Genomic DNA, 115,343 nt, shown 5'->3' with positions numbered 1-115,343 from the left:
GGAGATCGGCGGCATCTGCTACCCGGCGGCCCCGTTCAACGGCTGGTACATGGGCACGGAGATCGGCGCCCGCAACCTCGCCGACACCGATCGCTACGACCTCCTGCAGTACATCGCCGAACGCCTCGGCCTCGACACCCGCACCGACCGCTCCCTGTGGAAGGACCGCGCGCTCGTCGAACTCAACCGCTCCGTCCTGCACTCCTTCGACCGCGACGGCGTCACGGTCACCGACCACCACACCGAGTCCCGGCGCTTCCTCGCCCACCTCGGCCGCGAGGAGCGCAAGGGCCGCAGGGTCGGCGCGGACTGGTCGTGGATCGTGCCGCCCATCTCCGGCAGCGCCACGCCCGTCTTCCACCGCACGTACGAGGCCGTGGAGCGGCGCCCCGCGTACGTCCACCATCCGGAGGCACTCGAACGGGCGCGGGGCGCGGCCCTGTTCTAGAACCTGTCCGGCGGAGCGTGTCGGAGACGCGGGTCCCGGCACGCCCGTCTGCGGCGTTGTCGTCGCTTGCCGACTCCCCCAAGTTCTCGGCTTCGCTCGAACAGGGGGCCCCCATCGCGTCGTCGCCCTCCTCCGCCTTGCGGCTGGACGCACCAGGACCCGCTCACCTGCGCTTATGAGGCGCCGCAGCTCCCCTCCGACCTGATCCGCCGGACAGGCCCTGGTACGCCGCTCCAGGACGCCGTCCCCGGATCGCCGCCTTGGTCTAGACCGCCGATCTTCGACTGCTACCGTCGCCCCGAAGGGCGCGGGACCGAGAGGGGTCGGCAGTGGCAGACGGCGGCAGGCGGCAACAACGGGCGTTCATCGGATCGTTCACGGCGGCGGGAGGCCTCGGCGTGCTCACCGCGGCCGTGGACCCGGGCAGCGGCGCGCTGACCGTCCTGAGCACGGTGGACGGCGTTCCCGACCCCTCGTACCTCGCCCTGTCGCCCGCGCGGGACATGCTCTACGCGGTCAGCGAGACGGCCGACGGCGCGCTGGCGGCCTACCGTGTGCACGGCGACAAGCCGGAGCTGACCGGGCCGCCCGTGCCGGTCGGTGGCAGCGGTCCCACGCACCTCAGCGTCTTCGCCGGACACGTTCTGACCGCCAACTACGGCTCCGGCAGCGTCACCGCCGTGCCCGTCCGCCCCGGCGGCGGGCTCGCGGGCGCCGCTTCCAGCGTGCTCCAGCACAGCGGCTCGGGCCCGCACTCCCCGCGCCAGCAGGGGCCGCACGCCCATCAGGTGCAGCCCGACCCGAGCGGCCGCTGGGCGGTGAGCGTCGACCTCGGCACGGACTCCGTACGCGTCTGCGCGCTGGACGGCGGAACGCTCACGCTGCACCGGGAAATCGCGCTGCGCCCCGGCTCCGGGCCCCGCCACCTCGCCTTCCACCCGCGCGGCGAACACGCGTACGTACTCAACGAACTCGCGCCCACCGTCACCGTCTGCCGCTGGGACGCCACCGAGGGCGGGCTGCGTCCGGTCGGCGAGACACCGGTGCTGTCGGGCGTCCCGAAGGGCGACGCGTACCCCTCGGGCATCGTCGTGTCGCCCGACGGCCGTTTCGTATGGACCGCCACACGGGGCCAGGACGTCGTCTCCGTGCTCACGCCCGACGCGGTCGGCGAGGGGCTGCGGCTGATCGCCACGGTGCCCTGCGGCGGCACCTGGCCGCGCGCGCTGGCCCTCGAGCCCTCGGGCCGCTACCTGTACGCCGCGAACGAGCGCTCCGGCGACGTGACCTGGTTCGTGGTCGACCCGGACACGGGCATGCCGCGACGGGGCGGCTCGGTAGAGGCTCCCGCCGCCTCCTGCGTGGTCTTCGGCTGACCTGGGCCCGCGTCGTACGCCGCCGGGGCCCGCTCCTCTCGTAGGAGCGGGCCCCGGCGGCGTACTGGTACCGATGTGCCGGACGGCTAGCGGACCGGCGTGCTCTGCGACTGCTGCGGGGCGATGCCCAGCGCCGTCGTGTACTTGGCCAGCGCGAGCTTGCCGATCGCCGGGTAGGGGCCGAGCGCCTCGGCGGCGGAGCAGCCCGCCTCCTTGGCGGCCGCGTCGAGCAGGCCCGCGTCGAGCTCCGGACCGATCAGGTACGGCGCGAGCGCGAGCTGCTGGGAGCCCGAGCCGCGCAGCTGCTCGGCGGTGGCCGCGATCGCGCCCTCCTCGTCGAGCGCCGCCGCCATCACCGGCACGGCGAGCCGCGCGGCGAGCAGCATGCCGGTGATCCCGGCCGCCTGCACGGCCTCCTCGCCGCCCACGGAGGCGAGGATGATGCCGTCCGCGGCGGTCGCCACGGTGAACAGCCGGGCGCGGTCGGCGCGGGCCAGACCCGCCTCGGACAGGCGCACGTGCAGTGCCTCGGCGAGCAGCGGGTGCGGGCCGAGCACATCGGTCAGATCGGCCGCGACACGGCTGTCCATGACGGCCTGGCGGACCCGGCGCAGCAGCGCGTTGTCCGGGCCGGCGAGCAGCGGCACCACGATGGCGACGGGGCCGTCGGGCTCGGTCACGTCAGCGCCGGCGGCGCGGGCCTGTTCGAAGCGCGCGACCCGCTCCTCGGCGGCGTGCGTCAGCACGGACTGCAGCGTGGGGAACTCGGCGTCGTCCCCGTCGAGGTACCCGATCCGGGCGTCGAGGCCGGGCAGCTCGGAGCGCGCGATGCTCACGACCTCCTCGGCGAGGCTGCGCGTGGCCGCGCTGGGGGTGCCCGGCACCGCGAGGACGAGCGCGGGCGCGCCCTCGGGAGCCGCCAGGGGTTCCGGGCGGCGGTGCCGCCCGGGCTGGCGGGGTCGCGGCATTCGTACTGGCAGGCCGGACGCGGGCCCAGTGGGGGAGCTCATGGCGCCGCATGTTACTGGCTTCTTGGGCTCCCCTGTTCGGGGAGGGTGCAGGTGAGCGGTATCCGTCCGCTTTTGTCTGATGAGTTACGTAAGGATCAGAAGTGATCAGTATGGACGGACCATCCGTCTGCGAGGTGCGCCAACTGCACTTGTGCGACAGGGCGGATCAATCCGTCTTTTCGGTCACTACGCACAACATCCGCTGGTCACGGGGGAGTACGAGCTCGCCGTTGGCGAGGTCGACGGCGATCCGCAGGGCGCCGTCCACCGGATCACCGGCGGCCGGCACCTGCCGGGCGTGCGGCAGTCGCTCCGCCAGCTCCTCACCCAGGGGTACGAGCAGAGCGTCGCCCATCTTGAACAGACCCCCGGTGAAGGCGACTTGGGCCTGGCCACCGGCCGGGCAGACCGCGGCCGCCGACTCGGCCATGTGCCGGGCGGCCGCGCGCAGGACGTCCGCCGCCACCGGGTCGCTCCCGGCGCAGGCGGCCACCTCGGGGGCGAAGGAGGCGAGAACGGCGGGCCGGTCGGTGCGCGGGTACAGCTTGCCCGGCAGGTCCGACACCGGGCCGAACATCTCCTCCGCGCGCTCCAGCAGCGCCGCCGAACCACCCCGGCGCCCGTCGAAGGCTCGCAGTGCCGCCTCCAGGCCCGCGCGGCCGATCCACGCCCCGCCGCCGCAGTCGCCGAGCAGATGGCCCCATCCGTCGGCCCTGCGCCAGCTCGTCAGATCGGTTCCGATGGCGATCATGCCGGTGCCCGCGGCGATCACCGCGCCCGGCCGGTGGCCGAGCGCACCCGCGTACGCGGTCACCGCGTCGGCGGCCAACGCGAGGCGACGCACGCCGAGTTCACGCTCCAGTGCCGACGGCAGCTCGGCGCGCAGCTCGTCGCCGAGCGTGGCCAGTCCCGCCGCGCCGACGGCGACGGCCCCGAGCCCGTCGATCCCCGCCTCCGCCATCAACTGCCGTGCCATCGGCAGCAGTTGCGCCAGCAGATGTTCGGCGTCGATGCCGCGCGGGCCCGTACGGACCGGTTCCTTCGAGGCCAGGGGAGCACCGAAGGGCTCCCCCCGCACGGCGAGCACCGCGCGCAGCCCCGACCCTCCCGAGTCCACGGCCAGCACACCTGGCAGCACGCCGCCGGAGGTCACGGCAGGCGCCAGTCCACCGGCTCCGCTCCCTGCCTGGCGAGCAGGTCGTTGGCGCGGCTGAAGGGGCGGGAACCGAAGAATCCGCGGTCCGCCGACATGGGCGAGGGGTGCGCGGACTCCACCGAGGGCAGGTCGCCGAGAAGGGGGCGCAGATTGCGGGCGTCGCGGCCCCACAGGACCGACACCAGCGGACGGCCTCGCGCGGCCAGCGCCCGGATCGCCTGCTCGGTGACCTCCTCCCAGCCCTTGCCGCGATGCGCGGCCGGGCTGCGCGGAGCGGTGGTGAGCGCTCTGTTGAGCAGCAGCACGCCCTGCTCGGTCCACGGGGTGAGATCGCCGTTGGACGGCTGGGACAGCCCCAGGTCGGCGCTGAGCTCGCGGAAGATGTTGATCAGGCTGCCGGGCAGCGGACGGACATCCGGCGCGACCGAGAACGACAGGCCCACCGCGTGCCCCGGTGTCGGATACGGATCCTGCCCGACGATGAGGACGCGTACCTCGTCGAAGGGCTGCTGGAAGGCCCGCAGGACATTCGCCCCCGCCGGGAGGTAGGTGCGTCCCGCGGCGATCTCCGCGCGCAGGAAGTCGCCCATCTCGGCGATCCGTCCGGCGACGGGTTCCAGGGCTTTCGCCCAGCCCGGTTCGACGATTTCATGCAACGGTCGTGGTGCCACGGGCGTCACCCTACTGCCGTACATGCGGCGGAGATCAACCCGGTGGCCGTCCGGCGACCGAGGATGACCGATCCCTTGCCGAACCGGGTGCCCCCGGGACAAGGTGCGCTGCTTCATGCTCCGTTGGAGCCTCCCGAAGGGTTCGGTGGGGCCGGCATGGTCCGGTCGCGTCTTGCGGACCTCAGGCCATGACCGCGGCGCGTACGCACAGCACGTCCGGCAGGTGCGAGGCCAGCTGCCGCCAGCTGTCGCCGTCGTCGGACGACGCGTACACCTCGCCGTTGCGGTTGCCGAAGTACACGCCCGCCGGGTCCGCGCCGTCCGTGCACAGCGCGTCGCGCAGCACGGTGCCGTAGTGGTCCTCGGCGGGCAGCCCCGCCGTCAGCGGCTCCCAGCTCTTGCCGGCGTCCGCCGTGCGGTAGACACGACATCGTCGGCCTGCCGGGACACGGTCCGCGTCGGCGTTGATCGGGAAGACGTACGCCGTGTCGCCGCGATGCGGATGCGCCGCCGCCGCGAACCCGAACGTGGACGGCAGGCCGTCGCCGATGTCGGTCCACTGCCCGCCCGCGTCGTCGCTGCGGTACACCCCCCAGTGGTTCTGCAGATACAGCCTGTCCGGAGTCACCGGGTCCTGCGCGATCTTGTGCACGCACTGGCCGAACTCCGGGTTCGGATCCGGCAGGAACACCGCGGAGACACCAGAGTTGGAGGGAGCCCAGCTCGCGCCGCCGTCGTCGGTCCGGAACACCCCGGCCGTGGAGACGGCGACCGTCACGGCGCGCGGGTCGCGCGGGTCGGTAAGGATGGTGTGCAGCCCCTCTCCGCCGCCGCCCGGCACCCACTGCGAGCGGGTGGGGTGCTCCCACAGCGGACGGATCAGCTCGAAGGACTCGCCCCGGTCCTCCGAGCGGTACAGCGCGGCCGGCTCCGTGCCCGCGTACACCACGTCCGGTTCGGCGGCCGCCGGGTGCAACTGCCACACGCGCTCCAAAGAAGCGCCGGTGTCCTTGGGGAACTTGACGGCGGGCCGGGACGGTTCGGTCCACGTCCGGCCCAGGTCGTCGGAGTGGAAGACGGACGGGCCCCAGTGCGCGCTGTCCCCTCCGGCCAGCAGCCGCGGCCTCTCGCCCCGGGTGTCGATCGCGACCGAGTACACGGCCTGCGCGTTGAAGTACGGACTCTCGTCGAACTCCCAGGCGCCGCCGCGCCGTCGCCCGATGAAGAGGCCCTTGCGGGTGCCTACGGTGAGCAGTACGTCGGCCATGCCGACCACCTCCGCGACGTCGTTGTCTCAGACACGGGCCAGTCTGCACCCAGCCACTGACAGTCATCCCCGCTCGCGGCATTCTCACAGGTCAGGGCGGTGGTGTCGGACCCCGGTCGGGCTTCTCGCCCGTCGTCGCCGGGCTCGGCCGCGCGGCGCCGGGGCAGCTGGGGCGGAGGAGCCGCGGGTGCGGCGTGAGCATCGGGCGGCCCGAGCGCGTATGGGAGGGAGATGTGGCGTGTCGGCGCGGTTGTGAGGAGGATGCCATTGATGGCGGCATTCCGTGGTCCGAAGGTCTGGCTGTGGCGGTGGCGGCGCAACCCGCTGCGGCGACGCAGTGATGCCCTGGAGGCCTGGATCGTGCTCGTCGCCTGGGCGCTCACCCTGCTCGGCGGCCTGGTCGCGGGGCTCGCGGCCACGCAGACCGTGGAGCACGGTCTCGCCCAGCAGCGCGCCGAGTGGCGCTCCGTCCCGGCCCTGCTCACCGAGGACGCGCCCGATGCGAGCGCCACGGAGACCGGCGGCGACCTCGTCTGGGCGAAGGTGCGCTGGACCGCGGCGGACGGGTCGCCGCACGCGGGCCAGGCGAGGGTGTTCGCCGGTACCACCGCGGGGACCTCGGTCACCGTGTGGACCGACCCCCACGGCCGCCTCGTCACCAGGCCCGCCACCGCCTCTCAGGCCCAGCTGCGGGCCTCCCTGGTCGGCGTCCTGGTCGGCGTGAGCGCCGCGGGCGTGCCCTTCGTCGGTGGACGGCTCCTCCGTGGCCGGCTGGAACGGCGACGTATGGAGCGGTGGGACGAGGAGTGGGAGCGGGTCGGGCCCATGTGGGGACGAATGACTAGCTGAGGGGGTGTCCGTCACGCCCGTGCCGGTTCCTGTCGCGGGCCGACGGGCCCTCGGCAGGGCCGGTCGGCCCGTGCCCCCGCCCGGCCTCGCAGCGCGACGCTGTGGGGTGGACGACGGAGAGCACCGTCTGCGGCGCCTTCGCTCACTCCGGCCCGCCGGCCGCCGACCCGGCCTCCGGCCTCGGAGAACCGCCGCAGAGCGCAGGAGCCCGGGGCACCCGGGGAGCAGGGAGAAACCACCACCGCGGGACCGCTTGGGCACCGGGAGCGACCCCCGTCGCACGGGGAGAGTCAGGCCCTTCGATCGACCTCGTCGTACGGGGGAGAGTCAGGCCCTTCGATCGACCCCGTCGTACGAGGGAGACTCCGGCACCACGACGGACCCCCGTCGCACGCGGAAGACGTCGTCGAGGCGCAGGTACCCGACACGAAGGCGGGTACTCGGCCTCTTCCGTGCGGCGCATCTGAGCGCAGGCCCGCGCTGTGCCGCACCGCGTCTGCGCGTCCACGGCACCGGACGCGCAGGCGTGTCTGCGCCATACGCCCGCGGGGGCGGCTGTGCCGCATGTGCGAGTTCCGATCGTGATGTCACGGGAGCAGCGAGTGATGCCCGGTGTGCGGGCGCCCGCCCCGCGACGTCGCGATAAGCCGGTCGCAGTGGCCCCGAGCCGTGCCTACCGCATGGCATCCAGCGCCGCGCGGCAGGTGTGCAGGAGCGATTCGTCCTCAAGAATGTCGTGGCTGCCGTATACGCCGGAACGTGCCCGGTGCCGTCGTGGGGCGGTGAGTTCCGCCTGGGCCAGATCCCGGGCGGGGGCGGCCGCGCTGCCCATCCGGGCGAGGCACGTGGCGATGGTGCCGCGGGTGTACGCGTTCTGCCGCCAGGCGGAGCGGAGCACCGGGAGGACCGGCTCCGGATCCCGGGCGATGTCCCACAGCGCGCACGCGGCGGCTGTCCGCTCCCACACCTCGGTGGAGGCGGCCAAGCGGTGCAGTCCCGGGAGCGCGGGGGCGGCCAACGGCCCCAGGCGGCCGAGCGCTTCGGCGGCGGCCCGGGGGTGACCGGCCGGCGCCCGCTCCGCCGCCAACTCCCTCAACAGCACGGGAAGTACGGCGTCGGCATCCCCCGCCACCGACCAGAGCGCATCGGCCGCCGTGACGGCACAGTCGCTGTCCAGCAGCTCGCGCAGCGCCGGTACCGCCGGATGCCCGCCCGCCCCGAACGTCCCGAGCGTCCGGGCGAGCGCCTGTACGAGCCAGTCGCGGCGCCGCAGTTCGCGCGGCATGCCGTGCAGGAGTCGCAGCACCTCCGGTAGGGCGGCGTCGTACCGCAACCTGCCCAGCGCGACCAGCAGGGGCGCCGCCCGGTCATACGTCTCCGGGGAGTCGAGGGGGACGTCGCGGAGCCGCTCCCGCAGCAGCGGGGCCAGCTGTTCGCCCGCCGGGCCCAGGTACTCGATCGCGTAGCCGACGTCGTTCGGCACGACGGGCTCTGCCAGCACCTGGGCCAGCGCGGGTACCGCCCGGGGATCCCCCGCTCTGGCCAAGGCCTTCAGCGGGCGGCCCAGCGTCGGCGTCCCGCGCCCCCATGACTCCGGGGTCGCCTCCACGAGAGTGGCGAGGCGGTCGGCGGCCGGGGCCGCCAGAGTGAAGAGGGACTCCAGGACGGACACCGCGGCATCGCGCAACCGCTCCTCGTCCGAGGCGAGTTGCTCGCCGATGAGGGCGACCGGTTCCGCGTAGTCGGCGCGCCATTCGCGGAACAGCCCCGCGGACATCCAGACCGCATTGCGCCGGTCGGCCGGATCCCCGCTGGTCAACTGCCCCTTGAGCAGGACGATCCGGTCGGCGGTGCGGCCGCCGAGCCCCGAGTGGAGCGTCCGTAGCAGCTGGGAGCCCTCCTCGTCCTCGGGGCGAAGCCGCCGCAGATGGCCGATGAGCGTGTCGGTGTCGGGGCGTTCGGGCTGGTCCGGCACCCGGGGGCGCCGTGATCGGGCCCGCAGAAGGGCGATGACGGTCGGCACGAGGTCGGCCGGCAGGCGATCGGGTGCGCAGCCGGCGAGCTGGCCCAGCGCGGCCAGCCGCAGTCCCGGATCGTCCGGGGCGGCGCAGAGCGTCACCAGGCAGTCCACCGCCGGAGCGGCGGACTCGGTGTGCAGCCGCGCGAACAGGCCGAGGCCCTCGGCCAGCGCGAGCCGGACGCGGCCCTCCTGCTCGGCGTCGAGTCGCTCCCTCAACAGGCCGAGCACGCGTGCCGGTTCGTCCAGAAACCGTACGAGCGCGCTCGGCACCGCGCGGCGAACCTCCGGATCCTGGTCCGCGACCAGTTCGACGAAGGCGGTGGCGCCCGCCCGTATCGCGGTCCGTGCCATCGCGTAGTTGTCGTCGGCACCGTCCTCCGCGTCGGCGTCGATCACGACGTCGTCCTCGCCGTGGGGGAAGTTGCCCGCGGCGTCCCCTCCGCCGATGCTGACGAGCAGCTCCACGATGCCGCCCCGGTCGGGGAGTTCGGCGTGTGCGACGAGCGCGAACAGGAACGGGATGGACGCGAGCGTCGAGTCGTACACATCGCCCTGGTGGTGGACGGCCCCGTACATCCCGTCGAGGGCGGTCTCCCGCTCCTGCGGGCACGGCGAGGCCAGTCCCCGCAGCAACTCCGGCACGTCCTCCGCACTTCCGTAGGCATGCTGCATCGAGGCCCAGTCGACCTCGTCGATCCCCGTGAACACGGTGTCCTCCCCAGGCGTAAGGCAACTGATCGCGAGTGTGCACCACGGCACTGACAGTGACGCCCCGGACGCTGTCGGCGGCAACCTAGACTGGGGCGATTCAGCCGGGACGGTCGGTCGAAACGAGACGGTCGGTCGTACGAGACAGTCGGTCGTACGAGACGGTCGGGTCGTACGAGACAGTTGGGTCGGCCGGACGGCCGGGGCGGCGCGACGGGAGGACAGAGCGGTGGCGGCAGAGGTCGGCGGCTTCGAGGATCCGTCCGCCGAGGTGCTGGCGGAGGCGGCCGCGGCCTTCGGGCTGCTCGCGTCCTCGGCGCGGCTGCACATCGTCTGGGCGCTGGCGCAGGGCGAGAGCGATGTGACCGGGCTCGCGGAGCGGGTCGGCGGGGCGCTGCCCGCGGTGAGCCAGCATCTGACCAAGCTGAAACTGGCCGGTCTCGTACGGTCCAGGCGCGAGGGCCGACGGCAGGTCTACTTCGTCGACGACCCGGACGTGGTGACGGTCGTACGGCTCATGGTCGGCCAGTTGACGGACCGCGCGGACCGCGCCGATCCCACCGGCCGTGACGACCGCGCCGCGCAGGGGTCCGCGCGCCGCATCCGTGGCCTTGGCGTCTGAGACCGCCACGACGCCGATCGGGCAGCAGTACCCGCGGGGGAGCGCGTCGCCCGCCGAAGAGGCACATCGGGACCTCACCGCGCTGACCTCGCTTCAGGTGCTGCGGCACCTGGACACCGGTCCGCGCGGACTGACCGAGGCCGAGGCGGCCGAGCGGCTTGACCGCTTCGGCGCGAACACGGTTCCGGACCGGCGGAAGCAGTCGTGGCCGCGCCTGTTCGTCCATGGCCTGCGCGACCCCTTCACCGCGGTGCTGCTCTGCCTCGGGCTGGTGTCGACGGCCGTGACGGCCTGGGGGACGGCATGCGTCATCCTGTGTCTGGTCGTGGTCAGTTGCGCGCTGCGCGCGTCCGGCGAGCACCGGGCCGACCGGTCCATGGCAGGGCTGCGCGAGCTGGTCGCCGGCACCGCGACCGCGCTGCGGCGCCCCGACCCCGACGGGCTGCCGCGGGTTCGGGACGTCCCGGTCGGCGAGCTGGTGCCGGGCGATGTGATTCGGCTCGGCCCCGGGGATCTGGTCCCCGCCGACGTACGGCTGCTGCGCGCGAGCGGGCTGACCGTGCGGCAGGCCCCGCTGACGGGAGAGTCGACGGCGGCCGCCAAGGCAGCGGTCGACGACCCTGACCCGTGGAACCCGTCGGACCCTTCGCACGACGGGTTCTTCGCGCAGCGCCAGCTCTGCTTCCAGGGCAGCGGCGTGGCCACCGGCGGCGGAACGGCGGTCGTGCTCGCGACCGGGCCACGGACGAGACTCGCCTCGGCCTACGGCGGCCCGGCCACCAGCGGCTCGCCCGGGCATCGCGAGCCCAGCGCCAACGCCCGTGCCGGCGCGTTCGACCGTTCCGTGCACGGCATCTCCTGGGTGCTCATCCGGTTCATGCTGCTCACGCCGCCGTTGGTGCTGATGGCCAACGCGGCGCTGCGCGGGCGGGGCGTGGAGACCTTGCCGTTCGCCGTCGCGGTGGCGGTCGGACTGACGCCCGAGATGCTGCCGGTCATCGTCACCATGTGTCTGGCGCGCGGCGCCTCACGGCTGGCCCGTACGCACAAGGTGATCGTCAAAAGGCTGCCCGCGCTGCACGACCTCGGTGCGGTCGACGTGCTGTGCCTGGACAAGACCGGCACCCTCACCCAGGACCGGCCGGTCGTCCACCGGGCCCTGGACGGAGAGGGGCGGGACGACCCCGATGTGCTGCGTTGGGCCGCCGTCAATTCCTGGTGGACCCTCCAGCTGGCCGAACTGCCCGCGCCGGACGCCCTCGACGAGGCGATTCTGGACGCGACCGCCCCGGAGCACGAACCGGACGACGGGGTGGCGGCACTGCCCTTCGACCCGGTGCGCCGCCTCGCCACGTCCGTCGTGCGCCACCCGCGCAGGCCCGGCGTCCACACCCTCGTGGTCAAAGGCGCCGTCGAGGACGTACTGGAGAGGTGCGTACTGAAGGAGGCCGAACGGGAGCGCCTGCTCGGCCTCGCCGCACGCGAGGCCGACGACGGACTGAGGGTGCTCGCGGTCGCCACCGCCGAACGCCCGGCCCGTAGCCGCGACTACACACCCGCCGACGAACGCGGCCTGACCTTCCGCGGCTTCCTCACCTTCCGCGACGCGCTCACCCCGACCGCCGCCGACGCGCTGAAGGCCCTCGAGGAACGGGGCATCACCGTCAAGATTCTCACCGGCGACCACCCCGGCACGGCGGCCCGCGCCTGCCGCGACCTGCGACTCGACCCAGGTGAGCCGGTGTCGGCCGACCGCGTCGAGGCCCTCACCGACGCCGAACTGGCCGCAACCGTCCGCCGCAGGACCGTCTTCGCCCGCTGCACCCCGGAGCACAAGGCCCGGATCGCCGCCGTCCTGCGGGCCGACGGGCACACCGTGGGCTTCCTCGGCGACGGCGTCAACGACCTGCCCGCGCTGCGCGCCGCCGACGTCGGGATCGCTCCGCGCGATGCCGTGGACGTGGCCCGGGAGAGCGCCGACGTGGTCCTCGCCGAAAAGGACCTCACCGCGATCGAGCACGCGGTCATGGCCGGACGGCGCAGCAGCGTCACCATCGCCACGTATCTGCGCAGCACGCTCTCCTCCAACCTCGGCAATGTCATCGCGATGCTCGCCGCGGGCCTGCTGTTGCCCTTCCTGCCGATGCTTCCGGCGCAGGTCCTGGCGCAGAACCTGTGCTTCGACGCGGCACAGCTCGCCTTCGCGTACGACCGTCCGCACCCGGACGCGCTGCGCCGCCCCACCGTGCTGCGGCCACGCGCCTTCCTGCGCTTCATCACGGGCTTCGGCGCGCTCAACGTCGTCGCCGACTTGGCCACTTTCGGGATTCTCGCGCTCGCCCTGAACGGGCCGGACACCATGGACGACGCCACGGTGTTCCACTCCGGCTGGTTCACCGAGAACCTGATGACCCAGGCCCTGGTCATGCTGCTCCTGCGCATCGGCCGCGGTACGGCCCGGAACGGTCGGCTCCCGGGTCCGGTCGGCTGCGCCGCGGCCGCCCTGGCCACCGCCGGTCTGCTGCTGCCCCTCTCCCCAATCGGCCCCCTCCTCGGCATGACCGCCCTGCCGGTCCTCTACTACCTGCTCCTCGCCACGGTCCTCACCCTGTACGCCGCCGCGCTCACGGCCGCCCGGAAGGCGCCAGGGACGGGCGGGGGACCCAACTGATGGTTGTACAGTTGCGCAAAGCAGCAACCATCATGGGGTGACGGCCGACCGGGCGCGCCTCCGACCGATGCGAGGAAGGGTGGGGGCGCGATGCTCCGCAACGGACTGGAACCCTGGCACCTGCTGATCGTGGCGATCGTGCTCGTCGTGCTGTTCGGCTCGAAGAAGCTGCCGGACACCGCCCGCGCGCTCGGCAAGTCGATGCGGATCCTCAAGAGCGAGGCGAAGGCGATGAAGGACGAGAACGCCGAGCCGGAGGCACCGCGGGTGACACCGCCGGTTGCCCGGACGGCTTCCGAGCCGGCCGCGCCGCACCCGACGACACAGGCCCCGGGCGCCGCACACTGAACCTGGCACGCGGCAGGGCGGGCGGGGCGAGGAAGCCCTCCGCGCGGGCTGCCGTGATGCCGATGCGGGGGAGGTCGCTGCTCTTCTCGAAGAGGATGTAGCGCGGTTCCCAGACGGGCCGGTATTTGGCGTTGGCCCGGTAGAGGGACTCGAGCTGCCACCAGCGCGAGAGGAATGTCAGCACCGAGCACCACAGGCGCAGTACGGGTCCCGCGCCCAGCCGGGTGCCGCGTTCGAAGACGGACCGGAACATGGCGAAGTTCAGGGACACGCGCTCGACGCCGATCTCCTGGGCGCGCAGCAGCAGTTCGATGACCATGAACTCCATGAGGCCGTTCTCGGAGTCGCGGTCGCGGCGCATCAGGTCCAGAGACAGCCCCCGCTCGCCCCACGGCACGAAGCTCAGCACGGCCCGTGGCTCGCCTTCGCCGTCGTGGCACTCCAGCATGACGCAGCGGCCGTCGGCCGGGTCGCCGAGCCGTCCGAGCGCCATGGAGAAGCCGCGCTCGGTCTCGCCGTCGCGCCAGTGGTCCGCCTTGTCGGTCAACGTGGCCGTCTCCGCCTCGGTGAGATCCGCGTGCCGCCGGATGCGCACGGTGTAGCCGGCCCGGCGTACCCGGTTGTGCGCCTGCCGCACGCCCCGCATCGCGCGCCCCTCCAGGGTGAAGTCGGCCCGGTCCACGATGGCTTCGTCACCGAGTTCCAGGGCGTCCAGGCCGTGCCGGGCGTAGATGGTGCCGGCCTCCTCGCTCGCGCCCATCACCGCGGGCGTCCAGGCATGCCGGCGCGCCTCCTTGAGCCATTCCTCGATCGCGCCGGGCCAGGCCTCGGGGTCGCCGATCGGGTCGCCGGAGGCCAGGGTCACGCCGCCGACGACCCGGTAGGCGATGGCCGCCTTGCCGCTCGGGGACCACATGACCGCCTTGTCCCGGCGCAGCGCGAAGTACCCGAGTGAGTCCCGTTCGCCGTGCCGGGCGAGCAGTTCCCGCAGGCGCGACTCGTCCTCCTCGCCCAGGAGTTCGCGGCCACGCGGCGCGCGGAAGCACGCGTACAGCACCAGGAGGAAGGTCGCGGCCATCAGAACGTTGATCAGGACGTCCACCCAGCGGGGCGCGACCACGCTGTCGAAGCGGTCGGCGAGCGGGCCGACGCTGACCCCACGCAACAGCGTGTACGCGATCCGGTCGCTCAGCGGTGTCCCGGTCACGTGATTGGTGGCGCTCACGAGCAGGGTGCCGAGGGTGGCGCTGACCAGCAGCCCGCCGGCCCCGACGGCCAGGGCCAGTCGAGGGTTGGAGCGGTCCCCGACGGCGTGGAACTCCTTGCGCCCGAGCAGGAGGGCGGCGACGAAGAGGCCGGTGAGCAGGGCCGAGATCCAGTTGAAGCCGTGCCGCTGATACCGCTCCTGGGTCAGTGCCGCGGCGTACAGCGCGAAGAGGGGTCCGGCCATCAGCAGGTTGAAGATCCACGCCGCCCGTTTGCGGCGCCGCATCACCACGGCGAGGAACAGGGCCAGCGCCGCCGAGATCAACCCGGCGGTGGCCAGATACGGGGTGAAGAACCCACCTCCGTTGTGCTTGTTCACCTCTTGGCGGAACGGCAGCGAGACCACCGCGACGATGTTGAGCAGCGCGAGCAGCCGCAGATACCAGACGGTGAACGCGGCCGCCCGCAAGCGCGTGCCGACGGCCGGTCGTCCGGCCGGGTCGGCCCGGCGCGACTTCGGGTTCCGCTGTTCCGGGAGGAGCGCTGACTGTTGTACGGGCACCGTGGAGCATCACCTTGGGGAGAGGCCGGGCGAACCGGTGGGGGACAGAGGCGGGAACCCTACATGTTGTAGGGAAGAGGAGGGTTATCGCGAGGTCAGGGGGTAAGGGGGCGGTAAGAATTGCCGCGCCGGTGGGTTGACCGAAGGGCCAGGTCAATTGCGCCGCCGTGCGGCGAAGTCGCGCCCGATGTCGACTTCCGTGCCCGCCGCGTCGCTGCTTCAGGGCGATATTTCCGCAGGTCGGAGCCGCTTGGGTGGGGTCTGTCGGCTTGCCCTGCCGTGCGGCCGAGTCGAGTGCTCGCGGTGCGCGGTGGCCGCTACCACGGATCACCCGTCCGGTGTAGGGGCATTTGTCCGCCGCGTTGACGGCTACTTAGGCATGCCTACACTAAGCGGCGTTTGTGGCCGCCCGGCCGCGAACGCGCTGCTTCGGAGAGGCCTGTGGTGTGGGACGACGCGTTTCCCAGCTTTCTGATCGGTCTTCGTGAGGGACTGGAAGCGGGGCTGATCGTCTCGGTGCTGGTCGCCACGCTCGTCCGGTCGGACCGGCGCTCCCGACTGCCGCACGTGTGGACGGGAGTTGCCGCAGCCGTCGGGCTGTCCATGAGCTTCGGCGCGATCCTGACCTTCACCTCGGCGAACCTGTCCGGGAAGGCCCAGGAGGCGTTCGGGGGCACGCTCAGCCTGATCGCGGTCGTGTTCGTCACCGCCATGGTGTTCTGGATGCGCCGCTCGGCCCGGACCTTCTCCGGAGAGATCAAGGAGAGGGTCACCGCCGCACTCGGCATGGGCGCGGGGGTGCTGGTCGTCACCTCGTTCCTCGCCGTGGGGCGCGAGGGGCTGGAGACCGCGCTCTTCCTGTGGACCACCGCGCAGGCCGCGGGCGGTTCGTCGGGTCCACTGGCCGGTGCGGCGGCCGGTCTGCTGATCGCCGCGGCGCTGTGCTGGGGCCTGTACCGGCGCGTGCTGCACATCAACCTCACGAAATTCTTCACGATCACCGGTGTCGTGCTGATCGTCATCGCCGCGGGCGTCCTCGGGTACGGGATGCGCGACCTGCAGGAGTCAACCCTGCTGCCGGGCGGGACGGCGTACGCCTTCGACCTGACGGCGCACCTCGACCCCAGTTCCTGGTACGTGACGGTCGTTCAGGGGACGCTCAACCTCACCCCGCAGATGACCTGGCTCCAGATCTCCGTCTACGCCGCCTATCTGGCGGTCGTGATGACGCTCTTCGTACGCGGCGTACGGGCCACGGCTCCGGCCCCCGCGAAGCCGGCCGCCGAGGTGAAGCCCGCACCCACGACGGCGCAGCCCGAGCCCAGGGCCCCCCGCCGCATCCCGCGCTGGACCATCCCCGTCGCCCTCCTCTGCGTCCCGGCCCTGATCGCAGGCGTGGCCATCGCGGTGAGCGGCGGCAAGCCAGCCTCGGGCACGCCGGTCATCGAGGTCGCGGCGGCCGACTGCGGCAAGGGGTTCACCGCGCCGAAGCCCGGCCGTCAGACGTTCCAGGTGCGCAACAGCGGCAGCCGTACCTCCGAGATCTACCTGATCGACCCGGTCAGCAACGCCGTCTATGGCGAGGTCGAGGGCATCGCCCCCGGCACCACTCGCGCGCTGATCGCCACCGTCGGCACCGGCTCGTACGCCTGGCGCTGCGTCCCCAACGGCGGGAGGGCGGTCACCTCGGCCGCCGTCCGGGTCGCATCAGGCGGCACCATGCAGGCCGTACTGCCGGTCTCGGAGAAGGACCTCGCGGCGCCGCTGGCCGCCTACCGGAAGTACGTCGACCAGGGACTGGCCGACCTGCTGACCAAGACGCGCGCCCTGCAGAGCGACATCGACGCCAGGAAGCTCGACAAGGCCCGCGAGGACTGGCTGCCCGCGCACCAGCGGTACGCCTCGCTCGGCGCCGCCTACGGCACGTTCGCCGACTTCGACGCGAGGATCAACGGCCGGACGGCCGGACTCGCCGGAGGCGTCACGGACCCGGCCTTCACCGGCTTCCACCGCATCGAATACGGCCTGTGGCACGGCGAATCCGCCACCGCCCTCGCGCCGTACGCCAAGCGGCTCACCTTCGATGTCGCCGCGCTGCGCGAGGACTTCCCGAAGCAGGACTTCGACCCCGGCGACCTGCCGCTGCGCACCCACGAGATCCTCGAGAACACCCTGCACCGCGAACTGAGCGGCAACGCCGACTACGGCAGCGGCACCGAGCTCGCCACCACCGAGGCCAACCTCAACGGCACCCGCGAACTGCTCGACCTGCTCCGCCCGTTGATCGACAAGCGCAACGCCAAGGTCACCCCGGCCGTGGACACCTGGATGAAGCGCACTGAGCAGCTGGTGCTCGCTCAGCGGGCCAAGGAAGGCACCTGGACGCCGCTGGACAAGCTGTCCGTGACCGACCGGCAGCGCCTCGACGGCTCACTCGGCCGGCTGCTGGAGGAACTCGCCCCGATCCCGGACCTCCTGGAGATCCGCAAGGCCGCGTGAGCAGCCCGTCAGCGCCGACCATCACCCCACCGCAGCACCGGGACCATGCGCCCCGCAGGAGAGGACCCGCCCGATGACCACCCCGAGCCAGGACCGAGCCCCGCAGGGCGGCTGCCCCTTCGGCCGTCGTACGTTCGCCAAGACCGCGCTCGGCGTGGGCGCGGCGGGCGCCGCGCTCGCGGGCGCCGGACTCGCCGGGGCCGGCATCGCGGGCGGCGCCACCCCGGCGGCGGCCGCGACCGGCAGTGGCAGGGTGGGCTTCCACGGCGCCCACCAGGCCGGCATCACCACACCCGCGCCCAAGGCGGCCGCCTTCGTCTCCCTCGACGTCATCGCCGACAACCGGGCCGAACTCGCCGACCTGCTGCGCACGATCACCGAACGGGCCCGCTTCCTCACCGCCGGCGGCACCCCCGCCGACCTCGGCGTCGGCGCCCCGCCCTCCGACAGCGGACTTCTCGGCCCCGAACTGCCCGCCGACGACCTCACCGTCACCGTGGGCGTCGGCGCCTCGCTCTTTGACGACCGCTACGGGCTCGCCGACCGCAAGCCGCGCCACCTCAAGCCGATGCGCACCTTCCCCAACGACAACCTCGACGCCGCCGAATGCCACGGCGACCTGTCGCTGCAACTGTGCGCCGCGAACTCCGACACCGTGCTGCACGCCCTGCGCGACATCGCCCGCCACACGCGCGGCGGGATGCAGATCAAGTGGCGTGTCGACGGCTTCCAGAACCCGTCCCGGCCGACCGGCGCGCAGCGCAACTTCCTCGGCTTCAAGGACGGCATCGCCAACCCCGACACGGCCTCCGCCCGCGAGATGGACAAGCTGGTCTGGGTCACCGACACCGCGGGCGAACCGGACTGGGCCGTCGGCGGCAGTTACCAGGTCGTGCGGATCATCCGCATGCTGGTGGAGTTCTGGGACCGGGTCTCGCTCACCGAGCAGGAGAAGATGATCGGCCGCCGCCGCGACACCGGAGCGCCGCTCGACGGCGCGCGCGAGACGGACATCCCGCGCTACACCAAGGACCCCCAGGGCCAGGCGATCCCGCTCGACGCCCACATCCGGCTCGCCAACCCCCGTACGGCGAAGACCGACACGACCCGGATCCTGCGCCGCGGCTACAACTACGACCGGGGGATCGACAAGGCGGGCAACCTCGACATGGGACTGCTCTTCTGCTGCTACCAGCAGGACGTGGTCCGCCAATTCGAGGCGACCCAGGAGCGGTTGATCGACGAGCCGCTCGTCGATTACATCACCCCCACCGGTGGCGGCTACTTCTTCGCCCTGCCGGGTGTGCGCGACCACTCCGACTGGCTGGGCCGCGAACTCCTCAAGGCGTGAGGTGGGCAGGTCTCCCCGTCCTCCGAGACCGGGCGGTCGCGCTTGGCCGCCCACCAGACGAGGTCGCCCAAGGCCGCGCCGGCCATCACCACGGCCATGATCACGCCCGCCATGGCCAGTCCGTCGTCCAGGTGCGGACGCCCGTGCACGGCGTGCAGATCGAAGCCGCACAGGTGGTACACGCCCACCGCGGCGATCCCGAGGCTCGGCACGAGCAGTGCCAGCACGGACAGCGGTCCGCGTCCCGTGCGTCCGGCGTCACGTTCCTCCATGGGGTCCCCCGATCCGTAAGAGGCTGTTGGTGGAACCCTACGATATGTAGGGTCGCCCGGGCGGCCTCGGGTGAAGCTCGCCATACAACGTCCTCGGAACTACCTCCCCAACCGGCCCGACTCCTGGGGTGTGGCGACTCGGAAGCCCGGCCCACCGCCCGCCCTCTGCGGCTTTCTCCTCCTGCTCGCCCTGATCTTCACGGCGTCGTACGCCGCCGGGCCGGTGGCGCCCGGCATCCACGGCCCCGGCGCCCGCAACGGTGGACGCGCCGGCGGAGGAGGCACGGACGACATGCACGGGGGCGACCGATGACCACGGAACCGGCCACCGATCGCCGGGTGACCAGCGTTCCTTCCGTACGGCGACACCCGGGCCGCCGCGTTCTTCCGGATCTCCAACTCCGCAGGTGCGGAGGACCGGTTGGTCGACATCACCTCGTCCGCGCTGGACGGCGACATCACGCTCTCGCGTCACCGCACCACGGGCGGCGGGATGGCGTACCGGGACCCGGTGGACTCGGTCGTCGTGTCGGCCCGTGGATCAGGATCGTGGCCGTCGTGGTCCGTCCGGTCGAGGGCGCGCCGTGACCGTACGACCGAGCCTTTTACCGTACGGCGGCCGCTATGACCGTACGACCGATGGCATGCCCCGGCAGGAGGCGCTGACCAGGGCGACCGTGGCCTTGTACCGCGTTTCGTCCAGGATGCTGTGCGGTCGATGGGCGACTAGCATCTATTGGTAAGAGCCGCAACGCGGGGTACGCCCACCGTTGGCGCAACCCCTGATCGCCAGGGAACGACAGCCCCGCTTCTTGTACTGGGCGGCAATACTTACGACCGCGCCGGGGGTTTTGCCCTGCGGCTGCGGCCATCGGTCTCGTGCTTCGAAAACGCACGTGGGGGTGGAAGGAAGGTAAGCCCATGAATGCACAACGCGCGAGGCGTCTCGTCGCGGTGTCCGCCGTCGGCGTTCTGATGGCCGGCGGTACCGCGATCGGCGCGGCGGGTACGGCCTCGGCAGCCGTCCCGACCCAGGTTTCCACCCAGGTTTCCTACGATTCCCACCGTGGCTGTGGGTACGGTTACGGCGGTTGGTGGAACAACTGCTACAGCGGCTACGGCTATGGCAATGGCTACGGTTATGGCAATGGCTACGGCTACGGCTACGGCTATGGCAATGGCTACGGCAATGGCTACGGCTACAACAACGGTTCCTTCATAGTGATCTTCCTGGGCTGAAGGGGATACGACGGAGCACGCTGAGGGCCGCCACCGGCACGTGTTCAGATGGCGGCCCCTACCGTCGGACCCAACGGGAGCATTTCAGTGCACTCCCGTTCCTCAAGTCGGTCGCGCAACGCTCCTCGAGCCGGCCTCTTGCCTCATGACCCACTGCTGGGACCGGCGCGGAATCGACGTCGATATTCCGTCGGCGTCGTGTTGAGTTTCCGGCGGAACGCGCGGACGAGGGTGTCGGTCGTGCCGAACCCGCTGGTGGACGCGATGCGTTCCAGGGTGGCTTCAGTGGATTCGAGTTGGTTGCGCGCCGCTTCGACGCGGGCTGATTCGATGTAGGCACTCGGAGTCGTGCCGAGTTCGGTCTTGAAGATTCGGGTGAGTTGCCGCTCGCTGACGTGAGCGTGGCCGGCGAGGTCCGCGACGCTGAGCTTTTCGCCGATGTTCCGCATGACGTAGTGGCGGAGATCTTCGACGCGCCGTGTCGTGGAGACGGGTTCGAGGGGAACGCTGAACTGACTCTGCCCACTCGGCCGTTTCAGGTACATCACCAGTTGTCGGGCGACGCGCAGCGCCATGGCCTCGCCGAAGTCGTCGGCAACGAGGGCGAGTGACAGGTCGAGGCAGGCGCTGATTCCCGCACCGGTCCACACGTCGCCCTCGCGAATGAAGATCGGTTCGGCGTCGACCTCGATCAGTGGGTGCTCGGCGGCCAGCTGTTGCGCGGTCGACCAGTGGGTGGTGGCGCGCTTGCCGTCGAGTAGTCCTGCGGCGGCGAGGATGTGGGCTCCGACGCAGACGGATGTGACCCTTCGTGTCCTGCCGGCAAGTGTCTTCACCCAACTGACCACTGCGGGGTCGGTGAGGGCGTGTACACGGCGTCGGCTGTCGACTTCGACCGAGCCGGGCACCAGCAGGGTGTCGATGCTTCTCGTGCACACCTCGTGGAAGGTGATGTCGGGGAGGACGCGTACGCCCGCGGAGGTGGTGACGGGGTCGAGGGTCTCGGCGGCGAGGAGGACGTGGTAGCCCGTCGCGTCATCCGTCTCTCGCTGCACGAGGGAGAAAACTTCCGGTGGTCCGGTGACGTCGAGCAGGTCGACGCCCTCGAAGAGGACGATGACGATGAGTCGTTCGACGGCGCTCATGGGGTCTCCGTCCGGTCGGCAACGGCGATGTCCGGATCTGCATGTTAGATGACATTGCCGACACTCTCTGACGGCCCGTAGCTTTCTAGGCGCAGCTCACCGCGCGGGTGGGCCACGAAACCCGGCACGAACCTGAGGCGGCACTTCCATGCGTACGACGACTCTGCGCGAACTCAACGGCTTCGATGAGACGCCTGCGTCGCTTGCCGATTCGACCCTGATCCTGGTCGACTACCAGAACACCTACGTTGGTGGCGTGATGGAGCTGGAGGGCTGGCAAGCCGCGCTCGACTCCGCTGCCGTGCTGCTGGGAAGGGCGCGGGCGGCGGGCGCGAAGGTCATCCACGTCATCAACGACGGTGGCGAAGGCACCCCGTTCGACATTCGAGCGGAGATCGGGCAGATCCACCCGAGCGTGGGGCCGATCGAGGGGGAGCCCGTCGTCGTCAAGAAGGTCCCGAACGCATTCGTCGACACCGACCTGGGCCGGCACGTCGATGCCGCCGGCAACAAGAACGTCATTGTCGCGGGGTTCATGACGCACATGTGCGTGACGTTCACGGTGGAGGGCGCGTTCCTGCGTGGAAACCGGCCCACGGTGGTCGCCGACGCTTGCGCGACGCGGCCTCTGCGGTCGGCGGGCACCGACCTGGCCGCCGACCAGATCCATCACAGTGCGCTCGCGACGATCGGCGACCTTTATGGAGTGGTCGTTGCGTCGGAGAAGTCTCTGGCCTGAGCACCGGGGGCCGAGTGAGTTGACTGCGGACACGTCAGCGACGGTCAACCGGGCCCATTCTGCACATGCAGCGTGAGTGGTTCGTCTGGCCGCGTAGAGGAGTCGGCCCGCAACCGCGGTCAGTTCCAGCCCTGTTCAGTGATGTGGATCACGGGTTGGCGCTCGACGGGACGCCCGGCAGTTTTCCGTACCCAATCATGGCGACCGAACCTCGGATGCAAGGATGAGGGCCGTCATGACTGCTGGGTGGTGTTCTCGCACGGTACGGGCCGCGATGTTCGCGGCCGTCTGTGTGCTGCTCGCCGCTCTGGGGCACGTGATGATGTCCGGCTCCTCCGTGGCCTGGTGGGCGATGGCCGGCGGAGCCCTGGCCGCCTGCGGCGTGGGCTGGTGCCTGGCCGGCCGGGAGCGCGGGCTTCCGCTGATCGTGTCCGTGGTGGTGGCCGCCCAGGGGGCGCTCCACTCGGCGTTCTCGCTGGCGCAGTCGGCGAGTTCGGGCTCCGGCTCGATAGGCATGGGTGGCCTGTCGATGGGCTCCATGAGACACGACATGTGCGCCATATCCATGGGCTCCATGGATATGGACTCCATGGATATGGCGCACATGGGCCGCATGGGCTCCGGCGACATGGCTCACCTGGGCTCCGATGCGAGCGGCATGTCCTCGTTCGGCATGCTCGCCGCCCACCTGCTGGCCGCGCTGCTGTGCGGCCTCTGGCTCGCGTACGGCGAGCGCGCCGCGTTCCGCATTCTGCGGGCCGTGGCCGGTCGGCTCGCCGCGCCACTGCGGCTGCTGCTCGCGCTGCCCACGCCACCGCACCGTCCGCGTGTCCGCGGGCACCGCGGCTCGTCGGACCGCGCACCGCGGCTCCTTCTCCTCGTTCACGCGATCACTTCTCGGGGTCCGCCCGTGGGGACCGCTGTCGCCTGAGACAGCCGGTTCCCCGAAGCGCCTGTGCGCGCTTCGGGCATCGGCCGTACCTCCCCGTACGGCCGTACCTCACACCGGACCGCCGCGCTCTCGCGCCGGTCCGGATCGCGGATGACCCGAGAAGGACACCTGGTGATCACTTCTGCCCTGCCCGTTTCGCGCGCCACAAGCGACAAGAGCGAGCACACCGCATCGATCGACGAGTCGGCAACCGCCTGGGCGCTGGCCGCCCGTGGCGGCGACCCGGATGCCGTCGAACGCTTCGTGCGCGCCCTGCACCGCGACGTCGTGCGCTACGTCGCCCATCTGTCCGCGGATCCTCAGGCCGCCGACGACCTGGCCCAGGACACGTTCCTGCGAGCGCTCGGCAGCCTGCACCGGTTCGAGGGGCGTTCCTCGGCCCGTGCGTGGCTGTTGTCCATCGCACGCCGTGCGGTGACCGACAGCTTCCGGCACGCGGCCGCCCGACCGCGGCTGAGCGACACCCGCGACTGGCAGGTGGCCGTGGAGCTCGCCCAGCCGTGCGGCCTGCCCGGCTTCGACGACGGCATCGCGCTCCTCGACCTGCTGGCCGCCCTGCCCGACGACCGTCGCGAGGCGTTCGTCCTCACCCAGTTGATGGGGCTGCCCTACGCGGAGGCTGCCGAGGTCAGTGGCTGTCCCATTGGAACCGTCCGCTCCCGCGTGGCGCGCGCCCGGGCGACCCTGGTCGCCCTGCTCGCCGAGGCCGAGGCGCCGACCGCGCTGGCCGCCTGACAGGGATCCCTGACAGGAAGGGTGCCGGTGTTCGCCGTACATGCGGAACACCGGCACCCTTTCGTCGGTACCCGCTCAGCGTCCAACTCCCGGGAATACAGCCGTAGTTGGCGCCGACTACTGGCACGGGTGGCAGAGTCGGGCGCGCGTCTGGTCGCCGCCGAGGGCGAGATCACCGGACTGATCGGACCGACCGGCAGCGGCAAGTCCACACTGCTGCGCACGGTGTACCGGCATCTGTGGCCCACCGTGGGACGGGTGCTGCTGTCCGGTACCGACCGCCGGGACCTCACCCCCGTCCGGACGCCCGGCATGCGGCCGCCTTGCCCCAAGAGCGAGGCGGCGACTTCGAGTTGACCGTGCGCGAGGTCGTCGCGATGCGGCGCACCCCCTACAAGCGGGCGTTCGCCGGGGAGGACGCCACCGACCGGGACATCGTCGTGCGCGCCCTGGCCGACGTGGGCATGGACGGCCGCCCCGGGTGAAGATCCCCTACACGGACCGGTGGTACTGGTCCGGCACGTGCACGTCTCCTCCGAGCTCACGGGCCGCGAGCCGCGCGAAGGACGGATTGCGGAGCAGCTCGCGGCCCAGCAGTACCGCGTCGGCCTCCCCGTTGGCGATGATCTTCTCGGCCTGCTCGGCGTCGGTGATGAGGCCGACGGCGGCGACGGGCAGCGAGGTCTCGTTCTTCACGCGGGCGGCGAAGGGGACTTGGTAGCCGGGACCGACGGGGATGCGTACGCCGGAGGCGTTGCCGCCGGTGGAGACGTCGAGCAGGTCGACACCGTGCTCGTGCAGTTCGCCGGCGAAACGGACGGTGTCGTCGGCGGTCCAGCCGTCTGCCTCCAGCCAGTCGGTGGCGGAGACGCGGAAGAAGAGCGGCTTGTCGTCGGGCCAGATCTCCCGAACGGCGTCGACGACCTCGAGGGCGAAGCGGGTGCGGTTCTCGTAGGAGCCGCCGTAGGCGTCGGTGCGGTGGTTGGAGTGCGGGGAGAGGAACTCGTTGATCAGGTAGCCGTGGGCGCCGTGGATCTCGACGATCTCGAAGCCCGCGGCGAGCGCGCGGCGGGCCGCCTCCGCGAACTGCCCGACGATCTCGCGGATTTCGGCGACGGTCAGCTCGGTGGGAACGGGGTGCCGGTCGTCGAAGGGCAGTGCGCTCGGGGCCAGTGACTGCCAGCCGTACGCGTCCGGGCCGACCGGTGCGCCACCCCTCCAGGGGCGATCCGTCGAGGCCTTGCGGCCGGCGTGCGCGAGCTGGATCGCCGGCACCGTGCCCTGCGCCGTCAGGAAGCGGGTGATACGGCGGAACGCCTCGACCTGAGTGTCGTTCCAGATGCCGAGGTCGTACGGGGAGATCCGGGCCTCGGAGGAGACGGCGGTGGCCTCGACGATGATCAGGCCGGTTCCGCCGGTCGCGCGGGCCGCGTAGTGGGCGAAGTGCCAGTCGTGCGGGGCGCCCACCGACGGCCCCTCGGGGGCGGCCGAGTACTGGCACATCGGGGGCATCCACACCCGGTTCGGGATCGTGACATCACGCAGGGCGTAGGGCTCGAAGAGCGCGCTCACAGCGGACTCCATTCGTCGCGGGGCCGGTGTACGCCTCGTACGATAGGCATCGTAGTACGGCGAATGTCAAACTACGAGGACTCTCGTACAATGAAGCTCCCGGACGAAGTGGAGCCACCGTGACGATCGCCGCCCCTGCCGCCAGTGGCCGAGATCTGCCGCACCCCGCGCGTGCGGAGATCCGGCTGGAATCGGTGCTGCACGCGCTCTCCGACCCCATGCGCCTCCAGGTCGTGCGAGAGCTTGCCGCCGACGGCGACGAGCTCTCCTGTTCGCATTTCGACCTGCCGGTCACCAAGTCCACGACCACGCACCACTTCCGGGTGCTGCGCGAGAGTGGCGTGATCCGGCAGATCTACCGGGGCACGGCCAAGATGAACGCCCTGCGCTCGGACGACCTGGACGACCTCTTCCCCGGCCTTCTCGACAGCGTCCTTGGCGCCGCGGCCCGCCAAGCCGCCCGTCTGGGCTCAAGCTGACGTCGCACTGGCCTTCGGTTCGGCGGCGACCTCGGCCGAACTCGCCTTCCCCGGCAGGTGGTTGAAGAGCAGGTTCAGGACGATCGCGGTCAGGCAGCCCGCGCTGATCCCGCTGTTCATCACCGTCTGGAACCAGTCGGGGAACTTCGCGTAGACCGTCGGCACGCCCACCGGCAGCATGCCCACCGCGAGCGAAACGGCCACCACCGTCAGGTTGTTGTTGCCCTTGAAGTCCACCTCGGAAAGGGTGCGCAGACCGCTCGCGGCGACCGTTCCGAACATCACCAGACCCGCGCCGCCAAGGACCGGCGCCGGAATGGCCGCCACAACCGCGCCCAGCTTGGGCAGCAGGCCGAGCAGCACGAGGATGCCGCCCGCCGCGGCGACCACCCAGCGGCTGCGCACCCGGGTCATGCCCACGAGGCCCACGTTCTGTGCGAACGCCGTGTACGGGAAGGTGTTGAACACGCCGCCGAGGACCGTCGAGAGGCCGTCGGCGCGCAGACCGTCCGCGAGCGTACGCGGCTGGATCGGCCGGTCGGTCATCTGACCCACCGCGATGAAGTCACCGGTGGTCTCGGTCATCGTCACCAGCGCCACGACCAGCATCGAGATGATCGCGGAGGCGTGGAACGACGGCGCCCCGAAGTGGAACGGCGTGCTGATCCCGACCCAGTCGGCCTCCCCGACCCCGTCGAAGTCCGTGAACCCGAAGGGGACGGCGACCGCGAGGCCCACGGCGATGCCGATCAGTACCGCGATCCGGCTCAGGAAGGCCGGCGCGAACCGCTGTACACCCAGCACGACGGCCAGTACGAAGGCCGCGAGCGCCAGGTTCTTCGGCTCGCCGAAGTCCTTAGCGCCCACGCCGCCGGCGGCCCAGTTGCCCGCCACCGGCAGCAGTGAGACACCGATGATCAGAATGACCGTGCCGGTGACGAGCGGCGGGAAGAAGCGGAGCAGCTTCCCGAAAACCGGGGCCAGCAGGACGATCGCGAGGCCCGCCACGATCACCGACCCGTAGATCGCGGGCAGTCCGCCTCCCGTCGTCCCGATGAGCACCATCGGCGACACGGCCGCGAAGGTGCAGCCCTGCATGATCGGAAGCCGCACTCCGAACCGCCAGAAACCCACGCACTGGATCAGCGTCGCGATCCCGCACACCAGCAGGTCCGCGGTGATCAGATACGCCAGATCGGCGGGCGACAGCTTCATCGCACCGCCCACGATCAGCGGAACGGCCACCGCGCCCGCGTACATCGCGAGTACGTGCTGCAGCCCGAAGGCGGCCAGTTGGCGTACGGGTGGGACCTCGTCGACGGGATGCACGGATGCTGCGGTCGCCATGGGCACTCCTGGAGCGGCGGGCGGGGACGGACGGTTCAACAGCACGAGACCGTAAGGGTCTTGAACAGTTTGTTGATTTCCGGTGTGTTGCCGTCAGGTGTCATGCCCACAGGGAGCCGCGCGACTCTGCTACGAAGCCGCCGTCCGCGCCGCCGCCAGCAGCGACTGCCAGTCCGGAAGCTTGACCACACCACGGCCGAACGAGGCCCCGAGCTCCGCCTCGGCCCGCTCGATCGCCTGCCATCCGGCCCACTCGACCGGTTGGGCCCCCTCCGCCCGCAGCGCCGCGAGCGGATCCTCGGGCACGTCCCGCCGTACGAGGCTGGGGGCGTCCTCGAGCAGTGAGGTCACCGTCTCCTTCGCGCACGGCCGGTTGGTGCCGATGACACCCGTCGGGCCGCGCTTGATCCAACCCGCCACATACTCGCCCGGGGAGATCGCGCCGTCGCGCAGGATCCGCCCCGCGAGATTCGGTACGGTGCCGCGGTCGGCATCGAAGGGCAGCCCTTCCAGTGGCACCCCGCGATAGCCGACCGAGCGCAGCACCAACTGCGCCTCGATGTCCTCGTACCGCCCCGTGCCCGTCACCCCGCCCTGCCCGTCCGGCACCGTCCGCTCGAAGCGGACCGCACCCACACGGCCTTCCCCGAGTTCTCGGCCCTGTTCGACCGGGGAGATACCCGCATCGGGGAGCAGTGCGACGGGACGCAGGAAGAAACGCAGCCGGATCCGACGCGGAGCGCCCTGCGGCGGCGCGGTGGCCCATCCCCGCAGCACCTCCACATTGCGGCGCTGGACGGCGGGCAGGCCCGACGGGTCCAGATAGGCCGGATCGAGGGCCAACTCCTCGGCGTCGACGACGACGTCGGTGTCCGGCAGCGCGCCCAGTTCGCGCAGTTCCTTGGTGGTGAATCGGGCCTGCGAGGGGCCGCGTCGCCCGACCATGCTGATCTCCGTCACCTTGCTCGAGGCCAGCGCGGTGAGCGCCGCCTGCGGCATGTCGGTGGGGCTCAGCTCCGGCGCGCCGCGGGCCAGCATCCGGGTCACGTCGACGGCCACGTTCCCGACGCCGATGACCACCGCCGACCGCGCGCCGAGGATGAATCCGTCGTCCACGGAGTCGGGGTGCGCGCTGTACCAGGACACGAACTCGGTCGCCGACCAGCTGCCGGCCAGCTCCTCGCCGGGCACCGAGAGATGGCGGTCGGTGGCGGCGCCCACGCAGTAGATCACCGCGTGGTACAGCTCGCGCAGCCGGGCCACCGGCACCCCGCCGCGGCCGACCTGGACACCACCCAGGAACCGCACCCGCTCGTCCTCGAGGACCGCCCGCAGATTGTTCTGCAGCGACTTGATCTTCTCGTGGTCGGGCGCGACTCCGTAACGCACCAGGCCGTACGGGCATGGCAGCCGGTCCAGGACATCCACCCGGACCCCGGGTGCCTGGCTCTGCTGGACGAGACTTTGTGCGCTGTAGACCCCGCTGGGCCCCGAGCCTACGACGGCGACATGCAGCACGGCCGAACTCCTTACCCGAGGGGACCACGGAGAACGCTGACAGGAGATCGCTGTTGATTCCAGCATCGCACCGCCGATGCTTCGCTGACAGGGTGCGGTGCGCGACGCGCGTGTGCGTGTCCGCTCTTGTGGAATGTGATCACTCGATTACGTTCCGTATGTACTAGAAGTATCCTTTCTTAATCTGTCCGACCGGTGCCGACCGGACGGTGCGGTGTCCGTGTGGCCCGCGGGGGAAGTGCGGGAGCACGAAAACGCCACGTCGTGGTACTACGCCCACCCGGCCTTCGAGGACGGCGCCCGGGCCGACATGCTCGCCGTGGTGGAGGAAGGGCCGGCGCGCCGTGCCCGGCCCCCGTGGCCGCGTGGTATCGAGGGGCGGTGGCTGGTCGCCCGAGGAGTACCGCGCGGCGCAGGAAGACGGCGTCGACCCGATGCTCGCGGTCATGTGCGCCGCCTGTCGCAGCCGGCGCAAGTCGCTCCGGCTGATCGCGGGGGCGCGCGGCGCAGAGTTTCTGACGCTGCGTCATGCCCGGTGGTCGACGGTGCTGAGTATGGTGGCTACGACATCTCGCGCATCCGCGTGATCTCACTCGTCTGCTGCGCGATCACGTCGTCGGCCATCTCCTCGATCTGGATGTTGTTGCCCTGTGCCTTCACATCCGTGGCCATGGTGATGGCTCCGTCGTGATGCGTGATCATCAGCCTCAGGAAGAGCTCGTCGAACGCCTTGCCCTTCGCCGCGCGCAACTTCCTGAGCTGGGCCTCCGTCGCCATGCCGGGCATCGTCCCGTGCTCGTGCCCCGTGCCGGCCTGCTCGCCGTCGTGTGCCTTCAGCCAGCTCTTCATGGTGGTGATCTCCGGGCCCTGCGCCGCCGCGATCCGTGCGGCAAGCCGCTTCACCTGCCCCGACTCGGCCTGTTTCGGGGCTAGTTCGGTCATGTCCAGGGCCTGTGAGTGGTGATCGATCATCATCCGCGCGTACGCGAAGTCCGCCGAGTTGGGGGAGTCGTCGTCGGCCCGCTGTTTCGCGGCGTCCTGCGCGGAGAGCGTCTCGGCCGCCTCGCCGGGTTTGCCGGGCGCGATCACCGAAGGCCCGCTCGACTTCCCGGACTTGGTCTCGGATCCGGAGTCGCAGCCCCCGAGCGCGAGCGCGGCGACCAACAGCGACACCGCGACCAAGGACGCACGGGGTGTACGGCGAACAAGCACAGCGACCTCCTGTGGCACACGAAGGGGCGGAAACCTCAAGGGTGTTGATGACCGTCCTAGCACGCTTCCGCACGTGACTGATCAAAAACGTTCATTACGAGTACGTTGCCATCTGTTGATCTCCCGATGGTGCGGACGATACTTCAGGGGTCCGTGAACCGTTCAACTGCGAACGGCTACAAGGGAGGAAACAGTGACCCTGTTAAACGACCCCCGAACGCGGCGCAGACGCCTGGGAGTTGCCGCGGCCGCGGCCGGACTCCTTGCCGCGCTGCTCACGGCCGGCCCGGCGGCCGCGACCCCCGACCCCGGGGACAGTCCCGCCGCGCAGGAGCAGGTCTCCAAGAGCGACGCCGCCGAGGCGAAGGCCGCGATCGCGAGCGGTGAGATACCCGGGAAGGACGAGATCGTCCACTCCGACAACGTCGAACACCTCTCCAATGTCCCCAAGGAGGCCTTCACCGGACTCAATTCGGACCTGGCCTTCCAGGGCAAGTACGCGTTCGCCGGCAACTACGACGGCTTCCGCATCTTCGACATCAGCAACCCGAAGGCGCCCAGGACGGTCGCGCAGGTGCTCTGCCCGGGCTCTCAGAACGACGTCTCCGTCTCCGGCAACCTGCTCTTCCTGTCCACCGACTCCTCGCGCAGCGACAACTCCTGCAACAGCACCTCGCAGCCCGCGACCGAGAAGTCGTCGTGGGAGGGCATGAAGATCTTCGACATCAGCGACAAGGCGAACCCGAAGTACGTCGCCGCCGTCGAGACCGCCTGCGGCTCGCACACCCACTCGCTGGTACCCGAGCGCAAGAACGTCTACATCTACGTCTCCTCGTACTCGCCGAGCGCCACCTTCCCCGACTGCCAGCCGCCGCACGACGGCATCTCCGTCATCAAGGTGCCGCGCAACGCCCCTGAAAGGGCGGCCGTCGTGAACTTCCCGGTGCTGTTCCCGGGCGAGGGACCGGATGGCGGCGGCAACCCGGGCGGGCCCACCAACCCGGGCGTCTCCAAGACCACCGGCTGCCACGACATCACGGTCCTGCCGTCCAAGGACCTGGCCGCGGGCGCCTGCATGGGCGACGGCATCCTGTTCTCCATCAAGGATCCCGAGCACCCGAAGGTCATCGACCAGGTCGAGGACAACGTGAACTTCGCGTTCTGGCACTCGGCGACCTTCAACCAGAAGGCCGACAAGGTCGTGTTCACCGATGAGCTGGGCGGCGGCGGCGCGGCCACCTGCAACGCGGCGATCGGCCCGAACCGCGGCGCCGACGGCATCTACGACATCGTTGGCAAGGGCGACAACCGCAAGCTCGTCTTCAGGAGCTACTACAAGATTCCCCGCCACCAGGCGGACACCGAGAACTGCGTCGCCCACAACGGCTCGTTGATCCCGGTCAAGGGCAAGGACCTCATGGTCCAGGCCTGGTACCAGGGTGGAGTCTCCGTCTGGGACTTCACCGACTCGGCCGACCCGAAGGAGATCGCCTACTTCGAGCGCGGCCCGCTGAGCACCGACACCCTCCAGATCGGCGGCTCATGGTCGGCGTACTACTACAACGGCTACATCTACTCGAACGACATCGCCAAGGGCTTCGACGTACTGAAGCTCAATGACCGGCGCACGGATCCGGCGAAGTGGGTCCATCTCCGTGAGCTCAACGTCCAGACGCAGCCGGACTACTTCGACTGACCCTCGGGCCGATCGGAGTGATCAATCGGGCCGATCGGACTGACCGTCGGACTGCTTGGGCAGACCGCTGGGCAGATCGGGCTGATCAGCCGCCCGGTCGGGCTGATCGTCGGCCGGGCGGCCGGTCGCGAAGAACCGTGACAGATCCGTCTCGCAGGTCCCGCCGGGCACTTCGGTGTCCGGCGGGACACCCATCTCCCAGTCGAGGCGGTAGCGCTTGAACAGCTCGGCCCGCAGCGTGGGGATCGGCATCGGCACCCCGGGCACCAGGGCCGCGTACACCGCGCCCATGAGCACCGCGCGCAGCATCGGGTAGTCGGTGGCGGCGTCCGGCGAGCCGTGCCCGGCGACGGTGTCCCGCAGCAGCTGTGCGAGCCGCTGCTGCTCCGGGCACTGCACGAATCCCTCGGCCTGCAGCAGCCCGGCCATGTGCTGGCGCATCAGCACGGGCTGGCTCCGGGCGAGTCCCAGGATCGCGTCGATGGCCCGCGCCATCCGCTCCCGGCCGTCCTCGGTACGCGGCTCGCGCTCCAGCGCCTCCTCCAGCGTCCGGTGCATCAGCCGGTGCACGGCGGATTGCAGGAGCTGGCGTTTGCCGGGGAAGTAGTACGACACCAGCCCACGCGCAGATCCCGCGCGATCCGCGATGTCACCGAGCGTCGTCGCCTCGTAGCCGCGCTCGCTCACCAGCTCCACCGCGGCCTGCAACAGCCGCTCCCGGGAACGCCGCCGCAACTCTTCATTGACCGAGGCGCTGCGCGGGGACATGCTGTAACTCCTGCGTTGACTGGCTGCCAGCCAACTATCCTCAACGCGTTCGGGCCGAGACCTTTCGAAGGTCGGCTTAGAGCTGCCGTCTGCCCTGGGCGACGCGGGGGATCGTCCAGGGTGGGCGCGCAAGGCCCCTGGTGGTGTGCTGAGGCTACTTTCGGCGGTCGATACGTCTCGCAGAGCCACCGCGTCCTCCTTACAGTGGGCTGGAGTCCCCGAGGAGGCGTACGGACATGGATCAAGAGCAGATCCTGGCCAGGATCACGGCGATGGTGGACGACGAGCGACGCCTGCGCGACGCCCTGGCGTCCGGGCAGATCGACAGCGAGACCGAACACGAACGGCTGGGAGAGCTGGAGCGCGAGCTCGACCAGTGCTGGGACCTGCTGCGCCAGCGACGCGCGAAGTCCGAGTTCGGTGAGAACCCGGACGAGGCGCGCGTCCGTCCGTCGTCGCAGGTCGAGGACTATCAGGGCTGAGGGCCCAGGGGGCGTCAGCCGATCAGGTCGAGGACCGGTCGCAGTCCGTCCGGGCGGTGCGTCACCGGCAGATGGTCCACGAAGTGCACCCCGCACCCCAGGGCCGCCGCACCGCCGTCCGCCCGGCGGTCGTCACCGACCATCAGCGTGTCCTCGGGGGCGAGCCCGAGCGCGTCGCAGGCGGCGCTGAACAGCCGAGGGTCCGGCTTCTGGATGCCGTGCTCGTACGACAGGACGTACGCGCCGACGTACGGGTCGAGGCCGTGCTCGCGGAAGACAGGCCGCAGGTCCCAGCCGATGTTGCTGACCACACCGACCGCGACCCCGCGCTCGCGCAGCGTGCCCAGCACTTCGGCCGCGTCGGGGTAAGGGCTCCAGGCGGCCGGTGCCATATGGCGGTCGTAGAGCGCGTCGTGGAGCCGGGGGTCGGGCAGCGGAACCTGGCGGGAGGCGCCGGTGTACGCGGCTCGGTGAAGCTCGGCGGACTGGTCGCGGACCTTCCAGATCTCGGCGAGGTCGTCCGGGAGCGGCTGTGACGGAAAAGCGCCGCCCGGCAGCGCGCCGGCGGCTTCCAGGGCATGCGCCGCCCGGGTCAACTCCGCCTCGGAAAGGGTGAGTTCGGCCTCGGCGAGCACCGCGCGCAGCCATGAATCGGTGGACTCGATACGGAAGAGGGTTCCGGAGAAGTCGAAGAGGACGCCTTTGATCGTCATGAGGGCGATCCTTCGCGGCAGGGCTCCCGCGGGTCAAGGCGGCCTGGGCCGGGCCATCGTTCGTACGAGGCCACCGCCAGCGCGACGATCAGCGCGCCGATGAGCCAGCCGCCCACGACGTCCGACGGCCAGTGCACGCCGAGCCAGACACGCGTCAGACCGACGCCCACGACGGAGACCACGGCCAGGGCGAGCCCCGTACGCCACAGGGCGGGTCCGGCGCCGTACAGGTGGAGCAGCCAGAGCAGCAGCCCGCACACCACTGTGGCCGTCAGGGCGTGGCCGGAGGGGAAGGCCGCGTAGTGGGCGGAGTCCACGGGGTCGGGCCAGACCGGGCGCTTGCGGCCGATCGCCGACTTCAGTCCCTGCTGCACTCCTGTGCCCAGCGCACATGTGGCCACCACCCATAGCGCCAGCCACCATGCCGAGTGGCGCCACACCAGCCAGATCACGGCGGCGGCGCACACCGCGCGCATCGTCCAGGGGTCCCACACCCAGTCGGTCAGGATCCGGAACGCACGGGTGACGCCGGGTTGGCCGACCGCCCAGGTGTGTGTGGTGCGGGCGATGTCTCCGTCGAGGGTGAGCAGCGGGTGCCAGGAGAACGCGACCAGCAGGAGGAGCAGTACGGAGGGCACGGCGAGAGCCGCCGCGACGAGCGCCGAGATGCGCGGACCCGGGGGGTAGGGCGGGGAGTGCATGGGGGTGATCCTCGCCGACTCGATGCACGGGAGGCCAACTTCGGGGCACCGAGCCCGGCGGCGCACGGGGTCGTGCCGCAAGCCTCACTCACCGGCAGGCGCGGACGCACGGACGGGTCCGTGCGGCAGGTCCCACGCACCCGCAGGCGCGGACGTACGGACGGGTCCGTGCGGGGCAGGTCCCACGCACCCGCAGGCGCCGATGCACGGACGGGTCCGTGCGGGGCAGGTCCCACGCACCCGCAGGCGCCGACGCACGGACGGGTCCGTGCCGCAGGCCCCACGCACCCGCAGCCGCGGACGCACGGACGGGTCCGTGCCGGTACATCGAATGCCCGTCGCTTACGTCCGGATCTGGAAACGGCTCCTGGTGTGCCAACGTCTGATCCACCGGCGACGGGCGGATGTACCGGTACGGCCCCGCCCCCCCCACCGACCCGCAGGCGGGCGGGGTGGAGCAGAGGCAGCTAGCCCAGCGCCCGCAACCCCGGCACGAACGCCACCAGCACCGGAATCACCGGTACCAGCGCGGCCGCCGCCGTCAGGCGCAGCCGCCGAGCCGCCGTGAGCCGGTCCGGGGGAGTGAGGAGTCGGTGGACGCGCTGCGGGACATGGGCGTCAGGGGCGGGACAGGGGCCGAACACGCCCCGGTCCTCGTTGAGTTCCACCAGCGCGAGGGCGATGGTGAGGCGCCCGAAGCGGCGCGACGCCATGTCGTCGGCGGCGAGTTCGACCAGGCGGTGCATCTCGCCGCGGAACGCGGCGAACACCGGCACCTGCGGAAAGCCGGTGGCCAGCGCGGCCGAACAGTGCAGCAGCCAGTCGTGCCGGGCCCGCGCGTGCCCCTGCTCATGGGCGAGTACGGCATCCAGCTGACGCCCCTTGAGACGGCGCAACGCGGCCGTGGTGATGACGAGTTGAGGTGCCGCACCCGGCAGCCACCAGGCATCGGGGCGCTCGCCCTCCAGGACCATCAGCCGGTCCGGTCCGGGCTCCTCGCCGGGCAACAGCGGGGCACGCACGAGGAGTTCGGCCCGCCGCTGCCGACGGCGCGCCCGGGCCCGTACGACCTCGCGGGCCAGCATCGCCGCGGTCCACGCGCCCCCGCACGCGAGTGCCACGGCGGTCGTCGCCGCCCAAGTGCCGCCCGTGCTGAGCGCGTAGGCGTCCACGACCGAGCGCGGTGCCGAGCCGAAGACATGGCCGCGCACCGCCACCCACGCGGCTGCCGCGCTCAGCGTCATCGACAGCACGCAGCACAGTAGAACGGCCGCCACCACGCACTGCCACACCCACAGAGCGACCACCGGTTCACGGTCCGGCCAGTCCGCCCGGGCGAGCAGCCGTGGAGCGACCACGGCGGCCAGGGCGCCGAGCAGCAACAGTGCCGCGGGGACCATCATGGGGTGAAGCCTATGAGCGGTGCGTCGCCGCTGGATACGGGCTGCGACGCCAAGTGACGTACGCCACGGTTTCGTACAGCGGCAGGGCTCGGATTCGTACAGCGGCAAGGCTCGAACCCGTACCGCCGCACGGCCCGAATCCCTGCGGCGCGGTCTCAGAGCGTGACCAGCATTGCCAGCATCGCTATGCCCATGGACAGGCGGCAGGCCTGGGAGAGTTCGGGGCGGTCGCCCCAGCCGAGGGCGCGGGGGGCTCCGGGTGTGGCGGTGGCCAGGGGGAGCAGGCGGACGCCGGAGCGGAGGACGTAGCCGGCGAAGTAGAGGAGGAGTGCGCCGGTCAGCAGCGGAACACCGGAGTCGCCGTGGTGGTGTCCCGGGGAGGCGGCCATCACGCCCGCCATGTAGACCATCGCGACGGCGCCCATCAGGTGATGCAGGTGGTGCGGGCTCTTGCCGGACGTCCACAGGGCGCGTACGGCGGTGGCACCGAAGACGGCGGCGTAGGCGAGCCAGGCCCAGCATGGCGGGGTAGCCACCGCCGCGGGTACGGCCATCGCCGCCATGCCGAAGCCCATGAGCGCCTCGCCGCCCGCGGTGCGGCGCTGTTCCTCCACGGTGCTGCGCATCCGCAGCAGGCAGTAGGCCCCCGTCGTCGCGCACAGCACGACGAGCAGCCAGCCGGGCGAAGCCGGTTCGTGCACCGCGTACCTCCCCGCTCGACGATGTCGCGCATCGCGCATCGCACATCGCGCATCGGACAGTCGGTCGACATTCGGTCAGGGCATGCCCGGTGCGGCCGGTGCGCAAGCGAGCGCAAGGGTGTACGCGGGGGAGCGTGCGGGGGTGCACCGCAGGCGGGGAATGTGATCCGCGAGATATTTTATGAGTAAAACACCTGCTAAGGTTATGGGCATGAGTAGTGCGACCAGTCCCGTGCCCCCACGTGTGCGGCGCCTCCCGCTGACCGGTGTACTGCGCCTCGGCCGGCCCTCGGACATCTGGTTCAAACCCGCGTTGAGCGTCGTCGTCGCGGTCGCTCCGCCGAATCTGACGCTCCTGGCGCTCGGCCGGCTGGACCTGGCGATGTACACGATGGCCGGTTCGCTCTGCGCGCTGTACGCCCACAACCGTCCCTACGCCGCCCGGGCCCGCGCCCTCGCCTGGGTGGTGCTCGGCATGCTCGGCGGTCTCGCGGTCGCCCTCGTCACGGCCTCGCTCACCACGGACGCCGTCGTACTGGTCACGGTCGGTGCGCTCCTGGCCGCCGTCCAGAAGGTGCTGTGCGACGCCACGCGCATCGGTCCGCCCGGCCATGTGGTCCTCGCCTTCATCTCCTCCGCGTCCCTGTTCGCGCCGCAGACCCTCGGCCAGGTGCCGGGCCATCTCGCGCTCGGCGCCGCGGCCGGAGCCTGGGCCTGGGTCGTCGGCATGGCCCCTGGGCTCGTCCGCCCGCACGGGCCGGAGCGGCGCGCCACCGCGCACGCCCTGAGCGCCGCGGCGGTGTACGTCGAGATGCCGGGGAACGCCCGTGCCCGCGCCGCAGCGGCCGCCGCCGTGCACGGTGCCTGGCAGTCGCTGCTGTCCACCGGCGCCCGCTCCGCGCCCCGGCGCGCCCTCGAACGGCTCGTCGTGCGGGCCGAGGTCGCGCTCGCCGCGCCCGCCGACACGGAGCCCGGGCGGCTGCGCGAATGGGCCCGCCGGCTGCGCGGCACCGGACCCGTGCTGCGCCCGGACGACCTCGCGGACACCGCCGACGAACTCCTGGGCGTGGAGGCCGCGCTCGCCTTCGGTGAACGGCCGCTGCCGCGCCGGCTCGGCGCCCTCGCGCCCATCGCCCTGCGCACCGCGCTCGGCTGCGCCCTCGCCGGATATGTCTCGCTCGCGCTGGGCGTCGGCCGCCCCTACTGGGCGCTGGTCACCGCCGCCTCGCTCTACCAGGCCAACGTCACCCTGACCTGGAGCCGTGGCGTGCAGCGCGTCGTCGGCAACCTCGTCGGCGTACTGGTCTTCGCGGCGGTCGCCCCGCTCGCCCACCTCAGTCAGACGGTCCTCGTGCTGTGCTGCCTCGCCTTCAACTTCGGTGCCGAGGCGCTGATCGGCCGCAACTACTGGCTCGGCAGCATCTGTGTGACCCCTATGGCCCTGCTGATCACCGAGTTCGCACGGGTCCAGCAGCCCGGCGAACTGATCACCGACCGCGTCGTGGACACCCTCGTGGGCGCGCTCGTCGGCTTCGTCGCCGCGATCGCCGTCACCAACCGGCGGGCCGGCGACCGCATCGAACACGCCCTCTCCGCGGTGGAGCGCGCCCGCGACCACGCCGACGCGACGCTGGCCGCAGAGCGTCCGGAGCCCGGGGCCCTGGAGTCCGCCCGACGCGGCCTCGCCGCCGCCGTCGTCGACCTGCGCGCCACGGCCGACGCCGCGGCCGGCGAATGGTGGCAGCGTGCCCTGCCGGAAGAGCGGGTCATGCGGGCGGAGCAGGCCGGACACCGTACGCTCGCGGCGACGGTACGACGGCAGGGACTGCACTCCGTGGAGGGCGCACAGGCATGACGACAGCGGATGGGCGGGCGGAGGCGGACGGCACCTCCGCCGGGCCGGGCGAGACGGAGGGTGCGCCTGCCGGGCGGGCGGAGACGGACGCCACCCCGCCCGGACGGGCCGCGGCGGAGAGCGCACCCGCCGGGCGGCCGGAAGCGGACGGCACCTCGGCCGGCCGGCCCGAGAACGGGAGCGCCCCCGCCGGACGGACCGTGCCCGGAGACACCTCGCCCGGAGACACCGTGGCCGCCGTCGTGCGGCAGTGGCAGACGGTGCGTCCCGACCTCGACACCGGGCCCATGGAGGTCATCGGCCGCGTCAACCGCTGCGCGGCGCTCCTGCAGCAGGCCGAGGACGCCCCGCTGCGCCGGGCCGGGCTCACCCGGCCCGAGTTCGACGTCCTCGGCACCCTGCGGCGCACCGGACACGAGCTGACGCCCAGTGAGATCGCCCGTGAGACCTTCTCCTCCGGTGCCGCCGTCACCAAGCGGCTCAAGCAGCTGACCGAGCGCGGCCTGGTCGAGCGGCGCGGTGACACCCGTGACCGCCGGGTCGCGCATGTCCGGCTCACCGACGAGGGGCGCGAACTCGTCGACGGCATCCTCCCCGAGCAACTCGCCTACGAGACTACGGTCCTGTCCGGGATCGACCGTGGCCGCCAACGTGAACTGGCCGAGCTGCTGGGTGAGTTGCTCGGTCAGCTGGAAGGCCGACTGGGACTGCCGCGGTGACGCACCGTTGACATGAGGTGAGCGACACTCCTACGGTCGGGCAGGCTGGTTCGGCACTCCGGCTGGCGTACGACATGTCGAACGTGTGGGGGTCTTAAGGGACATCGAGGCCTCGGGGAGGGAGACGGAGTGACGCTCACCATCGACCTGGGGACCGACACCGGACCCTTCCACGGCGGCGCGAGCGGCACTCTCTACGGCCTGTACGGCGACGGCGTACCCAGCCGCAATGTCGTCGAGGGCATGTACGTCCGCACGGTCTCCACCAAGGCCCAGGGCGGTATTCAGCACCCCGGCGCCGACGCGCTGGACATCCTGCCTCCCTTCGTCGACTCCGGCGGCCGGGACGTCTACGTCTACTTGGCCGACATCTACCGCGGCTTCCCCTACCAGTGGCCCGGTGCCACCGGCGAGGAGCGGCTCGCCGGCTTCATGGCGCTGATCGAGAAGCAGGTCCGCCAGGTGCCGGCGATGGGTACCTACAAGTCCCACATCGTGTATGTGCCGTTCAACGAGCCCGAAGGCAACATGTTCGGCACGGAGGAGTGGAGCTACAACCGGATCTCCTGGCGCACAGACCCGCGGTACTACTTCGCCGCCTGGAAGGACGCCTTCCGGCTCATCAGGCGCCTCGACCCGGACGCGCGCGTCGCGGGACCCAACACCAGCATGCTGTACGAAGAGGTCAAGGGCTTCCTGGAGTTCACCAAGGCCCACGACGTGCTCCCCGACGTGATCACCTGGCACGAGCTGTCCACCCCCGCCGCAATCCGCACCAACGTCGCCAAGTACCGGTGGATGGAGCGGGAGTTGGGGATCGGCCCGCTTCCCGTGAACATCAACGAGTACGCGCACAACTACCACTTGTCCGTGCCGGGCCAGATCATCCAGTGGATCTCCGCCATCGAGGAGTCGAAGATCGACGCCGACATGGCGTACTGGAACATCGACGGCAACCTCAACGACTCCGCGGTCGAGGCGAACAAGGGCAACGGTCAGTGGTGGCTGTTCAACGCCTACGGCCGGATGACCGGTCACACGGTCCGGGTGACCGCGCCCCGGCCCAACGTCCAGTACACCCTCCAGGGCGTCGCCACGCTCGACCGCGACAAGCGGCAGGCCCGGCTGCTGTTCGGCGGCGAGAGCGGCGCCGCGGACATCGTCTTCGCTCAGGTCCCCGCCGAGGTCTTCGGCGACGCGGTGCATGTGCGGCTCCACGAGATTCCCTGGACCGGACAAGTCGGCGCGTCCGCACAGCCGTTGCGGCTCCAGGACCGCGAACTTCCCGTGGTGGACGGGACGGCGATCCTGTCGCTGTCGGACCTCCATGAGATGTCCGCCTACGAGGTCATCCTCTCGCCCGGTGGCCAGGGGGCGGAGCTCGTACCGCCGTCAGTGGGCTGGCGGGCGACGTACGCGGCCGAGAACGCCACGTACACGGGCGGCGGTTATTCGAGGAACGGATCCGGGGGTTCGCCCTCGGACGTCGAGAAATTCGCCTCCTCCGGCACCTTCCACATCGGCGGTCTGCGCACCGGTTCGGACGGAGTCCTCGCCTTCGCCGTCGAGGTCCCCCAGGACGGGACGTACGACCTGAGCGTCTTCGCCAACTCTTACAACCTCGACGACCTGGTCGGCGAACAGGGCCCCACCAACGTCTTCCTGCGCGTCGACGGGGCGGACGCGCAGGAACTGCGGCTTCCGCTCGGCTACAAGCGGGCGGTGTGGGGTCACACCGACACCCAGGTGCGGCTGACCACGGGCAAACACACGATCACGCTTGCCGCGCGGGATCCCGACCTCGGTGTCACCAAGGGCGACGCGATCATCGACAGGCTCGACTTGGCACTGCGGGACGAGCGGGTGACGGCTCCCGCGCTGTACGAGGCCGAGTACGCGGTGCTCGGCGGCGGCGCGCACGTGAGCCATGCGCACCGCGGGGCCTCGGGGCCAGGCGCCGCCGTGCTGCCCCACGGAGGCACCGCCACGTTCTGGGTGCACGCGGCGACCGACGGCGAGGCGACCGTGACGGTGGAGCAACTGGGCGGTGGCGAGGGCATGTTGACCGTCAACGGGGAGAAGGCGGGGCGGCTGGGCCGGCTTCCGCTGTTCCTGGCCGGCGGCATCAACAAGCTGACGGTCACGGCCACTTCACGTCGGCTCGTCCTGGACCGACTGCTGGTGGCACCGGGAGAGGGGCGCCTGCAGACGATCGTGTACGCCGCCGAGGACGGCACCGTGACGGGGAAGGCGAAGGTGACCGGCGCCCACACGTTCGCCACCGGCGGGAAGGCGGTCGACGGCATCGGCGGGGGAGCGAGCAACGCACTCATCCTCACCGTCATGGCCGCGCACACCGGGCGGCACGCCCTCACCATCCGCTATTCCAACGGCGAGCAGGCCCCCGCGACCCACTACAACCCTGACCCGGTCTGCCGCCACGCGGACATCTCGGTCAACGGAGAGCCGGCGCGCCGCGTCCTCTTCCCCACCACCTTCCACTTCAACGACTTCCGCGACCTCGCTGTCCCGGTGACCCTGAAGCAGGGGGCCAACACCGTCACCTTCACGAACCGGAGCCAGAGTCCGGACCATCACCGGCAGAGCTCCGCACACGCCCCCGTCATCGACCGGGTGGCGGTGACACCACTGGCCCGAAACCCTTCCTGAGGCCCGGCTTCCGGGTCACGCCGACTTCGGCCACGGTCCCTCACAGCTGCCGGTGTGCGTGCCAAGTCCCGCGGCCCAGGCGTGATCCGAAAGGCAGGCCCTAGCCCTCCTCGCCCGCCACATGCACGCCGAAGGCCGCCCCCTGCGGGTCCCGCAGGACGGCGATGCGCGGGCCGTCCGGTACGGTCGTGGGCTCCATGAGCATGGTTCCGCCGGCCTGGACGGCGGCGTCCGCCGTGGCGTCCACGTCCTCGACGGCGAAATACGGCAGCCAGTGCGACGGCACCTCGTGCGGAAACTTGTCGTTCATGGTCACCATGCCGCCGAAGTCGGCACCGTCGATGCCCCACTGCGGGTAGTACTCCGAAGCGGTCACGGTCCAGCCGAACACCGTCGTGTAGAACTCCTTGACCCGGTCCGGGGCGCGGGTCATCAGCTCCACCCAGCCGAGCGCGCCGGGCGCGTTGAACAGACCCGCGCCGGGGAAGGCCCGCGCCTGCCACAACTGGAAGGCGGCGCCGCCCGGGTCGAAGGCCACCGCGAAGCGGCCCACGTCGAACACGTCCATCGGGCCGAGGACCACCGTGCCGCCCGCGGCGGTCACGGCTTCCGCGGCGGCGTCCGCGTCGGCCACGGCGAACGACACGTTCCAGGCGACCGGCTGTGAGTCCTGGTACAGCGGTGTGATCGCCGCGACCGCGGCGTCACCGAGGTGCGCGACCGTGTAGCCGCCCGCCTCCTGGCGCGGATCCGTCTCCGGGCGCCAGCCGAACAGGTGGGCGTAGAAGCGCTTGGCCGCCTCCAGATCGCTGGTCCCGAGCTCGGTCCAGCACGGTCCGCCGGTCACCGGCCTGTCGAGCTTCATGGCGTTCCTTCCGCAGCGAGCCCCCTCAGAACGCTAAGCCCAGGCCGCCGCACCGGCCATCCGGGCGCCGCCCCGGCATCGGCGCCCGCCCGCCGAAGGCCGTGCTGGACACCGTATAGGCCCCATATAGCGACCGAACCCACGCTCGACTCACTCGAACGAATGAGGGGGCTCGGACATGGGACGGGACGGCAGCGCGGCACGGGTGGCGGTGGTGACCGGTGGTTCGCGGGGGATCGGACGTTCCGTCGCCGCACGACTGGCGCAGGACGGTTTCGATGTCGCGATCTGCTACCGGTCGGACGAGGCGGCGGCGCAGCTCGTGCAGAAGGAGATCGAGGACGCGGGGCGCCGTGCGCTGGTCAGCCGCGTGGACGTCGCCGTCCGCGCAGAGGTGCAGGAGTTCGTCACCGCGGTGGAGGCGGAGCTCGGCACCCCTGACGCCGTGGTGACGTCCGCGGGCATCACCCGGGACCGGCCACTCGCCCTCATGGGGGACGAGGACTGGCACTCCGTCGTAGGGACCAACCTGAGCGGCACCTACCACCTGCTGCGCTCCGTCATCCGGCCGATGATCCGCGAGCGCGCGGGAGCCGTCGTCACCCTCTCGTCGGTCGCCGGGGTCGCGGGCAACGCGGGCCAGGCCAATTACGCGGCGTCCAAGGCGGGCATCATCGGCCTCACCCAGTCGCTGGCCAAGGAGGCCGGACGCTACGGGATACGGGCCAACGCCATCGCTCCCGGGTTCATCGAGACCGAGATGGTCGCGGGACTGCCCGAGGACGTCGTGAAGGGCGCGCTCACCCGTATTCCACTGGGGCGGTTCGGGCAGGCCGACGAGGTCGCCGCCCTCGTCTCGTTCCTGGTGTCCTCGCAGGCCGCGTACATCACCGGTCAGGTGCTGCGCGTCGACGGAGGCATGGCCCTGTGACCTCCGACGACCTGTGGTTCCGGCGCTATCCCGCGGCGCGGACCCCCCGGATGCGCCTGGTGTGCTTCCCGCACGCCGGCGGCAACGCCCAGCTCTTCCACGGCTGGTCGATCCGGCTGCCGGGCGATGTGGAACTGCTCGCCGTGCGCTACCCCGGACGCCAGGAGCGGATGGCCGAGCCGTGCGTCGAGTCCATGGACGAGCTCGCCGACGCGATCGCCCGAGCACTGGCCGGATACCGGGACGTTCCGCTCGCGCTGTTCGGGCACAGCATGGGCGCCGCCGTGGCCTACGAGGTCGCCGCCCGCCTCGACGAGACCGGCCCCGGGCCCGTGCACGCCTTCCTGTCCGCGCGCAACGCCCCGCACCGTGCGCCCCGCACCGCCCTGCACCGGGCCGCCGACGACGTCCTGCTCGCCTCGGTCCGACGGCTCGGCACCCTCGGCGGCGACCCCTACGGCGTACCCGAACTGCGCGAACTGCTGCTGCCCGTGCTGCGCAGCGACTACCGCCTCATCGAGACCTACGCCCCCGAGGACCCGCCACGGCTGCGGGCCCCGATCACCGCCTACGTCGGTGTCGCCGACCCCGGCTGCCACGTCGAACGCGTCACGGCCTGGGCCGAGTTGACCACCGGCGGCTTCGATCTGCGGTCGTTCCCCGGCGACCACTTCTACCTGGCCCCGCGGGAGGCCGAGCTGACCGCGGACATCGCCGCGCGGCTCGACCCGTCCCGTAGCGGGGCCGCCGCATTCGCCCACCCGACCGTCACGACCGCGAGGACAGCTTCATGACCAACACCGAGACCTGGGCGCCGCTGGAGATCGAGGCCGCGGACGGTGGCGGCGCCGACGAACTGCTCGCCCGGATCGACACCCTGGACCCCGGCCTGGACGACCTCCTCGTCCGCGAGAAGGGCGTGGTCTTCCGCGGGTTCGGCGTCACGCCCGAGACGCTCGACAAGGCGCTCGACCGGCTGCTGCCGCACCGACTGGCGTACGTCCACGGCAACTCGCCGCGCACCAAGGTCGGCGGCAACGTGTACACGTCGACGGAGTACCCGCAGGAGTACACCATCTCGATGCACAACGAGATGAGCTACGCGCACGCCTGGCCGACCCGGCTCGCCTTCTACTGCGAGGTGACGCCCGGCGGTGGCGGCGCGACACCGGTCACCGACGCCGCCCGCTGGCTGGCCGCGCTCGACGACGAGGTACGTGAGGCCTTCGCGGGCGGGGTGCGCTATGTGCAGAACCTGCACGACGGGTACGGCCTCGGCAAGAGCTGGCAGGACACCTTCGAGACCAAGGAACGCGCCGCCGTCGAGGAGTTCCTGACCGGCACCGGCGCCGAGTGGACCTGGCGCCGCGACGGCAGCCTGCGCGTCGAGTCGGTGCGCCCGTCCACCACCCGGCACCCGGTCGCCGGCGTCGAGGTCTGGTTCAACCAGGCCGACCAGTGGCACCCCGCCGGGCTCGGCGACGACACCGCCGCCGAACTCGCCGCGATCCTCCCCGAGGACGAGCTGCCGCAGATGGTGAAGTTCGCCGACGGAAGCCCCATCCCCGCCGAGTACGTCACCCAGATCCGGGACCGGGGCCTGGCCGTCGCCGTCGACGTCGACTGGCGCCGCGGCGATCTGCTGCTCATCGACAACGTGCTGCTGGCCCACGGGCGACGGCCGTTCACCGGTGACCGCAGGGTCCTCGTCGCGATGTCCGACTGAGCCGGGGGTTCCACGATGACGACCACAGAAGAAGAGATGCTGCCCGGCTGGGCAGGCACCGGCACCGCACCCGCGCTGCACCGCGCCGCCGCCCCGAGCGCGTCCGTCCTCGACGGCATCGCCGAACACCGGGACGCGCTGCGTCAGTTGCTCGTCCAGCGGGGCGCCGTCCTGCTGCGCGGCTACGCCATCGGCGGAGTCGACGGCTTCGACGCCGTCGTGCGCGCCTTCTCCGGCACACCGCCGCTGGCGTACGCGGAACGCTCCTCGCCCCGCAGCACCATCAAGGGGCAGGTCTACACCTCGACCGACTATCCGCAGGGCGAGGAGATCTTCCTGCACAACGAGAACTCCTACCAGGCCGTGTGGCCCGGCACCCTGTACTTCTACTGCGCGGAGCCGCCCACCACGCAGGGCGCCACCCCACTCGCCGACACGCGTCGCGTGCTGGCCGCCCTCGACCCGGACGTGCGTGAGGAGTTCGAGCGGCGCGGCTGGCAGGTCGTGCGCAACTTCCACACCGGGTTCGGCGTGCCCTGGCAGGAGGCGTTCAACACCACGGACCAGGACACCGTGATCGCGTACTGCAAGGAGCGGGACATCGTCGCCGAGTGGCGGCCCGACGGCGGACTTCGCACCACCGCGAAGCGCGCGGCCGTGCACCGCCACCCCGTGACCGGCGAGCGCGTCTGGTTCAACCACGCCACCTTCTTCCATGTCACCACCGTGGCCGAGGAGGTGGGTGCGGGACTGCGGGCGATCTTCCCCGACGAGGACCTGCCCACCAACACGTACTACGGCGACGGCGGAGCCGTCCCGGACGAGGTGACGGACCATCTGCGCGCCGTCTACCGGGCCAACTCCGTCCGCTTCGACTGGCAGCGCGACGACGTGCTGATCGTCGACAACATGCTCACCGCGCACGCGCGCGAGCCGTTCACCGGGCCGCGGCGGATCGCCGTGGCCATGGCCGAGCCGTCCGACGCCCCGTCGGACGGGGGGAGTTGAGGACGTCATGTCACAGCCCGAGGCTGAGAAGGCCCCGTTGGAGACCTATCTGACCCCGCCGACCCACGGGTCCCGCATCACCGGCATCGCCGCCTACCGGCCCACCCGGCTGCTGTCCAACGAGGAGTTGTCACCGCGCACGACGGTCTCCCCGGAGTGGATCGAGCAGCGGACCGGGATCAAGACCCGGCACCACGCGAGCGAGGCCGAGGACCTGGTCACCATGTCGGTCGCGGCGGGCGAGAAGGCCCTGGTGATGGCCGACATCGACCCCACGGAAGTCGACCTGACCATTGTCGCCACCGCCACCCGCAAGCGCCGTATGCCGGGCATCGCCCCGGAGGTGGCCAGCCGCATCGGACTTCCCAACTCGGGTGCGTACGACCTGAACGCCGTGTGCGCCGGCTTCACCTACTCGATGGCGATGGCGTCCAATGCCGTACGGCTCGGCGAGGCGCGCCACGTCCTCGTGGTCGGCGCGGAACGCACCAGTGACTGGATCGACCCCAACGACCCCGACACCTTCGTGATCTTCGGCGACGGGGCCGGCGCCGCCGTGGTCTCACGCTCCGAGCACACCGGCATCGGCCCCGCCGTATGGGGCAGCGACGGCGCTCGGCACAGCGTCCTCGGTCTGACCGAGCGGCCCGACGGGCGTGAGTACGTCGCCATGAACGGTCCGCTCGTCTACAAGTGGTCGACCGCGACCATGCCGGACGTCGCCCACCGCGCCTGCGCCGCCGCCGGGATCACCATGGCGGACATCGACTGGTTCGTGCCGCACCAGGCCAACAACCGCATCATCAAGACCCTCACCCGGGAGCTGGAGCTGCCGCCCGAGCGCGTCGTCAACGACGTCGTCGACACCGGCAACACCTCCGCCGCCTCCGTGCCGCTCGCGCTCAGCCGGCTCTACGACAGCGGCCGCTCCACCCCGGGCGACCACGTGCTGCTGCTCGGCTTCGGCGCCGGGCTCACCTACGCGGGCCAAGTCGTCCGCATGCCCTGACCGGGCCCGCCCCACTCCCATCCACACGCCCTTCACGCGAGAGACGGAACCTCACATGACCACGCACGAGTTGACCACCGACGCCCTGACCGCCGAGGTCATCGCACTCGTCCAGCGCACCGCCCCCGACCTGGAGGGCGACATCGACGCCGACTCCAGCTTCGAGGAGCTCGGCATGGACTCGCTCACGCGGGTCGACCTGCTGGCCGCCGTCGAGAAGACCTACAGCCTCTCGGTGCCCGACGAGACGGTCGCCGAGCTGCTGCGCGTGCGGGACGTCGTCGCCTTCCTCGCCACGGCGAAAGCAGAGGTCTGACGGTGGAGCTTCACCACGGGGGGCGGACGGCGGAAGCCGTCCTCGACACACCGCTCCCGCTGTCGGTGGGACAGGAAGGGCTGTGGCTGCTGCAGCGCCTGGCCCCCGACAGCGCGACATACAACCTCGCCGGCGGGGCCCGCATGACGCCCGCGCCGGACCCGGAGATCCTCGGCCGCGCCGTACGTGCCCTGACGGACCGTCACCCGATGCTCCGCTCCCGTTACACGGAGAACGACGGTCAGCCCTGCCGCATCGTCCAAGAAGTCGGCACACTTGGCGAGTTGACGGTCCGTGACGTACCGGACGCCACGGACGAGGAGCTCGACGAGCTCGTGAAGGCCGAGGTGCGGCGGCCCTTCCGGCTGGACACCGAGGGCCCCTTCCGGGCCGTACTGCTGCGCCGCCGCGACGACGCCGTGGCACTCGTCGTCACCCATCACATCGCCACCGACGCCTTCTCGCAGTGGCTGCTGTGGCGCGACCTGCTCCAGGCGTACGAAGCCTTCGCGACCGGCGAGGAGCAGCCCGGCTGGGAACCGCTCCCCGTCTCCTACGACGACTTCGTGGAGCGGGAGCAGGTGCTCCTCGACTCCTCGCGCGGCAAGCGGCAGGCGGAGTTCTGGCAGGAGGAGGCCGCCGGTTCGCAGGCCGCCGAACTGCCCACCGACCGGCCCCGCCCCGCCGTCTCCTCACAGGCCGGCGCGAGCCTGCTGCGGCGGCTGCCCGACCGGCTCTCCGACAAGGTGCTGCGCACCGCCGCACGGCGCGGAGTCTCCCCGTTCGCCCTCACACTCGGTGCTTTCCAGGCGCTGCTGCACCGCTGGGGCGGCCAGAGCGACTTCCTGCTCGCCTGCCCGGCGTCCACGCGCCGCTCGTCCGCCGCTGAGGTCGTGGGCTACTTCGTGAACCCGGTACTCATCCGCGGCCGGTTCGACCGGGAGACCACGCTCGCGGACGCGATGGACCGGGCGGCCGACCGGGTCCGGCAGGCGACCGCTCGCGTCTCCTACCCGTACCCGCTGGTCGCCCGCGACGCGGCCACGACGGGCCCGCTCTACCGGATCTCGGTGACGATGGTCGCCACCGACCGGTTCGGGCCCGGCATGGGCGGGGCCGCCTCGGGCGAGCCGATGATCGTGGCGGGCATCGAGACGACGTACCTGGAGATCCCCCACCTGGAAGGCCAGTGCGACCTCTCGCTGGAGATCACCCGTGACGTGTACGGACTGACGGTGGCCCTGCGCTACGACACGGACCTGTTCGAACGGGCCACCGCGGAGCGGCTGTTCGACCTCTTCGTTCGCTTCGTCGAGGCGGCCGCGGACGATCCCGACCAGCGCGTCTCCCGGATCCCGCTGACCGACGACGCGGAACGCCGAGCGCTCCTCGCCCTCGGCAGCGGCGGACCCGGCGGCACTCCGTGACCAACCACACAGGGCATCCCGTGACCGACCACGAACCCGGCAGGAGTCCGCGGCCATGACGCCACGACCGGTGCTCGACGGCATCCTCGACGCCATCGGCGACACACACCTGGTGGAGCTGGGCGGCCTGCTGCCACGCTTCCCCTCACGGGTCCTCGCCAAGCTCGAAGGGTTCAACCCGGGCGGCAGCGTCAAGGACCGGTCCGCGCTGTCCATGCTCCTGGGCCGGATCCGGGGCGGCGAGCTGATCCCCGGCCGGTCCACGGTCGTGGAGTCCAGCTCAGGCAACCTGGCCATCGGGATCGCGCAGATCTGCCGCTACTACGGGATCGACTTCATCTGCGTGGTCGATCCCAAGACCACCCGGCAGAACCTGGCGATCCTGCGGGCCTACGAGGTCACCGTCGACATGGTCACCGAACCCGACCCGGACACCGGCGCCTATCTGCCGGCCCGGCTCGCCCGGGTGCGGGAACTGGTGGCCGCCCTGCCCGGCGCGTACTGGCCCAACCAGTATGCGAATCCGCTCAATCCGCGGGCCCACACCCGGACCATGCGGGAGATCGCCGAGGCGCTGGACGACCGGGTGGACTACCTGTTCTGCGCCACCGGCACCGGCGGAACCATGACCGGCTGCGCCGAGTACATCCGCGAGCGCGGCCTGTCCACGACGCTGGTCGGCGTGGACGCGCTCGGCAGCGTGCTGTTCGGCGGTCCGCCGGGGCCGCGGCTGCTGCCCGGGCACGGCGCCGCCGTCCGCCCGGCACTCTTCGACCCCGCGCTCGCCGACGAGGTGGTGCTGGTCTCGGACCTCGACTGCGTGGTCGGCTGCCGGACCCTGACGCAGCGCGAGGCGATCCTCGCGGGCGGCTCGTCCGGCGCCGTCACCGCCGCGCTGCGCAAGTTCGCGGACCGCATTCCGGCGGGCAGCACCTGCGTGCTGATCTTCCCGGACCGCGGTGACCGCTATCTCGACACGATCTACGACGACGAATGGGTGCGCCGCCAGTTCGGCGAGGTGAGCCACCTGTGGAAGGAACCGGAGCACACCATGGCGGTGGGAACATGCTGATCATCGGCCACCAGACGGTCGCGGGGCTCCTCGAAGGGCGCGAGAAGGAGGTCGTCGACCTCGTCGCCGACGCCTACCGACGCCACGACGAGGGCCGCACCAGCCTGCCGCACTCCGTCTTCCTGCGCTTTCCCGACCGGCCCCGGGACCGCATCATCGGTCTGCCCGGATACCTCGGCGGCAGCGCGGAAGGCGGCGAGGACGACATCGCCGGGATGAAGTGGATCGCCTCCTTCCCCGGCAACATCGCCTCCGGAGTGCAGCGCGCCAGCGCCGCGATCCTCCTCAACAACCTGCGCAACGGGCAGCCCGAGGCGCTCATCGAGGGCTCGCTGATCTCCGCCCAGCGCACCGCCGCCTCGGCCGCTGTCGGCGCCCGCATGCTGCTCGGCGGCCGCAGGCCCTCCGGGGTCACGCTCATCGGCTGCGGTGTCATCAACCGCGAGGTGCTGCGCTTCCTGGCCGTCGAACACCCCGGCCTCGACCATCTCACCGTCTACGACACGGACCCCGAGCGCGCCAGGCGGTTCACCCAGGACAACGCGCGGCTGCTGCCGTCGGCCACCGTCCGCCACTGTGCCACGCTCGACGAGGCGCTGGCCGCCCACGACCTGGTGTCCATCGCCACCACAGCCGCGACCCCGCACACCACGCTCGACGCCTGCCCGCCGGGCACGGTCGTGCTGCACGTCTCGCTGCGCGACCTCACGGCCCGGGCCGTGCTCGGCGCCCACAACGTCGTCGACGACCCCGACCACGTGTGCCGTGAGAACACCTCGGTGCACCTCGCCGAACTCGCCACCGGTGGCCGGGAGTTCATCGACGCGAGCATCGGCGCGCTGCTGCGCGGCACCGCGAAGCTCGACCCGCACCCCGGCAAGCCGCGTGTGTACTCGCCCTTCGGTCTCGGCGTCCTCGACCTCGCGCTCGCCCGCTTCGTGCGGGACCGGGCCCGCGCCGGCGGCCTGGGCAGCGAGGTCGCGGACTTTCTGCCCGCGCCCGCCGCGTAGCAGCCCGCCGTCGCCGCGCACTCCTGCCCCTCGCCGCGCGGGGCCGCCGCACCGCCGTACGTGATGACCTTCCCTGGAGAAGAGATGACAGTCCCGCTGCACGAACTCATCGCCCACCAGGCCGTGTCGACTCCGCTCGCCGTCGCGGTCGACGGCGCCCAGGGGCCGCTGAGCCACGAAGCGCTCGACCGGCGCGCCAACCGGATCGCGCACCTCCTCGCGGCCCGCGGCGTCGGCGCGGAGGACCGGGTCGTCGTCTGCCTGCCGCGCGGTCACGACCTGGTAGCGGCGCTGCTCGGCGTCTGGAAGGCGGGCGCGGCCTATGTGCCGCTGGACGCCGGGCATCCGCAGGAGCGTACGGCCTGGGTGGTCGCCGACAGCGGCGCGGGGACGGTGGTGACGACCGCGGCCGACGCCGACGCGTTCGAGGAGCTGCTGCCCGGCGGCGTCGTGGCCCTCGACCAGGAGGCCGACACACTCGCCGGATTTCCGGACACGGCACCGCGGGTGGAGGTCTCCGCGGACCATGCCGCCTACCTCACCTACACCTCGGGTTCGACCGGGCGTCCCAAGGGCGTGCTCGTGCCGCACGGCGGCATCGCGGGCCGCGTCGCCTGGTCGCTCGGCAACCAGGGGCTGACGGCCGCCGACCGAGTGCTCCAGAAGACGGTGCTCACCTTCGACGCCGCCGCCTGGGAGTTGTTCACGCCGCTCGCCGCGGGCGCCACGGTCGTCATGGCACCGACGGGCGCCGAGGCCGACCCCGCCCTGCTGGTGGCCACGGTCGCCGACTCGGGCGTCACCGTCCTTCAGGGCGTGCCGTCCGTACTGCGCCTCCTGGTCGCCGAGCCGCGCTGGGCGGACTGCGCGGAGCTGCGTCTGGTGTGCTCGGCGGGCGAACCGCTGGACGCGGACCTGTGCCGCCGCCTCGCCGAACCGGGCGGCGCCCGGGTCTGGAACACCTACGGCCCCACCGAGTGCTCCATCGACGTCACCGCCCAGCTCTTCGACCCCGAGCGGCACACCGAGGTGGTCCCCATCGGACGGCCCATGGACCACATGCGCGTCTACGTCCTCGACGCCGAGTTCGACCCGGTGCCGATCGGCGTCGTGGGCGAGCTGTACGCGGCGGGCGCGGGCACGGCGCGCGGCTACGCGGGCCGTCCCGGACAGACCGCCGAGCGCTTTCTGCCCGACCCGCACGGTACCGCGGGCAGCCGTATGTACCGCACCGGCGACCTGGTGCGGTGGCGTTCCGACGGCTCTCTGGACTTCCTCGGCCGCGCCGACCACCAGGTCAAGGTGAACGGCGTCCGCATCGAACCGGCCGAGGTGGAGGCCGCGTTGAACGCCCACCCCGATGTCCGGGGCGCCGTCGTCGACGCCCGCGTCCTCGGCGACGGCAAGCGGCTCGTCGCCTATCTGACGACGGGCCGCCGCATCCCCCGGGACGAGCTGCGCACCTTCCTGCGCGGCCGGCTGCCCGAGCCGATGATCCCCTCAATCTTCGTGCCACTGGACGCCTTCCCGCTGACCAGCAGCGGCAAGGTGGACCGCGGAGCGCTGCCCGACCCGGTTCTCGAGCAGACACAGAGCGCCGAGTACATCGCACCGCGCACCCCCGCGGAACGGCTCGTCGCGCAGGTGTGGGAGCAGCTCCTGCAGGTCGAGCAGGTCGGCGCGCGCGACGACTTCTTCGCGCTCGGCGGCTCCTCGCTGGTCCTGACCCGGCTGGCCGACGCCCTGCGCAAGGCGTCGGGCGACGACATCCAACTGCGCGGCCTGTTCGGCGCGTTCACGGTCGAGGCACAGGCCAAGCTCCTGGAGGACGCACGTCCCGCCCTGCCCGGCGTGACGCCGATCGGCCGCGGGGAGCCGCTGCCGCTCTCCTTCGGCCAGCACCGGCTGTGGTTCCTGGACCGCATGCACCCGGGCAGCCCCGAGTGGGTAGCCCCGTTCTTCCTGCGGCTGCCCGCCGGTACCACCCGCGACGTCGTACAGTCCGCCCTCGACGCGCTGGAGGCCCGGCACGAGTCGCTGCGCACCCGGTACGTCGTCGAGGGCGAGGAACCCCGCCAGGTGGTCGTCGCGCCGGGCACCGTCGAACTCCGTGCCGAGGACGCCTCCGAGGCGCATCTGGAGCGGCTGTTCGGCGAGCAGTTCGCCCGGGGTTTCGACCTCACGGACGGCCCGCTGTGGCGGGCGATGCTGGTCCGCGTCCCGAAGGGCGGTCCTGTCCTGCTGGTGACGGCTCATCACATCGCCACCGACGGCTGGTCGACCGTGGTCCTCGACCGCGAGCTGCGCGAACTGTGCGCCGCGGCGACCCAGGGCCGGACCCCCGAACTCGACCAACTCCCGGTGCAGTACGCCGACTTCGCGGCCTGGCAGGCTGCCCACGCCGCCGACATCTCGTCGTCGCGCGAACTGGACCACTGGAAGCAGACCCTCTCGGGCCTGCCGGAACTCAGGCTCCCCACCGACCGCCCCCGCCCCGCGCAGCGCGACGCGCGCGGCTCCGGCGTCAGGTTCTCCGTGCCCGCCTCACTCGCCGACGCCCTCACCGGCATCGGACGCCGGCACGGCGCGACCCCGTACGTGACCCTGCTCGCGGCCTTCGGCGCGCTGCTCGGGCGCTACAGCGGCCAGGACGACTTCGGCATCGGCAGCCCGGTGACCGGCCGGACCCGCCCGGAGACCCAGAGCACCGTCGGGTTCTTCCTCAACTCCCTCGTCATGCGCTGCGATCTGAGCGGCGATCCCACCTTCGCCGAGCTGCTCCAGCGGGTACGGGCCACGGTCATGGCCGGCTTCGCCCACCAGGAACTGCCCTTCGAACGCCTGGTGGACGAGCTCCAGCCCACCCGTGACCTCTCGCGCACCCCGCTCTACCAGGTCGCCTTCGACCTCCAGGACGAGGGCGCGACCTCGGTGGCCGCCGACGACGTCCTCATGGACGCCTTCCAGGGCGCATGGCGCGTCGCCAAGACGGACCTCACCCTCTTCGTCTGGCGGCAGTCCGACGGATCCCTGATCGGCGCCTTCGAATACGCCACCTCCCTCTTCGACCACGACACCGTCGAACGCCTGGCCCACCACTTCGTCCAACTCCTCGAAGCGGTCGCCGCCGACGCGGACGCCTCCCTCTCCGCCGTCGACATCAGCTCCGTCAAGGAGCGTCGCCTTCTCAAGGCGTGGAACGACACGGCGACTTCGGTGCGTGAGGTGTCGGTGCCGGAGTTGATCGTGGAGCGGGCGGTGGAGTCGCCGGGTGCGGTGGCGGTGGAGGCGGGTGGTGTCCGGCTGACGTTCGGTGAGTTGGTGGCGCGTTCTGGTCGCCTTGCGGGGGTGTTGCGTTCGCGGGGTGTGGGTGCCGGGTCGTCGGTGGCGGTGTTGCTGGATCGTTCGGTGGATCTGGTGGTGGCGTTGTTGGCGGTGTGGCGGGCGGGTGCTGGGTTTGTGCCGTTGGATCCGGTGCTGCCGGTCGACCGAGTGGCCGGAATGCTGGCGGATGCCGGGGTGTCGGTGGCGGTGACATCGGAGGCGTATGCCGACCGGTTCGCGGTCGATGTCGTGCGGGTGGATGAGGATCATCCCGAGGCGGGGCCGCTGCCGTCGGTGGATCTGGATTCGCCGGCGTACACGATCTTCACGTCGGGGTCGACGGGTCGGCCGAAGGGCGTGCAGGTCACACACCGCAGTCTCGCCAACCATGTCGACTGGGCGGTGCGGGAGTTGGCTTCCTGTGGCTCGGGCGGTGCGCCGGTGTTCTCCTCGGTCGCCTTCGACCTGGTGGTGCCGAATGTGTGGGCGCCGCTCGTGGCCGGGCAGCGGGTGTGGTTGTTCGACGGTGAGCTGACCGAGCTGGGACAGGGGCTGGCGGAGGCCGGTCCGTTCTCCTTCCTGAAGCTGACGCCTGGTCACTTGGACGTGATCGGTAGCCAGTTGAGCGACGACCAGATCCGTGTGCTCACGACACGGATCGTGGTCGCGGGTGAGGCGCTGCCCGGTGCCCTCGTGGAGCGCTGGCGTCAACTCCTCGGCGACGGGCGGATATTCAACGAGTACGGCCCGACCGAGGCGACCGTCGGCACCTGTGTCTTCCCGATCGAGACGCCGTTCGACGGTGTGGTGCCGATCGGCCGCCCCCTGCCCAACGTCCACATGCGCGTCCTGGACGCCGAGCTGCGTCCGGTGCCGGTGGGTGTCGTGGGGGAGTTGTACGTCGGTGGCGTCGGCGTCGCGCGCGGTTATGTCGGTGATCCGGTGCGGACGGCGGAGCGGTTCCTGCCGGACCCGTACGGCGAGCCCGGCGCCCGGATCTATCGGACCGGTGACCTGGTGCGCTGGCGTGCCGACGGCGCCGTGGAGTTCCTGGGCCGTATCGACGACCAGGTGAAGGTGCGCGGATATCGCATCGAACTCGGCGAGATCCGGGCCGCGTTGATGGCCCGCCCGGAGGTCTCCGACGCGGCCGTGACCGTCACCGACGACCAGCGACTGATCGCCTACGTCGTCGGTGGCGTCGACGACCTCCGCGACGCCCTGGGGTCCGTGCTGCCCGAGTACATGATCCCGTCCACGTACATCGAGCTGGACAGGATCCCGCTGACCGCGAACGGCAAGCTGGACCCGCGCGCCCTGCCGGACCCGGAGGCCGGCGCTGCGGACACGTACACCGCGCCGCGCAGCGAGGTCGAGGAGAGCATCGCGGCCATCTGGGGTCAGGTCCTGGGCCTGGACAAGGTCGGCGTCGAGGACAACTTCTTCGACCTCGGCGGACACTCCATCCTCGCCGTACGGCTGATCTCGCGACTGCAGACCGAGTACGACCTCGACCTGCCGGTGCGGGTCGCCTTCGAGCGCCCCACGGTGGCGCAGCTCGCCGTGGAGATCGAGGACCGGGTGCGGGCCGAGATCGACGCGCTCCTCACCGACGCCCGCTGAACCTCGCCCCACCTCCCGTTCCCAGAGAGCCCCACCAGAAGGGACCCCCATCGCCATGGGATCCGCGCGACACCTCATCTCCATCACCGACCTGACCGACGACGAGCTGCGCGGCATTGTGGCGAGAGGCGTCGAATTCGCCTCGGGAGCGCGGGCGAAGACACTGGAGGGCGCCGTCGTCGGTGTCTACTTCCGGCGTACGTCGACCCGGACCCGTACCGCGTTCACGGCCGGCGCGCTGCGTCTGGGCGCGCAGACCGTGACGTTCGGGCCCGGTGATCTGCAGACCAACACCGGTGAGACCAGCGAGGACACCGGGCGGGTGCTCGCCGGGATGCTGGACCTGCTGGTGGCGCGGACCGCCGAAGCCACCGCCGAGCTACGGACCTGGGCGGCCGCCGGGGACATGTCGGTGGTCAACGCCATGAGCGCCGAGGAGCATCCGACCCAGGCGCTCACCGATCTGACCACGCTGCAACGGCACTTCGGGCGGGTGGACGGCCTGCGGCTGCTGTATGTCGGCGAGGGCAACAACAGCGCCGCCGCTCTCGCGCTGGCCCTCACCCGGTTCCCCGGCACCGAGCTGGAGCTGCGCACGCCGCCCGGCTACGGGGTCGCGCCCGAGGTGCTCGCTCAGGCGGCGGAGCAGGCGGTCCGCAGCGGCGCCAAGGTGATCGAGCGGCACGACATGAGCGTGCTGCCCGCCGACCTCGACGCCGTCTACACCACGCGCTGGCAGACCACCGGCACCAGCAAGCCGACCGAGGACTGGCGCGAGGTCTTCGCGCCGTTCCAGGTCACCCGGGCGCTGTGGGAATCCAGCCCGAAGGCCGCCTTCCTGCACGACCTGCCCGCCCACCGCGGCGAGGAGGTCACCGCCGAGGTCCTCGACGGGCCGGCGAGCATCGCCTTCACGCAGGCCACGCACAAGCTGCACAGCGCGATGGCGGTCCTGGAGTGGTGCTGGGCGGACGGACGATGACCAGTACGGAACTGGAGGCGCGGGACGGCGGCGAGGAGAAGCTGCCGCCGCTGCGCAGCAACGGGCGGTTCCGGCTGCTGTGGGGCGGTTCCGCGCTGTCGGTCATGGCGGAACGCTCCTCCACCATGGCCTTCACCCTGCTGGTGCTCTGGCACACCGGGTCGAAGAGCGCCGCGGGCCTGGTCGGCTTCAGCGCGCTGCTGCCGATGCTGGTCATGCAGTTGCCCGCCGGTGTGCTGGTGGACCGCTGGGACAGGCGGCGGGTGATGCTCGTGTGCGTGGCGGGCCGGGCACTGGCGATCGGGTCGGTCGCCCTCTCGCTCGCCGGGGACGAGGTACGCGTCTGGCACATCGCGATCGTCGCCTTCGTCCAGGGCAGCCTTACCGTTTTCTATCAGCTGTCCGAACGGGCCGCCGTGCGCGGGGTCGTACCGCCCCAGCAGGTGTCCACCGCGATGGCGCAGAACGAGGCGCGCTCGCGGGCCGTGAACTTCGTCGGGCACCCGGCGAGCGGTGTGCTGTTCGGTCTGTCAGCCTGGGTGCCGTTCCTGTCGAGCACCGGGCTGTACTTGATGTCCCTGCTGACACTCGCCCGGTTGCGGATCCCCCACAACAAGCGCTCCGGCAAGGCCAAGAGCGCCCGCGGAATGCGCGAGGAGATCTCCAGCGGACTGCGCTGGGTGTGGCAACGCGCCTACTTCCGCTCGGCGTTGCTCATCATCGCGGGCAGCAACCTCGTCTTCCAGGGGCTCATCCTCACCGTCGCCGTCATGGTCAGGGAGCAGGGCAGACCGGCGAGCACGGTCGGCCTGATCATGGCGGCCGGCAGTATCGGCGGACTTCTGGGAGCCTTCAGCGGCGGGTGGTTGAGCAGGCGGCTGCCGATGCGGCGCGTGATGATGTACGCGCATGTCGCCTGGGCCCTGATCATGCCCGGAACGGTGTTTCTCTTGCATCCTGTGACACTTGGGATTCTCTTCTTCATAACGTCGCATATAGGAGCCGCTGTTACGGTCTCCGGTATGTCCCATCAGGTGCGCATCACGCCGGACGCCATGCAGGGGAGGGTCGGCAGCGTCGTCATGCTCCTTGTCTCCGGGGCGAGTTCGCTCGGCGCGCTCGGCACTGGCTACCTCCTCGAAGGTGTCGGTACGCGCGGGACACTGGCCATCGCATCCGGAGTGATGGCCCTGCTCGCCGTGGTGGCGACCGTCGTGTTCACCCGCCCCGGGGCGGAGCGCGAAGACCGGAGCGCCCAGGACGAGGCGTCCGGACCTCAGCGGGAGCTGACGGCCGGTCCCCCCACCACCATGACGCTACGGAGAATCGATGGATGACGCAGTGCGGCTGGTGTCGCTCACCAAGACCTATGGCTCGGGCAGTGGCGCGGTCAGCGCGTTGCGCGAGGTCGACCTGTCCTTTCCGCGCGGCAGCTTCACGGCCGTGATGGGACCCTCGGGATCCGGCAAGTCCACGCTGCTGCAGTGTGCCGCCGGACTCGACCGGCCCACGTCCGGGCGGGTGTTCATCGACGGCACCGACATAGGCGGCCTGAACGAGACCCAACTGACCGAGTTTCGCAGGGAGTCCACCGGGTTCGTCTTCCAGGCGTTCAACCTGCTGCCCTCTCTGACCGCCGCACAGAACGTCGGGCTGCCGCTGCGGCTGGCCGGCCGCAAGCCCGGCCGGCAGACGGTGCTGCGGGCGCTCGCCCAGGTCGGCCTGGAGGATCAGGCCGGCAAGCGGCCCAGCCAGCTGTCCGGCGGTCAGCAGCAGCGGGTGGCGGTGGCCCGCGCGCTGGTCACGCGTCCCGCCGTGCTCTTCGCCGACGAGCCCACCGGCGCGCTCGACATCACTACCGGCCGCGAACTGCTCGAAGTGCTACGGAAGTTGGTGGGCAGCCCGGTTACGGGCGGCCAGGGCGCCGATGATCCCGAGCTCGACGAGCCCACCACCATCGTGATGGTCACGCACGACCCGAACGTCGCCTCGTACGCGGACCGTGTGGTGTTCCTCGCCGACGGCGCGCTGGTCGGCGAGCTGACCACGCCGACCCCCGAGGCCGTCGCCGCCCGCATGACCGATCTGGCGGTGTCGTAGTGCTCGGCATCGCCTTCCAGACCCTTCGGGCGCGCTGGGTGTCGTTCCTCGGCACGATCGTGGCGCTCGTGCTCGGCGTCGCGCAGGTAGCCGCCATGGGCGTCCTGCTGATGACGATGCTCGACCTGCCCGACCGCCCGGCCGAGCGCTTCGCCCAGGCCTCGGCCGTGGTGCTGCCCACCGACCCCGACTGGGACCCCGCCCACCACGACCTCGGCGTCCGCTCGCTGCCGGAGGCGGAGGGCGTCACGCAGGACCTGCTGAACCGGGTCTCGGCCACCGGGGAGACCGTCGTCGACCGGGCCTTCTACGCCCAGCTCCAGGACGGCCCGAAGAACCAGGTCGGCCACCCTTGGGCGGTCGCCCGCTTCGGCGGCTACAAGCTGACGAATGGTCAACAGCCCACCGGGGACCGGGAGATAGTCGTCCCCTCCGACCAGGCGCACACCGGCGAGAAGGTCACGGTGATGACCGCCGCCGGAGTCTCCACGTACACGGTGTCCGGCACGGTCGCCCCGGTCGACTGGGAGAACGCGGTGTTCTTCGGCGACGCCGAGGCCGCCCGTATCTCTCCGCGCATCCAGGCCCTGGTGGCGCTCGGCCCGATCGACCAGGTGCGCGGCGCCGTCGGCAAGGACGCCGCAGTCCTCACCGGCAAGGACCGGCACAAGGCCGACGCCAGCGAGGCCGAGGACCGGGAGACCCTCGACAACACCATCACCCTCGTCCCGGTGATGGCATCCGTCGCGGGCACCACCTCCGTCTTCGTCGTGGCCTCCACCTTCGCCTTCGCCGTCATCCAGCGGCGCCGCGAGGTCGCCCTGCTGCGCACCGTCGGCGCCACACCCAAGCAGGTCCGCCGCATGGTCCGCGGCGAGGCCCTGCTCGTGGGCACGCTGGCCTCCGCGCTCGGTACGGCCCTCGGGCTGTACGGGGCGCAACTGCTCACCGACATGCTCATCGACCTCGACATCTCACCGCCCTGGTTCCGGGTGCGGCCCTCGCTGCACTGGACGGTGACCGCCCCGCTGGCCGGCGCGTTCCTCGTCGGTGTGCTGGTGGCGCTGTGCGGAGCGGCCGCCGCCGCGCACCGCGCCGGACGGGTACGGCCCGTGGAGGCGCTGCGCGAGGCCGCGGTCGACGACTCCGGGATGACGCCGGGCCGACTGCTGATCGGCGCCCTCGGCATCGGCGGCGGCGTCGGCCTCGCCGCGTGGATCGCAGTGGGCAAACCGGCCACGATCCTCTCGCCCAACACCTATGTCACCGAACTGCTGGTCCCGGTGCTGGCCGCCGCCGTCATCGCACCCCTCGCCATCGGTCCGCTGGCCCGCCTGCTGATGTGGCCCTTCCGCAACTCCGCCGGGCCCACCGCGATGCTCGTCCGCGAGAGCGTGCTCACCTCACGTAGGCGTACCGCCGCCACCGCGGCACCCATCCTGCTGACCGTCGGCCTCGCCCTGTCGCTGCTCGCCGCCACCGACTCGCTCGGCGCGGCCCGCGACCACGGACTGCGCAACCAGGTCGCCTCCGAGTACGCCCTCGCCCCCGACGGCACCCCGGGCATCAGCCCCGAAGTCGTCGACCGGGTCAAGAAGATCGACGGCGTACAGATCGCGGCGCCCCTCCTCACCACCGTCTACACCCGCGACGAGGACCGCTACGACGAGAACGACGGCATGGTCGTGGACACCTCCGCCCTCAAGCGGACCATGGACCTCACCATCACCCAGGGCTCCCTGGACAAACTCGACGACAACAGCATCGCCGCCCCCGACCTGTGGGGCTGGGACGCCGGCACGTCGCAGAAGATCCTCCTCGGCGACGGCGAGGAGGCCACGCTGAAGGTCGCGGCGGTCTACAAGGCCATGCGCGGCGAGGACGTCGCGTACCTCCCGGAACGCTTCGCCCCGTCCGCCGCCTACGCCCGCGACGGCCTCGCCCGCCGCGCCTACATCACCCTCGATCCCGGTACGGACAAGGCAGCCGCCACCGCGGCCATCGCGAAGGCCGTCCAGGGCACGGGAGCGCGCTTCCTGACCCGCGACGAGCTGGTCGCCTCGGAGAGCGCGTACGCCCGCCACCTGATCGAGGTACGGCAGCGTTCGACAGCCGTGATCGTCGTACTGTTCTGCTTCATCGCGATCCTCAACACCTTGCTCATGGCGACCTCCGACCGGCGTCGCGACCTGGCGGTGCTCCGCCTGGCGGGGGCCACCCCCAAGCAGGTCGTACGGTTCTTCGTCGCCGAATCGCTGCTGGTGGCCGGTATCGGCATCGTCCTCGCGCTGCTCGCCTCCGCCGTCAACATCGCGGCCCTGTGGGCAGCACTGCTCCAACTCTTCGGGACGACACCGATCGTGGCGCCGTGGCTCGTGGTCGTCGGCATCGCCGCCGTCTCCACGGTGCTCGCCGTCATCGGCACGGTGCTGCCGGTCTCGGCGGCGCTGCGTTCCCGGATCGTCCAACTGGTCGGCGCCCGCGAATGACAGCGTCCAACTGGTCGGGCGCCCGCGCATAACGCGGACGCCCCGCCCGGAAGACCGCGCGCGGCCTGGTCCCTCCCCCCGTGGGGACCGGGTCGCGCGCTTTTCCATGCCCGCGGACCACCCCCGTGCGCGCGTGCATGCGTACGACAGTTCGCGTAGAGGCCCGGTATAGGCCCCCGCCGGAAGCTGACGGCGGATCCGGTTCGTATCCCGGTCCGCTGTCCGAACAGACCTCCGAGAGGGAGAGCCGACATGGCTGACGAGCAGACCGACGACCGCGTGTACCGGGTGGTGCTCAACGACGAGGAGCAGTACTCCCTCTGGGCCGCGGACCGGGACCTGCCCGCGGGCTGGCACGCGGAAGGCACCGAGGGGACCCGGCAGGAGTGCCTGGACCGCATCGAGGAGGTCTGGACGGACCTGCGCCCGGCGAGCCTGCGCCGCCGCATGGAGCAGGCCACCGCCTGAGAGGCGTCCGCCCGAGGCAGCCCCGAGAGACGTCTGCCCGAGGGGCCGGCGTCCGGGACACGACAGCCTCGAGGCGCAGGCACACGTACAGCACCACGGCCGAGAACCGAAAGAAGCACACGGTGGGGGAGGAGCGCTCAGCATGAGCACGGGCGGAGTTCGTACGGGCCAGGAAGCCGGGGACCAGCGCGAGGAACTGGTGCGCGCCCGGCTCGCCGGTGCCCGCCGGGGGCGGCGCGCCGCACTGCGGCGGGCGGACCGGGACGGCCCCCTGGCCCTCTCCCACGGCCAGCAGCAGATGTGGTTCCTCAGCCGCCTCGACCCGGACAGCTGGGAGTACAGCGTCCCGGTCGTCCTGCGGCTGCGGGGACCGCTCGACGCGGAGGTGCTGCGCCGCGGCTTCGAGGCGTTGCACTCCCGGCACGAGATCCTGCGCACCCGCTACCGTCTCGACGGCGCGGAACCGGTCCAGCTCATCGACCCGCCCGGCCCGTTCGACCTCCCGGTCGACGAACTGACGGGACTGGCCGACGCGGCGGAGCGGGAGCAGCAGGCGCTGAGTCTGGCCGAGGCCGAACCGGGCCGCCCCTTCGACCTGGAGCGGGGCCGGCCACTGCGCGCCCGGCTGATCCGCCTCGCGGACGACGACCACATCCTGGCCGTGGTACTGCACCACGTGGCCTGCGACGAATGGTCCGTCGGCCTGCTGCTCGGTGAACTCGCCGCCCTGTACGAGGAGTTCGCGGCAGGCAGGCCCGATCCGCTCCCTCCGATCGACTTCCAGTACGCGGACTACGCGGCCTGGCAGCGCTCCCGGCTCGCCGACGGCACCCTCGATCCCCATCTCGCCTACTGGCGCGAACAGTTGGAGGGCATCACCCCCCTGGAGGTGCCGACCGACCGGCCCCGCCCGGCCACCCGCAGCTGGGCGGGCGACGCGGTGCCCGTCACCCTCCCCGCCGAGCTCACCGAACGGCTGCGCGCCCTCGGCTCGGCGCACGGCGCCACCCTGTTCACGACCCTGCTCACCGGCTACCAGGCCCTGCTGGCCCGCTACACCGGCCGCACCGACATTCCCGTCGGCACCGTCGTGTCCGGGCGCGGCCGCCCCGAGCTGGAGCAGCTCGTGGGCTACGCCATCAACACCCTGGTGCTGCGCGGCCGCTGGCAGGACGACCCCTCGTTCCGCACCCTTCTCGACGGCGCCCGCGCCACGGTCCTGGACGCCTTCGACCACCAGGAGTACCCCTTCGCCCGGCTGGTCGACGAGCTCCAGCCCGAACGCGACATGTCACGCACCCCGCTGTGCCAGGTCGCCTTCACCCTGCACCAGGAGCGCACCGAGGCCTTCCGTCTCCCCGGAGTCTTCGCCGAACCGCTGCGCGCCACCTCCCGCGTCTCCCGCTTCGACCTCACCCTCCAGCTGGGCGAGCGGGCGGACGGCTCCGTGCACGGCACGCTGGAGTACAGCACCGCGCTCTACGACCGCGCCACGGCCGAGCGGCTCGCCCGCCACTACGTGCGCCTGCTGGAGTCCGCCGCCACCGACCCGGACCGCGCCCTGTCGCTGCTCGATCTGCTGGACGACACCGACCTGGCCGTCCTCGCGCCCGCGCCGCGCCTCTTCCCGGCGCCGGAGCGGTGCCTGCACGAGCTCTTCGAGGAGCGGGCCGCCGTCACTCCTGATGCCACGGCGGTCCTCTTCGGCGGACAGCGGCTGAGCTACTCCGAGCTCGACACCCGCGCCAACCGGCTCGCCCACCACCTGCGCGAACTCGGCGCAGGGCCAGGAGAGTTGGTCGCCGTCAGCCTGGACCGGGGCATCGACCTCGTCCCCACCCTGATCGGCGTCCTCAAGTCAGGCGCTGCCTACCTTCCGCTGGACCCCGAACACCCGGCGGAGCGCCTCGCCTACACCCTCAAGGACGCCGGCGCCCGGATCGTCGTCACCTCCGACGCCCACGCCGAGCACCTCGCCGCCGCCCACGACGGCCGCCTGGTGAACCTGGACGGGGAGCGCGACACCGCGGCCCTGGCCGCCGCGCCCACCACCGCCCCCGCCTCCGGCGTCCGCCCCGACGACCTGATCTACACCATCTACACCTCGGGCTCCACCGGCCGCCCCAAGGGTGTCGGACTCACCCACGCGAACGTACTGCGCCTGTTCACCGTCACCGAGGAGCACTACGGCTTCGACGAGCGCGACGTCTGGCCGCTCTTCCACTCGTACGCCTTCGACATGTCGGTCTGGGAGCTGTGGGGCGCCCTGCTGTACGGAGGCCGTCTGGTCGTCGTGCCACCGGACATCGCCCGCTCCCCGGAGGACTTCCTGCGCCTGCTCGCCGACGAGCGGGTGACCGTCCTCAACCAGACCCCGTCCGGCTTCCGCGGGCTGGTCGCCCTCGCCGCCGACGGTCACCCGCTGATCGACGAACTCGCTCTGCGTGTCGTCACGTTCGGCGGTGAACGCCTCGACATGCCGGCCCTGCGCCCGTGGGTCGCACGCCGTGGCCTCGACCGTACGGCGCTGGTCAACATGTACGGCATCACCGAGACCACCGTGCATACCACCTACCACCCGGTCACCGAGGCCGACCTCGCCGCCGACCACGGCAATGACGTCGGCGTTCCGCTGCACGACCTCCAGGTGCAACTGCTCGGCGCGTACGGCGAATTGGTGCCCATCGGCGTCCCCGGAGAGATCCATGTCGGCGGCCCCGGTGTGGCCCGCATGTACCTGGGCCGCCCACGGCTCACCGCCGAGCGGTTCATACCCGACCCGTACGGCCCGCCCGGCTCCCGTCTCTACCGAAGCGGCGACCTCGCGCGCCGCCGCCCCGACGGCGGTCTGGACTACCTCGGACGCATCGACCACCAGGTCAAGATCCGCGGACATCGCATCGAACTCGGAGAGATCAAGGCCGCGTTGACGGCCCACCGGCTGGTGCGTGACGCGGTCGTCGTCGCCCGCGAGGACACCCCCGGAGACAAGCGGCTCGTCGCCTACGTCGTACTCGCGGGCGAGGCCGTCGTGGCCCCCAGCGAACTGCGCGCCCTGCTGGGCCGCACGCTGCCCGCCTACATGATCCCCACCGCCTTCCTGGCCCTCGGCAGGATCCCGCTCACCGTCAACGGCAAGCTCGACCAGGCCGCCCTGCCCGCGCCCGACCGGGGCGCCCTCGCCGTCGGACGGGCCCATGTCGCCCCGCGCACCGCCGCCGAGGAGCGGATGACCGAGATCTGGCGCGAGGTCCTCGGCGTCGACCGGGTCGGCGTCACGGACAGCTTCTTCGACCTGGGCGGCGACTCGCTCCGCGCCGTCGCCCTGGCCGCCGCGCTGCGCGACGCCGAGTACGACGTGACCGTCCGCGACGTCTTCGCGCACCGCACACCCGCCGAGCTCGTCGAGTTCCTCACCGGACGCCCCGCGCCCGCCCGCCCGGAACCGGGCGTCGCCCCCTTCGCCCTCCTCGCCGACGAGGACCGCCCGCGCCTGCCGGAGGGTGTCGTCGACGCCTATCCGCTCGCCCAGGTGCAGCTCGGCATGGTCGTGGAGATGCTCGCCGACGACGGCCGCAACCACTACCACAACTCGACCTGCTTCCGGATCCTCGACGAGGACCCCTTCGTCGCCGAGGCGCTCCAGCAGGCCGTACAGGTCGTCATCGGCCGCCACGAGATCCTGCGCACCTCGTTCGCGCTGGACGGGTTCTCGGTGCCGCTGCAGTTGGTCCACGACCCATTGCGGGTCAACTCACCTGTTCGTACACGGGACCTGACCGCACTCGACGCCGGAGCGGCCGAGCAGTCCCTGCGCGCCTTCATGACCGAGGAGCGCGCCGAACTCTTCGACCTGACCCGGCCCCCGCTGATCCGCTTCACCGCGCACACCCGCGACGACGGCAGCTGGTGGCTCACCCTCACCGAGTGCCACGCAGTCCTGGAGGGCTGGAGCCATCACTCCCTCCTGATGGAACTCGTCACCACCTACCGGGCCTTGCGCGACGGGCAGCCACTCCAGGAGCCCGAGCCCGCCGCCGTGCGCTACGCGGACTTCGTGGCAGCCGAGCTGAACTCCCTCGACTCGGACGAGGACCGCGACTACTGGCGCGGCATCGTCGAGGACCACCCCAAGTTCGTACCGCCCGCCGGATGGGGCGACGACCCGCTCACCACGTCTCGTGGCCTGCACCGCGCCTGGGTCCCCTACCACGACCTCGAATCCGGGCTGCGCGCCCTGGCGAGCGAGGCCCAGGTCCCCATCAAGAGCGTGCTGCACGCCGCCCACCTGAAGGTGATGAGCCGCCTCACCCCCGAGGAGACGTTCCGCACCGGCCTGGTCACCAACGCCCGCCCGGAGGCCGTCGGCGCAGAACGCGTCCACGGCGTCTACCTCAACCCCCTGCCCTTCGCCTTCCGGCGCGGCGCCCGCACCTGGCGCGAACTCGTCCGCCAGGTCTTCGACCAGGAGATCGAGGTCTGGCCGCACCGCCGCTACCCGCTCGGCGCCATGCAACGCGAATTCGGCTCCGGCGAACGCCTCGTGGACGTCCGCTTCAGCTACCAGAACTTCCGCCAGGTCGACCAGGACCTCATCGACTACGCCGCGACCATCGACGACAGCCCCACCGAGTTCCCGCTCGGCGTCTCGACCCGCGCCGGCTTCATGGTGATCACCGCCAACCGGCACATCATCGGCCGCGCGGGCGTCGACCGGCTCGCCTCCATGTACCGCTCGGTCCTCGAATCCATGGCCGCGGGCGCGGAGGGCGACGCCGAGCAGGCCGTCCTGCCGGGCGGCGAACGGGAATTGGTCCTCTCCTCCTGGAACGACACGGCGACTTCGGTGCGTGAGGTGTCGGTGCCGGAGTTGATCGTGGAGCGGGCGGTGGAGTCGCCGGGTGCGGTGGCGGTGGAGGCGGGTGGTGTCCGGCTGACGTTCGGTGAGTTGGTGGCGCGTTCTGGTCGCCTTGCGGGGGTGTTGCGTTCGCGGGGTGTGGGTGCCGGGTCGTCGGTGGCGGTGTTGCTGGATCGTTCGGTGGATCTGGTGGTGGCGTTGTTGGCGGTGTGGCGGGCGGGTGCCGGCTATGTGCCGTTGGATCCGGTGCTGCCGGTCGACCGAGTGGCCGGAATGCTGGCGGATGCCGGGGTGTCGGTGGCGGTGACATCGGAGGCGTATGCCGACCGGTTCGCGGTCGATGTCGTACGAGCGGATGAGGAGCATCCGGAGGCGGCTTTGTCGCTGCCATCGGTGGACCTGGACGCGCTGGCGTACACGATCTTCACGTCGGGGTCGACGGGTCGGCCGAAGGGTGTGCAGGTCACACATCGTAGTCTCGCGAATCATGTGGACTGGGCGGTGCGGGAGTTGGCTTCCTGTGGGTCCGGTGGTGCGCCGGTGTTCTCTTCGGTCGCCTTTGACCTGGTGGTGCCGAATGTGTGGGCGCCGCTGGTGGCGGGGCAGCGGGTGTGGCTGTTCGACGGTGAGCTGACCGAGCTGGGACAGGGGCTGGCGGAGGCCGGTCCGTTCTCCTTCCTGAAGCTGACGCCTGGTCACTTGGACGTGATCGGTGGCCAGTTGAGCGACGACCAGATCCGTGTGCTCACGACACGGATCGTGGTCGCGGGTGAGGCGCTGCCCGGTGCCCTCGTGGAGCGCTGGCGTCAACTCGTCGGCGACGGGCGGATATTCAACGAGTACGGCCCGACCGAGGCGACGGTCGGCACCTGTGTCTTCCCGGTCCAGGAGGCCCACGAGGGTGTGGTGCCCATCGGGCGCCCGCTGCCGAACATGACCATGCGGGTGCTGGACGCGCGCCAACTGCCCCTGCCGGTCGGTGTCGTGGGGGAGTTGTACGTGGGAGGCGTCGGCGTCGCGCGCGGTTATGTCGGTGATCCGGTGCGGACCGCGGAGCGGTTCCTGCCGGACCCGTACGGTGAGCCGGGATCGCGGATGTATCGGACCGGTGATCTGGTGCGCTGGCGTGCCGACGGCGCCGTGGAGTTCCTGGGCCGTATCGACGATCAGGTGAAGGTGCGCGGATATCGCATCGAACTCGGCGAGGTCCGGGCCGCGTTGATCGCCCATCCGGAGGTCTCCGACGCGGCCGTGATCGTGACCAAGGACCAGCGACTGGTCGCCTACGTCGTCGGCGGCACCGAAGGCCTGCGAGAGGCACTGGCGTCGGTGCTGCCCGAGTACATGGTGCCGTCCCTCTTCATCGAGCTGGACAGGATCCCGCTGACGGCGAACGGCAAGCTGGACCGGCGGGCCCTGCCGGAGCCGGAAGCCACCACCGCGGACACGTACATCGCCCCCCGCACCGACACCGAGGAGAAGATCGCCGCGATCTGGGGCCAGGTGCTGGGTCTGGACAAGGTTGGCGTCGAGGACAACTTCTTCGATCTCGGCGGGCACTCCATCAAGGCGATCGCCCTGGTCGGTGCCCTGCGGGCCGAGGGCTTCGAGGCAGCCGTGGGCGATGTGTTCCGCCACCGGACCGTGGCAGGACTCGCGACAGCGCTGCGCGCGAGTGCCGGCACGCCGGAGGCGGATCCCGCTGTCGTGGCACCCTTCGCCCTGATCTCGAAGGAGGACAGGGCAAGGCTCCCGGAGGGACTGGCCGACGCCTTCCCGTTGGCCCAGGTGCAGCTCGGCATGCTGGTGGAGATGCTGGCCGACGACGGCCTGAACAAGTACCACAACACCACCACGTTCCGGATCAGGGACGGCCGGGTCTTCGACGCCGATGCGCTGGAGCAGGCGGCGCGGGCGCTGGTGCAGCGGCACGAGATGCTGCGGGCGTCGTTCGCGCTGGAGGGCTACTCCGTACCGCTGCAGCTCATCCACCCGAGCGCGGAGATTCCGGTCATCGTGCACGATCTGCGGGGGAAGGACGAGGAGAGCCAGGCGGCCGCTCGCCGCGAGCATGTCGTCGGGGAGCGTGCCGCCACCTTCGACCTGGAGCGCCCGCCCCTGTTGAGGATTTCGGCGCTCGTGGAGTCGGACGAGGCCTGGTGGCTGTCGGTCAGCGTCTGCCATCCCATCACCGAAGGGTGGAGCCACCGTTCGCTGCTCAGCGAGATCGTGGAGGGCTACCTGCGGGTGCGCGGCGGCGAGTCGCTGCCCGCGCCGGAGGCGCCCGCCGTGCGGTACGCGGACTTCGTGGCGGCCGAACGGGCCTCCCTGGAGTCGGCCGAGGACCGCGGCTACTGGCGTGGTGTCATCGAGGGCCACGCCAAGTTCGAACTGCCCTCGGGCTGGGGCGGTGACGAGACGCCCCGCCCGGCGCACACCGTCCGCGTTCCGCTCGCCGACCTCGCGCCGGCCTTGCGGGCGGCTGCGAGCGACACCGGCACCTCGCTGAAGGCCGTGCTGCACGCGGCCCACCTGAAGGTGATGAGCCTGCTCACCCCGGAGGAGGCCTTCCACACCGGCCTCGTCTGCAGCGGTCGCCCGGAAATCCTGGGCGCGGAGCGCGTGTACGGCATGTACCTCAACACCGTGCCGTTCGCCTTCCGGAGCGGCGCCCGCACCTGGCGCGAACTCGTCCGCCAGGTCTACGACCAGGAAGCGGTCCTCTGGCCCCACCGCCGCTTCCCGATGCCCGTGATGCAGCGTGAACTGGCCGACGGATCCCGTCTGTTGGACGTCCGCTTCAGCTATCTGGATCTCAAGGACGCCCAGGCCGAGTCCGACATCGTCGACGCGGACTCCGGAATGGGTGAGGGCGCGACAGAATTCGGCCTCGCCATAGCGGCCCGTGCGAGCGGTCTGCTCCTCACGGCCGATCCCCGCCGCCTCACCCCGGCCGCCGTCGACCGGCTGGCGTCGATGTACCGGGCCGTCCTGGAGGCCATGGCCCAGGACGTGGACGGGACCGCGGAGTCCACGTATCTGCCGAGTGGCGAACGGGAGTTGGTGCTCTCCTCCTGGAATGACACCGTGACACCGGTGCGTGAGGTCTCGGTCTCAGAGCTGATCGCGGAGCGGGCGGCCGAGTCGCCGGGTGCGGTGGCGGTGGAGGCGAAGGGGCTTTGCCTGACGTTCGCTGAGCTGGAGGACCAGGCAAATCGCCTGGCGCGGCGCTTGCGTGACGCGGGAGTGGGTCCGGAGTCCTCCGTCGCGGTGCTGCTGGATCGTTCGGTGGATCTGGTGGTGGCGTTGTTGGCGGTGTGGCGGGCGGGTGCCGGCTATGTGCCGTTGGATCCGGTGCTGCCGGTCGACCGAGTGGCCGGAATGCTGGCGGATGCCGGGGTGTCGGTGGCGGTGACGTCGGCGGAGTTCGTGGACCGGTTCGCGGTGGAGGTCGTGCGGGTGGATGAGGATCATCCCGAGGCGGGGCCGCTGCCGTCGGTGGATCTGGATTCGCCGGCGTACACGATCTTCACGTCGGGGTCGACGGGTCGGCCGAAGGGTGTGCAGGTCACGCACCGCAGTCTCGCCAACCATGTCGACTGGGCGGTGCGGGAGTTGGCTTCCTGTGGGTCCGGTGGTGCGCCGGTGTTCTCTTCGGTCGCCTTCGACTTGGTGGTGCCGAATGTGTGGGCGCCGCTGGTGGCCGGGCAGCGGGTGTGGTTGTTCGACGGTGAGCTGACCGAGCTGGGGCGGGCGCTGGCGGAGGCCGGTCCGTTCTCCTTCCTGAAGCTGACGCCTGGTCATCTCGAGGTGATCGGTGGTCAGTTGAGTGATGAGGAGATCTCTGCGCTCACCACGCGGATTGTGGTGGCGGGTGAGGCGCTGCCCGGTGCGCTCGTGGAGCGCTGGCGCCGACTGCTCGGCGACGGGCGGATATTCAACGAGTACGGGCCGACCGAGGCGACCGTCGGTACCTGTGTCTTCCCGGTCCAGGAGGCCCACGAGGGTGTGGTGCCCATCGGGCGCCCGCTGCCGAACATGACCATGCGGGTGCTGGACGCGCGCCAACTGCCCCTCCCGGTGGGTGTCGTGGGGGAGTTGTACGTCGGTGGAGTCGGCGTCGCGCGCGGTTATGTGGGTGATCCGGTGCGGACGGCGGAGCGGTTCCTGCCGGACCCGTACGGTGAGCCGGGATCGCGGATGTACCGCACCGGTGACCTGGTGCGCTGGCGCGCGGACGGCGCCGTGGAGTTCCTGGGCCGTATCGACGATCAGGTGAAGGTGCGCGGATATCGCATCGAACTCGGCGAGATCCGGGCCGCGTTGATCGCCCACCCGGAGGTCTCCGACGCGGCCGTGATCGTGACCGACGACCAGCGACTGATCGCCTACGTCGTCGGCGGGGACCCGGACGCCATGGGGGAGTGGCTGAACGGCACGCTTCCCGAGTACATGGTCCCCTCCGTGTTCGTCGCCCTGGACAGGATCCCGCTGACGGCGAACGGCAAGCTGGACCGGCGGGCCCTGCCGGACCCGGAAGCCACCACCGCGGACACGTACATCGCCCCCCGCTCGGAGACCGAGGAGAGCATCGCCGCGATCTGGGGCCAGGTGCTGGGTCTGGACAAGGTTGGCGTCGAGGACAACTTCTTCGATCTCGGCGGGCACTCCATCAAGGCGATCGCCCTGGTCGGTGCCCTGCGGGCCGAGGGCTTCGAGGCGGCGGTCAGTGATGTGTTCCGCCACCGGACCGTGGCAGGACTCGCGGCGGCGCTCGGCGCCGACGGCGGCACGGACGAGGTGGACCGGTCGGCACCCACGGCTGTGGCACCCTTCGCGCTGGTCTCGGCACACGTCCGCAACTCCCTGCCCGAGGACGTCATCGACGCGTACCCCCTCTCGCAGGTCCAGCTCGGCATGGTGCTCGAAATGCTGGCCGACGACGGCCTGAACAAGTACCACAACACGTCGACGTTTCGGATCAAGGACGGCCGGCCCTTCGACGAGGACGCGCTGGCCAGGGCCGCGCGCACGGTCGTGGAGCGGCACGAGATGCTGCGTACCTCCATCGAGCTGGAGGACTTCGAGGTGCCGTTGCAGCTCGTGCACGCGACGGCCGACGCCCCCGTTGTCGTACGGGATCTGCGGGGCAGCTCCGCCGAGGAGTTCGAGGAGGCGCGCCGGGCCCACATCGCACGCGAGCGCGGCGAGCTGTTCGATCTCAAGCGGGCGCCGCTGCTGCGGATCTCCGCGCTCGTCGAGTCGGACGAGGCCTGGCATCTCGGATTCACGCACTGCCACGCCATCACCGAGGGCTGGAGCCAGCAGTCCCTGCTGATGGAGGTGCTGGGGCTCTACCACGCCTGGGCGGCAGGGGAGGAGCCCGAGACCCCGGAGCCCGTGCCCGTGCGGTACGCGGACTTCATCGCGGCCGAACTCGCCTCGCTCGACTCCGAGAAGGACCGAACGTACTGGCGGCGGATCGTCGAACAACACGCCCCCTGGAGCCTGCCGTCGGACTGGGGCACCGGGCCGGGATCACCCCGTGAGGACTTCAAGCTGTCGGTGGAGTTCCGCGACATCGAACCCGCGCTACGGGCACTGGCCGCCGAGACGGGGACCTCCTTCAAGGCGGTGCTGCTGGCCGCGCATCTGAAGGTGCTGAGCACCCTCACACACGAAGAGGCCTTCCACACAGGCGTGTTGTACAGCGCACGGCCCGAAGTGCCGGGCGTCGAACGGGTGTACGGCATGTACCTCAACACGCTGCCGTTCGCCCATCGGCGGGGCGCCCGCACCTGGGGCGAACTCGTCCGGCAGGTCTTCGACCGCGAGGCAGAGGTGTACGGGCACCGGCGCCATCCGCTGCCCGCCGTGCAGCGGCTCGCGGGCGGCCGCCGGCTGTTCGACGTCATGTTCCGCTACCAGGACTTCCACCAGGTCGACACCGGCACGGTCGACGTACAGGCGGGGGCGGGCGACAGCTCGAACGAGTTCACGCTGTCCCTCGCCAATGTGCCGGGACGGCTCGTCCTGCGCGCGATCAGCACCGGACTGAGCCGGGCCAACGCCGAGCGGCTCGCCGGAATGTACCGGGCTGTGCTGGAAGCCATGGCCGCGGGTCCGGACGCCGACGCGCAGGCGACGGTCGTCCCGGAGGCGGAGCGCACGCAGATCCTCCAGGACTGGAACGACACCGAGGTGGAGTGGGAATGAGCAATCCCCGACCGGGAACGAGCCGAACCCGACAAGGACCGCGCCGCGTCCACGAAGTGTTCGCGGACACTGCCGCCGCCTGCCCGGACGCCGTGGCCGTCGAGGCGGCGGACGGGACACTGACGTACGGCGAACTCGACCGGCAGGCCAACCGCGTCGCGCACCGGCTGCGCGCCGCGGGCGTCGGACCCGAGTCGGTGGTCGGCGTGCTGCTGCGCCGCCACCGCGGCCTGCTGCCCGTGCTGCTCGGCATCTGGAAGGCCGGCGGCTCCCACCTTCCGCTGGACCCGGCGCTGCCGCGCGAGCGGCTCGGCTACATGCTGAGCGCCGCGGGCGCCCGGCTGGTGGTGACGGAGACGGGGCTGGCGGACCGGATCGTCGGCGACCCCGACGGCGTACCCCCGCGCGGAGCACGCCAGGACGACTACGACGGCGTACTCCTCGACGTGGAACGCGAGCGGGAGGCGATCGCGCGGCAGCCGGACTTCGTGCCGGACCTCGGTGCGCCGGACGGGCTGCAGCACAGTCTCGCGTACACCCTCTTCACCTCCGGCTCCACCGGCCGCCCCAAGGGTGTGCAGATCGCGCACCGCTCGCTGCTGAACCTGCTGTTCTCGATGCGGGAGCGGTTCGGGGCCGGGCCCGAACACATCTGGCTGGCGGCCACCTCGCTGTCGTTCGACATCTCCGCCGCGGAGCTGTACCTGCCGCTGGTCACCGGTGGCCGGGTCGTGCTCGCCGGGGACGAGGAAACAGGCGATTCCGGGGCCTTGCTGGGGCTGATCGACGGTCGTGGCGTCACCCATGTGCAGGCCACCCCGGCCGGGTGGAAGCTGCTGCGGGCGGCGGGGTTCGAGCACCGTCCGGTCACCGCGATCACGACCGGGGAGGCCTGTCCGCCACCTCTCGCCCGGGAGCTGCACGGACACGTGGACCGGCTCGTCGACCTGTACGGGCCGACCGAGACGACCATCTGGGCCACCGGCTGGGAGGTCGAGCCCGACGTGGACACCGTGCCGATCGGCCGGCCGATCCACAACATGCGGGCCTATGTGCTCGATCCGGCGCTGCAGCCCGTCCCCGTGGGGGTGGTGGGCGAACTGTATCTGGGCGGTGCCGGTGTGGCCCGCGGCTATGTGGGGCGCCCGGCGCTCACGGCGGACCGGTTCCTGCCCGAGCCGTTCGGCGGGGCGCCCGGCTCCCGCATGTACCGGACCGGCGACCTCGCGCGATACCGCGCGGACGGCGAACTGGAGTACCTGGGCCGCGAGGACCACCAGGTCAAGATCCGCGGCTATCGCATCGAACTCGGCGAGATCGAGGAGCGGTTGCTGAGCCAGGAGGGCGTGCGGGACGCCGTCGTCGTGGTCCTCGAGGACGCCGGCGGGGAGAAGTGGCTCGCCGCGTACGTCGCGGTGGACCGCACTTCGGGCCCGGACCAGGAGGCGTTGCGCGCCGGCCTTGCGGCGGAGCTGCCCGCGTACATGGTGCCCGCCGCCTTCGTCCTGCTCGACGAACTGCCGCTCAGCGCGGCCGGAAAGATCGACCGCAAGGCACTCCCCGCCCCCGGCCGGTCCGCGCTGATCGCCGACCGGGCCTATGTGGCGCCCCGCACACCGACCGAACAGCTCCTGGCGGACGTCTGTACCGAGGTGCTGGGCGTCCCGGACGTGGGCGTCCGGGACCGGCTGGCCGATCTCGGGGCCGACTCCATGCGGATCGTCCACGTCCTCGCGGCGGCCCGCCGCGCGGGCCTCGGCATCACCCTGCGCATGCTCCTGGACAACGGCACGATCGAGGACCTCGCGAGGGTCCTCGACGCAACGGGAACGACCACACCCACGGGAAAGACGACGACGATGACAACAGTCGCCACCGCCCCCCTCCCTCCGGCCGAAATCGAACGGGTCATGGCGGAGCACCGGATTCCGGGCGCCGCCATCGCCCTGCTGCGGGACGGCGAACCCGTCGGCGTCCACGCCCACGGCGTCCGCTCCGCCGAGACGGGCGCGCCGGTGACCCTGCGCACCCGGTTCCAGGCAGGCTCGATCAGCAAGCACCTCACGGCGTACGCCGCGCTGCGGCTCGTCGACCGCGGGGTCCTCGACCTCGACGCGGACCTGGACGGCCTCCTCATCGGCCGTACGCTGCCCAGAGCGGCCGGCGGGCGGCCCGTCACGCTGCGCCAGTGCCTGACCAACACCTCGGGTCTCGCGGGCACTCAGTCCACCTGGTGGCGTCCCGACGAGGCCATGCCGGACCTCTCCCGCATCCTGGACGAGATCCGGGCGGAGCATGAGCCGGGCTCCCTGTTCCGCAAGGACGGCGCCCAGTGGGCGGTCGTGGAACAGCTCCTGACCGACATCACGGGGCAGGACTTCGACAAGGCCGTCCAGGAGCTGGTGTTCGAGCCGCTGGGCATGCGGGACAGCGGCTTCGGGGCACCCGGCGCATCGGACGCCGCCGGACACGACCAGCACGGACGCCAACTGTCCGGCGGCCACCGGGTACGTCCGGTGCGGGCGGGCAGCGGTCTGTGGTCCACTCCCGCCGACCTGGCCGTCTTCGCCGGCGCGCTGCGCCGCGCCCACCAGGGCCTGTCCGAACTGTTGTCCGCGCGGCTCGCGGGCGTCATGCTCACGGAGGCGTTTCCCGGAAGTTTCTACGGTCTGGGCACGGTGGTCGACGGCACGCCGGGGGAGCCCGAGTTCGGCCACGGCGGACAGACCGCCGGCTTCCGCGCCCTCACTTCGGTGCGGCTGCGGTCGGGCACCGGTTGTGTGGTGATGACGAACTCGGACAACGGCAAGGAGGTCCACCGGGCCGTCGCTGCCGCACTCGGAAGGATCATCTCCGCCTAGCGCAAGGCACCGGTCGGCCAAAGAAGGCAACGGATAACGCAGGAATAACGGTCCTTCATAGTTTCTCCACCGAGCCAAGTTCCGCAGATGTCAGAACGGGGGGTGCCGAATGGACTTCCAAGTCCTCGGCCCGGTGGAAGCCCGCAAGGGTGGCGAAAGAATCGCACTGTCCGGATCCAAGGTGCACACGGTCCTCGCGAGCCTGCTGCTCGCCCGGGGGCGCGTCGTGTCCGACGAACGGTTGAGTTCCATGCTGTGGGGGTGGGAGCCGCCCGCCACGGCCGGAGCGCAGATCTACACCTACATGTCGCGCCTGCGCAAACTGCTGGGCGACGAAGTCGAGATCGACCGGCGCCCGCCGGGATACGTCCTGCGGGCGCCGCACAGCACGGTCGACCTCCTGGAGTTCGAGCAGCTGGACCGCGAGGGGCGCACGGCGCTGGGCCGGGGGCGCCATCTGGAGGCCAGCACCCTGCTGAGCCGGGCGCTCGGCCTGTGGCGGGGCGCCGCGCTCGGCAATGTGACGGAGTATCTGGCGGGAGCCGAGCTGGCCCGCCTCGAAGAGCTGCGGCTGCACGCCCTGGAAAGCCGCGTCGAGGCCGATCTGGAGCTCGGCCGGCATGAGCAGCTGACCGCCGAACTGACCGGCATGGTCGCCGAGTTCCCGCTGCGCGAGAAGCTGCGTGCCCAGCTCATGACGGCCTTCTACCGCTGCGGCCAGCAGGCCGACGCGCTGCACACGTATCACGAGGGCCGCAAAGTGCTCGACGAGCAGCTGGGCATCGAGCCCGGCGAAGCCCTCGGCGCCACCTACCAGGCCGTCCTTGTGGGCAGCCTCGGCGCCAAGAAGGGAGCCCCGGCCCGTACGGCCATCTCCGCGTCGTACGGCGACGGCGATCCGCGCGACATCTACGAGCCGCGTCCGGCGACGCTGCCTCCGGACATCGAGGACTTCATCGGGCGCGAAGAGGAACTGGCCGCACTGTGCGGGCAGTTGGCCGAATCGCGCAAGGGCGGCGGGCCTTGCGCCCTGCTGGTGACCGGTATGGCGGGGGTCGGCAAGACCGCCCTCGCGGTACGGGCCGCGCACCGCAGCGCCGCGCACTTCCCCGACGGCCAGCTCTTCGCCGAACTGGCCCACCCCGACGGCCGCCCCAAGAAGCTGGGCGAGGTCCTGACGGTACTGCTGCGCGCCCTGGGCGCACCGGTGGACGGCACGGGTCGCACCGCCGACCTCGACGAACTGATCCGCCGTTACCGCACCCGCACGGCGGGCAGGCGGCTGCTCGTGGTCCTCGACGGCGCCGTTGACAGCCGCGAGCTGGACCTGCTGCTGCCGGGATCCGCCGCGGCCGCCGTGCTCATCACCGGACGGGCCAGGCTGACCCGGGTGGCCCAGGCACGCACCACGGTCCTCACGCCCTTCGAGCGGGACACGTCGTACGAGTTGCTGGCGGCCGGAGTCGGGCGCAGGCGGCTGCTCGCCGAGCCCGACGCCACGAACGCGGTGCTCGCTTACTGCGGAGGGCTGCCGCTCGCGGTGCGCATCGCGGGCAGCCGACTGGCCGCGCGCTCGCACTGGCCGGTCTCCTGGCTGGCGTCCCGGCTCGCCGACCCCGAGCAGCGGTTGCGGGAACTCTCCTACGGAGGGCTGGAGTTGCGTCGCGCGCTGCTCCCGTCGCTGCGGCAGCTGCCCAGACAGGCCGGGCGTACGCTCGTCCGCCTGGCGGGGATCGGCACGGAGCCGTTCCCCGCCCAGCGGGCTGCCCGGCATCTCGCCGAACCCGAGTCCGCGGCGGAGGAGAGTCTGGAGCACCTCGTGGACGCGGCGCTGCTCGACATCTGCGGCGTCGACCGCCTCGGCCGTCCGCTGTACCGCTTCCACGAACTGGTGCTTCTCTTCGCCGAATCCCTCGCGAGTGCACATCGCGAACGCGAGCGGTCCACCGCTGCGCACTGATGACAGCGTTGCCAGAGGGTCCACATTCGGCCTGAATCGAGCCGACACAGGTCCGGCTCCGCAGCAGCGGAGCCGGACCGGTCAGTCGACGACGGGTACCTCAGTGCCAGTCCTCCTCGTCGGGGCTGACCACCGTCGTGCTGGCCGGGCCGGCGCCGGTGGCGGCGGCGGCCAGGGAACCTGCCGCGCCGAGCGCGCAGAGCGCGATGATCCAGACCATCACTATCTGCCTGGCCGTCGTGCTCCAGATGTTCTGCATTGCGACTCCCGAGTCTGATGCCGTAGCGGGTGCGGGTGAGGGGAAAGCGCCCGGCGCCGCCCCCTTCGTTCGCAATCGAAACTAGAGACATGCGGCTTCGGGCCACTATCGATCCGCCTTCGTCCCGCACTGGGCCGTCGGCCGGACCCACCGCCGCACGCCTCAGCGGCGTCGCCCCGACGTCGCGGCCGCCGCCCGCGCCGTGCTCGCACGATCCGGTGACCCGCCCGCGGTGGACGTCTGCGCCGCCGGAAGCGCCGGAGCCCTTTCGGAGCCCAGGGCTTCGAAGGCGCGGTCGACCCGCTCCAGCCAGGGCTTCACATCGATACGGGCGAAGCAGTCCCGGGCCTCCGTCAGATACCGCAGCGCGCGGGCACGGTGACCGCACTTCCCGCAGGCCTCGCCCAGCACCAGCTTGATCTTCCCCTCCACCAGCGGATTGCTGACCTGGTCCGCCGCGTCCAGGGCCTGCGTCAACGTCATCTGGGCCTGCTCCGGGCGGCCCGCCCCGAGCCGTACCTCCCCGAGCGCCAGCAGCCCGTGCGCGAGCCCCAGCGTGTCGGCGTTGTCCTGCACGATCCGCACCATGCGCAGCAGGGCTTCCTCGGCCCGCGCGAATCGGCCCTGGGCCAGCAGCACCCGGCCCAGCCGATGGGTTGCGAGGGCCACACTGCGCGAGCCGCCGTCACCGATGGCCTCGGCGACTCGGACGGACTCCCGGCCCAGCTCGGCCGCCCGGTCGACATGACCGCGGTCGAGCTCGATCTGCGCCATGTTGTTGAGCACATGGGCCTCCGAGGAGAGGTCACCCACCTCGCGGAAGACCTCGAGTGCCTCTGTGCTGCGGCTCATCGCTCTCGTCAGCTCGCCGCGCATCTCGTCGATCATCGCCATACTGCGCAGCACCAGGGCCCGCCCGTGCCGTTCCCCGGCCCGCGTGTGCAGCGCCAGGGCGGCGGCGAAGCACTCGTCGGCCTCCGGGAAGCGCCGCAGCCGCATCTCCAGGGCGCCCAGGATGTGCAGCATCGCGCCTTGCCCCCGCACGTTCTTGGCGGCTCGCGTCGCGGCGAGGGCGCGCTCCGCGCAGGCACGCCAGTCGTCAATGTGGTCACGGGTCTCGAAGAGCACCACTGTGGACATGGTGAGATCCCAGGCCAGTTCGTCCAGGCCGAGCTCCGCCGCCTGCTCCACCACCGCGGACAGGGTGAGCCGCTCCGCCTCCAGCCACCGCAGCGGCCGGGCCGCGAGATCGGCGGCCACGTCGTCGGGCAGCGGGCGACGGGGAGTCGTGCCGTGCAGGACGCTGAAGTCACCCCCGTAGAAGCGCCGGTGGGCCAGTTCCGCCAGGGACAGCGCGCTGCGGAAGACCCGCTCGCGGGCGGCCCGCCGCTCCTGTTCGGACTCCTCGTCGTGTGCGCGCTCGTGGGCGTACAGCCGCAGCAGGTTCTGGAAGCGGTAGCGCGGCCGGCCCATCGCGTCGGCGCCGGTCACGTCCAGGAACTGGGCGTCGACCAGCTGTTCCAGGAGCCGTTCCGCCGTCGCGGGATCGGCGTCGACGAGCGCGGCGCCCAGCCATGGCGCGAAGTCCGGTACCTCCAGGAGCCCGAGGAGCCGGTAGAGCCGAGCCGCTTCGTCGCTCAGGCACCGATAGCTCAGCGCGAAGCCCGCCCTGACCTGTGACTCGCCCTCGCTCAGCTCGTCCAGCCTGCGCCGCTCGTCGCTGAGCAGGGAGACGAGCCGCGCCACCGTCCAGTGGGGCTTGGCGGCGAGCCGCGCCCCGGCGATCCTGAGGGCCAGCGGCAGCCGGTCGCACAGCTCCGCGACCCGGGCGACGGACGCGGGATCGTCGGCGACGCGCTGCTCACCGACGATGCGGCCGAGCAGCTCCACCGCCTCGGGCCCGGTCAGCCGGCCCAACTGCACCCGGCACTGCGGCGGCCAGGCGACCAGCTCGGTGAGCTGCTCCCGGCTGGTGATCAGCACACCGCAGCCGGGGCTGCTCGGCAGCAGGGGCACGATGTGCGGGTACGAATGCACGTTGTCGAGCACCACGAGCACCCGCCGCTCGGCCAGGATGCTGCGATACAGCGAGGCCCGCTCGTCGAGACCGACCGGGATCCGGTCGCCCGGTACGCCCAGCGAGCGCAGGAACCGCCCGAGGACTTCGCCGACCGGGGCCGGTTCGTGATTCTCGTCGTAGCCGCGAAGGTCGGCGAAGAGGTGACCGCCGGGGAAGTGCTCGGAGACGCTGTGCGCCCAGTGCACGGCCAGGCAGGTCTTGCCGAGTCCGCCGACTCCGGTGATGAGCCCGGCCGTTGGCCCACGCACCTCGTCGGTGCGCTCCAACAGGGCGTCCAGCAGTGCCATTTCCCGTATGCGGCCGGTGAACCCCGGTACGTCCGGGGGAAGTTCGAACGGCTTGCCCACCAAGTCCCGCGATTGTTCGTGTTCCGCGGCGGACGGCCCCCGCTCGCCCGCAGCCAAAGACACGTCGTCGTGCAGGATCGCTTCGTGCAATGCGCGTAGAGCGGGGCCCGGTTCGAGGCCGAGCTCATTGATGAACAGACGGCGCCCGAGGCGGAACGTTTCCATGGCCTCGGCACGGCGGCCGGAACGGTACTGCGCGGTGATCAGATGGTGCCGGGTGCGCTCACGCATGGGGTGCGCGCGCACGGTGGCGTCGAGTTCCGGAATGATTCTCTGGTGATGGCCGAGTTCCAGCTCCACGGCGATCGCGTCGTCATACGTGTTGAGACGTAACTCCTCCAGACGCCGTGCCTCGTCCTCGACCGCCGCCCCGGTCACCCCCGCCAGCGCGGGACCGTGCCACAGCCGCAGCGCCTCGGAGTAGTGCCGGGCGGCATCGGACAGCCGCCTCTCCTGCACGGCGCGCTCGGCGCTGGAGACGAGCGCCGAGAATTCGAGGCTGTCCAGCAGATGCCCACTGGCGCGCAGCAGATATCCCGGATGGGCCGTGATGATGACTTCCTCGGTGATTCCAGCTTTCCTGAATGATTTGCGTAACGCGGCTATGCAAATCGATACCTGTGTACGTGCCGTGGCGGGCGGTTGGTCTCCCCAGACCGCGTCGACCAGCTTGTCGACCGATACGGTCCTCTCCGGATTCAGCAACAAGAGTGCCAGAATGGTCCGGTGACGTGGCCCGCCCACCTTCACCTGTCCGTCGTCCGCGAGCACGCTCAGCGGACCAAGAATCTTGAAGCGCAACGGCTTCTCCACTTGCCCTCCCCTGCTCCGAAGTCCCTGCCGGAGCTCGCGGGTGCCCCGTGACGGGCCATGGTTGATCCATTCTATGCACCACTGGATGTGGAATTGTTAATTCCAGCGGAAGGGCTGGATTTGGTTGTTTCTGAATACGCGTCAGTAAGGTTGATGTTGAGTTAAGGGCTTTGTTTGCGGAGCAATAATCCGGTGAATGTCGATTCCTGAACAAGGCTCAGCTTCTGCTGAACAGAGTTCAATACCTTTGGCGACACCCTCAGGGGCGGTAGCGCAGCGGGTGTTCCCGGGGGATCTCCACGATCACGATCTCGGTCCCGTCCGGGTCGGCGATCCACATCTCGATCAGTCCCCACGGCTCCTTCACCGGCGGCCGCAGCACCTCGACGCCGGAGGCCGTCAGCTCCTCGTGCGCCGCCGTCACGTCCGCGACCTGGAGCCACAGCTTGAGCGCGGGGGAGGGCGGTGTCTCGGAGCGGCCCGCGACCTCCAGGAAGCCGCCGCCGAGGAAGTAGACGGTCCCGCGCTCGGGGCCCGCGCCGAACTCGCGGTAGACGGCGAGGCCGAGCTGCTCGCCGTAGAAGGTCCGGGAGCGCTCCGGGTCGGTGGGGCGCAGGAGGGTCCGGCTGCTCAGTACATGCACCATGCAGCCGGAGCCTAGGGGAGGGTTACGCTCGTCGGTGCCCGAGCCGCGCCACCGAACGGAGAAACGCTCCATGGACACTGCCGCTTCCACCGGACTGACCTTCCGCGACGCCACCGACGCCGATGTGGACGCTGTGGTCGCGTTGATCGAGTCGGCGTACCGCGGAGACTCCAGCCGGACCGGCTGGACCACGGAGGCGGACATCCTCGAAGGGCAGCGGATCGACCCCGAAGGCGTGCTCGCCGTCATCAAGTCGCCCGACAGCCGGCTGCTGACCGTGGAGCAGGACGGTGCGGTCGTCGCCTGCTGCCAGCTCGAGCACCGCGGCGACCACGCCTACTTCGGCATGTTCGCGGTCAGCCCCACACTGCAGGGCGGGGGCCTCGGCAAGGTGATCATCGCCGAGGCGGAGCGGCACTCGCGGGAGATCTGGGGTGTCGCGGAGATGCACATGACCGTGATCTCCGTACGCGACGACCTCATCGCCTGGTACGAGCGGCGCGGCTACCGCCGTACGGGAAAGATGACGCCCTTCCCGTACGGCGACGAGCGCTTCGGCATTCCGCAGCGCGACGACCTGCAGTTCGAGCTGCTGGTCAAGCCCCTGGCGTGACGTTCACGCGGTGAAGCGGCCGGTGCGCTTGATCTCGGGATAGTCGGTGGTCGCGCCGTCCAGCTCCAGGGCGCGCACCAGCCGGAGCTGGTCCTGGGTGTTCACCACCCAGCCGATGATCCGCAGGTCGGCCTTCCGGGCGGCCTCGACGACCTCCAGGGTCAGTCGGCGGATGTTGAGGCAGACGGTCTCGGCGCCGGCCTCCGTGGCGCGTTCCACGGCATCGATGCCATAGCGGCTCGCGATGAGCGCGGTGCGGACGCCCGGCACGAGGCGGGCGATCTCCGCGATCGCCTCGTCGTGGAACGACGACACCTCGACCCGCCCGACCAGGTCCCGCCGATGCATGACCTCGGCCAGCGCCCGGGCCGCCGCCAGGTCCTTGATCTCGGCCTGCAGCGGCGTCCTGACGGCGTCCAGGACCTCCTCGAAGACGGGGACCCGCTCACCGTGTCCCGCGTCCAGCGCGCGCAGCTCGGCGAGCGTCTTCTCGGCGATCGGCCCCGAGCCGTCGGTCGTACGGTCCACTTCGGCGTCGTGCATGACGACGAGAGCGCCGTCCTTGCTCAGATGCAGATCGAGTTCGATCAGGTCGAGGCCCGCGTGCTGGGCGGCGATGAAGGAACGGAGGGTGTTTTCGGGTTCGACACCCATCACTCCGCGATGACCGATGGTGAGGAAGTTCAAGATTCGACTCGCTTCCGTCGACGGCGGCTCGGCTCGCGCGTGGAACCGACGGCGGCGCCCACGCGGCAAGGCCGCAGCCTAATGGCCCCGCTGTGCGATGTACCCGTTCGTACGCGGGGCAATGGCGGCGCCAGGCAGGGAAGATCCACGTCGGGCCGCCGGGACGGGTCACTCTGGGGTGGGCGAGCCCTGTGGCGGTTGACCGGCGGCCGTCGCCCTTGCCACTTGGAGAGCTGATGGTTAGTCATATCTCTGCTCAGGCAAGGGAGTTCGTCCGATCATCCTGGAGAGGTGCCGCGATGCCCACCGAGCCCGCGCCCGACGTTCTCGCCCTCATCGACGCCATCAGGGTCCACTTCCCGGACCTCGGAGGCGCCGTCACCGACGCGGCCGAGGCCCGCCGCATCCTCGCTGCCGCGCCCGCGTGGCCCTTCGAGCCGCCGTCCGTGGGCTCGGTCGAGAACCGGGCGATACCGGGTCCGAAGGGGGCACCGGAGATCCCCGTACGGATCTATCGGCCGCAGCCGATGCGGGAACCGCAGGCGCAGCCGATGCAGGAGGCGAATCCGCAGCCGATGCCGGAGCCGGTGCGGGAGTCGGAGCCGACGCTGAAGCCGGTGCCGGTCCGGCTGCCCGCGCTCCGCCCACGGTCGTCTTCTTCCACGGCGGCGGATGGGTCATCGGCGGCCTGGACACCCACGACCCCATAGCGCGCGCCCTGTGCCGGGACGGCGGTGCGGTCGTCGTCGCGGTCGACTACCGGCTCGCGCCGGAGGCCCGCTTCCCCGCGGCCGTCGACGACGCGTACGCCGCACTGTGCTGGGCCGCGAAGCACATCGGCGAACTGGGCGGGGATCCGGGCGCGTTGGTGGCCGCGGGCGACAGCGCGGGCGGGAACCTCGCGGCCGTCGCCGCGCTGATCGCCCGCGACCGGGGCGGACCGGAGCTCGCGCTCCAGGTGCTCATCTATCCCGCGACCGATGTGCGGCCACGGGGCGACACCTCCCGATGGGAGGGCGCGGGGTACTTCCTCACCCCGGCCCACGGCCGCTGGTTCGTCGAGCAGTACTTAGGGCCCGACGGAGACCGCGCGCACCCGCACGCCTCCCCTCTGATGGCCGATCCGGGTGGCCTGCCGCCCGCCCACATCGTCACCGCGGGCTTCGATCTCCTCTGTGACGAGGGTCGCGCATACGCGTCGAAATTGCTCAAGTCGGGCATAAGGGTTACCGAGGATCACCATCCGGGCATGTTCCACGGATTCTTCGGCTTCCCCGAGCTTCTCGCGGATGCCCGCGCCGCCCAGTGGCGCGCAGCGGAAGTAATCGCCTCCACGGTGTCTGGCAGTAAAAAGAGCGGTGAAGGCGGGGGGTGTGCAGGATAATCTCCAGCGACTCCCCTTGCGGGAAGGAACCTCACTTACATACGGTGTCCAGACGCGAGGTTCTCCCGTAAAGGATGGGACATGACGGAAATTCTTGTGCAGGTGGGTACGGAGGAGCGGGTTCCTCCCGTGGCCAGGGTGGTGGAGCACCCGGCATGGCCCGTGCTCAAGGATGCCGTGGAGGAGATCCGGCCCTGGCAGTCCAAGGACGGCTCCATCGACTTCGAGGCCGAGGGCGCCCCTGACGCGTCCGACGCCGATCTGGCCGTACGCCGTGCCATAGACGCCATCGAGCGGCTCGCCCCGCTGCTGCCGCACGACGCGGCCTACCACCAGGCGGTCGTGAAGGATCTGCGGCGCTGGGCCGACGGCGGCTTCCAGGTGCCCGACTTCCTCGACTCGCTGCTGGCCTTCCAGCCCGCCGCGCACCGCGAGGACGGTCTCCAGCACCTGGTCGTCTTCCCGATGTACACGCAGAACGGCAACCCGAACCGCAACTTCGAGGCGGTCGTCCTGCGCATGGTGTGGCCGGACTGGCTGGCCGAACTGGAGCGCACCCGCTACGACAATCCGCTCTTCTGCGGCATCAGTTTCGAGGACTTCACGGCCGGCTACGACACGAATTCGGCCGTTCTCTTCCCCGAGACCATCGCGGTGCGCGAGGCGCCCGAGCGCTTCTCCTGGGGCGGCATCTTCTGCGACCGCGAGGCCGCCCGCTTCCGCGCCGTCACCGACGCGGCCGTGGGCATCCTGGGTCTGGATCTGCCCGAGGACATCGCCGCCATGGTCCACGACCAGCAGCGCTGCGAGGAGGCCTTCGTCCTGTGGGACATGGTCCACGACCGCACCCACAGCCACGGCGACCTGCCGTTCGACCCGTTCATGATCAAGCAGCGCCAGCCGTTCTGGATGTACGGCCTGGAGGAGCTGCGCTGCGACCTCACCGCCTTCAAGGAGGCCGTGAAGCTGGAGGCCGACGGCGTCGCGCAGGCCCGTGACGTGCAGTACGCGGTGCTCTTCGACCGGATGTTCCGGTTCCCGGTCACCGGCGAGCGCGTGCGCAACTACGACGGTCTCGGCGGTCAGCTGCTCTTCGCATACCTGCACAAGCACGATGTCGTCCGCTGGACCGACAACAAGCTGCACATCGACTGGCAGCGCGCCCCGCTGGTCACCAACCAGCTGTGCGCCGAGATCGAGGACCTCTACCGGTCCGGCATCGACCGTCCCAAGCTGGTCCACTGGTTCAAGGCATACGAGCTGGTCTCCACCTACCTCGCCCCGCACCCCGGCTCCCGCTGGGCCAAGGGTCCGGACTCCCTCGATCTGACCCAGCCGCCGCGTAAGCTCGTGGACGACGTGCTTCCGGACGAGTTTCCGCTGAGCATGTTCTATGAGGCGCTCTCCAAGAAGCTGAAGAACGTGATCGCCTCCACCAAGGGCATCACCGCGGCGAGCGCCGAGCGGGCCGCCGCGTGAGCGCCCGCGTCCAGGACGCTCAGGAGGCGAAGAAGATGGGCAACGGAGCTCTCAGCGGTGCAGTGATCGCGGTGGCCGGCGCGGGTGGACCCGCCGGGCGCGCGACGCTGGCCAGGCTTGCCGACGCGGGCGCGACCGTCGTCGGTTCGGACAATGACCCCGAGCGGCTCGCGGAGGCCGTGGACGCGGCCCGCTACGGGCACGGCGGCGCCACCGTCGTCGGGGACACGGTCGACCTGCTCGACCTGGAGTCGACCAGCGACTGGGCCACCCGCATCGAGAAGGACTTCGGCCGCGTCGACGGCCTGGTCCACCTCGTGGGCGGCTGGCGCGGCAGCGAGACGTTCACCAAGACCAGCCTCGACGACTGGGACTTCCTGGAGTTGCTGCTCATCCGCACGGTGCAGCACACCACCCTCGCCTTCCACGAGGCGCTGCAGCGCAGCGACCGTGGCCGGTACCTCCTGATCAGCGCCGCGGGCGCCAGCAAGCCCACCGCGGGCAATGCCGCCTACGCCGCCGCCAAGGCCGCCGCCGAGGCGTGGACGCTGGCCATGGCCGACTTCTTCCACAAGGCCGGGGGCGCCGAGGGGCCGACGTCGGCGGCTGCGATCCTGGTGGTCAAGGCACTGGTGCACGACGCGATGCGCGCCGAGCGCCCGAACGCGAAGTTCGCGGGCTTCACGGACGTCAAGGACCTGGCCGAGGCCATCGCCGGCGTCTGGGAGAAGTCCGCCGCTGAAGTGAACGGAAACCGTCTGTGGCTGACCGAGAAGCCGTGAACCCTCCGAAGACCGACGCCCGGCGTCACCACGACCCGGCCGTCCGCGGCTTCGCCAGCGACAACTATGCGGGGGCCCACCCGGAGGTGCTGGCCGCCCTGGCGCTGGCCAACGGCGGCCACCAGGTCGCGTACGGCGAGGACGACTACACCGAGAACCTCCAGCAGATCATCCGCAGCCATTTCGGTGCCACCGCGGAGGCGTTCCCCGTCTTCAACGGGACCGGCGCGAACGTGGTCGCGCTCCAGGCGGTCACCGACCGCTGGGGCGCGGTGATCTGCGCGGAGAGTGCGCACATCAACGTGGACGAGGGCGGCGCCCCCGAGCGCATGGGCGGCCTCAAGCTGCTCGCGGTGCCCACGCCCGACGGAAAGCTGACCCCTGAGCTGATCGACCGGCAGGCGTACGGCTGGGACGACGAGCACCGGGCGATGCCGCAGGTCGTGTCGATCACCCAGAGCACCGAGCTGGGCACCCTCTACACGCCCGACGAGATCCGCGCGATCTGCGACCACGCCCACGCGCACGGCATGAAGGTGCACCTCGACGGGTCCCGGATATCCAACGCGGCCGCCTCCCTGAACGTCCCGATGCGGACGTTCACCAACGCGGTCGGCGTCGACATCCTGTCGCTGGGCGGGACGAAGAACGGCGCGCTGTTCGGCGAGGCCGTCGTCGTCCTCAACCAGGACGCCGTCAGCCATATGAAGCATCTGCGCAAGCTGTCGATGCAGCTCGCCTCCAAGATGCGCTTCGTCTCCGTACAGCTGGAGGCGCTGCTCGCCAAGGACCTGTGGCTGCGCAATGCCCGGCACTCGAACGAGATGGCGCAGCGGCTGGCCGAGGGCGTGCGCGCGGTGCACGGGGTGGAGATCCTCTACCCGGTCCAGGCCAACGCGGTCTTCGCGAGGCTGCCGCACGACGTCAGCGAGCGCCTGCAGAAGCGCTACCGTTTCTACTTCTGGGACGAGGCCGCGGGCGACGTCCGCTGGATGTGCGCCTTCGACACGACCGAGGACGATGTCGACAGGTTCGTGGCGGCTCTCAAAGAGGAGATGGCCCACCACTAGCCTGGGTGGCGGTGCATAGATATACGGCCTACCGAAAAGTCATTGACTCTCGGTCGGTCGTATTCCTATGCTCTGCGGCCATGGAGCTCATCCAGGAAACCCCTGACCTGTCCGCCTATTTGGCCGCCGACGAGGTCATCGACCATCACCATCCGGTCGTCCGTGAGGTGGCCGCACGCCTTGCGACGGGTGTCGCCGACTCGTATGCCTATGCGCAGGCCGCGTACGAGTTCGTACGCGACACCATTCCGCACTCGCAGGACGCCGGTGACCTGCGTGTCACCTGGCGCGCCTCCGATGTCCTGGAGCGGCGCACCGGCATCTGTCACGCCAAGGCGCACGCGCTGGCCGCACTGCTGCGAGCGGAGGACATCCCGACCGCCCTGTGCTACCAGTCGCTGCTGCACGACGACGGCAGCGGGCACGCCGTGCACGGTCTGGTGGCTGTCCGGTTCAACGGGGCCTGGCACCGACAGGACTGCCGGGGGAACAAGCCCGGCGTCGACGCGCAGTTCTCGCTCGACGGCGAGCGGCTGGCCTGGATTCCCGACCCGAAGTCCAGTGAGGTGGACTACCTGGTACTGTACGCTGAACCTCACCCGGCCGTTCTGCGTGCCCTCAAGAAGGCCCCGGACCGGCCCTCCCTGTGGCAGACGCTTCCCACCGCACTCTGAGGCAAGGCAGGCAAGGCAGACGATGACTCTCACGCTCACCGTGTTCGACGAGGTGCGCGCCCTCGCGCCCGACTTCACCCACGTCGCCATCGAGGCGCACGGACTGGTCAACGGGGCCAGCACCGAGGGGACTTCGGCGCTGCTCGACGACGCAGCGCGACGACTGGCTGTACGCCTGGACGGTCGAGCTCCGCACGAGGACCCGCACATGGCGGCCTGGCGGGAGGTGTACACGGCGTTCGGCTCCAAGCCTTCGCGCACCCGCAACTCGGCGGAGGCGTTGGCCAAGCGCGCCCTCTCGGACGCCGGACTGCCTCGAATCAATGTCCTCGTGGACGTCTACAACGCGATCAGCGTCGCCCACCTGATCCCGGTCGGTGGCGAGGACACCGGCCACATCCAGGGCGCGATGCGGCTCGTGCGCGCCACCGGTGACGAGGACTTCGTGACCGTCGCGGGCGGGCAGGAGGTCGTCGAGCACCCCGACGCGGGCGAGGTGGTGTGGCGCGACGACGCGGGCGTGACGTGCCGACGCTGGAACTGGCGCCAGGGGCCGCGCACCCGGCTCACGGAAGAGTCTGTCTCGGCGGTCTTCCTCCTGGAGAGCCTGGCGCCGATGCCGGTGGCCGACGTCGAGGCCGCCGGCGCCGAACTCGCCGAGCTGCTGGAGAAGTTCAGCCCCGGGGCGCAGATCACCGTCCACGCCCCGGAGTAGGCAACCCGAGGACGATCGGGACCGGTTCCCGCCGCGGCGTTTGCGGTGGGCGGACCGGGTCCGTAGATGGCGGGGCCACCGCGCGTTCCGCCTAGAGGCAGACGCCGAGGCCCCCCGGAGACAGCTGGGCCATCGGCGGCGGCATCTACGTGGACCCGGCAATGCACTGCACTGACTGCACCACCGTGGAGGCCCACTTCGACGTGCTCGCCCTCGGCGGGACGGGCGGCGGTTCCGCCACGGGAGCCGAGGACACCACGCCGACCGCTGGGTCGCACCGGGTCACGCCGACCGCTGGTGGGTCGCACCGGGTCACGTCGACCGCCGGTGGGTCGCACCGGGCCACGTCAGACCGCCGGTGGGTCGCAGGGCGCCACGTCGAGCCCTTCGGCCACCGGGGGCCTCGCCGGGACGGGGTTCGTCCTCCGCGCTGCCGGCGATCGCCGCGGTGGGTGGCTTGGCCGTGGTGGCCGGTGCGGGCGCGGTGATCATGGTGCGGCGCCGCAAGCGCCGTTCGGGGCATCGGCGGGTGTCGCGGACAGCGGCCGGGAGGCACGGCTCGTACGTTCGGCTGGCATGACATACGTGCCGAGTGATTGCGCATCCAGCCCCACCCGCCGCACCGCGCTTGCCGGGCTCATCGGTGGGGCCGGAGCCGTGCTGGCCGCCGGATGCACCCCGTCGGACGCATTGCCCGCATCTGCGCGCACTCCCAGCCCCACGGCGTCGGCCTCCGCCGCGGCGGGCAACCCCACGCCCGGGGTGATGACGCTCTTCAATGACCCGGCCTTCAACTTCAACGGGCTCCTCGCACTCGGTGCGTCCGGCTACGGCGCCGGTGAGGTGGGCGAGGTACTCACCGCCGTGAACGCGATCAACAAGGCCGGCCTCTCCGCGCAGACGTACACCGAGACCTTCAAGGCACTCGGCGATCAGCTGATGGAGCCGCCCCGGGGCAGCAAGGCCGGGACGGAGACCACACGCTTCCGTGCGCTGCGGGCCGCCCAGTACTACGGTCAGGCGCTGTTCTTCGTCCTCGGCTCCGACGACCCCGGCAGCGAGAAACAGCTGTACCAGGCCGGGCGCGGCGCCTCAGACAAGTTCTGCCAGCTGTGCGACCCGGCACCCGTGACGGCGAATGTCCCGTACGGGAAGACCCCGCTGCCTGTGTGGTTCTTCCGGCCGGACGGCTCCGGCGAGCGACGCCCCACCGTGATCCTCACCAACGGCAGCGACGGACAGAACGTCGACATGTGGACCTACGGCGTCCCGGCGGCTCTGCGGCGCGGCTGGAACGCACTCGTGTACGACGGGCCCGGCCAGGGGCAGTTGCTCTTCGTGGACCAAGTGGTCTTCACTCCGCGTTGGGAGACCGTGGTCACGCCACTCGTCGACTGGCTGGCCGCCCGGTCGGACGTGGACGAGGGCAAGATCGCCCTGACCGGGCTGAGCATGGCCGGGAATCTGGCGCCCCGGGCCGCGGCCTTCGAGAACAGGATCGCCGCTCTGGTGGCGATGCCCGGAGTGCTCGTGCCCTGGCTGGGCTTTCCTCCGGAAATCCGGAAGATCCTCACCCCGGACAAGGAGGAGACCAACAACATCTGGAACAAGGAGGTCGTCCCCGAGCTGCCTCCGTCCGCGGCTGCGACGATGAAGAAGCGCATCGAGCCCTTCTCCGTGCCGGCGATGCTCGACGTCCGCGCGGGCAAGATGTTCACCGACTTCTACACCCCCGCCAAACTCATCGAGTCCCTGGACATCACGAGCGTTGTGGGCCGCATCAAGATGCCCACGCTGGTCCTCGACTACGACGACGAGCAGTTCTATCCCGGCCAGCCGCGCCAGATGTTCGACAAGCTGACGTCTCCCAAGGACTACGTGAAGCTCACCGCGGCCACCGGCGCGCAGCTGCACTGCTCCCCGATGGCCCCGCAGCAGCACTGCGAGGTCGTCTTCGACTGGCTGCAGGAGAAGCTGTCAGGCAACTGACTTGCGGGGCAGGGGTTGTTGGCAGGTCGTGCCGATGCCGGTCCAGCACCGCATGAGTTCGCGGTGGTCGTACTCGATGCGCCGGTATCTGGCGCAGACCAGCTCCATGACCTCGGCCACCTCCCGGCGCCGCGTGGAGTCGACCAGTTCGTCGAGCCCGCCGAAGACGACCGGCGCCGCACCGCTCAGCAGAAGCCGGTCGACGGCGCCGGAGGGCGCCGGGCACTGGCAGTAGGGCTCCAGCCGGTGCTCGACGGCTTCCACGATCATGCCGGCCGCGACTTCGGCCGCCACGGAACTCGGGCCCCCTTCCCCGGATTTCCGCTCAATACGGGGAACGCATCCGCCGGCTGACGGAGCGTCCAGACGGCCTGGCGCGGCGGCCAGAGGGCGTGGACCGAGGTCCACGCCCCGGAGCGACGATTCAGCGCGGGCCGCCGCGCCGTAGTCACGAGCAAGCGCGCTCGGCCGTCCAGGAGTGACGATTCAGCGCGCCCCCGGCCGCGCCGGAGGTGACGATTCAGCGGGCCTCGGCCGCCTTCACCTCTTCGGGAGTCGGTGCCGTGCCGCCGAGGTGGGCGGGCATCCACCAGGTGTCGTCCGGACCCTTGGGCCGTACGGGATAGGCGCGTTGTGCGGCCTCCAGGAGCTCCTGGACGCGCTCGCGCAGACGCCGCGTGATGGCGCCCGCGTACTGGTCCTGGGGTGCCTCCACCGGCTCGCCGACCCGGATGGTGATCGGGGTGTGGCTGCGCTTGAAGTTGCGCGGGTGGCCCTTGGTCCACAGTCGCTGGGTGCCCCACAGGGCCATCGGGATCAGCGGGACGCCGGCCTCCTGGGCCATGCGCGCGGCACCCGACTTGAAGCTCTTCAAGGTGAAGGACTGCGAGATGGTCGCCTCGGGGAAGACGCCGACGATCTGGCCGGAGCGCAGCGACTCCAGCGCGTGCTGGTACGCCGTCTCACCTTGCTTGCGGTCCACCGGGATGTGCTTCATGCCGCGCATCAGCGGACCGGAGATCTTGTGCCGGAAGACCGACTCCTTGGCCATGAAGCGCACCAGACGCTTCTGCGGCAGGGCGGCCAGACCATCGAAGATGAAGTCCAGATAGCTGATGTGATTGCTCACCAGCACGGCACCGCCCGAGCGCGGAATGTTCTCCGATCCCTTGCAGTCGATCTTGAGGTCCCAGGCCTTGAACAACGTTTGGGCGAGACCGACGACGGGGCGGTAGACAAGCTCTGCCATGGACGGGGTGGACCCTTCTCTCTGCCTGGGAAGGGGGCTCCCGGCGGGAAAGTTACGCAGCCGTAGGTTTACGGCATTGCGCAGATCGTGCCCGAAGAACGGACGGGGGGCCAGTCCTGGTGCCGCACGGCGGCGAGATCCTCGTCACGTCCATCACTTGATCCACCTCGGACTTTTAACCCGCCTTTACTCCGCACGTGCCGTCATGCGGCGTGCGACCAGGTACAACTCGCATCCCAAGCAGTACCCGAACGCCGCATTGAGGAACGCCGCGGCGAGCGCGCAACCGGCCGCCGCGAGCCCCAGCCACTGCGGCCCCGCCGTGTAGCCGATCAGTCCCACCACCGCGAAGACGAGTCCGACCGCCTGCGCGAACTGCGGCGGTTCGGGCGCCTCGAACTCCGTCGGCGGCCCGAGACGAGGGCGTACGACCCTGCGGAACAGCCAGCCGTACGGAGAGCGCGCCACCCCGCCCGCCGCGCCCAGCGCGAACGCCAGTACCTGCCAGGCCAGCAGCCAGGCGCTGCCGGTGATCAGCACGACCGCCAGTACGGCGGTCGTCACGGCCGCGCCGAATCGCGGGCCCCTCACATCGATGTCCATGAATCAAGCATTCCGCACGGGGCGGTATCCGGGGAGCCGGGAATCTTTGCGGTCTTGTGAATGCTTGTGCAGAGGATGACCGGACTTGTGGTGTGCGTGGTGGTGCTCGTCCTGGCGAGCGCGTACGGAGTGCTGCATCAGCGGCGGAGCGGGAGGGTGAGAGTGCGCGGGCGCGACGGCGGAAAGCGGCTCGGCGCGGCGGAGTTGGGGGAGGGGCTCGGTGAACGGGCCACGCTCGTCCAGTTCTCCAGCGCCTTCTGCGCCCCGTGCCGGGCGACACGCAGGGTCCTCGGCGAGGTGGCCGAGATGGTCCCGGGCGTGACCCACATCGAGATCGACGCCGAGGACCGCCTGGAACTCGTCCGCGCACTCGACATCTTGAAGACCCCGACCGTGCTGGTGCTCGACGCGGACGGCCGGATCGTACGACGCGCCACCGGTCAGCCGCGCAAGGCGGATGTGATCGCCGCGTTGGGGGAGGCCGTATGAGGCCGTGGCGATCTTGGTGACGCATCTCCCAGATCCCGGGACGCACTTGACTGCACGCACCACCTATCGTCAGCCTGACCGTATGCCCCCGGAACTCCTTCTCTTCGAGCGTGTCCACGTGGACCTGGCCCGCACCGCGAGTGCGCGGTGTCCGGGCTGTTGAGCAGCCACGGATCCGCTCGTCATTTCACCCAGAGGGACAACTCCATGACGGCCACGCCCGACCTAGGCACTCCCCAGCTCGCCTCTCCGGACCTGCTGCGCTCCGTCTTCCGGCGGCACGCCGCCGGTGTCGCCGTGATCACGGCTTCTGGCGGCGGGGGCCCCGTCGGCTTCACCGCCACCTCGCTCACCTCGGTCTCCGCCGAGCCCCCTGTCGTCTCCTTCGGCGTCGGTGTCGGCGCCTCCAGCTGGCCCGCGATCTCCGAGTCCGACCATGTCGGCGTCCACATACTCGGCGAACACCAGCAGGAGCTGGCCGTCACTTTCGCCAGAAGCGGAGCTGACCGCTTCGGCGCGCCCACCCGATGGCGTAAGGGGCCCGAAGGAGTTCCCGTCCTCGACGACGTGCTCGCCTGGCTCGTCTGCAGGGTCGTCGCACGCGTGCCCGCGGGCGATCACCGCATCGTGCTGGCCGAGGTCGTCCTCGGCGACCCTTCGGGCGCGGGCCGCCCGCTTCTGTACCACCAGGGGCGCTTCAACGGCCTGCGCGCCTGAAGCTACTCGGCAGTCCTACCCACCGGTCCTACCCGTCGGTTACACAGCGTTGCCAAGGTCACAGTTCAAAGCGCTTGCTTAGTGGGCATTCAATGGGTGTACTGACGAGTAATATTTCGTTCGGAGCGCGGGTCGCCCCGACCGGGATCGGCCGCTTCAGGCGCCTATGCTGCCTGAAAGAAGGCAGCCCAGAAATGACGATGCAGTAGGAGAGCCGGCGTGAGCTTGAGGATCGTTGTCACTGTGAAGTACGTGCCCGACGCCACTGGCGACCGGCACTTCGCCGATGACCTGACCGTCGACCGTGACGACGTGGATGGTCTGCTCTCGGAGCTCGACGAATACGCGGTGGAGCAGGCGCTGCAGATCGCCGAGGACGCCGACGACGCCGAGATCACCGTGCTGACCGTCGGCCCCGAGGACGCCAAGGACGCGCTGCGCAAGGCGCTTTCCATGGGCGCGGACAAGGCCATCCACGTCGAGGACGACGACCTGCACGGCACGGACGTCATCGGTACGTCGCTGGTGCTGGCGAAGGCGATCGAGAAGGCCGGTTACGACCTGGTCATCTCCGGCATGGCCTCCACCGACGGCACCGCCGGTGTGGTCCCCGCGCTGCTGGCCGAGCGCCTGGGCGTCCCGCAGGTCACGCTGCTCTCCGAGGTCTCCGTCGAGGACGGCGTCGTCAAGGGCCGCCGTGACGGCGACTCCGCCTCGGAGCAGCTGGAGGCTTCCCTCCCGGCCGTCGTGTCGGTCACCGACCAGTCGGGTGAGGCGCGTTACCCCTCTTTCAAGGGCATCATGGCCGCCAAGAAGAAGCCGGTGGAGTCCTGGGACCTGGAGGACCTGGAGCTCGAGGCGGACGAGGTCGGTCTCGAAGGCGCCTGGACCAAGGTGGACTCCGCGGCCCAGCGCCCGGCGCGCACCGCCGGCACGATCGTCAAGGACGAGGGCGAGGGCGGCAAGCAGCTCGCTGAGTTCCTCGCGGGCCAGAAGTTCATCTAAGGGGAGCGACAGCGCGGGTCGGTTGCAACACGACCCGCGCGCCTCGGAGTGCTTCTGCCTCGCACCTCGCAGGAGAGCATTCCCGTGACTCCTCCCCCGAAGGGGCTTCTCAATCGACTGTCGAGACGGCCTCATGACGGACAAGCCCTGCCCGGTGCCGAAGGCACGGGCGTGAGCGTAGCAGTCAACAAGTCTTCCCCCGGCCGAAGTCCGGGATTCTCGCGCAGGAGTAGCAATGGCTGAAGTTCTCGTCTACGTCGACCACGTGGACGGCGCCGTCCGCAAGCCCACCCTGGAGCTGCTGACCCTGGCCCGTCGCATCGGCGAGCCCGTCGCCCTCGCCCTCGGCCCCGGTGCCGAGAACACCGCCGCCGCGCTCGCCGAGCACGGCGCGGTGAAGGTCCTCACGCACGACGCCGCCGAGTACGCCGACTACCTGGTCGTCCCGAAGGTGGACGCTCTGCAGGCCGCGTACGAGGCCGTCTCGCCGGCCGCCGTGCTGGTGCCGTCCTCCGCCGAGGGCAAGGAGATCGCGGCCCGCCTCGCGGTCCGTATCGGCTCCGGCATCATCACCGACGCCGTCGACCTGGAGGCCGGCGACGAGGGTCCGGTGGCCACGCAGTCCGCGTTCGCCGCCTCCTTCACCACCAAGTCCCGTGTCTCCAAGGGCACCCCGGTCATCACGGTCAAGCCGAACTCGGCTCCCGTGGAGGCCGCCCCGGCCGCCGGCGCCGTCGAGGCCCTCGCGGTCTCCTTCTCCGAGAAGGCCACCGGCACCAAGGTCACCGCGCGCACCCCGCGCGAGTCGACCGGCCGCCCCGAGCTGACCGAGGCCGCGATCGTGGTCTCCGGCGGCCGTGGTGTCAACGGCGCCGAGAACTTCTCGATCATCGAGGCGCTGGCCGACTCCCTCGGTGCCGCCGTGGGCGCCTCGCGCGCCGCGGTCGACGCCGGCTGGTACCCGCACTCCAACCAGGTCGGCCAGACCGGTAAGTCCGTCTCGCCGCAGCTGTACATCGCCTCCGGCATCTCCGGCGCGATCCAGCACCGCGCCGGTATGCAGACGTCGAAGACGATCGTGGCGATCAACAAGGACGCCGAGGCCCCGATCTTCGACCTGGTCGACTACGGCGTGGTCGGCGACCTCTTCGAGGTCGTCCCGCAGCTGACCGAGGAGATCAACTCCCGCAAGGGCTGATGGGTTCGCAGGCTGTACGAGGCCCCCGTGACCGGCAGGTCACGGGGGCCTCGGCTCATTCCAGGGTCAGCACCACCTGCACGGGCAGGTGGTCGCTGGGGAACTGGCCGTGCTGTTCGAAGGTGTTGATCGATGCCCGGTGGGTCGTGACGCCCGGAGTGGTCAGGATCCAGTCGATGCGGTCGCCGTCCGGAATCAGCGGTTTGTAGCCGTGGAAGGTCGCGTACAGCTTGCTGCGCTCGGCCGCCGTGTCCCAGGTGTCGACGAGTCCGGCGCCCAGCAATGTGTCGTAGGCCGGGTTCTTGTGGGCCGCCGCGTTGAAGTCGCCGGTCACGACGAACGGTAGGGACCCGTCCAGTTCGCCGATCCTCTGGGCGATGAGCGATGCCGCACGCGCGCGTGCGTACTGGCTCGCGTGGTCGAGGTGGGTGTTGAGGACGTAGAACTCCCGCCCGCTGCCGCGCAGATCGCGGAATCGGACCCAGGTGACGATGCGGGGCAGAGAGGCACCCCAGGTGTTGGAGCCGATCACCTTGGGTGTGTCGGAGAGCCAGAAGGTGTCGTGCTCGGCCGGAGCGAGGCGTCGGGTGTCGTAGAAGATCGCGACCGACTCGTCATGGCTGCCGCCCTCGCGGCCGGTGCCGATCCAGTCGTAGTGCGGTCCGAGGTCGGAGGCGATGTCAAGCACCTGCGTGTACAGGCCCTCCTGGGTGCCGATGACGTGGGGGGTCTCCCGGCGTAAGAGTTCGCGCATCACCGGGCGGCGCGCGGACCAGCTGTTGGGTTCGACGGTGCTCGCGAAGCGGAGATTGAAGGTCATGACCTCCAGGGGGCGGCCGCCCTGCCGGGTGGCGGAGGCCTGCGCCGTACTGAGCAGGGGCATGGCGACCGCGGCGGCCGCCGCGGTCCTGAGCCCCATGCGCCGGGTCACTCTGGTGGAGTTCGACACGCGTGCTCCTTCGGTCGCGAGTCAGGATGAAGGGTGTGCGTCGCAGTGTGGAAGAAGGAACAGAGACAAGAGTGAACGGGCCGGGGCATCGGGGTGTCCCGCGATCCAAGAGGGTGTTGACCGGCAGGAAGGTCCCCAGATAACTTCGTTCTACGGATTGTTGATTCCGTAGTGCGGAAAAGTGGAGGGTGTGGGATGGGTCAGGGTCAGCAGGACAAGGTGGCGACGAGCCTCGCGGGCGCCGTCAGCGAGGAGATCAGCGCCTCCCTCGCCCCGGTCGACGCCGAACTGGAGCGCCGCTACCCCGGAGACCCCGGCACCCGGCAGCCCGTCCACACCGTGTACGTCCCCGGCGACGTGTTCGCCGCCGACACCATCCGCTCCTGGGGCGACCAAGCCCTTGCCGCCCTCGATGAGCACGCCCCGGACGCCGCTTCCTTCGCCGCCGTCCTCGGCCTCACCGACGAGCTCGCCGAGCCCGTCTACGACCGCGTACGGGCCAAGCTGGAGCGCGAACCCATCGAGGACCTGCGCGTCGACTTCGAGGACGGCTACGGACCGCGCCCGGACGCCGAGGAGGACGGGGCGGCGGCGCGCGCTGCCCGGTTGATCGCCGAGGCCTACGAGAACGGCACGGCGGCCCCGTACATGGGCATCCGCATGAAGTGCATGGAGGCGCCGGTACGCGACCGGGGCATCCGCACGCTCGACATCTTCCTCACCGGCCTGATGGAGGCCGGCGGCCTGCCCGACGGGCTCGTGCTGACGCTGCCGAAGGTGACGTACGCGGAGCAGGTCACCGCGATGGTCCGACTCCTTGAGGAGTTCGAGAAGGCGCGCGGCCTGGAGCCCGGCCGGATCGGCTTCGAGATCCAGATCGAGACCAGCCAGTCCATCCTCGCCACAGACGGCACCGCGACCGTCGCCCGGATGATCCAGGCGGCCGACGGCCGCGCCACCGGTCTGCACTACGGCACCTTCGACTACAGCGCCTGCCTCGGCGTCTCCGCCGCCTACCAGGCCAGCGACCACCCCGCCGCCGACCACGCCAAGGCGATCATGCAGGTCGCGGCCGCCGGCACCGGCGTACGCGTCTCCGACGGCTCCACGAACGTCCTGCCGGTCGGCCCGACCGAGAAGGTCCACGACGCCTGGCGGCTGCACTACGGCCTCACCCGCCGTGCCCTGGCCCGCGCCTACTACCAGGGCTGGGACATGCACCCCGGCCACATCCCCACCCGATACGCCGCCGTCTTCGCCTTCTACCACGAGGGCTTCGAGCAGGCCGCCGCCCGCCTCGCCCGCTACGCCGCCCACGCCGGCGGCGACGTCATGGACGAGCCCGCCACCGCCAAGGCCCTCAGCGGCTACCTCCTGCGCGGTCTGGACTGCGGCGCCCTGGACATCGCCGAGGTCGCGAGGGCCACGGGTCTGACGCGGGCGGACTTGGAGGGCTTTGCGGCGCCGAGGCGCGGGGACCTGACAATCTCCGGGAAGTAGAGAGCGCCCTGTAAGGGGCGTGGGGCTGTGCCCCTGCGCGGCTCCGCCCGCGTGGGCGCGACCCGCCACAGACAACCCTCCAGTTCGACGACGGAGCGGCCTGCCTAGACGTATCTCTCCAGGCCGGAGGCCATGGTGAGCCGCTCCTCGGCGAACAACCGGGTTCCGCGCGAGCAGAGCGCCCTGTCGAAGCGCGCCCGGGCGCAGAACTCCTCGGGAGTGTCCCCGAACAGCTCCCGCAGCCGCGGGGACGCCGCGAGGAGCGAGGCGAGCAGCGCACGCTCGCCGGAGTGCGCACGGGGCATCCCGGCACCGTCGTGAAGCACCCCACGCCGGTTGACGTAGACGTACGCACCGGGCAGCACCTCACCGGACTCCAACTCGATCCCGGCGTCGGACGAGGGAAGCCAGGCCCGGTCGTAGGCCCCGGTCGCCGAGGAAACTCCCTCGCTCCTGTCGATCACGGCGAGCTGGTCCGAGTCGAACCAGGTGACGAACAACTCGCTGACCGCACCCGGCGCATGGAACGGCGACGCGGACACGTACCCCATGAGGCTCACATGGGCGGACACGCCGACGCCGATGCCGGCTACCCGCACCTTCACCATCGGGATCGTGCCGGACACCTCGGACTCCGCCATCTTGTGCCGGAGTTGGCCGGGGCAGGCGTTGGAGCCGACGGCCACGACCGGGACGCGGTCCTCGTACACCAGGCGTGTCAGGGGCAACAGCCGGTCCCCGTCGAGGAGTCCGGACTCCGCGGGCCACGCGCCCGGATAGCTCAACGGATGGTCGCGCGGCGCCTCGGCGAGGCCGAGGGCGTCGAGCGAACAGGGGTCCGGGGCGCCCATAGCTCAGTACGCGGGCGGCAGTTCCCCCGAGCCGCGTGTGATCAGGCGCGTCGGGAGTTCGATGCGCTCCGGGGTCACGAGATTGCCGTCGAGCTGGCGGAAGAGCCGCTCGGCGGCGGTGCGGCCGAGGGCGGCGGCGTCCTGGGCGACGACGGTCACGCCGGGCTGCAGGAGGTCGGCGAGCTCGATGTCGTCGAAGCCGACGAGGGCGACGGGGCGGCCGCGCTCGGCGATGACACGGACGACCGTGACGGTGACGCGGTTGTTGCCGGCGAAGATCGCGGTGACGGGGGAGGGGCCGGACAGCATGCCCTCGGCCGCCTTCCGCACCCGCTGCGGGTCGGTGACGCCGAGGGACATCCAGGCGTCCTCCACCGGGATGCCCGCGTCCTCCATGGCGGCGCGATAGCCGCGCAGCCGCTCGGCGGCGGTGTGGATGCGGGGCATGTCGCCGATGAAGCCGATCCGGCGGTGACCGTGGGCGATGAGGTGGGCGACACCGTCGCGGGCGCCGCCGAAGCTGTCCGAGAGGACGACGTCGGCGTCGATCTTGCCGGCCGGGCGGTCCACGAAGACCGTGGCGACGCCTGCCTTTATCTCGGGCTCCAGATAGCGGTGGTCGTCACCGGCCGGAATGACGACGAGCCCGTCCACGCGGCGCGCACACAGGGCGAGGACCAGTTCCTGCTCGCGGTCCGGGTCCTCGGCGCTGGAGCCGTTGATCAGCAGGGCTCCGTGCGCACGGGCCACTTCCTCGACCGCGCGGCTCAGCGGCCCGTAGAACGGGTCCGCGAGGTCCTCCAGGACGAGGCCGATGCTGGCGGTGCGACCCTTGCGCAGCACCCGCGCGCTGTCGTTGCGCCGAAAGCCCAGCGTGTCGATGGCCTCCTGGACGCGGCGCTCGGTGTCCGGGGTGACCCCCGGCTCGCCGTTGACTACGCGCGAGACCGTCTTGAGGCCGACTCCCGCACGGGCCGCTACGTCCTTCATGGTCGGACGGTTTCCGTAGCGGTTCTCGGATCGGCGGGCGGTCTCGGCCACGATGTGCTGTCCTGTCCTGTCGTCCACGGGGATGCGTAGGTCCATGGGGTTGTATGAGGATGTGGCGTCGAGCATAGAGCCTGGACAACGTTGTCAGATGCGGGAGAGACTGTCCACCGCAATCTCCGGTCTGCGCCCCCACCGTGAGACCGGCCTGCCCTTTTCTCAAGGTTCACCGGGAGACCTGACTCTGATGCACACCGACCTCGTGGCCGCGCTCGACATCGGCGGCACCAAGATCGCCGGAGCGCTGGTGGACGGCCACGGCCGGATCCTCCTGCGCGCGCAGCGCGCGACGCCCGCACAGGAGGACGGCGACACCGTGATGCGGGCCGTCGAGGACGTCATCGGCGAACTGACGGTCTCCCCGCTGTGGAGCAGGGCGCGGGCCGTCGGCATCGGCAGCGCGGGCCCGGTGGACGCCTCCGCCGGCACGGTGAGCCCCGTGAATGTCCCGGGCTGGCGGGACTACCCGCTGGTCGAGCGGGTCCGCAAGGCCGCGGCGGGGCTGCCCGTCGAGCTGATCGGCGACGGCGTGGCCATCACGGCGGCCGAGCACTGGCAGGGCGCCGCCCGCGGCCACGACAACGCGCTGTGCATGGTGGTGTCCACGGGCGTGGGCGGCGGGCTCGTCCTGAACGGGCAGTTGCACCCCGGTCCCACCGGCAACGCCGGCCACATCGGGCACATCAGCGTCGACCTCGACGGCGACGCGTGCCCGTGCGGCTCGCGCGGCTGCGTCGAGCGCATCGCGAGCGGTCCGAACATCGCCCGCCGCGCGCTGGAGGGCGGCTGGCGGCCCGGTCCCGACGGCGACACCTCGGCCGCCGCGGTGGCCGAGGCCGCCCGCGCGGGCGACCCGGTCGCCGTGGCCTCCTTCGAACGGGCCGCGCAGGCGCTCGCGGCGGGCATCGCGGCCACGGCGACCCTCGTGGAGATCGACATCGCCGTCATCGGCGGGGGAGTGGGCAAGGCGGGCGATGTCCTGTTCGCGCCGCTGCGCGAGGCCCTGGCCACCTACGCGACGCTGTCCTTCGTACGGCGGCTGACCGTGGCGCCCGCGCTGATGGGCACGGACGCCGGTCTGGTCGGCGCGGCCGCGGCCGCGCTCAGCAGGAATCCGAGCGCGACCGCTGCCGGCGTCTGAGCGGTCGAGGGTCCGGGAGGTCGGGGGCCGAACTGCCCGGCGGACCGCTCGGAGCGTAACCCGCAGCGACCCGACCGCTCGGGGTATGGCCTGCGGCGGCCCGACCGCTCGGGGTATGGCCCGCAGCGGCCCGACGGCTCGGGGTATGGCCTGCGGCGGCCCGACCGCTCGGGGTATGGCCCGCAGCGGCCCGACGGCTCGGGGTATGGCCTGCGGCGGCCCGGCCGCTCGGGGTATGACCCCCGCGGCGGCCCGACCGACCCGTGGCCGACCGCCCGGGGCTGATCGTTTCAGCCCCGGACGGCAGGAATCCAGCCCCTCCGGCGTTCGAGGAGGGGTCTGGGGCGGAGCCCCGGGTACGGGACGGGCAGGGGCGGAGGGGGCGAAAATCCCACCCACCCTCAGGGGAGTGGACCCGCAGGTCCCGCACCGACCGACGGCGCCAACGGATCCCCGCTCTCAACGGCAGGGGTATGAACCGTCGTGGTCTGACCGACGGGAGTCCCGCCTCCGCCGCTTCAGCAACTCAGCTTCGCGTCCGCCCAGTCCGCGTGGTCCGAGTCGATCCCGTCGCCGCCGTCGGTGACGACGAGTCGGACCACCTGGGCCCCGGTCACGTCCGCCGTGATCGGCTGGGCCGGCATCGCGTTGGTGAGGACGCCGGTCGAGGCGACCTTGGTCCCGTCGGCCCAGATCTCGAAGGCTACGGTGCCCTTGGCGCCCTTTTCGTCGTCGACGCCCACGTCCGCGGTGACCGTCTGGCACGCCTTGCCCGTGTAGTACTCGACGGCGCTCTCCGCGTGCACGCCGAGCCCCTTGGCGTATACGACTCCGCCCAAAGTGATCGGATGACCGTCGCCCGCGGCACTCTCACCATTGCTGGTGTTGCGTTCAACCGGTCCCCAGCCGTTGGCCGTCGACAGCCACGGAAGGTCACCCAGGGAGGAGACCCCGGAGGGTGGGGCCACGACCACGGACGCCTTCAGCGGCAGCACGCTCTCGGCGCGTACGCCGGTGGGTGAGCGGTAACTGGCCTTCAGCGTCAGGTCGTACGAGCCCGTGGCAGCCCCGGCCGGGGCGGTGACCTGCCACCGCGTACGCAGGGCGCGGCCCGTCAGCACGGTGCCCGCGCTCGTCGGCGAGGTCGCCGCGACCGTCCAGCCCTCGGGGCCGTTCAGCGTCACGGAGACGCGCTTCGCGGGCGTCCGGCCGAGGTCGGTGACCGTCGACGTCAGCGAGGCCGTCCTGCCCGCCTCGACCAACGGGCTTCCGTCCAGGCCGAGTTCGACGGCGGGCGGGTTGTTGGCCCACCGCGGGTCGACCGAGACCCGTACCAGCACGGTCCCGTGGGCGGGAACGGTCGCCGAGATGGTGCCCGCGGTGTTGTAGCTCTTGTGCTGCCACAGATCGCGCAGTGTGTAGGCGTCCGCCTCGGGCAGGCCCACGGCCTGCGCGGTCGTGGCGATCCGCTGTGCGCTGCCCGTCTCGTTGAACAGCGCCACCGACCGGCTGCCGTCCTTCATCTCTTTGGCGACGACCCAGCGTCCGCCCTCGGAGGAGAGCACAGTGCCCTGCTTGCCCAGCGGGTCCTGGTCGACGGCGATGACCTCCTGGTTGTCGAGGATGTCGAAGGTCGCGGTGGACGCCTTGCGCAGATCGGAGCCGATCAACAGCGGCGCCGCCATGATCGACCACATGGAGAAGTGCGAGCGGTACTCGGTGTCGGTCATGCCGCCGTTGCCGACCTCCAGCATGTCCGGGTCGTTCCAGTGCCCGGGGCCGGCGTGCGGGGCGAGGGGCAGGTTCTGCTTGAGGATCGACAGCATCGAGCCCCAACTGTCGCTGATGTCCCCGGTCGTACGCCACAGATGTCCGACGTCCGACGCCCATTCCCAGGGTTTGTTCTGGCCCCACTCGCAGATGCTGTAGACGATGGGGCGCCCGGTCGCCTTCAGGGCGTCACGCATTGTCGTGTACCGCAACTTGGCGTCCACGCCCTGGTTGTTGCAGTTGTCGTACTTGAGGTAGTCGACACCCCAGTCGGCGAACTGCTGGGCGTCGCTGTACTCGTGGCCGAGAGCGCCGGGGAATCCGGCGCTGTTGCAGGTCTTCGTGCCCGCGCTGGTGTAGATGCCGAGCTTGAGCCCCTTGGCGTGCACGTAGTCGGCGACTGCCTTGATTCCGCCGGGGAATCGCACCGGGTCGGGGACCAACTTGCCGTTCGCGTCCCGGGACGGCAGGGCCCAGCAGTCGTCCAGATTGACGTACTGATACCCGGCTTCCTTGAGGCCCTTGTCGACGAAGATGTCCGCGATGCCCTTGACCATGTCCTCGTTGAACTCGGCGCGGCAGTGCGTGGAGTTCCAGTTGTTGAAGCCCATCGGCGGGGTGAGGGCGAGACCGTCCGCCAACGTGGGGGAGGCGGGTTCCTGGGCGGGGGCGGCGAAGGCGGGCGAGATGAGCCCGGTCGTACACAACAGTCCTGCGGCTAGCGCTCCGACCACTCTTCGGCGGGTTGTGCGGGTGTGAAGGTGACGCATCGTTACGTTCCTCCGAACTCGCGAAAGGTTGGATGTCTACATGTCCGCGACAATGGTGCGCGTTTACGGTAGGACCTGTCCGACTCTGTTGGAAGAGAAGTGGTAACGGTTGTTCGATATCTCGTCGGAACCCTTGACGGCACCACCACTTGGGAGTGAGATCCAAGCCTCGCGTTCGGTTGTGTTGGGTGGCACCCCGAGGAGGGGACATGGCACAGTCATCGTTGAAGGGGCTCGTCGTGCCCGTAGGCACGACAGGACATCGGATGTCCCGGCGAAATCTCTTGCGTGGTGCGGCCGTCGGAGCCGGCGCGCTCACACTCCCCGCCCTGCTGTCCGCGTGCGGCGACGGACCCGGTGGAAACAAGAACGAGGTAACGGTGGGGTCCAACGCGTCGGACCCGGTCCCCAAGAAGGCGTACGCGGCGGCCTTTGCGGCGTACGAGAAGAAGTCCGGCAAGAAGGTCAAGGTCAACACCAAGGACCACAACGACTTCCAGGAGAACATCAACCGTTATCTCCAGGGCACGCCCGACGACGTCTTCATGTGGTTCGCCGGATATCGCATGCAGTACTTCGCGGAGAAGGGGCTCCTGCACGAGGTCAGCGACGTGTGGAGCGGATTCAGCGGATTCTCCGACGCGCTCAAGGAACAGTCCACGCACGCGGGCAAGCAGTACTTCGTGCCCTATTACTACTACCCGTGGGCCGTCTTCCACCGGAAGAGCCTCTTCCAGAGCAAGGGTTATCAACAGCCGAAGACCTGGGACGAGTTCATCGCGCTCGCCAAGAGGATGTCCAAGGACGGCACTCCGGTCGCCTTCTGCGACAAGGACGGCTGGCCCGCGATGGGCACCTTCGACTACATCAACATGCGTCTGAACGGATACGACTTCCACAAGTCGCTGATGGCCGGCGACGAGTCGTGGACCGGCACCAAGGTCAAGAACGTCTTCGACACCTGGCGCGAACTCATGCCGTACTACCAGAAGGGTGCCCTCGGCCGTACCTGGGAGGAGGCCGGGCAGAGCCTCCAGCAGCGCAAGACCGGCATGGCGGTCTTCGGAATGCCGCACCCCGGCACCCAGTTCCCTACGAGCGAACGCGACGACATCGACTTCTTCGCCTTCCCCGAGATCGACCCGCAGTACGCGCAGGACGCGGTGGAAGCCCCCATCGACGGCTTCCTCGTCGCCAAGAAGTCGAAGAACCTCGACGGCGCCAAGGCCCTGCTGAAATGGCTCGGCACGCCCAAGGCGGAGGACACCTACCTCGCCCTCGACCCCAACAACGTGGCGGTCAACGACGGCGCCGACACCTCCAAGTACAGCGCCCTGCAGAAGAAATCGGCCCAGCTCGTCTCGGGCGCCAAGCAGATCTCACAGTTCATGGACCGCGACACCCGTCCCGACTTCGCCTCGACCGTGATGATCAAGGCGATCCAGGACTTCATCGGAAATCCGAAGGACGTCGACGGTCTCTGCAACAGCATCGAACGACAGAAGAAGACCATCTTCTCGTCGCCCGTCGGCTGAACCTGGGGGAAGACGTTCCGTGGCGCTCAACATCCCACGGCGCGCCGGAGGACGGCGGCTGCGGCGGTTCACCCGCCGCGACGTCGTCGTCCTCGGCGTGCTCCTCGGCATACCGATCCTGCTCGACATCGTCATCATCTGGGGCCCGACGCTGGCCTCCATCGGACTGTCCTTCACCTCCTGGGACGGCGTCGGCGACATCCACTGGGTCGGCGGCGACAACTACAAGAACATGGTCGAGAACTACCCGGTCTTCTGGCCGGCCGTCCGCCACAACGTCCTGTGGCTGCTCTTCCTCGGCCTGATCGCGACGCCGTTCGGCCTGTTCCTGGCCGTCCTCATCGACCGGGGCGTCCGCTTCAGCCGCTTCTACCAGTCGACGATCTACATGCCGGTCGTGCTCTCGCTCGCCATCGTCGGCTTCATCGCGCAGCTGATCCTGGGCACCGACCAGGGCGTGGTCAACACGATCCTGAACAACCACGACGACCCCATCGACTGGCTCGGCGACTCGCACCTCAACCTCTGGATGATGATGATCGCGGCGAGCTGGCGGCACACCGGCTACGTCATGATCCTCTACCTGGCCGGACTCAAGTCCGTGGACCCGCAGTTGAAGGAAGCGGCCGCGATCGACGGCGCGAACGAGCGCCAGACGTTCTTCCGCGTGGTCTTCCCGACACTCCGCCCCGTCAACGTCATCGTCGGCGTGATCACCGTCATTGAGGCGCTGCGCGCGTTCGACATCGTCTACGCGGTCAACAAGGGCCGCAACGGCCTGGAACTTCTCTCGGTCCTCATCACGGACAACATCATCGGCGAGGCCAGCCGCATCGGATTCGGCTCGGCGATCGCGGTCGTCCTGCTCACCGTCTCCCTGGGGTTCATCGTGACGTTCCTGGTCCAAGAGCTGCGAGGTGCGCGCGACCGATGACAGCCGACATCCGCGCCGGCGCGCCCACCCGCCGTCCGGCCCCCACGGCCGCGGAGCGACCCACGCCCCGCCGCGGGCCGCGCCCCGGTCGCTTCGGGGTGCACGTCTTCCTGATGGGCGTCTCCCTGGCCTTCCTCGCGCCCCTCCTGCTCGCCGTCTACGCCTCGCTGCGCCCGTACGAGGAGACGGCGCAGCACGGCTACTTCTCCTTCCCCAAGCACCTGTCCTTCGAGTACTACCGCCGGGCCTACACCGAGTCGGGCATGGGCAAGTACTTCACCAACACGCTGCTCATCGCCGTGCCCGGCGTTCTGATCACCCTGTTCCTCGCCTCGTTCGTCGCCTTCGCGGTCTCCCGCCTGAAGCTGCGCGGCGGCCTGGTGCTGCTGATGTTCTTCACGGCGGGCAACCTGCTGCCCCAGCAGGTGATCGTGACTCCCCTGTACGTCCTCTTCAACAAGGTCCCGCTGCAATGGTGGATGTCCGACTCACTCACGATGTACGACTCCTACTGGGCCGTCATCATCGTCAACATCGGCTTCCAGCTGGGCTTCTGCGTCTTCGTGCTGGCCAACTTCATGCGGACGCTGCCGCAGGAGATCCTGGAGGCCGCCATCGTCGACGGCGCGGGCGTCTGGACCCAGTTCTGGCGCATCACGCTGCCCTTGTGCCGCCCTGCGCTCGCAGCCCTCGGCACCCTCGAATTCACCTGGATCTACAACGACTTCCTCTGGGCCCTGATCTTCATCTCCAACCCGGACAAGCTCCCCGTCACGTCGTCCCTGAACAACCTCCGCGGCCAATTCTTCACGGACTACAACTTGCTGGCCGCAGGATCGGTCCTCGTCGCCCTCCCGACGATCCTGGTGTTCCTGCTGCTGCAACGGCACTTCATCGCGGGGCTGACGCTGGGCTCGACCAAGGGGTAGGGCGTGACCCGCGTGAACGTCCCAACGGGGCAGGGGCGGTGACCCCGTTGAGCGGAATCGACGCGGTCATCTCTCCCGCTTGAGTTGCGAACTTGGACCCCTTCGAAGGCCCCTCCCTGGGGAGCGGAACCGCACCCCAGGGGGAATCCAGGGAGATCTCCTTGAACTCGGGCTTCGAGGGGGCGAACCAGGCATCCGCCGCGCGATGCCCGCGCCCATCGGCCTCCGGCATGAAGCGTGCACAGACCCGGAGAGTGATCGACGGGTCCGCGTGGCCCAAGAACTGCTGACAGAATGGTTCAGCGTTGTGCCACCAGTCGTGCTTACTGAACCGCGTGCCGTGTGCTGTGGTGCGGGGCGGGGCATGTGTGAGGGCGCGGGTCAGGGTTCGATGAGAAGGCCCTCGATGAGGCCACGGTTGAGGGTGAACCGGTAGTGCAGGTCGACGACCCCACCCGGGAAGTTGCCTTCCAGGTGGTGTGTGGTGATGTAGTGCTGCGCATCGACTTCTTGTGCGCCGGTGAGTTCGACGGTGTAGGTGTACTCAGTGGCGGAATGGGTCAGCCAGGTCTCGATCGCTGAGGTTCCCTGATGGGTCTTGCTCTCGTCGATCACGGTGGCGTCTGGCTGGAAGGCGCTGATTGCGGTGGCGGTGTCATGGGTGCGGTGGGCGTTCAGGTAGCGGGTGATCACATCGGGCAGGGCGTCCGGGGCGATGTCTTGGGGCTGGTTTTCGTGCATGGCGGTTCCTGACGGTGGGGGAGTTCATACGGTCGGAGTGGTGCCGCCGTCGATGACGTGCTCGGCGCCGACGATGGCCGATGCGCGGTCAGAGGCGAGGAAGGCGATCAGTTCAGCCACTTCCTCCGGGCGGTTGGGACGGCCCAGGGGGATGCCGCCCAGGGATGCCATCAGTTGCTTGAGCGCCGCTTCGTGGGTGGTGCCGGCGTTCTCGGCGATCCGTGCCACGAGGTTGTCGGCGGCGGTGGTCTGAACGAAGCCGGGGGAGACGGTGTTGACGCGGACGCCGTGCGGGGCCACCTCGTTGGCCAGGCCCTTGCTGTAGGTGGTCAGCGCTGCCTTGGCTGCGGCGTACGCGAGGGTGCCGTTCCACAGCGGCATGCGGCGCTGGATCGAGGAGACGTGGATGATGACCCCCTTGCCGGCTTTGATCATTCCAGGCAGCAGGCCGCGGTCCAGGCGGACGGCGGCGAGGAGGTTGATGTTGAGCTCCGTGGCCCAGTCATCCTCGCCGAGGGCCGCGAATCCGCCCGTGGGTGCGTCGGAGCCGCCCAGGTTGTTGACCAGGATGTCGATCCCGCCCAGGCGGCGAGTGGTTTCGTCGACCACGGTGGCAGCGCCCTCGGGAGTGGCGAGATCGGCGGTGATGATGTCCGAGGGGGCGATGCCGTCGGGTCGGCTGCGTGCGGTCACAAGTACGGTGGCGCCGGCCTGGGCGAGGCGCCGGGCGATGGCTGCGCCGACCCCTTTGGTGCCACCGGTGACCAGGGCGCGGCGGGCCTCGAGGGATTCGCTGATGGGGGTGGTCATGACGAGTTCCGTTCCCGGGTGCAGGCAGGAGGAGCACCGCCTCCCACAGTTGCTGCTAAAATAGAAGCCACTAACTTCGACTTTAGCAGTAACTCTCTGAGGATGGTCAACCTTGGCAAGCCGAATCAGGGCGGAAGATCTCGAATGCCCGCTGTCTACGACCGTGCAGCACGTCGGCGAGTGGTGGACGCTGCTCATCCTCCACGATGCCTTCGACGGCTACAGCCGCTTCGACCAGTTCCAGGAGAACCTCGGCATCTCCACCAGCATGCTTACCGCACGCCTGAAAACCCTCGTCGCCGACGGCCTGCTGGAGCGCCGCCCGTACCAGACCAACCCCGTGCGCTACGAGTACGTCCTGACCGACCTGGGCCGCTCCCTGCGCCCGGTGATCGTCACGCTTGCGGCATGGGGCAACTCCCGCCTCGCCCCCGAGCAGCGCAGCATGATTCTGATCGACACCAGCAGCGGCGAAGAAGTCGAACCCGTGGTTGTCGACGCCAAGACCGGCCGCCGCCTCGACGACAGCCACGCCTACGTGTTCGCCGCCGGCCCCGCTGCCGGCCACGCCATGCGGGCCCGCTACACCCGCACCACGGCGACCACAAGTGATACTGCAAGCAACACCTGACACCGATCTCGCCGACAGGCGTCGAACCGCACCCTTGGAGCGGGTGGATCCGTTGCCCGGATGTGAGGAAGCCGGATACTCAGCCATGGCTCGTTGACGACGAGTGCTGGGCGATGATCGAGCCGCTCCCGCCCGTGCGACACCGCCGCCCTCGGCACCCCGGCCGGAAGGGCTTGGACGACCGCAGCGTTCTGTGCGGGATCCTGTTCGTCCCCTACACCGGGATCCGCTGGGAGTCGCTGCCCGTACACCGGGATCCGCTGGCCGTCGTCTGGTGCCTGGGGCTGGCCGTGCTCGGCTACTTCTGGTCCAAGTCGCTGTTCAACCGCGACCCGAAGTAGCGGGGGCTTTTCTCCGACCAGAGGCAGTTGCTGTCCAGGGACCCGTTCGTCCTCGACTGAGCCGGCTGATTCGCCCTCACTCGCAACCGACGCCGTCCCCGTCCCGGTCGAGGTGCCGGCCGTAGCCGGGGTCTCCCACGTGTACGGGCGCGGCCCCCGCCGCGCGGGCGGCGTCGCAGTTCTCGTAGTACACGGCGCCCCCGCCGCTGTTGTCGTCGGTGCCGCCACTGTCCGCGGCGGGCTGCGCGGTGACGGTGGCCCGTACGGTCTTCGTCGTGCGGACGGTCACGGTGGCGGAGGGCGTCGCCGTGACCGTCTCCGTAGCCGTCCGGGTGGCCGTGGCCTTCGCGGTGACTGTGGCGGTGACGGTCGGGCCGGGCTTCGCCGCGGCGTTCTCGCTCTTGTTCCCGCCACTCGTGCCTATGCCGACACCGATGAAGAGGGTCACGGCGAGCGCGGGCAGGACGTAGCGCTTGCGCGCCCATCCCGGAGCGGTGCGGGTGGTTGGGGCGGGTGGTGTGGTGTACGGATTGGTCATCTCGTCCCCCCTGGGATGTTTCGAGTGGGATGACGGTAGTGCCGTGGATGCGTCCGATGAGGGTGAGATGAAGTTGCGTGACCCACCCGTGACTCGTCGGCGGCTCCGTAGTTGAACCGGGCATGAAGAAGCGCAGCATGCTCGCCATCGCCTCCCTCGCCACCGGGTTCGTCGTCGCGGCGATCACCCCTTCCCACGCCGTCGACAGCGACGTCCTCGGCGATCTGAACGTCAACGACACGCTGAGCACCGTCGATCACACGATCGGCAGCGACAGTCTGGCCGTGGACGACAAGGCACTGGGACAGAACGGCTGACGGGGTTCGGACCACGGCGCCGGTGCCCCGGGACGGGGCACCGGCGCCGCGCTGTCGGCGCCCTCATCAGGGCCTGGTTTCCGTGGCAGGGTGGAGCGGGCAAGCCACAGGGGGCCAACAGAAGAGGGGGAATCGTGATCGTCTGGATCAACGGTGCGTTCGGTGCGGGGAAGACCACCACCGCACGGGAACTGATCGAGCTGATCCCGAACAGCACGCTCTTCGACCCCGAGGTCATCGGCGGCACACTCACGCACCTGCTGCCGGCCAAGCGCCTCGCCGAGGTCGGCGACTTCCAGGACCTGCCGATCTGGCGACGCCTCGTGGTCGACACCGCGGCCGCCATGCTCGCCGAACTCGGCGGCGTCCTCGTGGTCCCGATGACCCTGCTCCGCCAGGAGTACCGCGACGAGATCTTCGGCGGCCTCGCCGCGCGCCGGATCCCCGTACGGCATGTGCTCCTCGCCCCGGCGGAAACGATCCTGCGCGAGCGAATAGCCGGGCGCGAGGTGCCCCCGGAACTGCCCGACGGTGAGATGCGCGTGCGCCAGTGGTCCCACGAACACATCGAGCCGTATCGCGCCGCGCTCGCCTCCTGGCTCACCGCCGACGCCCACCCCGTGGACACCACCGCGCTCACCCCGTACGACACCGCCCTGCGCATCGCCGATGCCGTGCGCACCGGGGACGTACCCGTGTGCGACATCGTGCAGACCCCCGAACCCACCGCGGAGACCGTCGCCGCGGGTGTGCTCCTCTTCGACGAGCAGGACCGTGTGCTGCTCGTCGACCCGACGTACAAGGCCGGCTGGGAATTCCCCGGAGGCGTCGTCGAACCCGGTGAGGCCCCCGCGCGCGCGGGCATGCGCGAGGTCGTCGAGGAGACCGGCATCACGCTCGACGAGGTGCCCCGCCTCCTCGTCGTCGACTGGGAGTCGCCGGCGCCCCCCGGCTTCGGCGGCCTGCGTCTCCTGTTCGACGGCGGCCGGCTCGACGCGGCGGCGGCGAGCCGTCTGCTGCTGCCGGGACCCGAACTGCGCGACTGGCGCTTCGCCACCGAACAGGAGGCGGCCGACCTGCTGCCGCCCGTGCGCTACGAACGGCTGCGCTGGGCCTTGCGGGCGCGCGAGCGCGGAGCGGCGCTCTACCTGGAGGCCGGGGTCCCGGTCGGCTGACGTCGCGACTTTGCTCGGCTTGTGGACTTCCGAGGGGCACGGCCGGTACGGCCCCGGGGCGGGCGACGAGGTGCGCGAGCTGCTTCGCCTGGTGGGCCTCAACCCCGAGCACGGCAACCGCTTCGCGCACGAGTTCTCCGGTGGGCAGCGCCAACGCATCGGCATCGCCCGGGCGTTGGCCCTGCGCCCCAAGGTCATCGTCCTGGACGAACCGGTGTCCGCGCTGGACGTGTCCATCCAGGCCGGAGTCCTCAACCTGCTGATGGACCTGCAGAGCGAACTCGGTCTGTCCTTTCTGTTCGTGGCCCACGACCTCTCCGTGATGCGGCATGTCGCCGGACGCGTGGCGGTCATGTACCTGGGCCGCCTGGTCGAGATCGCCCCGGCCCGCACGCTCTTCGCGCGCCCCGCCCACCCGTACACACAGGCCCTCGTCTCGGCCATCCCGCTGCCCGACCCGCGCAAGGAGCGGGCCCGGCGACGCGTCACCGTGCAGGGCGACGTGCCCAGCCCCATTCGCCCGCCGAGCGGCTGTCGATTCCGCACCCGGTGCCCCAAGTTCGCGGGCGAGCTGACGGAGAGCGAGCGCGTCTACTGTGTCGAGGAGGTGCCGGAACTGATCGACCGGGGCGGCGGGAACCCCGGGGCCTGCCACTACGCGGAGAGTGTCGAGCTGCTCTGACCGAGCCGTGTCAGCTCCTCCCACGGGTACGGGGTCTGCCGGCTCTCGCGCTGCAGCCTGCGGTTGAAGTCCGCCATCACGGCGGCGAGGGGAGCGTGACGAGTGAGGATCGAGGCGACCTCCGACGGGATGCCGTCGGGCCGCGCGCCCTCGGCATACGCGCGCACCAGCGCCTCACGCTCCTCCCGCCCCGATCCGTAGGAGGCGGTGACCAGCCAGTTCACCAGGTGCGTCCGCGTATAGGAGCGGTCGTACGACCGGTGCAGTTCGAAGAAGTCGGCCTCCTCTCGGGACAGTTGGAAACGGGAGGAGAGGGCGAGGCCGTAGTCGGCGAAGTAGAGCCGCTGCCCGTCGGTGAGGATGTTCTCGAAGTGCGCGTCGAAGTGCAGCAGCCCGCGTGCGTTCATGAAGGAGACGCCGGCCTCCAGACCCCGTTCCACCTGGGAGCAGACCCCCTCGCTCTCGAACCGGGCGCCCAGCCAGTCGTGGAGGTTGTTCGGAATGTACTCCAGGAACAGCGCGACGCTCGCCGAGGCGGTACGCAGGGCCTCGATCCGGTGGCGCACCTGCCGGGAACCGCCCCAGTAGGCGACCGCCCGCTCGACGTCGGCCAGTTCCTCGGGCAGGGGCTGCACGGTGTCGGGAAGCACCCGCCAGTGATACATCAGCGGGAAGCCCCCGAACTGCCCGGCCAGTACCCAGTTCGTCGTCATGGTGTGCACGGCGAGCTCGCGCCAGGCCCCGAAACCCGGGCCGCCGATGCCGTACTGGCAGAAGGGCGGCAGGTTGAACAGATTGGCCGTGGAGCGTGCGTTCTCCCGCAGTTTCTCCGCATCCGTGAGCGGGACGCGCTTGACGAAGACCGGAGTGTCCGCGACGTCCATCAGCACGGATCTGCCCCCGATGCCGGAGCCGAGGGGCCGGCCCGCAGCGACCAGTTCGCCCAGTTCGTGGTCGCTGCACAGGGCCAGTGACGTGGAGACGTCGCTGTGCGCGGCGAGGCGCACAGCGCGCGACATGTCGAGGGGCTTCACGTCCCTCGAGAACGCCTCAGCTTCCCGCGTAGTTCCGCAGGAACAGCGCCTCCGCGACCGACAGGCGCTCCAGCTCGTCCGGCGAGACGCTCTCGTTCACCGCGTGGATCTGCGCCTCCGGCTCGCTCAGGCCGATGAGCAGGATCTCCGTCTGCGGGTACAGCGAGGCGAGCGTGTTGCACAGCGGGATGGAGCCGCCCATGCCCGCGTACTGCATCTCCTGGCCCGGGTAGGCGACAGCCATCGCCTCGGCCATCGACGCGTATGCGGGGCTGGAGGTGTCGGCGCGGAACGCCTGTCCCTGGCCGATCTGCTCGGTGCTGACGCGCGCGCCCCACGGCGTGTGCGCCTCCACGTGGGCCTGGAGCAGCTTGGTCGCCTCCGCCGCGTCCATGCCCGGCGGCACGCGCAGGCTGATCAGCGCGCGGGCGCCCGCCTGCACGGACGGGGTCGCGCCGACGACCGGCGGGCAGTCGATGCCGAGGACGGTGACGGCCGGACGTGCCCAGACACGGTCGGCGACCGTGCCGGAGCCGATCAGCTCCACGCCGTCGAGCACCTTGGCGTCCTCGCGGAACGCCTCCTCCTCGTACTGCAGGCCGTCCCACCGAGCGTCGCCGATCAGCCCGTCGACCGTCGTCGAACCGTCCTCGGCCCGCAGCGAGTCCAGTACGCGGATCAGCGCGGCCAGCGCGTCGGGGGCCGCACCGCCGAACTGCCCCGAGTGCAGGTTGCCTTCCAGGGTGTCCACCTGGACGCGTACGAGGGTCATGCCGCGCAGGGTCGCGGTGACCGTCGGCAGGCCGCACCGGAAGTTGCCGGCGTCTCCGATGACGATGGTGTCGGCGGTCAGCAGCTCCGGGTGTTCCTCGGTGTATCGCTCCAGGCCGCCCGTGCCCTGCTCCTCCGACCCCTCGGCGAT

The 115,343-nt window shown here is 70.7% G+C and carries 91 protein-coding genes and 7 pseudogenes (2 of these 98 only partly in view); 64 read left to right on the top strand and 34 right to left on the bottom strand.

Annotated elements, in window-relative coordinates; genetic code table 11:
• On the top strand, nucleotides 1–448 hold the 3' portion of the coding sequence (locus ACZ4RZ_RS07105; protein ID WP_467742816.1) for a nitric oxide synthase oxygenase. 926 nt of this gene lie to the left of the window's left edge; 448 of the gene's 1,374 nt are visible here — the last part of the coding sequence; its start codon lies off the left edge, out of view; the stop codon is at nucleotides 446–448.
• Between the two features lie 329 nt (nucleotides 449–777).
• Nucleotides 778–1,824, top strand: coding sequence for a lactonase family protein (locus ACZ4RZ_RS07100; RefSeq protein ID WP_467742814.1), 1,047 nt, complete (start codon nucleotides 778–780; stop codon nucleotides 1,822–1,824).
• Nucleotides 1,825–1,910: 86 nt separating this feature from the next.
• Here the strand turns inward: ACZ4RZ_RS07100 and ACZ4RZ_RS07095 are convergent, their stop codons facing one another.
• The 4 genes from ACZ4RZ_RS07095 to ACZ4RZ_RS07080 all read right to left on the bottom strand — a co-directional run bounded on the left by ACZ4RZ_RS07095 (nucleotide 1,911) and on the right by ACZ4RZ_RS07080 (nucleotide 5,928).
• The gene (locus ACZ4RZ_RS07095) at nucleotides 1,911–2,834 is read right to left on the bottom strand and encodes a sirohydrochlorin chelatase (RefSeq protein WP_467742812.1); all 924 of its coding nucleotides are present in this window, start codon (nucleotides 2,832–2,834) and stop codon (nucleotides 1,911–1,913) included.
• 166 nt (nucleotides 2,835–3,000) lie between these two features.
• Complete coding sequence (locus tag ACZ4RZ_RS07090) at nucleotides 3,001–3,987, bottom strand: N-acetylglucosamine kinase (RefSeq protein ID WP_467742810.1); 987 nt, start codon at nucleotides 3,985–3,987, stop codon at nucleotides 3,001–3,003.
• Complete coding sequence (locus tag ACZ4RZ_RS07085; protein ID WP_467742808.1) at nucleotides 3,984–4,661, bottom strand: uracil-DNA glycosylase; 678 nt, start codon at nucleotides 4,659–4,661, stop codon at nucleotides 3,984–3,986. Before ACZ4RZ_RS07085 ends, ACZ4RZ_RS07090 begins: the two co-directional genes overlap by 4 nt.
• A 181-nt stretch (nucleotides 4,662–4,842) precedes the next feature.
• Nucleotides 4,843–5,928, bottom strand: coding sequence for a WD40/YVTN/BNR-like repeat-containing protein (locus ACZ4RZ_RS07080; protein ID WP_467742806.1), 1,086 nt, complete (start codon nucleotides 5,926–5,928; stop codon nucleotides 4,843–4,845).
• Between the two features lie 270 nt (nucleotides 5,929–6,198).
• Here ACZ4RZ_RS07080 and ACZ4RZ_RS07075 point away from each other — a divergent pair, with 270 nt between their 5' ends.
• The gene (locus tag ACZ4RZ_RS07075) at nucleotides 6,199–6,777 is read left to right on the top strand and encodes an Rv1733c family protein (protein WP_467742804.1); all 579 of its coding nucleotides are present in this window, start codon (nucleotides 6,199–6,201) and stop codon (nucleotides 6,775–6,777) included.
• Between the two features lie 673 nt (nucleotides 6,778–7,450).
• Here the strand turns inward: ACZ4RZ_RS07075 and ACZ4RZ_RS07070 are convergent.
• Entirely contained in the window at nucleotides 7,451–9,505 is a 2,055-nt protein-coding gene (locus tag ACZ4RZ_RS07070) for a HEAT repeat domain-containing protein (RefSeq protein ID WP_467742802.1), read from the bottom strand.
• 229 nt (nucleotides 9,506–9,734) lie between these two features.
• Here ACZ4RZ_RS07070 and ACZ4RZ_RS07065 point away from each other — a divergent pair, with 229 nt between their 5' ends.
• The 3 genes and pseudogenes from ACZ4RZ_RS07065 to tatA all read left to right on the top strand — a co-directional run.
• Nucleotides 9,735–10,127, top strand: coding sequence for an ArsR/SmtB family transcription factor (locus tag ACZ4RZ_RS07065; RefSeq protein WP_467742800.1), 393 nt, complete (start codon nucleotides 9,735–9,737; stop codon nucleotides 10,125–10,127).
• Nucleotides 10,111–12,798, top strand: a complete 2,688-nt coding sequence (gene mgtA / locus ACZ4RZ_RS07060) for a magnesium-translocating P-type ATPase (protein WP_467742798.1) — start codon at nucleotides 10,111–10,113, stop codon at nucleotides 12,796–12,798. The genes ACZ4RZ_RS07065 and mgtA overlap by 17 nt, the downstream gene beginning before the upstream one ends.
• A 90-nt stretch (nucleotides 12,799–12,888) precedes the next feature.
• Nucleotides 12,889–13,110: pseudogene (gene tatA, locus ACZ4RZ_RS07055) on the top strand (Sec-independent protein translocase subunit TatA); the annotation flags it as partial.
• Here tatA and ACZ4RZ_RS07050 read toward each other — a convergent pair.
• Nucleotides 13,010–14,914 (bottom strand): phosphatidylglycerol lysyltransferase domain-containing protein, encoded by a 1,905-nt coding sequence (locus ACZ4RZ_RS07050; RefSeq protein WP_467742796.1) that lies wholly within the window; start codon nucleotides 14,912–14,914, stop codon nucleotides 13,010–13,012. The pseudogene tatA and the gene ACZ4RZ_RS07050 sit on opposite strands and share 101 nt — an antisense overlap.
• Nucleotides 14,915–15,358: 444 nt before the next feature.
• Between ACZ4RZ_RS07050 and efeU the strand changes: the two genes are divergently transcribed.
• Nucleotides 15,359–17,413 (top strand): iron uptake transporter permease EfeU, encoded by a 2,055-nt coding sequence (gene efeU / locus ACZ4RZ_RS07045; protein ID WP_467743091.1) that lies wholly within the window; start codon nucleotides 15,359–15,361, stop codon nucleotides 17,411–17,413.
• Between the two features lie 73 nt (nucleotides 17,414–17,486).
• Nucleotides 17,487–18,764: an iron uptake transporter deferrochelatase/peroxidase subunit gene (gene efeB, locus ACZ4RZ_RS07040; RefSeq protein ID WP_467742794.1), complete on the top strand. Its 1,278-nt coding sequence runs from the start codon at nucleotides 17,487–17,489 to the stop codon at nucleotides 18,762–18,764.
• Here the strand turns inward: efeB and ACZ4RZ_RS07035 are convergent.
• Entirely contained in the window at nucleotides 18,695–19,036 is a 342-nt protein-coding gene (locus tag ACZ4RZ_RS07035) for a hypothetical protein (protein ID WP_467742792.1), read from the bottom strand. The two genes, efeB and ACZ4RZ_RS07035, sit on opposite strands and share 70 nt — an antisense overlap.
• Before the next feature lie 130 nt (nucleotides 19,037–19,166).
• Between ACZ4RZ_RS07035 and ACZ4RZ_RS07030 the strand changes: the two genes are divergently transcribed.
• From ACZ4RZ_RS07030 to ACZ4RZ_RS07020, 3 genes and pseudogenes are all read left to right on the top strand, one after another.
• The gene (locus ACZ4RZ_RS07030; RefSeq protein WP_467742790.1) at nucleotides 19,167–19,349 is read left to right on the top strand and encodes a hypothetical protein; all 183 of its coding nucleotides are present in this window, start codon (nucleotides 19,167–19,169) and stop codon (nucleotides 19,347–19,349) included.
• A 60-nt stretch (nucleotides 19,350–19,409) separates the two neighbouring features.
• Nucleotides 19,410–19,664: pseudogene (locus tag ACZ4RZ_RS07025) on the top strand (copper chaperone PCu(A)C); the annotation flags it as partial.
• Nucleotides 19,665–19,957: 293 nt separating this feature from the next.
• On the top strand, nucleotides 19,958–20,275 hold the full coding sequence (locus ACZ4RZ_RS07020) for a hypothetical protein (protein ID WP_467742788.1): 318 nt from the start codon (nucleotides 19,958–19,960) through the stop codon (nucleotides 20,273–20,275).
• A 143-nt stretch (nucleotides 20,276–20,418) separates the two neighbouring features.
• On the opposite strand, the gene ACZ4RZ_RS07015 is transcribed toward ACZ4RZ_RS07020, so the two are convergent.
• Nucleotides 20,419–21,420 carry a GlxA family transcriptional regulator gene (locus ACZ4RZ_RS07015; protein ID WP_467742786.1) on the bottom strand — a complete coding sequence of 334 codons (1,002 nt, stop codon included), beginning with the start codon at nucleotides 21,418–21,420 and terminating at the stop codon, nucleotides 20,419–20,421.
• 148 nt (nucleotides 21,421–21,568) lie between these two features.
• Between ACZ4RZ_RS07015 and ACZ4RZ_RS07010 the strand changes: the two genes are divergently transcribed.
• The 4 genes and pseudogenes from ACZ4RZ_RS07010 to ACZ4RZ_RS06995 form a co-directional block, all read left to right on the top strand.
• Nucleotides 21,569–22,159 (top strand): cysteine hydrolase family protein, encoded by a 591-nt coding sequence (locus ACZ4RZ_RS07010; RefSeq protein WP_467742784.1) that lies wholly within the window; start codon nucleotides 21,569–21,571, stop codon nucleotides 22,157–22,159.
• Between the two features lie 235 nt (nucleotides 22,160–22,394).
• Nucleotides 22,395–23,090 carry a hypothetical protein gene (locus tag ACZ4RZ_RS07005; protein ID WP_467742782.1) on the top strand — a complete coding sequence of 232 codons (696 nt, stop codon included), beginning with the start codon at nucleotides 22,395–22,397 and terminating at the stop codon, nucleotides 23,088–23,090.
• A 132-nt stretch (nucleotides 23,091–23,222) separates the two neighbouring features.
• On the top strand, nucleotides 23,223–23,846 hold the full coding sequence (locus ACZ4RZ_RS07000; protein ID WP_467742781.1) for a sigma-70 family RNA polymerase sigma factor: 624 nt from the start codon (nucleotides 23,223–23,225) through the stop codon (nucleotides 23,844–23,846).
• Nucleotides 23,847–23,966: 120 nt separating this feature from the next.
• A pseudogene (locus ACZ4RZ_RS06995) lies at nucleotides 23,967–24,328 on the top strand (ATP-binding cassette domain-containing protein); the annotation flags it as partial.
• Between the two features lie 10 nt (nucleotides 24,329–24,338).
• On the opposite strand, the gene ACZ4RZ_RS06990 reads toward ACZ4RZ_RS06995, so the two are convergent.
• Nucleotides 24,339–25,418, bottom strand: coding sequence for an NADH:flavin oxidoreductase/NADH oxidase (locus tag ACZ4RZ_RS06990; protein WP_467742779.1), 1,080 nt, complete (start codon nucleotides 25,416–25,418; stop codon nucleotides 24,339–24,341).
• Nucleotides 25,419–25,537: 119 nt separating this feature from the next.
• Between ACZ4RZ_RS06990 and ACZ4RZ_RS06985 the strand changes: the two genes are divergently transcribed.
• Nucleotides 25,538–25,897 carry an ArsR/SmtB family transcription factor gene (locus tag ACZ4RZ_RS06985; RefSeq protein ID WP_467742777.1) on the top strand — a complete coding sequence of 120 codons (360 nt, stop codon included), beginning with the start codon at nucleotides 25,538–25,540 and terminating at the stop codon, nucleotides 25,895–25,897.
• Here ACZ4RZ_RS06985 and ACZ4RZ_RS06980 read toward each other — a convergent pair.
• Both ACZ4RZ_RS06980 and ACZ4RZ_RS06975 read right to left on the bottom strand, forming a co-directional pair.
• On the bottom strand, nucleotides 25,889–27,244 hold the full coding sequence (locus tag ACZ4RZ_RS06980; protein WP_467742775.1) for a nucleobase:cation symporter-2 family protein: 1,356 nt from the start codon (nucleotides 27,242–27,244) through the stop codon (nucleotides 25,889–25,891). The two genes, ACZ4RZ_RS06985 and ACZ4RZ_RS06980, sit on opposite strands and share 9 nt — an antisense overlap.
• Nucleotides 27,245–27,373: 129 nt before the next feature.
• Nucleotides 27,374–28,762 carry an FAD-dependent oxidoreductase gene (locus tag ACZ4RZ_RS06975; RefSeq protein ID WP_467742773.1) on the bottom strand — a complete coding sequence of 463 codons (1,389 nt, stop codon included), beginning with the start codon at nucleotides 28,760–28,762 and terminating at the stop codon, nucleotides 27,374–27,376.
• Nucleotides 28,763–28,976: 214 nt separating this feature from the next.
• Between ACZ4RZ_RS06975 and ACZ4RZ_RS06970 the strand changes: the two are divergent.
• Together ACZ4RZ_RS06970 and ACZ4RZ_RS06965 are read left to right on the top strand one after the other, a co-directional pair.
• Nucleotides 28,977–29,039 (top strand): annotated as a pseudogene (locus ACZ4RZ_RS06970) (DUF6214 family protein); the annotation flags it as partial.
• 67 nt (nucleotides 29,040–29,106) lie between these two features.
• On the top strand, nucleotides 29,107–29,349 hold the full coding sequence (locus tag ACZ4RZ_RS06965; protein WP_467742771.1) for a DUF6214 family protein: 243 nt from the start codon (nucleotides 29,107–29,109) through the stop codon (nucleotides 29,347–29,349).
• Here the strand turns inward: ACZ4RZ_RS06965 and ACZ4RZ_RS06960 are convergent.
• Nucleotides 29,324–29,974 (bottom strand): DUF305 domain-containing protein, encoded by a 651-nt coding sequence (locus ACZ4RZ_RS06960; RefSeq protein ID WP_467742769.1) that lies wholly within the window; start codon nucleotides 29,972–29,974, stop codon nucleotides 29,324–29,326. The two genes, ACZ4RZ_RS06965 and ACZ4RZ_RS06960, sit on opposite strands and share 26 nt — an antisense overlap.
• 193 nt (nucleotides 29,975–30,167) lie before the next feature.
• Here ACZ4RZ_RS06960 and ACZ4RZ_RS06955 point away from each other — a divergent pair, with 193 nt between their 5' ends.
• Entirely contained in the window at nucleotides 30,168–31,670 is a 1,503-nt protein-coding gene (locus ACZ4RZ_RS06955; RefSeq protein ID WP_467742767.1) for an LVIVD repeat-containing protein, read from the top strand.
• A 21-nt stretch (nucleotides 31,671–31,691) separates the two neighbouring features.
• Here ACZ4RZ_RS06955 and ACZ4RZ_RS06950 read toward each other — a convergent pair whose 3' ends face one another.
• The gene (locus tag ACZ4RZ_RS06950; protein ID WP_467742765.1) at nucleotides 31,692–32,438 is read right to left on the bottom strand and encodes a TetR/AcrR family transcriptional regulator; all 747 of its coding nucleotides are present in this window, start codon (nucleotides 32,436–32,438) and stop codon (nucleotides 31,692–31,694) included.
• A gap of 236 nt (nucleotides 32,439–32,674) precedes the next feature.
• Here ACZ4RZ_RS06950 and ACZ4RZ_RS06945 point away from each other — a divergent pair, with 236 nt between their 5' ends.
• On the top strand, nucleotides 32,675–32,920 hold the full coding sequence (locus tag ACZ4RZ_RS06945; protein WP_467742762.1) for a DUF2630 family protein: 246 nt from the start codon (nucleotides 32,675–32,677) through the stop codon (nucleotides 32,918–32,920).
• 14 nt (nucleotides 32,921–32,934) lie between these two features.
• Here the strand turns inward: ACZ4RZ_RS06945 and ACZ4RZ_RS06940 are convergent, their stop codons facing one another.
• The 4 genes from ACZ4RZ_RS06940 to ACZ4RZ_RS06925 form a co-directional block, all read right to left on the bottom strand.
• Nucleotides 32,935–33,633 carry an HAD family hydrolase gene (locus ACZ4RZ_RS06940; protein WP_467742760.1) on the bottom strand — a complete coding sequence of 233 codons (699 nt, stop codon included), beginning with the start codon at nucleotides 33,631–33,633 and terminating at the stop codon, nucleotides 32,935–32,937.
• Complete coding sequence (locus tag ACZ4RZ_RS06935; RefSeq protein ID WP_467742758.1) at nucleotides 33,630–34,334, bottom strand: phosphatase PAP2 family protein; 705 nt, start codon at nucleotides 34,332–34,334, stop codon at nucleotides 33,630–33,632. Before ACZ4RZ_RS06935 ends, ACZ4RZ_RS06940 begins: the two co-directional genes overlap by 4 nt.
• 467 nt (nucleotides 34,335–34,801) lie before the next feature.
• Nucleotides 34,802–35,737 carry a M56 family metallopeptidase gene (locus tag ACZ4RZ_RS06930; protein ID WP_467742756.1) on the bottom strand — a complete coding sequence of 312 codons (936 nt, stop codon included), beginning with the start codon at nucleotides 35,735–35,737 and terminating at the stop codon, nucleotides 34,802–34,804.
• Nucleotides 35,738–35,892: 155 nt separating this feature from the next.
• Nucleotides 35,893–36,438 carry a DUF5134 domain-containing protein gene (locus ACZ4RZ_RS06925; protein ID WP_467742754.1) on the bottom strand — a complete coding sequence of 182 codons (546 nt, stop codon included), beginning with the start codon at nucleotides 36,436–36,438 and terminating at the stop codon, nucleotides 35,893–35,895.
• 211 nt (nucleotides 36,439–36,649) lie between these two features.
• Here ACZ4RZ_RS06925 and ACZ4RZ_RS06920 point away from each other — a divergent pair, with 211 nt between their 5' ends.
• The 3 genes from ACZ4RZ_RS06920 (at nucleotide 36,650) to ACZ4RZ_RS06910 (ending at nucleotide 41,682) form a co-directional block, all read left to right on the top strand.
• Complete coding sequence (locus ACZ4RZ_RS06920; RefSeq protein WP_467742753.1) at nucleotides 36,650–38,293, top strand: FUSC family protein; 1,644 nt, start codon at nucleotides 36,650–36,652, stop codon at nucleotides 38,291–38,293.
• 200 nt (nucleotides 38,294–38,493) lie between these two features.
• Nucleotides 38,494–39,012, top strand: a complete 519-nt coding sequence (locus ACZ4RZ_RS06915) for a MarR family winged helix-turn-helix transcriptional regulator (RefSeq protein ID WP_467743090.1) — start codon at nucleotides 38,494–38,496, stop codon at nucleotides 39,010–39,012.
• Between the two features lie 129 nt (nucleotides 39,013–39,141).
• Nucleotides 39,142–41,682 carry a cellulosome protein gene (locus tag ACZ4RZ_RS06910; RefSeq protein ID WP_467742752.1) on the top strand — a complete coding sequence of 847 codons (2,541 nt, stop codon included), beginning with the start codon at nucleotides 39,142–39,144 and terminating at the stop codon, nucleotides 41,680–41,682.
• 100 nt (nucleotides 41,683–41,782) lie between these two features.
• Here ACZ4RZ_RS06910 and ACZ4RZ_RS06905 read toward each other — a convergent pair whose 3' ends face one another.
• On the bottom strand, nucleotides 41,783–42,547 hold the full coding sequence (locus tag ACZ4RZ_RS06905) for a VOC family protein (RefSeq protein WP_467742751.1): 765 nt from the start codon (nucleotides 42,545–42,547) through the stop codon (nucleotides 41,783–41,785).
• Between the two features lie 178 nt (nucleotides 42,548–42,725).
• Between ACZ4RZ_RS06905 and fabG the strand changes: the two genes are divergently transcribed.
• From fabG to ACZ4RZ_RS06815, 18 genes are all read left to right on the top strand, one after another.
• Nucleotides 42,726–43,478 (top strand): 3-oxoacyl-[acyl-carrier-protein] reductase, encoded by a 753-nt coding sequence (gene fabG / locus ACZ4RZ_RS06900; protein WP_467742749.1) that lies wholly within the window; start codon nucleotides 42,726–42,728, stop codon nucleotides 43,476–43,478.
• Complete coding sequence (locus tag ACZ4RZ_RS06895) at nucleotides 43,475–44,272, top strand: thioesterase II family protein (RefSeq protein ID WP_467742748.1); 798 nt, start codon at nucleotides 43,475–43,477, stop codon at nucleotides 44,270–44,272. The genes fabG and ACZ4RZ_RS06895 overlap by 4 nt, the downstream gene beginning before the upstream one ends.
• Nucleotides 44,269–45,204: a TauD/TfdA family dioxygenase gene (locus ACZ4RZ_RS06890; RefSeq protein WP_467742746.1), complete on the top strand. Its 936-nt coding sequence runs from the start codon at nucleotides 44,269–44,271 to the stop codon at nucleotides 45,202–45,204. Before ACZ4RZ_RS06895 ends, ACZ4RZ_RS06890 begins: the two co-directional genes overlap by 4 nt.
• A gap of 36 nt (nucleotides 45,205–45,240) precedes the next feature.
• On the top strand, nucleotides 45,241–46,212 hold the full coding sequence (locus ACZ4RZ_RS06885; RefSeq protein WP_467743089.1) for a TauD/TfdA family dioxygenase: 972 nt from the start codon (nucleotides 45,241–45,243) through the stop codon (nucleotides 46,210–46,212).
• A 7-nt stretch (nucleotides 46,213–46,219) separates the two neighbouring features.
• Nucleotides 46,220–47,221, top strand: coding sequence for a beta-ketoacyl-ACP synthase III (locus tag ACZ4RZ_RS06880; protein ID WP_467742744.1), 1,002 nt, complete (start codon nucleotides 46,220–46,222; stop codon nucleotides 47,219–47,221).
• Nucleotides 47,222–47,276: 55 nt separating this feature from the next.
• Entirely contained in the window at nucleotides 47,277–47,537 is a 261-nt protein-coding gene (locus ACZ4RZ_RS06875; RefSeq protein WP_388881799.1) for an acyl carrier protein, read from the top strand.
• Nucleotides 47,538–47,539: 2 nt separating this feature from the next.
• Nucleotides 47,540–48,964 (top strand): condensation domain-containing protein, encoded by a 1,425-nt coding sequence (locus ACZ4RZ_RS06870; protein ID WP_467742741.1) that lies wholly within the window; start codon nucleotides 47,540–47,542, stop codon nucleotides 48,962–48,964.
• A 55-nt stretch (nucleotides 48,965–49,019) separates the two neighbouring features.
• The gene (sbnA, locus tag ACZ4RZ_RS06865; protein WP_467742739.1) at nucleotides 49,020–50,036 is read left to right on the top strand and encodes a 2,3-diaminopropionate biosynthesis protein SbnA; all 1,017 of its coding nucleotides are present in this window, start codon (nucleotides 49,020–49,022) and stop codon (nucleotides 50,034–50,036) included.
• Entirely contained in the window at nucleotides 50,030–51,046 is a 1,017-nt protein-coding gene (gene sbnB / locus ACZ4RZ_RS06860; protein WP_467742737.1) for a 2,3-diaminopropionate biosynthesis protein SbnB, read from the top strand. Before sbnA ends, sbnB begins: the two co-directional genes overlap by 7 nt.
• An 84-nt stretch (nucleotides 51,047–51,130) precedes the next feature.
• Entirely contained in the window at nucleotides 51,131–55,993 is a 4,863-nt protein-coding gene (locus ACZ4RZ_RS06855; RefSeq protein ID WP_467742735.1) for an amino acid adenylation domain-containing protein, read from the top strand.
• 55 nt (nucleotides 55,994–56,048) lie between these two features.
• Complete coding sequence (locus ACZ4RZ_RS06850) at nucleotides 56,049–56,975, top strand: ornithine carbamoyltransferase (protein WP_467742733.1); 927 nt, start codon at nucleotides 56,049–56,051, stop codon at nucleotides 56,973–56,975.
• Complete coding sequence (locus ACZ4RZ_RS06845; protein ID WP_467742731.1) at nucleotides 56,972–58,312, top strand: MFS transporter; 1,341 nt, start codon at nucleotides 56,972–56,974, stop codon at nucleotides 58,310–58,312. The genes ACZ4RZ_RS06850 and ACZ4RZ_RS06845 overlap by 4 nt, the downstream gene beginning before the upstream one ends.
• The gene (locus ACZ4RZ_RS06840) at nucleotides 58,305–59,075 is read left to right on the top strand and encodes an ABC transporter ATP-binding protein (protein ID WP_467742729.1); all 771 of its coding nucleotides are present in this window, start codon (nucleotides 58,305–58,307) and stop codon (nucleotides 59,073–59,075) included. Before ACZ4RZ_RS06845 ends, ACZ4RZ_RS06840 begins: the two co-directional genes overlap by 8 nt.
• The gene (locus ACZ4RZ_RS06835; protein WP_467742727.1) at nucleotides 59,075–61,564 is read left to right on the top strand and encodes an FtsX-like permease family protein; all 2,490 of its coding nucleotides are present in this window, start codon (nucleotides 59,075–59,077) and stop codon (nucleotides 61,562–61,564) included. Before ACZ4RZ_RS06840 ends, ACZ4RZ_RS06835 begins: the two co-directional genes overlap by 1 nt.
• Nucleotides 61,565–61,816: 252 nt before the next feature.
• Nucleotides 61,817–62,032, top strand: coding sequence for an MbtH family protein (locus tag ACZ4RZ_RS06830; RefSeq protein ID WP_369244673.1), 216 nt, complete (start codon nucleotides 61,817–61,819; stop codon nucleotides 62,030–62,032).
• 142 nt (nucleotides 62,033–62,174) lie between these two features.
• A complete protein-coding gene (locus ACZ4RZ_RS06825; protein WP_467742724.1) occupies nucleotides 62,175–73,106 on the top strand; it encodes an amino acid adenylation domain-containing protein in 10,932 nt (3,643 codons plus the stop codon).
• A 56-nt stretch (nucleotides 73,107–73,162) separates the two neighbouring features.
• The gene (locus ACZ4RZ_RS06820) at nucleotides 73,163–75,967 is read left to right on the top strand and encodes a non-ribosomal peptide synthetase (protein ID WP_467742722.1); all 2,805 of its coding nucleotides are present in this window, start codon (nucleotides 73,163–73,165) and stop codon (nucleotides 75,965–75,967) included.
• A 109-nt stretch (nucleotides 75,968–76,076) separates the two neighbouring features.
• The gene (locus tag ACZ4RZ_RS06815) at nucleotides 76,077–77,927 is read left to right on the top strand and encodes an AfsR/SARP family transcriptional regulator (protein WP_467742720.1); all 1,851 of its coding nucleotides are present in this window, start codon (nucleotides 76,077–76,079) and stop codon (nucleotides 77,925–77,927) included.
• A gap of 100 nt (nucleotides 77,928–78,027) precedes the next feature.
• On the opposite strand, the gene ACZ4RZ_RS06810 is transcribed toward ACZ4RZ_RS06815, so the two are convergent.
• The 3 genes from ACZ4RZ_RS06810 to ACZ4RZ_RS06800 all read right to left on the bottom strand — a co-directional run bounded on the left by ACZ4RZ_RS06810 (nucleotide 78,028) and on the right by ACZ4RZ_RS06800 (nucleotide 82,072).
• Nucleotides 78,028–78,186 carry a hypothetical protein gene (locus ACZ4RZ_RS06810; protein WP_467742718.1) on the bottom strand — a complete coding sequence of 53 codons (159 nt, stop codon included), beginning with the start codon at nucleotides 78,184–78,186 and terminating at the stop codon, nucleotides 78,028–78,030.
• 162 nt (nucleotides 78,187–78,348) lie between these two features.
• The gene (locus ACZ4RZ_RS06805; protein ID WP_467742716.1) at nucleotides 78,349–81,426 is read right to left on the bottom strand and encodes an AfsR/SARP family transcriptional regulator; all 3,078 of its coding nucleotides are present in this window, start codon (nucleotides 81,424–81,426) and stop codon (nucleotides 78,349–78,351) included.
• 259 nt (nucleotides 81,427–81,685) lie between these two features.
• Nucleotides 81,686–82,072 carry a VOC family protein gene (locus ACZ4RZ_RS06800; protein WP_467742714.1) on the bottom strand — a complete coding sequence of 129 codons (387 nt, stop codon included), beginning with the start codon at nucleotides 82,070–82,072 and terminating at the stop codon, nucleotides 81,686–81,688.
• A 70-nt stretch (nucleotides 82,073–82,142) separates the two neighbouring features.
• On the opposite strand from ACZ4RZ_RS06800, the gene ACZ4RZ_RS06795 reads away from it, so the two are divergent.
• Complete coding sequence (locus ACZ4RZ_RS06795) at nucleotides 82,143–82,685, top strand: GNAT family N-acetyltransferase (RefSeq protein WP_467742712.1); 543 nt, start codon at nucleotides 82,143–82,145, stop codon at nucleotides 82,683–82,685.
• 3 nt (nucleotides 82,686–82,688) lie between these two features.
• Here ACZ4RZ_RS06795 and ACZ4RZ_RS06790 read toward each other — a convergent pair whose 3' ends face one another.
• The gene (locus ACZ4RZ_RS06790; protein WP_467742710.1) at nucleotides 82,689–83,372 is read right to left on the bottom strand and encodes a glycerophosphodiester phosphodiesterase; all 684 of its coding nucleotides are present in this window, start codon (nucleotides 83,370–83,372) and stop codon (nucleotides 82,689–82,691) included.
• Between the two features lie 424 nt (nucleotides 83,373–83,796).
• On the opposite strand from ACZ4RZ_RS06790, the gene ACZ4RZ_RS06785 reads away from it, so the two are divergent.
• The 7 genes from ACZ4RZ_RS06785 to ACZ4RZ_RS06755 all read left to right on the top strand — a co-directional run bounded on the left by ACZ4RZ_RS06785 (nucleotide 83,797) and on the right by ACZ4RZ_RS06755 (nucleotide 91,465).
• Nucleotides 83,797–84,756, top strand: coding sequence for an alpha/beta hydrolase (locus tag ACZ4RZ_RS06785; protein WP_467742708.1), 960 nt, complete (start codon nucleotides 83,797–83,799; stop codon nucleotides 84,754–84,756).
• An 81-nt stretch (nucleotides 84,757–84,837) separates the two neighbouring features.
• Complete coding sequence (locus ACZ4RZ_RS06780; RefSeq protein WP_467742706.1) at nucleotides 84,838–86,235, top strand: DUF6421 family protein; 1,398 nt, start codon at nucleotides 84,838–84,840, stop codon at nucleotides 86,233–86,235.
• Nucleotides 86,236–86,270: 35 nt separating this feature from the next.
• A complete protein-coding gene (locus ACZ4RZ_RS06775; RefSeq protein WP_467742704.1) occupies nucleotides 86,271–87,017 on the top strand; it encodes an SDR family NAD(P)-dependent oxidoreductase in 747 nt (248 codons plus the stop codon).
• On the top strand, nucleotides 87,014–88,087 hold the full coding sequence (locus ACZ4RZ_RS06770) for a threonine aldolase family protein (protein ID WP_467742702.1): 1,074 nt from the start codon (nucleotides 87,014–87,016) through the stop codon (nucleotides 88,085–88,087). Before ACZ4RZ_RS06775 ends, ACZ4RZ_RS06770 begins: the two co-directional genes overlap by 4 nt.
• Before the next feature lie 80 nt (nucleotides 88,088–88,167).
• Nucleotides 88,168–88,761 carry a transglutaminase domain-containing protein gene (locus ACZ4RZ_RS06765; protein WP_467742700.1) on the top strand — a complete coding sequence of 198 codons (594 nt, stop codon included), beginning with the start codon at nucleotides 88,168–88,170 and terminating at the stop codon, nucleotides 88,759–88,761.
• A gap of 22 nt (nucleotides 88,762–88,783) precedes the next feature.
• The gene (locus tag ACZ4RZ_RS06760) at nucleotides 88,784–89,476 is read left to right on the top strand and encodes a B3/B4 domain-containing protein (protein WP_467742698.1); all 693 of its coding nucleotides are present in this window, start codon (nucleotides 88,784–88,786) and stop codon (nucleotides 89,474–89,476) included.
• Nucleotides 89,477–90,052: 576 nt separating this feature from the next.
• Nucleotides 90,053–91,465, top strand: coding sequence for an alpha/beta hydrolase family protein (locus ACZ4RZ_RS06755; RefSeq protein ID WP_467742696.1), 1,413 nt, complete (start codon nucleotides 90,053–90,055; stop codon nucleotides 91,463–91,465).
• On the opposite strand, the gene ACZ4RZ_RS06750 is transcribed toward ACZ4RZ_RS06755, so the two are convergent.
• The 3 genes from ACZ4RZ_RS06750 to ACZ4RZ_RS06740 form a co-directional block, all read right to left on the bottom strand.
• Nucleotides 91,454–91,759 (bottom strand): hypothetical protein, encoded by a 306-nt coding sequence (locus tag ACZ4RZ_RS06750; protein ID WP_467742694.1) that lies wholly within the window; start codon nucleotides 91,757–91,759, stop codon nucleotides 91,454–91,456. The genes ACZ4RZ_RS06755 and ACZ4RZ_RS06750 overlap by 12 nt on opposite strands.
• A 226-nt stretch (nucleotides 91,760–91,985) precedes the next feature.
• A complete protein-coding gene (locus ACZ4RZ_RS06745; protein ID WP_467742692.1) occupies nucleotides 91,986–92,714 on the bottom strand; it encodes a lysophospholipid acyltransferase family protein in 729 nt (242 codons plus the stop codon).
• A 186-nt stretch (nucleotides 92,715–92,900) separates the two neighbouring features.
• Nucleotides 92,901–93,317 (bottom strand): DUF4395 domain-containing protein, encoded by a 417-nt coding sequence (locus tag ACZ4RZ_RS06740; RefSeq protein ID WP_467742690.1) that lies wholly within the window; start codon nucleotides 93,315–93,317, stop codon nucleotides 92,901–92,903.
• 75 nt (nucleotides 93,318–93,392) lie between these two features.
• On the opposite strand from ACZ4RZ_RS06740, the gene ACZ4RZ_RS06735 reads away from it, so the two are divergent.
• The 4 genes from ACZ4RZ_RS06735 to ACZ4RZ_RS06720 all read left to right on the top strand — a co-directional run bounded on the left by ACZ4RZ_RS06735 (nucleotide 93,393) and on the right by ACZ4RZ_RS06720 (nucleotide 96,726).
• On the top strand, nucleotides 93,393–93,806 hold the full coding sequence (locus ACZ4RZ_RS06735) for a TlpA family protein disulfide reductase (RefSeq protein WP_467742688.1): 414 nt from the start codon (nucleotides 93,393–93,395) through the stop codon (nucleotides 93,804–93,806).
• A 207-nt stretch (nucleotides 93,807–94,013) separates the two neighbouring features.
• Nucleotides 94,014–94,523, top strand: a complete 510-nt coding sequence (locus ACZ4RZ_RS06730; protein WP_467742686.1) for a flavin reductase family protein — start codon at nucleotides 94,014–94,016, stop codon at nucleotides 94,521–94,523.
• 219 nt (nucleotides 94,524–94,742) lie between these two features.
• Entirely contained in the window at nucleotides 94,743–95,528 is a 786-nt protein-coding gene (locus ACZ4RZ_RS06725; RefSeq protein ID WP_467742684.1) for an electron transfer flavoprotein subunit beta/FixA family protein, read from the top strand.
• A gap of 235 nt (nucleotides 95,529–95,763) precedes the next feature.
• Entirely contained in the window at nucleotides 95,764–96,726 is a 963-nt protein-coding gene (locus ACZ4RZ_RS06720; protein WP_467742682.1) for an electron transfer flavoprotein subunit alpha/FixB family protein, read from the top strand.
• A gap of 55 nt (nucleotides 96,727–96,781) precedes the next feature.
• On the opposite strand, the gene ACZ4RZ_RS06715 is transcribed toward ACZ4RZ_RS06720, so the two are convergent.
• Nucleotides 96,782–97,675, bottom strand: a complete 894-nt coding sequence (locus ACZ4RZ_RS06715) for an endonuclease/exonuclease/phosphatase family protein (RefSeq protein ID WP_467742680.1) — start codon at nucleotides 97,673–97,675, stop codon at nucleotides 96,782–96,784.
• A 195-nt stretch (nucleotides 97,676–97,870) separates the two neighbouring features.
• Between ACZ4RZ_RS06715 and ACZ4RZ_RS06710 the strand changes: the two genes are divergently transcribed.
• The gene (locus ACZ4RZ_RS06710; RefSeq protein ID WP_467742678.1) at nucleotides 97,871–99,175 is read left to right on the top strand and encodes a DUF6986 family protein; all 1,305 of its coding nucleotides are present in this window, start codon (nucleotides 97,871–97,873) and stop codon (nucleotides 99,173–99,175) included.
• 104 nt (nucleotides 99,176–99,279) lie between these two features.
• Here ACZ4RZ_RS06710 and ACZ4RZ_RS06705 read toward each other — a convergent pair whose 3' ends face one another.
• Together ACZ4RZ_RS06705 and ACZ4RZ_RS06700 are read right to left on the bottom strand one after the other, a co-directional pair.
• Nucleotides 99,280–100,026 carry a hypothetical protein gene (locus ACZ4RZ_RS06705; protein ID WP_467742676.1) on the bottom strand — a complete coding sequence of 249 codons (747 nt, stop codon included), beginning with the start codon at nucleotides 100,024–100,026 and terminating at the stop codon, nucleotides 99,280–99,282.
• Between the two features lie 3 nt (nucleotides 100,027–100,029).
• On the bottom strand, nucleotides 100,030–101,112 hold the full coding sequence (locus ACZ4RZ_RS06700) for a LacI family DNA-binding transcriptional regulator (protein ID WP_467742674.1): 1,083 nt from the start codon (nucleotides 101,110–101,112) through the stop codon (nucleotides 100,030–100,032).
• Between the two features lie 148 nt (nucleotides 101,113–101,260).
• Between ACZ4RZ_RS06700 and ACZ4RZ_RS06695 the strand changes: the two genes are divergently transcribed.
• On the top strand, nucleotides 101,261–102,214 hold the full coding sequence (locus ACZ4RZ_RS06695; protein WP_467742672.1) for an ROK family protein: 954 nt from the start codon (nucleotides 101,261–101,263) through the stop codon (nucleotides 102,212–102,214).
• 518 nt (nucleotides 102,215–102,732) lie between these two features.
• Here the strand turns inward: ACZ4RZ_RS06695 and ACZ4RZ_RS06690 are convergent.
• A complete protein-coding gene (locus ACZ4RZ_RS06690; protein WP_467742670.1) occupies nucleotides 102,733–104,754 on the bottom strand; it encodes an NPCBM/NEW2 domain-containing protein in 2,022 nt (673 codons plus the stop codon).
• Nucleotides 104,755–105,020: 266 nt separating this feature from the next.
• Between ACZ4RZ_RS06690 and ACZ4RZ_RS06685 the strand changes: the two genes are divergently transcribed.
• Genes ACZ4RZ_RS06685 through ACZ4RZ_RS06675 form a run of 3 tightly spaced genes read left to right on the top strand, consistent with a single transcriptional unit; the run spans nucleotide 105,021 to nucleotide 108,152 of the window.
• Nucleotides 105,021–106,289, top strand: coding sequence for an ABC transporter substrate-binding protein (locus ACZ4RZ_RS06685; RefSeq protein WP_467743087.1), 1,269 nt, complete (start codon nucleotides 105,021–105,023; stop codon nucleotides 106,287–106,289).
• A gap of 19 nt (nucleotides 106,290–106,308) precedes the next feature.
• Nucleotides 106,309–107,223 (top strand): carbohydrate ABC transporter permease, encoded by a 915-nt coding sequence (locus ACZ4RZ_RS06680; protein WP_467742668.1) that lies wholly within the window; start codon nucleotides 106,309–106,311, stop codon nucleotides 107,221–107,223.
• A complete protein-coding gene (locus tag ACZ4RZ_RS06675; RefSeq protein ID WP_467742666.1) occupies nucleotides 107,220–108,152 on the top strand; it encodes a carbohydrate ABC transporter permease in 933 nt (310 codons plus the stop codon). Before ACZ4RZ_RS06680 ends, ACZ4RZ_RS06675 begins: the two co-directional genes overlap by 4 nt.
• Nucleotides 108,153–108,533: 381 nt before the next feature.
• Here the strand turns inward: ACZ4RZ_RS06675 and ACZ4RZ_RS06670 are convergent, their stop codons facing one another.
• Both ACZ4RZ_RS06670 and ACZ4RZ_RS06665 read right to left on the bottom strand, forming a co-directional pair.
• Complete coding sequence (locus ACZ4RZ_RS06670; protein WP_467742664.1) at nucleotides 108,534–108,893, bottom strand: nuclear transport factor 2 family protein; 360 nt, start codon at nucleotides 108,891–108,893, stop codon at nucleotides 108,534–108,536.
• A 24-nt stretch (nucleotides 108,894–108,917) separates the two neighbouring features.
• Complete coding sequence (locus tag ACZ4RZ_RS06665) at nucleotides 108,918–109,703, bottom strand: SDR family oxidoreductase (RefSeq protein WP_467742662.1); 786 nt, start codon at nucleotides 109,701–109,703, stop codon at nucleotides 108,918–108,920.
• Nucleotides 109,704–109,815: 112 nt separating this feature from the next.
• Here ACZ4RZ_RS06665 and ACZ4RZ_RS06660 point away from each other — a divergent pair, with 112 nt between their 5' ends.
• From ACZ4RZ_RS06660 to ACZ4RZ_RS06650, 3 genes and pseudogenes are all read left to right on the top strand, one after another.
• Nucleotides 109,816–110,334 (top strand): winged helix-turn-helix transcriptional regulator, encoded by a 519-nt coding sequence (locus ACZ4RZ_RS06660; RefSeq protein WP_467742660.1) that lies wholly within the window; start codon nucleotides 109,816–109,818, stop codon nucleotides 110,332–110,334.
• Between the two features lie 62 nt (nucleotides 110,335–110,396).
• Nucleotides 110,397–110,576: pseudogene (locus ACZ4RZ_RS06655) on the top strand (transposase); the annotation flags it as partial.
• A 6-nt stretch (nucleotides 110,577–110,582) separates the two neighbouring features.
• Nucleotides 110,583–110,675 (top strand): annotated as a pseudogene (locus tag ACZ4RZ_RS06650) (ABC transporter permease); the annotation flags it as partial.
• A 76-nt stretch (nucleotides 110,676–110,751) separates the two neighbouring features.
• On the opposite strand, the gene ACZ4RZ_RS06645 reads toward ACZ4RZ_RS06650, so the two are convergent.
• Nucleotides 110,752–111,213, bottom strand: coding sequence for an excalibur calcium-binding domain-containing protein (locus ACZ4RZ_RS06645; RefSeq protein ID WP_467742658.1), 462 nt, complete (start codon nucleotides 111,211–111,213; stop codon nucleotides 110,752–110,754).
• A gap of 122 nt (nucleotides 111,214–111,335) precedes the next feature.
• Here ACZ4RZ_RS06645 and ACZ4RZ_RS06640 point away from each other — a divergent pair, with 122 nt between their 5' ends.
• From ACZ4RZ_RS06640 to ACZ4RZ_RS06630, 3 genes and pseudogenes are all read left to right on the top strand, one after another.
• Nucleotides 111,336–111,530: a hypothetical protein gene (locus ACZ4RZ_RS06640; RefSeq protein WP_467742656.1), complete on the top strand. Its 195-nt coding sequence runs from the start codon at nucleotides 111,336–111,338 to the stop codon at nucleotides 111,528–111,530.
• A gap of 131 nt (nucleotides 111,531–111,661) precedes the next feature.
• Nucleotides 111,662–112,705, top strand: a complete 1,044-nt coding sequence (locus ACZ4RZ_RS06635; RefSeq protein WP_467743085.1) for an NUDIX hydrolase — start codon at nucleotides 111,662–111,664, stop codon at nucleotides 112,703–112,705.
• A 37-nt stretch (nucleotides 112,706–112,742) separates the two neighbouring features.
• Nucleotides 112,743–113,387, top strand: a pseudogene (locus ACZ4RZ_RS06630) (oligopeptide/dipeptide ABC transporter ATP-binding protein); the annotation flags it as partial.
• On the opposite strand, the gene ACZ4RZ_RS06625 reads toward ACZ4RZ_RS06630, so the two are convergent.
• On the bottom strand, nucleotides 113,360–114,406 hold the full coding sequence (locus ACZ4RZ_RS06625) for a BUD32 family EKC/KEOPS complex subunit (RefSeq protein ID WP_467742654.1): 1,047 nt from the start codon (nucleotides 114,404–114,406) through the stop codon (nucleotides 113,360–113,362). The pseudogene ACZ4RZ_RS06630 and the gene ACZ4RZ_RS06625 sit on opposite strands and share 28 nt — an antisense overlap.
• Before the next feature lie 31 nt (nucleotides 114,407–114,437).
• Nucleotides 114,438–115,343, bottom strand: the 3' portion of a protein-coding gene (locus ACZ4RZ_RS06620; RefSeq protein WP_467742652.1) for a M20/M25/M40 family metallo-hydrolase. Its footprint extends 450 nt past the window's final position; only the last 906 of its 1,356 coding nucleotides appear in the window; its start codon lies beyond the right edge, outside the window; its stop codon occupies nucleotides 114,438–114,440.

It is taken from the genome of Streptomyces sp. NPDC027189 (assembly GCF_055566975.1).
Note: the sequence above shows the minus strand (reverse complement) of the source record. Positions and strands in the feature narration are given on the sequence as shown.

Coding starts and splice junctions, on each gene's coding strand:
- ACZ4RZ_RS07095 (WP_467742812.1), bottom strand. CDS start 2,834: ATGAGCTCCCCCACTGGGCCCGCGTCCGGCCTGCCAGTACGAATGCCG.
- ACZ4RZ_RS07080 (WP_467742806.1), bottom strand. CDS start 5,928: ATGGCCGACGTACTGCTCACCGTAGGCACCCGCAAGGGCCTCTTCATC.
- ACZ4RZ_RS07075 (WP_467742804.1), top strand. CDS start 6,199: ATGGCGGCATTCCGTGGTCCGAAGGTCTGGCTGTGGCGGTGGCGGCGC.
- efeB (WP_467742794.1), top strand. CDS start 17,487: ATGACCACCCCGAGCCAGGACCGAGCCCCGCAGGGCGGCTGCCCCTTC.
- ACZ4RZ_RS07035 (WP_467742792.1), bottom strand. CDS start 19,036: ATGGAGGAACGTGACGCCGGACGCACGGGACGCGGACCGCTGTCCGTG.
- ACZ4RZ_RS07020 (WP_467742788.1), top strand. CDS start 19,958: ATGAATGCACAACGCGCGAGGCGTCTCGTCGCGGTGTCCGCCGTCGGC.
- ACZ4RZ_RS07015 (WP_467742786.1), bottom strand. CDS start 21,420: ATGAGCGCCGTCGAACGACTCATCGTCATCGTCCTCTTCGAGGGCGTC.
- ACZ4RZ_RS07010 (WP_467742784.1), top strand. CDS start 21,569: ATGCGTACGACGACTCTGCGCGAACTCAACGGCTTCGATGAGACGCCT.
- ACZ4RZ_RS07005 (WP_467742782.1), top strand. CDS start 22,395: ATGACTGCTGGGTGGTGTTCTCGCACGGTACGGGCCGCGATGTTCGCG.
- ACZ4RZ_RS06980 (WP_467742775.1), bottom strand. CDS start 27,244: ATGGCGACCGCAGCATCCGTGCATCCCGTCGACGAGGTCCCACCCGTA.
- ACZ4RZ_RS06950 (WP_467742765.1), bottom strand. CDS start 32,438: ATGTCCCCGCGCAGCGCCTCGGTCAATGAAGAGTTGCGGCGGCGTTCC.
- ACZ4RZ_RS06945 (WP_467742762.1), top strand. CDS start 32,675: ATGGATCAAGAGCAGATCCTGGCCAGGATCACGGCGATGGTGGACGAC.
- ACZ4RZ_RS06940 (WP_467742760.1), bottom strand. CDS start 33,633: ATGACGATCAAAGGCGTCCTCTTCGACTTCTCCGGAACCCTCTTCCGT.
- ACZ4RZ_RS06935 (WP_467742758.1), bottom strand. CDS start 34,334: ATGCACTCCCCGCCCTACCCCCCGGGTCCGCGCATCTCGGCGCTCGTC.
- ACZ4RZ_RS06930 (WP_467742756.1), bottom strand. CDS start 35,737: ATGATGGTCCCCGCGGCACTGTTGCTGCTCGGCGCCCTGGCCGCCGTG.
- ACZ4RZ_RS06920 (WP_467742753.1), top strand. CDS start 36,650: ATGAGTAGTGCGACCAGTCCCGTGCCCCCACGTGTGCGGCGCCTCCCG.
- ACZ4RZ_RS06905 (WP_467742751.1), bottom strand. CDS start 42,547: ATGAAGCTCGACAGGCCGGTGACCGGCGGACCGTGCTGGACCGAGCTC.
- fabG (WP_467742749.1), top strand. CDS start 42,726: ATGGGACGGGACGGCAGCGCGGCACGGGTGGCGGTGGTGACCGGTGGT.
- ACZ4RZ_RS06890 (WP_467742746.1), top strand. CDS start 44,269: ATGACCAACACCGAGACCTGGGCGCCGCTGGAGATCGAGGCCGCGGAC.
- ACZ4RZ_RS06885 (WP_467743089.1), top strand. CDS start 45,241: ATGCTGCCCGGCTGGGCAGGCACCGGCACCGCACCCGCGCTGCACCGC.
- ACZ4RZ_RS06880 (WP_467742744.1), top strand. CDS start 46,220: ATGTCACAGCCCGAGGCTGAGAAGGCCCCGTTGGAGACCTATCTGACC.
- ACZ4RZ_RS06875 (WP_388881799.1), top strand. CDS start 47,277: ATGACCACGCACGAGTTGACCACCGACGCCCTGACCGCCGAGGTCATC.
- sbnA (WP_467742739.1), top strand. CDS start 49,020: ATGACGCCACGACCGGTGCTCGACGGCATCCTCGACGCCATCGGCGAC.
- sbnB (WP_467742737.1), top strand. CDS start 50,030: ATGCTGATCATCGGCCACCAGACGGTCGCGGGGCTCCTCGAAGGGCGC.
- ACZ4RZ_RS06855 (WP_467742735.1), top strand. CDS start 51,131: ATGACAGTCCCGCTGCACGAACTCATCGCCCACCAGGCCGTGTCGACT.
- ACZ4RZ_RS06850 (WP_467742733.1), top strand. CDS start 56,049: ATGGGATCCGCGCGACACCTCATCTCCATCACCGACCTGACCGACGAC.
- ACZ4RZ_RS06845 (WP_467742731.1), top strand. CDS start 56,972: ATGACCAGTACGGAACTGGAGGCGCGGGACGGCGGCGAGGAGAAGCTG.
- ACZ4RZ_RS06840 (WP_467742729.1), top strand. CDS start 58,305: ATGGATGACGCAGTGCGGCTGGTGTCGCTCACCAAGACCTATGGCTCG.
- ACZ4RZ_RS06830 (WP_369244673.1), top strand. CDS start 61,817: ATGGCTGACGAGCAGACCGACGACCGCGTGTACCGGGTGGTGCTCAAC.
- ACZ4RZ_RS06825 (WP_467742724.1), top strand. CDS start 62,175: ATGAGCACGGGCGGAGTTCGTACGGGCCAGGAAGCCGGGGACCAGCGC.
- ACZ4RZ_RS06815 (WP_467742720.1), top strand. CDS start 76,077: ATGGACTTCCAAGTCCTCGGCCCGGTGGAAGCCCGCAAGGGTGGCGAA.
- ACZ4RZ_RS06810 (WP_467742718.1), bottom strand. CDS start 78,186: ATGCAGAACATCTGGAGCACGACGGCCAGGCAGATAGTGATGGTCTGG.
- ACZ4RZ_RS06800 (WP_467742714.1), bottom strand. CDS start 82,072: ATGGTGCATGTACTGAGCAGCCGGACCCTCCTGCGCCCCACCGACCCG.
- ACZ4RZ_RS06795 (WP_467742712.1), top strand. CDS start 82,143: ATGGACACTGCCGCTTCCACCGGACTGACCTTCCGCGACGCCACCGAC.
- ACZ4RZ_RS06780 (WP_467742706.1), top strand. CDS start 84,838: ATGACGGAAATTCTTGTGCAGGTGGGTACGGAGGAGCGGGTTCCTCCC.
- ACZ4RZ_RS06775 (WP_467742704.1), top strand. CDS start 86,271: ATGGGCAACGGAGCTCTCAGCGGTGCAGTGATCGCGGTGGCCGGCGCG.
- ACZ4RZ_RS06765 (WP_467742700.1), top strand. CDS start 88,168: ATGGAGCTCATCCAGGAAACCCCTGACCTGTCCGCCTATTTGGCCGCC.
- ACZ4RZ_RS06760 (WP_467742698.1), top strand. CDS start 88,784: ATGACTCTCACGCTCACCGTGTTCGACGAGGTGCGCGCCCTCGCGCCC.
- ACZ4RZ_RS06755 (WP_467742696.1), top strand. CDS start 90,053: ATGACATACGTGCCGAGTGATTGCGCATCCAGCCCCACCCGCCGCACC.
- ACZ4RZ_RS06745 (WP_467742692.1), bottom strand. CDS start 92,714: ATGGCAGAGCTTGTCTACCGCCCCGTCGTCGGTCTCGCCCAAACGTTG.
- ACZ4RZ_RS06740 (WP_467742690.1), bottom strand. CDS start 93,317: ATGGACATCGATGTGAGGGGCCCGCGATTCGGCGCGGCCGTGACGACC.
- ACZ4RZ_RS06735 (WP_467742688.1), top strand. CDS start 93,393: ATGACCGGACTTGTGGTGTGCGTGGTGGTGCTCGTCCTGGCGAGCGCG.
- ACZ4RZ_RS06730 (WP_467742686.1), top strand. CDS start 94,014: ATGACGGCCACGCCCGACCTAGGCACTCCCCAGCTCGCCTCTCCGGAC.
- ACZ4RZ_RS06720 (WP_467742682.1), top strand. CDS start 95,764: ATGGCTGAAGTTCTCGTCTACGTCGACCACGTGGACGGCGCCGTCCGC.
- ACZ4RZ_RS06710 (WP_467742678.1), top strand. CDS start 97,871: ATGGGTCAGGGTCAGCAGGACAAGGTGGCGACGAGCCTCGCGGGCGCC.
- ACZ4RZ_RS06705 (WP_467742676.1), bottom strand. CDS start 100,026: ATGGGCGCCCCGGACCCCTGTTCGCTCGACGCCCTCGGCCTCGCCGAG.
- ACZ4RZ_RS06700 (WP_467742674.1), bottom strand. CDS start 101,112: ATGGACCTACGCATCCCCGTGGACGACAGGACAGGACAGCACATCGTG.
- ACZ4RZ_RS06695 (WP_467742672.1), top strand. CDS start 101,261: ATGCACACCGACCTCGTGGCCGCGCTCGACATCGGCGGCACCAAGATC.
- ACZ4RZ_RS06690 (WP_467742670.1), bottom strand. CDS start 104,754: ATGCGTCACCTTCACACCCGCACAACCCGCCGAAGAGTGGTCGGAGCG.
- ACZ4RZ_RS06685 (WP_467743087.1), top strand. CDS start 105,021: ATGTCCCGGCGAAATCTCTTGCGTGGTGCGGCCGTCGGAGCCGGCGCG.
- ACZ4RZ_RS06675 (WP_467742666.1), top strand. CDS start 107,220: ATGACAGCCGACATCCGCGCCGGCGCGCCCACCCGCCGTCCGGCCCCC.
- ACZ4RZ_RS06670 (WP_467742664.1), bottom strand. CDS start 108,893: ATGCACGAAAACCAGCCCCAAGACATCGCCCCGGACGCCCTGCCCGAT.
- ACZ4RZ_RS06665 (WP_467742662.1), bottom strand. CDS start 109,703: ATGACCACCCCCATCAGCGAATCCCTCGAGGCCCGCCGCGCCCTGGTC.
- ACZ4RZ_RS06645 (WP_467742658.1), bottom strand. CDS start 111,213: ATGACCAATCCGTACACCACACCACCCGCCCCAACCACCCGCACCGCT.
- ACZ4RZ_RS06640 (WP_467742656.1), top strand. CDS start 111,336: ATGAAGAAGCGCAGCATGCTCGCCATCGCCTCCCTCGCCACCGGGTTC.
- ACZ4RZ_RS06625 (WP_467742654.1), bottom strand. CDS start 114,406: ATGTCGCGCGCTGTGCGCCTCGCCGCGCACAGCGACGTCTCCACGTCA.